Consider the following 110,688-nt stretch of genomic DNA (forward strand, 5'->3'; position numbering starts at 1 on the left):
TGCACGAGCGAGGAGCTAGCCAAGCAGAAGTCGGATTTTGAGGCGCAGCAGGTGGCGAAGGCAAAGGAAGACGCCCAGGCCGCGCAGCTGTTCTTCGGCGGGATCGACCCGAACGATCCGCGCGCGGCAGAGGAGATCGCCGAGCGTCTGCGGCGGCAGAAGGGCTGGAAGCGCGTCGACTACACGGGCAATGGCCTCTTCGACGTGGAGTTCGTGATGAACGGCCGCCTCGACCGCGATTTCGTCTTTCCGACCATCGAGCGCTTTCCAGTGGCGAACGCCTTCGTCCAGATCGTGGCGCGGCAGGACGGCACGGTGCGGATCGATGCGCCGGGCTTCGTCTCGTCTGCGAGCGGGGGAGCCGCGGCGAGCATGATGCAGGGCACTTTCCTGAAGGGTGCGGACGCGACTTCGGATGCTCCGGCGATCACGCCCGTGGACGGCACGCTGACGATCCGCACCGATGCGCCGATCCTCGCCAACAACACCGACGAAGGTCCTCGTAAGGGGTTGGGAGGCGGACAGGAACTCGCCTGGACGATCAACGCGCGCACGGCGGCAGCGCCGATGGCGCTGATCCGGCTCCAGCCTTGATGGCGCCAAGCCGAAGCGCGGCTTAGCCCCTCGCGATTATTCGTCCGACCTGTTGCGTTAACCCCTTGGCGGATCGTGAGCTTCGTTGCGCTCAGCGGGGCGACCGATTGCCAGCAGCAAACCCGCGGTAAACGCCGATTCTGACTGGTTACCCCGTCACGGCGATTACACAACATGGTTAATCGCTTCAGGTTTCTTGCGCCGTTGTCCCTACCCCGCGCCAAGCGCTGCCTTAGCCAAAGCCCCTGCATAGCGGCCTTGCCGGGCAGCTGACACGCCGCGGCGGAACTTCAATCTCGAGAGTGGCCCGCGTGCAGGCGAACTGCGGCGGTCAGGCGCGCTCGCGAGTTCTTTTCGGGGCGCAATGATGAAATACGGTGTAAAGTCGAAGTCGATGATGATGTTGCTGCCTTTGCTGGCGGCCTGCTCGGGCTCTGACGGCGACACGCTCGCGGCCTCGACGCCGCAGCTCGACACCGCCGTCGCGTCGCAGGGCGTCACCCAGCCGGCTGCCGCGGTCAAGCCGCTGAGCGACTTCGACGTGTGGGCAAAGCGCTTGATGGCTGACCGGATGAGCCCGATTGTCGCAGCCGCTGGCGACTTCTCGATCGGCTGGATCGGAGCGGACAGCCGCGCCGCCAACGTCGTCGTGCGCGCACCACGCGTGGCGGACAAGGCAACGGTTCAGATTGCCGTGCCGGCCGCCGGAGCCGACGCGACGCCGTTGTTTCAGGCCGCGCTGACGCAGCTGAAGAAGCAAGGCGGTGGTACGCTGAAGGTGGCGCCAGGCGAATACGTGTTCCGCTCGCTCAGCGGCGGCTCGCACTTTCCGATTATCAAGATGGCGGATGTCGACATTCAGGCCGACAATGCGCATTTCGTGTTCCAGAACGATGCCGATGGCATCTTCATCCAGGATAGCCAGCGCATCCGCATCCACGGCGCCAAGATACGCGATTCGCGCGTGCTGTCGGGTAGCGGCCACATCAAGCTGATCAACGGAGAGAAGCGCCTGGTGCTCGACCAGCCGCTGCCGGGAGGCCTGAGCGTAGTCGGCGTCGGCCCGGTGAACGAGGGCATTCACAACTTCTTCCAGAACCGCTTGCGCGCGGTATTCTTCCCTGGCGGCAAGCAGGCGACCACGACCGACAACGTCACGTTTTCGGCCACGGACTTCGCGCCTTTCCCCGATGGGCAAGCCGTCGTCGTCAAGTACACGTACTATGGCAACCGCGCCGTCTACGTGCGGGACAGCTATACCGGCACCAGCGAAGACATCGTGCTTGATGGTGTCCGCATCGGCTCGATCGGGGGCATCGGCGTGCTGATCAAGTCGCGCGGCCGCGGCTTCGCGATCCAGAACTCCTCGTTCTCGGCGGATGCAGGCCGCCCGTTCGGCACCAACTTCGACGGCATCCACGTCATCGCTGCGGCTGGGGACATCCTGATCCGCGGCAATTCGATCCTGCACACCGGTGACGACCCGATCAACTTGCGATCGATCATCCACAAGGTGACCGCGCTCGACAAGAACAGCGTCACCATCAACAACGACGCACGCTTGGTCCGCCTGGGCGACGAACTGGCGTTCTTCAACAAGGATGGCGATTATCTGGGCCGTCGGGTCGTCACCAGCGCACCGGCGATCGGCAATAGCGACACGGTGACCTTCGGGCTGGCGGCCGGCGAGCCCAACACCGAGGCCGCCTACGTCCGCGACATCAACATGACACCGCGCCGCTTCGCCGTGGTCAACAACACCATCGCCGAGACCGTCGGCCGCGGCATGCTGATCCAGGTGGCGAACGGGCTGATCCAGGGTAACACCTTGCGCAACCTGCCCCGCACCGCCATCCGGCTGCTGACGAGCTACGATCCGTGGCTGGAGGGCGCCGGCGCAATCAACGTGCGCATTACCAACAACACCATCGAAGGCGGGCGCGCCGAACTGGGGTTCAACTACGTGACGGGCATCATCACTTCGCTGGGTGAAGTGGTCTCGGCCAAGATCCCGACCAACTTCCACAATGGTCCGCTGAAGATCGACGGCAACAAGTTCGTCGCGCCGAACACGGCCTGCCTGGCGCTCTACAATGCCAAGGACGTGGTGGAGCAGAACAACACCTGCGGCTGATGCCCGCTGCGCCGGCCGCTCTCGCGAGTGGCCGGCGTTTTTGCTCGTTAGAATGCTGCGCCTTTTTGCGGCAGCACACCCGAAGGCAGGGCAGAATCAAAAAATACGATGTCGATGATCGACGCGTCGAACTTCACAGCGATGATAAACTTGCTTAACATTAAAGCATGTCTCCGCGTGTCATGATCGAAAACAGCCCGCTCGCGGCTGTCGTCAGCAACCCCCGCCTCCCCGACAACCCCATTATCGAATGCAACGAGCCGTTCCTGGAGCTCACGGGCTACGGCCGCGGCGAAGTGATCGGGCGCAACTGCCGCTTTCTCGCAGGGCCGGAGACCGAGCCCTGGCTGAGCGACAAGATGCGCGAATCGATCCAAGCGCAAAAGCCGGTGCTGGTAGAGATTCTGAACTACCGCAAGAACGGCACGTCGTTCCGCAACGCGGTCATGGTCGTGCCGCTGTTCGATGAGGATGGCGAGTTGCAGTACTACCTCGGCTCGCAAGTCGAGGTGCCCAAGGGTGACGGCTACCTCAACGGCAGTGGCGAGGGGCTGTCCTCGTCCAAGGGCAAGGTCGAGACGCTGACGGGGCGCCAGCGCGAAATCCTGATCCAGATGGCCGATGGCAAGCTCAACAAACAAATCGCTTTCGACCTGGGCCTGAGCGAGCGAACCGTAAAGATGCACCGGGCCGCCCTGTTCCGAGCGTTGGGAGTGAAGACCAGCGCTGATGCGATCCGGATTGCAGTCGAAGCAGGCCACTAAGACCAGTCCAAGAGCAAGCCGTTGCGCGCCACGGTGACGGCGTTATGCTCGGCGATCTCCTGCTCCGCAGCGGCCGGACGCAGGCAAGGACGGCCGAGACCGACAAGCGCGAGATCGTCGAGGCGGAAGATGCCTGGCGCACAGCGCGCATCGATGGCGATGCGGCTTTTCTTAGCGCTTCTACGCCAAGGAGGGCCGCATCCAAAACATGAAGGGCCAGACGGTGCCGCGCGCCGACGACATCAAGCTTTAGTCCGGCCAGCGCCGATCTAGCCATTGTCGAGCCGGCTAGCGTCGGCCTCGGCGAGACCCGAAACCGGTTCACCACCACGCAAGCTTGCGTGATGGTGCTGCCAGCCGAGCCGCGAGAGGCCGAACCGGATCCCGGTCAAGCCCGGCTCGGAGGGGTGCTCAGGCTTACTTCAAACAGCCTCAAGCCAAAGCCCCGTGGCAGTGCTTGTACTTGTTGCCCGAACCACACGGACACGGCGCGTTGCGGCTGATTGTCAGGTCGGCATAGGGGTTCTCACCCGAGGCGCCCGGTCCCACTGCAGCCTGCGGAGCGCTGGCGAGGGCACCGAACAGCGCCGCCTGCCGTGCCGAGCCATCGCCATCCGCCGAATCGTCGAAGCCGGTCAGCGGGTCGATGTGCCCGGTCAGGAAGTCGGGCAACTCGGGCAGGTCCATCGGCTCGGGCATGCGCAGCTCGCTGACCGAGAGGATGCGCGTCACGTCCTCGCGGATAGTTTCCAGCATGCGCTCGAAGAGGCTGAAGGCCTCCTGCTTGTACTCGTTGATCGGCGTCTTCTGCGCATAGGCACGCAGGAACACCACCTGACGCAGCGCATCGAGGGTTGCGAGGTGCTCCTTCCAGTAGTGGTCAAGCCGGTCGAGCAGGATGCTCTTCTCAACCTGGCGCCAGATCGAGGGTTCGTCCTGTGCCATCTTGGCAGCCATGTGCTGGTCCGCGAGGGCTGCGACGCGTTCCTCGACCACCTCCGGATCGACGCCGTCCTCCTCGATCCAGGCCTCGATCGGGATATCGATCCCCAGGACGTCCAGCGCACGCGCCTTCAGCTGCTCGACGTTCCAGTTCTCCGGGTAGGAGTTGGGCGGGCAGGCATCGGCGACGATCGCGTTCACCGTGTCCTGGCGCATCTCGACAACGACATCGTCGACCGTCTCGGCATCCATGATGTCGGAACGCTGCTCGTAGATGACCTTGCGCTGGTCGTTCATCACGTCATCGTATTCGACGACCTGCTTGCGCACTTCGTAATTGCGCGCTTCGACCTTCTTCTGCGCGGTCTCGATCGCCTTGCTCAGCCACTTCGAGCCGATCGCCTCGCCGTCGGCCAGGTTGCTGTTCATCATGCGCGAGAACAGCGTGTCGGGACCGAAGATGCGCAGCAGATCGTCTTCGAGGCAGAGGTAGAACTTGGACAGGCCCGGATCGCCCTGACGCCCCGAGCGGCCGCGCAGCTGGTTGTCGATGCGGCGGCTTTCGTGCCGTTCAGTGCCGATCACGCAGAGACCGCCGGCGGCGAGAACCTGCGCCTTCTCGGCGGCGACTTCGGCCTTGATCTTGGCCAGCGCCTCGTCGCGCTCCGGCCCCTCCGGCATGTCGCGTAGCTCGTCCTCGACGCGGAACTCGACGTTGCCGCCCAGCTGGATGTCAGTACCACGGCCGGCCATGTTGGTGGCGATCGTCACCGCATTCAGCCGGCCCGCCTGCGCCACGATGTGCGCCTCCATCTCGTGGAAGCGGGCGTTGAGCACGTTATGCTGCACGCCTTCCTTGGTCAGGAAGTCCGACAGCAGTTCCGACTTTTCGATCGACACGGTGCCGACCAGCACCGGCTGCCCGCTCTCGTAGCGTTCGCGGATCAGCTTGGCGATGGCAGCGAACTTGTCGAGCGTGTTCTTGTAGAACTCGTCCTCCTCGTCGACGCGCCGCACCGGCACGTTGGTGGGGATGGTGACGACGTTGATCTTGTAGATGTCGAAGAACTCGGCCGCTTCGGTAGCCGCGGTGCCGGTCATGCCGGAAAGCTTGGGGTACATGCGGAAGTAGTTCTGGAAGGTGATCGAGGCCATGGTCTGATTCTCGGGCTCGATCTGGACGCCCTCCTTGGCCTCGACCGCCTGGTGCAAGCCGTTAGACCAGCGCCGGCCATCCATCATGCGCCCGGTGAACTCGTCGATTATGACGACCTTGCCGTCCTTGACGATGTAGTCGATGTCCCGCTTGAACATGACCACGGCCTTCAGCGCCTGGTCGAGGTGGTGCACCACCTGCGTGTTCTCGACGTCGTAGAGGTTTGAGCCTTCGAGCAGGCCCGCGCTCTCCAGGATGCGCTCGGTCTTCTCGACGCCGTCCTCGGTCAGGGTGACGCTCTTGCTCTTCTCGTCGGTCTCGTAGTCCTCAGGGTCGAGCGTCTTCACGATCGCATCGACCTGCATGTAGAGGTCGGACTTGTCGTCGGTCGGGCCCGAGATGATCAGCGGCGTGCGCGCCTCGTCGATCAGGATCGAGTCCACCTCGTCGACGATCGCGAAGTTGAAGGGCCGCTGCACCATCTGGCTACGGTCATGCTTCATGTTGTCGCGCAGGTAGTCGAAGCCGAACTCGTTGTTGGTGCCGTATGTAATGTCGGCGCCATAAGCTTCGCGGCGCTCGTACTCGTTGAGGTTGGGCACGATCACGCCGACCGTCAGGCCGAGGAAGCCGTGGACCTGGCCCATCTGCTCCGCGTCGCGGCGGGCGAGGTAATCGTTGACGGTGACGATGTGTACGCCCTTGCCTTCTAGGGCGTTGAGGTAGGTTGCCAGCGTCGCCACCAGCGTCTTGCCCTCGCCCGTACGCATCTCGGCGATCTCGCCGCGGTGAAGCACGATGCCGCCGATCATCTGCACGTCGAAGTGCCGCATGCCGAGCACGCGCTTGGCCGCCTCGCGTACCGTTGCGAAAGCTTCGGGCAGGATGTCGTCGAGCGTGCTGCCCGCCGAGAGCTGGTGGCGGAACTTCTGCGTCTGCGCGGCGAGTTCGTCGTCGCTCATCGCGGCGATGGTAGGCTCGAAGTCGGCGATCTGGCGCACGACCTTGTCGAGCGACTTGACGTAGCGCTCGTTGGACGAGCCGAAGATGGACTTGACGATGGCCCCAAGCATGGCGGGATTCCTGTAATTTCAAGAGTGCAGGCGCACGAACGCGCAAAAGGCGCCCACGTTATCGCGGCGCCGGATCGGTCTATGGCAAGCGGCTGCGCTTACTCGCGCGCGCGGTCTATCCCGACGCGCACGCCCACGAACCCGAGCGCAGGCGCATGCCCCGCACCCTCGTCATCGGCGACCATGCGAGCGTGGCGACGTCCGGGTTCGGGCAGACGTGCCAGTTCGACGGGAGCGGCAGGCGCCCTTGCGGCAACCGGCGCGACGATCGCCACCGCGGCGGTTTGCGGCGCACAGCCGCGCGCCTGCGCCGGCGCAAGCTGCGCGGCAAGCCCTGTCAGCAGGGCCAGCAAGGTCAGGAGCAGGCGGTTCGCCATTGCCGCGGGAGATAGGCGCGGCGCGCCCGGCTGTCCACCGCGTGCGACGAAAACGGTGGAGACTTACTTGACCTGCGCGTCGGCGGCATCCGTCGCAACCGCCTGGCTCGGCACGGTTCCACTTTGCATCGGCACCGTCCAGATCGCCACGTTGAGCGCCATGATGACGGCCAGGATCAGCATGAGCCAGCCCTGCTTGCGGCTGCCGCGGCGAAACATGAACCAGGCGCCGATGACGAGCGCGATGCTGCCTAAGACCAGGAGCGAGAGTGCGATGTCCATGCCACCCGTTAGCCGCAGCGGCGCGCCGATGCGAGAGGCTGCATGGATTCGAGCGAGTGCGCTTCGCACGGTGCGGAGATGCCCGATACCACCCACGCGCCGCTATGTCGTTCGAGCAGGCGCTGGTGTAAGATGACAACGTGCGGCTCGCTGAGTTCGCCGGCGTGTGGATCGGTAGGTTGCTCGGGTGGCTCGCGCGTAAACCGGCAGGTTGGCTCGCGGGCTTCGACAAGCTCAGCCTTTGCGATGTTGGGGTAAGCGGCTGCCGAGGACGCACGAGGCCAGGGGCAAAAGGCTCGTCGCTTTGACGGTTTACACTCGCCTAGGCTGAGCTTGTCTAAACCCTCCCCGACCTTGATCCCAGAACGACAAACGCCGCAGCGCTTTCACGCTGCGGCGTCGTCACCTCCCCGTCGGGAGGATCAGCAAACTCGAGAGATCAGGCCGCGACCGGGGCCGCCTTGCGGACGCCCTCGTCGACATGCTCTTCGAACTGCTCGAAGTTCTCGATGAACTGCTTGACCAACGTCTGCGCGGTCTTGTCGTAGGCGGCCGGATCGGCCCAGGCGCCACGCGGGTCGAGCAGCTTGCTGTCGACGCCCGGAACCGCGACCGGAACCTCGAAGCCGAAGTTCGGATCTTCCTTGAACTCGGCCTCGTTCAGGCTGCCGTCCAGTGCTGCGTTGAGCAGGGCGCGCGTCGCCTTGATCGGCATGCGCTTGATGCCGTCCATGGTAGCCATGCCGCCCGACCAGCCGGTGTTCACCAGCCAGCACTTCACGCCGCCCTTGGCGATGCGCTCCTTGAGGAGGTTGCCGTAGATCGAAGGGTGACGCGGCATGAACGGCGCGCCGAAGCAGGTCGAGAAGGTCGCTTCCGGTTCGGTCACGCCGATCTCGGTACCCGCGACCCGTGCGGTGTAGCCCGAGAGGAAGTGGTACATCGCCTGGTCGGGCGTCAGACGCGCGATCGGAGGCAGGACGCCGTAGGCGTCGGCCGTCAGGAAGATGAGGTTTGCCGGCACCGGACCGAGGTTCTTCTCCGACGCATTCGGGATGAAGTCGATCGGGTAGGATCCGCGGCTGTTCTCGGCCAGCGAGTTGTCGTCGAGGTCGATCTTCCGGGTCTCGGGATCGATCACCACGTTTTCCAGCACCGTGCCGAAGCGCTTGGTAGTGGCGAAGATCTCGGGCTCGGCCTCTTCCGACAGACGGATCATCTTGGCGTAGCAGCCGCCCTCGAAGTTGAACACGGCGGTATCGGACCAGCCATGCTCGTCATCACCGATCAGCGTGCGGCTGGCGTCGGCCGACAGCGTGGTCTTGCCAGTGCCGGACAGGCCGAAGAACACCGCAGTCTTGCCGTCGGCGCCAATGTTGGCCGAGCAGTGCATCGGCATCACGCCCTTGGTCGGCAGCAGGTAGTTGAGGATGCCGAAGACGCTCTTCTTCATCTCACCCGCGTAGGACGTGCCGCCGATCAAGATCAGCTTCTCGGAGAAGTTGACGGCGATTACGGTTTCGGTGCGGCTGCCGTGGCGCTCGGGATCGGCGCGGAAGCTCGGCAGGTCGATGATGGTGTACTCGGGCGCGAAGCTGGTCAGCTCGTCAGCCTTGGGGCGCACCAGCAGCGTGCGGATGAACAGGTTGTGCCACGCGAACTCGTTGATCACGCGCACGTTCACGCGGTGCTCGGGCTGCGAGCCACCGAACAGGTCGGCGACGTAGAGCTTGTCCTTGCTGCCCAGCGCGGCGAAGAAATCTTCCTTCAGGTTCGCGAAGTGCTCGGGGGTCATGGAGACGTTGGTCTTGCCCCACCACACGGTGTTCTCCGTCTCGGCATCACGGACGATGAACTTGTCCTTCGCCGAGCGGCCGGTGTGCTTGCCGGTCTGGACCACGAACGGACCGTCCGCGGCCAGCATCCCCTCTCCATTCGCCACGGCATGCTCGACCAGCGGCGCGGTGCCCAGGTTGGCATGGATCGTGGCGTCGGTGATAATGCCCTGGCGGTCGAGAGGATAGCTGAGCGATGCGGTCAAGGTCGTCTCCATGATGTTGGCGCTTGGGGAAAAACGCCAGAGCGGCGATGTTCAGAGAATCTTCAGGCCGCGATAATCGGCCCGCCCCATCCCGTCAAATCGCCGTGAACTGCGAGCATTGTAGCACGTCCGGTTTCATACCGCATCAGTTTCCGCACGTTGTCAGTACCTCGCGGAGCGTCTACCGGTCGTGGCTGTCCCACCCCGAGGATCCGTGCACGCCACTTGCAGGCTACCATGAACGCCCAGCCTTCACACGAGAACGACATCCAGAACGGAGCAGCGCCAGCCTCTGCGACGGGTGCTGCGGCCGGTGCTGCGACGGCTCGCCAACAGACTGTGGCGCTGGTGGACGATGACCGCAACATCCTGACGGCGGTGTCGATCGGCCTCCAGGCGGAAGGCTTCGCCACCCGCGTCTATGCCGACGGCGAGACGGCGTTGAAGGCGTTGCTGGACAACCCGCCCGACCTGGCGATCTTCGATATCAAGATGCCGCGCATGGATGGCTTGCAACTGCTGCAGTCGTTGCGCGCGCAGTCCGGCCTTCCCGTCATTTTCCTCACGTCCAAGGACGAGGAGCCGGATGAGGCGCTGGGTCTGGCGCTCGGCGCGGACGATTACATCACCAAGCCGTTCAGCCAGCGCCTGCTGGTCGCCCGCATTCGCGCGATCCTGCGTCGTAGCGATCTGGTCCGCAATCCGCCGAGCGACACGCCTGGCGATGAGCATGCCGGCACCATCGAGCGCGGCCGCCTGCGGCTCGATCCCGCTCGCCACCAGGTCACCTGGAGCGACCGCGCCGTGTCGTTGACGGTAACCGAGTTCCTGATCCTGGAGGCACTGGCGATGCGCCCCGGCGTCGTGAAGAGCCGCAACCAGCTGATGGACGCAGCCTACAACGATGACGTGTTCGTCGACGATCGCACTATCGACAGCCACATCAAGCGGCTGCGCCGCAAGTTCCGCGCCGTCGATCCGGAGTTCGCCGCCATCGAGACGCTCTACGGCGCCGGCTACTCGTTTGCCGATGGCTGAAACCCGCCGCGGTCAAGCCGGGCCGGCACCGCGCTGGCCCTGGCGTATTTCGCTGACCGCCCGCATTCTGGCGGTGAACGTGATCGCCTTTGCCCTGCTCGCCGGCAGCCTGTTCTACATCGACAGCTACCGCCGCGAGCTGTTCGCCGAACGCTTCCGCCTGGCCCGGATTGAGGCGGAGGTCACCGCCGCAGCCCTATCCGGCCGCTCCCGCGCGGAGCAGCGCAAGCTCCTAGCGCGGATCGGCACCATGCAGCACCTGCGGCTGCGGCTCTACGATAGCGAAGGCGAGCTGGTGGCCGACAGCTTCGCGCTCGCCCCGCCCTCGTTCGCCTTCGTCGATCCCGCGAAGGACCCGCCGCTGCAAAAGGCCGCGCGCATGCTCGACCGCGGCATGGACTTCGTGCTCGGCGCGCCGCCTATCCCGGCCTATCGCGATCGCGAGGATACCGATGCCGCGGGTTGGCCCGAAATCGGCCAGGCGCTGTCCAGCAGCAGCACCGTCTCCAACCGCCGGGCCGCGCCGGATCGCACGCCCGTGATCACCGCCGCCACTCCCGTCGGCGCCAGGGGCGAGGCACTGCTGGTCACCCGCAATGCACGCGATATTACCGAATACGTGCGCGAGGCCCGACAGACGCTCGCGATCGTCGTAGGCGCGGCCCTGGCGATCTCGGTGCTGCTATCGCTGTTCTTGGCTCGCACGATCGTCGACCCCTTGCGCGTGCTGGTGCGTGCGGCGATCCGCGTGCGGCTCGGCCGCGACCGCAAGGTCATCGTGCCCCGCCTGCCGGACCGGCGCGACGAGATCGGCCTGCTCGCCCGCGCGATCTCCGACATGACCACCGCGCTGCGGCAGCGTATCGACGCGGTGGAAAGCTTCGCCGCGGATGTCGCCCACGAATTGAAGAACCCCCTCGCCTCGCTGCGCAGCTCCATCGAGAACCTCGAGCGTGTCACCGATCCTGACCTTCGCCGCCAATTGCTCGCCGTGGCCAGTGACGGTGTGCGCAGGGTCGACTTCCTGATCACCGAGATCGCCGATGCCAGCCGCATCGACGCGGAGCTGAGCCGCACCACCTTCGAGCCGGTGGACATGCTGCGCCTGGTGCTCGCGATCGTGGCAGAGCGCGATACGCGCGGCGCCAACGGCACCTGCCGCGTCATCGTCTCGCGCGTGGGCGATGCTGAGATGGTGGTCCCCGGCGATCCCGCGCGGCTCGAACGCGTGCTCCACAACCTGCTCGACAACGCAGTTTCGTTCTCCCAACCGAACGGCGCGATCGAGATCGAGTTGGCGCAAGCGGGCGATCGGGTGGTCGTCTCGGTGTCCGACCACGGCCCTGGTATCCCAAGCGCCGCGCGCGAAAAGGTGTTCGAGCGATTCCACTCGCTGCGGCCTTCAGGCGAGGAGTTCGGCCGGCACAGCGGCCTTGGCCTCGCCATCGCGCGAACCGTGGTCGAAGCGCACTTCGGGCAGCTGGTCGCGACCTCTCGCGCGGACGAGCGCCCGGGCGCGCGGCTGGAGCTGGTCCTGCCGCCATGGCGTGAGCGGTCGTGATCGCCCATGTCGCCACGACCATCGCGATCGGCGGCCGCGGCGTGATGATCGAAGGCGCGCCGGGAACCGGCAAGTCCGCGCTCGCCCTCGCCCTCATCGATCGCGGCGCAGTGCTGGTGGGCGATGACAGCGTGCTTCTGGACGCCGCCGCTGGAGCGGTGATCGCGCACCCGCATCCTCGCACGCGTGGGTTGCTCGAGGTTCGCAACCTTGGCCTGCTCACGTTCCCAGTGTGCGAGCACGCCGAAGTCGCCCTGGTGATCCTGTTGGAGCCCGATGCGCCGCGCTTCATCGACGCGCCCGCGCTGGTGGAACGCGCCGGCGTGGTTCTTCCTGCCGTGGCGCTCTGGCCGGAGCCCTCTCCGCCCGCGCTAAAGGTCGAACATGCGCTGCGGCTTTATGGCCGCCCTGCCGCGGGATATTGGACGTAATCGGCCTTTTCATTCGCGCAAGCGAAGCGCAAAGCGATGGTTCCATGTCCGACGAGTCAGCGACACCCGTTCCCGATCTCCCCCGCCAGCGCCTGATGCTCGTGACCGGGATGCTGGGTGCCGGAAAGACCACCGCCCTGCGGGTGCTGGAGGATCTGGGCTGGGAGACGGTCGACAACTTTCCGGTTCGCCTGCTCGACCGGCTGATCGAGACGCCCCAGGCGGGACGCAGCGACGTTCGCGGTCCGATCGCCATTGGCTTCGATTCGCGGACCCGCGGCTTCGATCCGCAAGGCATAATCCGCAAGGTCAAGGAACTGGGCGCGCGCGCTGACCTGGAGATCACGACGCTGTTCCTCGATTGCTCGAGCAAGGAGCTAGAGCGGCGCTACAACGAGACACGCCGGCGCCATCCGCTAGCCGCCGACACCCCTGTCGACGCCGGCATCCGCGCCGAGCGCGAGCTGCTTGCCCCCTTGCGCCGCTGGGCCGACGTTCTGATCGACACCAGCGAGTTCACCAGCAACGACCTGCAGCGCGCCATGCGCGAGCGGTTCGGCGATGCCGATGCGCAGGAACTGACGATCACCGTCTCCAGCTTCGGCTTCTCACGCGGTATGCCGCCGGTGGCAGACCTGGTGTTTGACATGCGTTTCCTCGACAATCCGCACTGGGACCCCGAACTGCGCCCGCTCACCGGCGAAGATGCGGCAGTGGGCGAGCACATCCGCAAGGACCCTGCGTTTAACGAGGCGTTCGCGCGCATCCGTGACCTGCTGCTGCTGTTGCTCCCGCGCTACAGGGCGCAGGGAAAAGCCTACGTACACATCGCGTTTGGCTGTACCGGCGGGAGACATCGGTCGGTCTTCACCGCCAGAGAGCTTGCGGCGGCCTTGCGCGACCATGGTTTTTCGCCCACATTGCTGCATCGCAACCTGGGCGCACGTGCCGCCGATCTTCTGGAAGGAAGCCCGCGGCGTGAAGAATAGAACCGAGATCATCGTGCGGTCGCAGCATTTCCGGAGCGTTTGCTTTTCATGATCGGCATGATCCTCGTCACCCATGGCGATCTGGCTGTCGAATTCGTCAGGGCCATGGAGCACGTGGTCGGCGCGCAGACGGCGGTGGGGACCGTGTGCATCGGTCCCAACGACGACATGGAGCAGCGCCGCCGCGAGATCGCCGGCAAGATCCGTGATGTGGACTCCGGCGAAGGCGTCGTCGTGCTGACCGACCTGTTCGGCGGCACTCCGTCCAATCTCGCCATTTCGCTGATGGAAGCAGGCAAGGTCGAAGTGATCGCCGGCATCAACCTACCGATGCTGATCCGCCTGGCCAAGGCGCGCCGCTGCATGTCGGTGCGCGAAGCGGCGTCTGCCGCACGCGATGCCGGCCGCAACTACATCACCATCGCGTCCGAATACTTGGGGCAGGACGCATGATCGCCTGTCGCGAATCGGTGCTGATCATCAACCAGCGCGGCCTCCACGCGCGGGCGAGCGCCAAGTTCGTCAACATGGTCAGCGAACTGCCTTCCACGTGTGCCGTTACCGTCAGCAAGGACGGTGTCGAAGCGGCCGGTGGCTCGATCCTGGGGCTGATGATGCTGGGTGCGGCCAAGGGCGATACGATTGAGATCGCGGTCGCCGGGGACGGTGCCGAGGAAGCACTCGAGCAGCTGGCCGGGCTCGTCAAGGACGGCTTCGGCGAGGACTAGCCCCTTGCGCCGCACGATCACCGGTTTCTCCAACCCGACCGTCAAGTTCCTGCGCTCCTTGCGCGAGAAGAAGCACCGGCGGCGTGAGGGCAAGTTCCTCGCCGAAGGCCTGCGCCTTCTGACCGATGCGCGAGAGTGCGGCCTGCTACCCGAGATCCTCGTCATGGCGAGCGGACGGCCATCGCACCCGCTGCTCAACGAGCTTGAGGCATCGGTGAATGCCGCTGGAGGCGACATCATCGAGATGGACGAGGAGATCCTTGCCAAAGTGACCGGCAAGGAGAACCCGCAGGCCGTCGCCGGGGTGTTCGCTGAATTCGACACCAGCCTCGCGCGGCTAAATCGCGCGGCCGCGCCGATCTGGCTGGTGGCACAGGCGCTGCGCGATCCCGGCAACCTCGGCACCATGCTGCGCACCGGCGATGCCGTGGGCGCAGGTGGCCTCATCCTTATCGACGACTGTGCGGATCCGTTCTCGGTAGAGGCGGTGCGTGCGAGCATGGGTGCCATCTTCACCCAGCACCTCGCCATCGCCCGCTGGGACGAGTTCCTGCCGTGGCTGCGCAGCGGGCCGGGCCAGTTGGTCGCGGCGTCCTTGCGCGATCCTACTGATTATCGCGCGGCGGCGTACCAGGCGCCGTGCTTCCTGCTGGTGGGCAACGAATCACAAGGTCTGCCAGCGGCATACGAGGCCGAGTGCGACCTTCGCGTCACCATCCCAATGCGCGGCCGGGCCGATAGCCTCAACGCGGCGGTCGCTGGTGCCGTGCTGGCCTATGAGGCTTTGGCCAAGCTCGACAGCTAGCCCTCCTCTCCCCGGCGGGGAGAGGATAGCGAAGCTTACTACGCGAGCAGCTAGCGCAGCTTGGAGAGGGCGGCGTGCGCGTTCAACCCTCTCCAACTACGGCTAGGCTCTACGAGCCAAGCCTTCGTATCCTCTCCCCGGCGGGGAGAGGATCGATCCAGTCTACTCTGCCGCTTCCATCGCGTCATCGTTGTCTGGTGCGGCGAGTGCCTCTGCTCCGTAGCGAGGGGCGGACTCGATCGGCGGCACTTCCTCGATCTCGTTCTTGCCGATTTCGATGTGCTTGTCCCGCAGACGCCGGCCGGAGGAGAGGACGTTGCGCTCGAAGCTGCCGACGAACTTGTTGTAGTTGGTAACGGCGGTTTCCAAGCCGGCGCCAACCCGCTTCATGTGGTTGGCCGCCACGGCCAGGCGGTCGTAGAGTTCGCCGCCCATCCGCCCGATCTCGCGCGCCTCACGGGCGAGCCCGTCCTGCCTCCAGACTTGCGCGACCGTGCGTGCGATCGCGACCAGGTTGGTCGGCGTTGCCAGCAGCACCTTGTTGCGGAAAGCGTAGTCCCACAGCTCGGGATCGTGTTCGAGCGCCGCGGCGACGAAGTGCTCGCCGGGCACGAACATCACCACGTAGTCGGGCGCATCCTCGAACTGACTCTGATAGCTCTTCGCGCCGAGCGTTTGCACGTGATTGCGCATCGAGGCGACATGTGCGCGCAGGGCGGCGTCCCGGGTCGCATCGTCCTGCGCCTCAAACGCTTCCTGATAGGCGTTCAGCGACACCTTAGCGTCGATCACCAGGCGCTTCTGGCCCGGAATGTTGACGATCGCATCGGGACGCAGGCGACCGTCCTCGGTATCGATCGAATGCTCGGTGACGAAGTCCGTGTGTTCGCTGAGGCCACATTGCTCGAGCAGGTTGCGCAACTGCTGCTCACCCCAGCGACCGCGCGCCTTGGGAGCATTGCGCAAAGAGTTGCCGAGCCGCGCCGCCTCGGCACGCACTTGCTCCTGCCCCTCACGCATCGACTGGATAAGCCCGGCCAGCTGCCCAAACGAGTCGACGCGCTTGGCTTCGAGTTGACCGACCTGCTCCTCGTAAGACTTGAGGCGCGCATTCACCGGAGCCAGCAACGTCGACAAGCGTTCGGCGCTCGCCTTTTCGCTCTCCTCGAAGCGAGCACCCGCACGGGCGAGAAACGCCTGTTGCGCGTCCGCCAGCACCTTGGCGCCAGCGTTCTCGAACTCTTTCCGAAGCAGCTCCTGCGCTTCGATCAGCAGCCGCTTCTGCTCGTCGAAGTTGGCCGTCTTCTCGCGCAGCGCGGCAAGCTCAGTGGAGAGCCGGCGCTGCTCGGCCTGTGCCGCTTGCGACGCCGTTGCATGCTCGGCGCGCAACCGGTCGACGATAGCCGTCAGTTCCGCGCGCATCGTTTCCAAAGCTTGCCCATGTTCGCCGCGCATCCGCTCTAGCAGCGCGCCGTGCTCACCATGTGTGCGCTCCAGGACTGCCGCATGGTCGCGCCGCGCCTGTTCAAGCGCATCAGCGAGTGCATCCGCGCGGCTTGCCCGTTCGCTGGCACTGGCAAGCTCGGTGATCGCACGCCGAAACTTCTCGTCCAGCTCTCGCGCTTCGGCATCACGTGCCGTGTGCCGATCACGCCACTGCGCCGCCGGCCGCGAGCCGAAGAACCAGCCGGCGAGCACCCCGGCCGCGAGGCCGATGAGCAGAGCGACAATCGTTAACGCAGCGGGATCCATCCCGCATGCGTATCAGGAACGAAGAGAGAACGTCAAGCCCGCGTCGATTTCATCCACAGCGCGCCAGGAGCCAGAAGCGATCACGCCGCCTTGCGCAGCTTCTCCAGCTTCTTGAGTGCCATCTGGCGCTTGAGGCGGCTGAGGTGGTCGATGAAGAGAATGCCTTCGAGATGATCCATCTCGTGCTGCAGGCAGATCGCCATCATGCCTTCGAGCGCCTCTTCGTGGGTGTTCCCGTCGAGGTCCTGCCAGCGTGCGCGGATGCGCGCAGGACGCTCCACGTCGGCGTAGATCTCGGGCACCGAGAGGCAGCCTTCGTTGTAGACGATGAATTCCTCGGACGGGTTCAGAATCTCGGGATTGATGAAGACGTGCGGCTCGCGCTTGGTCGGCTGGTGCGTGTGGTGATGGCCGCCGTGCGAGTGGCACACCTCCGGCTCGGCATCGGGATCATCCGGCTGGAGGTCGATCACCAGCACGCGCAGCGGCACGCCGACCTGGATCGCGGCAAGGCCGATCCCGGGCGCGTCGTACATCGTCTCGAACATGTCGGCGACAAGCGTTTTCAGCTCGTCGTCGAAGCGCTCGACGGGCGTGGAGACCTGCTTGAGGCGCGGGTCGGGGATTTCGATGATCTCACGGATAGCCATGACCTGCAGATAATCCGCGAAGCTTGATTTCGCAACTTGGCGAATGCGATCAAGGCCATCGACGTGTCTGCACAGCCGGTCCGGTCAGCCCACCGGCCGACGCGCCCGGATCGCCTGCGCCAGCGTGCCCTCGTCGAGGTAGTCGAGTTCGCCACCGACAGGCAGCCCGTGAGCCAGCTGGGTGATGCGAACCGGAAACGCCTCCAGCCGCTCGGCCACATAATGCGCGGTGGTCTGACCCTCCAGCGTGGCGTTCATCGCCAGTACGACTTCGTCGATGCCCCCCTGCTCCACCCGGCCCAGCAGGCGGTCGATGGTGAGGTCTTCGGGGCGGATGCCATCGAGGGCCGAGAGGCGCCCGCCGAGTACATGGTACTTGCCGGTGAACAGGCGTGCGCGGTCCAACGCCCAAAGGTCCGCCACCTCCTCCACCACGCAGAGCGAGCGCGCGTCGCGGCGCGGGTCGGCACAGATCGCGCAGGGATCATGCGTGTCGATGTTGCCGCAGACCTGGCACTCGACCAGAGCGCCCTGCACCGCGCCCAACGCGTCGAGCAGCTGCAGCAGCGCCGTCTCGCGCCGCTTGATCAGCCATAGCACCGCCCGGCGCGCCGAGCGGGGACCAAGCCCGGGTAGGCGCGACAGCGCGGCGGTCAGCGTCTCGATCTCTTGCGATGCCATGGCGTGGGAGATAGGGGTTGCGCCCCTCCCGCGGCAAGAACAAACCGGACACATGCGCATCATCTTCATGGGAACGCCCGACTTCGCAGTGCCGGCGCTGGTGGCGCTGATGGAGGCGGGGCACGAGGTGGTCGCCGCCTACACCCAGCCGCCGCGGCCCGGCGGACGCCGCGGGCGCGAACTGACCCCGTCCCCGGTTCAGCGGGAGGCGGAGGCGCGCGGCATCGTGGTGCGGCACCCCGCCTCGCTCAAGGGCGCCGAGGAGCAGGCCGCGCTCGCCGCTTTGGACGCGGACATCGCCGTAGTCGCCGCCTACGGTCTGATCCTGCCGCAGGCGGTACTGGATGCGCCGCGGCTCGGCTGCCTCAACATCCACGCCTCGATACTGCCGCGCTGGCGCGGCGCGGCGCCGATCCAGCGGGCGATCCTGGCGGGCGATCCGACCACCGGCGTCACCATCATGCAGATGGAGGCGGGGCTCGACACCGGGCCGATGCTGGCGACGCTGCGCACGGTCATCGAGCGCAAGACCGCAGGCGAACTGACGCAGGAGCTGGCGGAGCGCGGCGCGCAACTGCTGGTCGGCACTTTGCGCGATCTCAAGTACCATCGCGCGGTAAAGCAGCCGGAGGACGGCGTCACTTACGCGAAGAAGATCGACAAGGCCGAGGCGCGGCTCGACTTTACCACGAGCGCCGAGCAGGTCGAGCGCCAGGTGCGCGCCTTTGCGCCCTCGCCCGGCGCCTTCTTCGAGTTAGAGGGCGAGCGCTACAAGGTGCTCGCAGCCGAGGTGGTCGAGGCTTCGGGCGAGGCCGGGACAGTGATCGACGATGCGTTGACGATCGCCTGCGGTGCCGGCGCGGTGCGGCCGGTCACGGTGCAGCGCGCGGGGCGACCTGCGATGGCTATTGGCGACCTGCTACGCGGGCGGCCGATCGCGACAGGGACAATGCTCCAGGGCGCAAGCTGAGCCTCGGAACGCAATGGCTCCGTACTGGACTGCCGACCCGCGCTGCTTTTCTCTTCGTCATTCCCGCGCAGGCTGGAATCCATCTCCAGGTGCGTCCGGTTACGCCAGCTCAGGAGATGGATCCCCGCCTTCGCGGGGATGACGATTGCAGTAACTGTTGAGGTCATCGCGTGGGGAAGGCTGGTGATGCATGCCAGCCATGGATGCGACGTGCCTCCCCCTCACACCTTCTCGGGCATCCTGCGGACCGGCGGCGGCTCGGCGGCCCAGCGTTCGCGCGAATCGATCATCTGCCCCGCCATCTTCTCCCAAGCGGCTGCCGACTTGTCCTTCAGACGAATCTCAAAGCTGTCAGTGGTGCGGAACTCGATGACCTCCGCGCCCTCCGGCCCGGCGGTGTAGCCGTAAGGCACGTGGCTGCCGACGAAGAAGCCGTCGCCTGCCACCAGCGTCTCATTGCCCAGCTGGACGCTGCCGGCGACGACGTAGTAGAGGCAATCGCAGTCGTGGCTGTGGAGCGGCAGCGGGAACCCGCTCTTGAGCCACAGCCGCGCCAGGCTCATGCCCGGGCGGCGATAGGGCACGTCGACTTGCTCGCCGCCGCTCTCCAGCATTTGCGGGAACTGCGCCAGGGTCGCGAGCATGTTCGGCGTATCGCCCACGGGCGTCATGCACTGGCACTCGGCCAGCGAGGGCGCTGCGCTGCCGCGGAAGATCTCGAAGCGGGGGCGCTGATCTGGGTCGTCGGACATGGCAGGGACCTCTTGTATAAGGCGGGCATGGTGCCACCGCCGTGGCACGCGGCCAAGCCCCGGTTTGCGCGGGCTCCCACGCTTCTGTAACGGCAGCGGCGATGACCCGCTTCGCATTGACCCTGGAGTTCGACGGCGCGCCCTTCATGGGCCTGCAGCGTCAGGCGCATGGGCCTTCGGTCCAGCAGACGGTGGAGGAGGCCGTGCAGCGGGTCACCGGCGAGCGCGTCGTGATGCACGCGGCTGGCCGCACCGATGCGGGCGTGCACGCCACCGGCATGCGGGCACATGTCGATGTGGACAAGGAGATCGCTCCGTTCCGGCTGATGGAGGCGGTGAACGCGCTAATGCGGCCGGCGCCGGTGGCGGTGCTCGCCTGCGAGGTGGTGCCAGGCGACTGGCACGCGCGCTTCTCCTGCATCGGCCGCGCCTACGAATACCGCATCGTCAATCGCCGTGCACCGCTGACGCTGGAGCGTGGCAAGGCCTGGCTCGTGCCCCAACCACTCGATGCGGAGGCGATGCACCGGGCCGCTCAGGCGCTGGTGGGATGCCACGATTTCACGACTTTTCGCTCGGTGCATTGCCAGGCGCGCAGCCCGGTCAAGACGCTCGACCGACTGGCAGTGCGCCGAGAGGGCGAGCGCGTGCTGATAGAGACGTCCGCGCGCAGTTTCCTTCACCATCAGGTTCGCTCGATGGTGGGATGCCTGGCGCTGGTCGGCATGGGGCGCTGGGAAGAGGCCCGCCTTGCCGCCGCTCTCACCGCGCGTGATCGCAACCAGCTCGGGCTGAACGCGCCGCCGGACGGGCTGACCTTCGTCAGCGCCACGTATTCCTCCGGACCGGAACATACGGAACTCGCGTGAAGCGAATTGCTCATTCAAATCAGCGAAACCTTAACAGCGGAGTGACAATCCCGTCTTCCGCCTGAAGTCCGGTGCAAGCCGGAATCGCGAGTGGCCCGTCGATGCTTGCAGCAAGGCCTTTCCTGACCCGGCTCCGCGCCTCGGCGCTGCTGCGTCCGGATCTCATCCAGCACGAGGTCACGCCTCGCGATGCGGACTGGTTCGCACGCTCGCGCATTCAGCAATTCGCCAAATTCCCGTGGCTGGTGGGGGACGCGACGCGCGGGCTGATGGCCTTGTGGCTGCTGATGCCCGCGCCCGATACCATCATCGTCCTGACGCTGGCGAGCCTCGTGGTGGTTTGGCTGGGCGAACTGTTCCTGCGCCGCGCGCTGGCGACGCACATCGCCGACTCCGAACGGCGGCTGACGCAGATCCGCTGTTTCCTGCTGCTGCTGCGCGGGCTGGTGTGGGCGCTGATCGCGAGCGCCATGGTGCGCTATGCCGGGGCGAACATCGGGATCGTCGTGGCGTTCTCACTGGGAGCGCTGCTGTTCGACTTGCTGTTCATGCTCTCGCTGCCGCTGACGGGCCTTGCGGCAGGAACGATGCTAGTGATGGGCATGGCGGCGGGGCTGTCTGGCCTGCCGGGCGTGAACCTAGCGGTCGTCGTGCTGGTCAGCGTCACCAGCGTGGCGGCGCTGCGCTATGCGCTGTTCAACCTGTACCACCTGTTCGCGACGCGCCAGCTCGGCACCCGGCGGCTTGGCACGGCGAACGAGACGATCCGATCGTTGCTCAGCCAGTATGACGAGCACGGCGCCGACGCCCTGGTCGAGGTCGATGGCGACGGCCAGCTGGTGCGCCCCTCCCCCCGCTTGTGCGAACTGCTGGGCCGCGACGATGACGAGATCGAGGGCACGCCGATCGCGAACCTGTTCGAAGCGGGCCGCGATCGCAGCGCCCTGCTCGGCGCGATCAGCCGCCGGGACCAGTTCCGCAACATGCTGGTGCCGCTGCGCATCCGCGGCGAGCGGCACTGGTGGTCGATTTCGGGCTGCGCGGTGCTCGATGCCGAGGGCCAGGAAGAAGGCTTCCGCTGCTTCGCCCAGGACGTGACCGAGCAGCGCGCCAATGAAGAGCGCATTCGCATCATGGCCATGCGTGACAACCTGACCGGGCTCGTCAACCGGGCGATCTTCACCGATCGGCTGGCGCAAGTCCTCGCCAGCTGCTCGCACGAAGCACAGGCCGGCGTGCTGTTCCTCGATCTCGACTCGTTCAAGCTGGTGAACGACACCTACGGCCACGCGGCCGGCGACACCGTACTGATCGAAGCCGCGCGTCGGCTGGAGGGGTTGCTCGGCTCCGACATGTTGGCCGCCCGCCTCGGCGGAGACGAGTTCGCGGTGCTGGCCTGGAACGTCGCCGACCCGATGGCGCTGGTCGAACTCGGCAAGGCGATCGTCGTCGAGCTGTCGAAGCCGATCGTGCGCGAGGACGTGATCCTGCCGTGCGGGGCGAGCGTCGGCCTGGCGTTTGCGCCCGAACATGGCGATGACGGCGTCACTCTGTTGCGCGCGGCAGACCTTGCGCTTTACGAGGCCAAGTCGCGCGGGCGCGGCGTCAGCGTGCTGTTCCACTCGCAGCTGCTCCACGACCTGCAGGAGCGGCGCGCGCTGGAGATGGACTTGCGCGTCGCCCTGGAGCGCGGCGAGTTCGAGGTGTGGTACCAGCCGCTGCTCGACATCGCGACGCGGCGCACCGTCGGCTACGAGGCGCTGCTGCGCTGGAACCATCCCAAGCGCGGCATAATCGAACCCTCGCAGTTCATCCCGCTCGCCGAGGAGAACGGGCTGATCGCCAGCATCGGCGAGTGGGCCTTGCGCGAGGCGCTGAGCGAGGCTTCGACCTGGCACGATGACCTCACCATCGCCGTCAACGTCTCACCGGCGCAGATGCGCGGCGAGGCGCTGCTCGGCCAGGTCGTGAGTGCGCTGGCAGCCAGCGGCGTCGCCCCCAATCGGCTGGAGCTGGAGATCACCGAAACGCTGCTGATGGAGGATTGTGAGATGCACCTGCGCACCCTGCACCGCCTGCGAGCGCTGGGCGTGCGCATCGCCCTCGACGACTTCGGGACGGGGTATTCCTCGCTGAACTACTTGCGGCGCTTCCCGTTCGACAAGCTGAAGGTCGATCGCTCGTTCGTCAGCGACATCGTCGAGGAGAGCGAAAGCCGCGCGATCGTCGAGACGGTGCTGAACCTCGCGCGCAAGTTCGACATGAAGACCACGGCAGAAGGGATCGAGTCCGAGGCCCAATTGGCCAAGCTCAACGCCATGGGCTGCAGCCAGGCTCAGGGCTTCCTGTTCGACCGGCCCTTGCCACCAAAGCTAATCCCCGCGGCGCATCGCAAGGGTGACGGGCGCGTGGTGCGGTTGCAAATGGCGTAAAGCGGTTCCGACGAGCGTCGCCCCGGGCTCGACCCGGAACCGGTTCCGGCATGCAGCGACCTTTCGTGCGAACGGCATCGCTGAAGCGCGACAAGCCGGAGCCTGATAGCCGCTATGCTGAGAGGGCATGATTTGACGAAACCGGACTTGGGTCGAGCCCGGGTCGACGGGAGCACTCTAGCTCAGCCTCTAAGCGGAGCATCAAGCCTTGGCGACAACACTCTCCGGCAACTCGGTCCCGAACACGCGCTGGTAGTATTCCGCCACCAGCATGCGCTCGGTCTCGTCGCACTTGTTCAGGAACGACAAGCGGAACGCGAAGCCCGCGTCCTTGAAGATGGCGGTGTTCTGCGCCCAGGTGATCACCGTGCGCGGGCTCATCACGGTCGAGATGTCGCCATTGATGAAGCCCTGACGCGAAAGCTCCGCCACCTTGACCATGTCGGCGATGACCTTGGCGTCGACGCCCTTGACCTTCTTGCCGACGATCTCGGTCTCGGTCTTCTCTGGCAAGTAGTTGAGGCCAACGACGATGTTCCAGCGGTCCATCTGGCCCTGGTTGATCGCCTGGGTGCCGTGGTAGAGACCCGAGGTATCGCCCAGGCCCACCGTGTTGGCGGTGGCAAACAGGCGGAAGTTCGGGTTCGGCCGGATGACGCGGTTCTGGTCGAGCAGCGTCAGCTTGCCCTCGGTCTCCAGCACGCGCTGGATCACGAACATGACGTCCGGACGGCCGGCATCGTACTCGTCGAACACCAGCGCGACCGGATGCTGCAGCGCCCAGGGCAGCAGGCCTTCGCGGAACTCGGTGACCTGCAAGCCATCGCGCAGCACAATCGCATCGCGGCCGATCAGGTCGATACGGCTGATGTGCGCGTCGAGGTTGATGCGGATGCACGGCCACTTGAGTCGCGCGGCGACCTGCTCGATGTGAGTCGACTTACCCGTACCGTGGTAACCCTGCACCATAACGCGGCGGTTAAAGGCAAAGCCCGCCAGGATCGCCAGCGTCGTGTCCGGATCGAAGACGTAGCTCTCGTCCAGGTCGGGCACGCGCTCGTCCGCCTTGGAGAAGGCGGGCACCTTCATGTCGATATCGACGCCGAACGTCGCGCGCACATCGACTTCGATGTCGGGCGCGGAGAGGATGGTGGCGTCGCGGTTTTCGGCCGTGATGTTGGGAAGGTCTGTCATCGCCTGCAACCGCTAATCGAGGCGGCGCTGCGCTGCAACAGCGATTGCGGGCGAAATCCTACGCTTGGGATCGCGGCGGCGGTGGCTGCTTGGCCGGCAGTCGAAAGCAGCCGATGAACCGCTCCGCCAGCAAGCGATCGCCTTCCAGGGCCAGCGTCATGCCCGGCGCACCAAGCCGTTGCTTGCCATAGAACACCCACAGATAGGCGTTCGCCTCGGCTGCGCGGAACACAAGGTCCGCCCCTGCCCTTTCGGGCGAGGCCCGCGCGATGTGCAGCTCGCCGGCGGTCAGTTGCGCATCGAAGTGCTCCGCGCCGACTTCGAACCGGATCGTCGCTTCCACATCGCGCGCCGCGGCCGGGTCGAGCATGGTGCGCAGCGACAGCATCAGCGAGACCGGCGTCAATGGCAGCTGCGGGTTGTGCTCGGGCGACTGGACCGACCAACGGCCCAGCGCCTGCATCGTCGGCTCGAGCGCCAAGCCCCAAGGCGTCAAGGCATAGAGCTTCGCCGGAGCCGGCGCGCCGAGGGTCAGGCGCGTGACGATGCCCGCTGCCTCCAGGCTCTCCAGCCGTTCTGTCAGCACCTTCGCGCTGATCCCGGGCAAGCTGGCGCGCATGTCACTGAAGCGCCGTCCACCCAGCATAAGCTCGCGGATGACCGGCAGCGACCAGCGCTCTCCGATGAGCTCCATCGCGAACACCGCGCCGCATGCATCGTCGTACCACTTGCCGTGCAGTTTGCGACCAACGGCAGTTTCTTTTTGCGACCTCATGGTGGCCTTTTGTAACTATCGTGGCAGGTTCCTGCAAGAGCGAGTCGGCGCCGAGATCGACCGGAAGCGCCGCAGATGCAGGAGAGATGCCATGAGCCGGATGATCTTCATAAACCTGCCCGTCGAGGATCTCGGCCGCGCACGACGCTTCTACGAGAGCCTGGGCTTCACCAACAATCCGCAGTTCAGCGACGAGACTGCCGCCTGCATGGTCTGGTCGGATGCGATCTACGTCATGATCCTCACCCATGCGAAGTGGGCCACGTTCACGACGCGCCCCATCCCCGACCGGGGATCGAGCGAGGTGGCACTGTGCCTCACGTTCGACAGCCGCGAGGAGGTGAACGCTCTGGTCGAGGCGGCCGGAGCCGCCGGCGCCACGGTCGACGTCAACCCACCCGAAGAGCACGGGTTCATGATGACCCGCAGCCTGCTTGATCCGGACGGCCACGTCTGGGAGCTCACGTGGATGGACCCGGGCATGGCGTCGGGTGAGCAACCGGCCGAAGCAAGCGCCTGAGCCGGCCAGAAGGAGAGAGACGATGCCGATCGATCCCGCCGCCGCCATAGAGATCACCGCGTTCGACTGGGTGCCGCCCTTTGCGCAAGGCTACGTGCGAGACTTGCGTCCGCGCTGGGCTTGCGAGGAGATGGGGCTGACCTATCGCGAACGGCTGATCAGCGCCGTCGACCGACCCGAATGGTACTTCCGCGACCAGCCGTGGGGTCAAGTGCCCACGCTCCGCGATGGCGAGGTCACCCTGTTCGAAAGCGGCGCCACGCTGGTCCACCTGGGCGAGAAAGGCGGCCTGCTGCCGGCCGCAGGACAGGCGCGTGCCTCGGCGCTCAGTTGGCTGTTCGCGGCGTTCAACAGCGTCGAGCCTTACGTGTTCGAGTGGGCGAACGTCTCCATCTTTGCCAAGAAGCAGGATTGGGCAGCCCTTCGCAAGCCCTCGCTCCTGGAGGATCTGGGTGGCCGCCTCGACCGGTTGCAGGATGCTCTGGGCAGTCGCGACTGGCTGAGCGAGGCGTTCTCGGTGGCGGACATCGCGATGGTCACGGTGCTGCGCGCGGCGGGCGATTCGGGCTTGCTCGAGCCGCGCCCTGCCCTCGCCGCATACCTGGAGCGCGGCATCGCGCGTCCTGCCTTCCAGACCGCGCTCGCCGCGCAACTCGCCGCGTTCTCCGACGACATGCCGACTCGCAAGCAGGATGCCTGACATGCCTTTCTACGACGGCTTCGTGATCCCGGTTCCGACTGCGAACAAGGACAAGTTCATCGCGCACGCGCGCACGATCGACGCGATCTTCATCGAGAATGGCGCCACCCGCGTGGTGGAGTGCTGGGGTGACGATGTCCAGCACGGCAAGGTGACGGACTTCTACCGCGGCGTGAATGCCAAGAACGATGAGACCATCGCCTTCTCCTGGATCGAGTGGCCCGATCGCGCGACGCGCAACAAGGGCATGGCCGCCACCATGAACCCCGACAATCCCGATCCCCGCTCGAATCCAGTGCAGAACCCGATGCCGTTCGACGGCAAGCGGATGATCTTCGGCGGCTTCGAGGCGATGGTCACCAAGGGCGATCACGCGACCCTGCCTTACGTCCAGGGCTTCATGCTCGCCGTCCCGACCGCCAAGCGCGACGTCTACGCCAAGATGGCGGCTGAGGCTTGGGACATGTTCGCCGACTATGGCGCGCAGGCCGTGCTCGAGGCCTGGGGTGACGATGTGCCGCACGGCGAAGTCACGGACTTCTACCGCGGCGTGAAGGCGACCGAGGAGGAGAGCGTGGTGTTCTCCTACATGATCTGGCCCTCGAAGGAAGTCTGCCAGGACGCTGCGCGCAAGATGCAGGAGGCCGAGATGCCCGCGGACTTCGAGATGCCGTTCGATGGCATGCGCATGGTGTGGGGCGGCTTCGAGCCGGTCGTAGTGCTCGACGCACAAACGGGAGAGTGACGATGGGCAATCCGGCAGGCAGCTTCATCTGGTACGAACTGATGACACCCGATGCCGACGCGGCCGCCGCCTTCTATGGCTCGGTCGTCGGTTGGAAGATCGCCGGCCACTCCGACCCGGCGGCAGGCGGCGTCGACTACCGCATGATCGTGCGCGACGATGGCGGCATGGCCGGCGGCGTGCTGACGCTGACGCCCGAGATGTTGGCCGGTGGCGCGCGACCCACGTGGATGCCTTACCTCTACGCGCCTGACGTGGATGCGGAGGTCGCCGCGATCGAAGCCGAGGGCGGCCAAGTGCGGATGCCGGCAACAGACCTGCCGGTAGGTCGCATCGCCATGGTGACCGACCCGCAAGGCGTGCCGATCTACCTGATGAACCCGACTCCGCCCGCCGATCGGCCGGATGCCACAAGCGACGTCTTTGACGAGGCAGCCGCGCAACGGGTCCGCTGGAACGAACTCGCCAGCTCCGACCTTGCCGGGTCGCTGACGTTCTATGGCAAGCACTTCGGCTTCACCTTCGACGAGCGTATGCCGATGGGGCCGATGGGCGACTACTGCTTCATCGGGCACCATGGCCGCACGCTCGGTGCCATCATGCAGCGCCAGGACGCGCAGCAGCCTGCCGCGTGGCTGCTCTACTTCGGCGTGCCCTCGATCGCCGAGGCGAAGCGTACGGTCGAGGCGCGTGGCGGACAGATCGTGATGGGCCCGATGGAAGTGCCCGGCGGCGAGTGGATCGTCGTCGGCATCGATCCGCAAGGCGCGGCGTTCGGCCTCGTGGGAGCACAAGGCGACTAGGCGCCACAGCGCTTGACGCGGACCACTTGTTCCATGAATGTTCCGCGCATTGCCTGGGCGCTGCGCGCAGGCCGAGGGGAGACGAGCCGTGGCTGACTACACCTTCTACACCAACCCCATGTCGCGCGGGCAGATCGTTCGCTGGGCGCTCCACGAAGTCGGCGCAGACTACGAGCAAGTGCTGGTCGACTGGAAGGACAAGCCCGAGGCGTTCCTGGCAGCCAACCCGATGGGCAAGGTCCCCACGGTCGTCCACCACGCGGCTGAAGGCGACCACGTCGTTACCGAAGCGGCGGCGATCTGCCTCTACCTCGCCGAAATGCACCCCGAGGCCAGCCTGCTACCTAACGATGCCGAGATGGCGGACTATTACCGGTGGACCTTCTTCGCGGCGGGGCCGATCGAACAGTGCATCACCTCGCGCGCACTGAAGTTCGACCCCAGCCCGGAGCAGGAGATGATGGCCGGGTGGGGCAGCTTCGATCGTACAATGACCGCGCTCGACCAGTTCCTCGCCACTCGCACGCCCGAGCGCGCCTGGGTGTGTGGCGAACGCTTCACCATGGCCGACGTGTACCTGGGCAGTTCAGTCGACTGGGGCATGACCTTCGGCATCCTGCCGCCCAAGGAGAGCTTCGTCGCGTATGCGGAGCGCATCCAGGCGCGCCCGGCCTACAAGGCCGCTAAGGCCGTCGACAACGAATTGATCGAGAGGATGCGCAAATGAGCGAGAAGAACCGGGTATGCCTTTGGTACGACGGCACCGCGCTGGATGCAGCGGAGTTCTACGCGGCGACCTTCCCCGACACGCAGGTGACCAGCGTGACCCGCGCACCGGGTGACTATCCCGCTGGTGTGGAAGGCGACGTGCTGGTCGTCGAGTTCACGTGCATGGGCATTCCTGCGCTCGGCCTGAACGGCGGGCCGATGTTTCAACACACTGAGGCTTTCTCGTTCCAGGTCATGACCGAGGATCAGGAAGAGACCGACCGTTACTGGAACGCGATCGTCGGCAACGGCGGGCAGGAAAGCCAGTGCGGCTGGTGCAAGGACAAGTGGGGTGTCTCGTGGCAGATCACGCCGCGCCAGCTGATGGCGATCTACGATGATCCCGATCCCGCCGCAACCAAGCGCGGGTTCGAGGCGATGATGACGATGCGCAAGATCGACATCGCTGCAATCGAAGCGGCGCGCGCTGGGACTGCGGCGTGAGCGCTGCTCCTCAGCTGGCGCTCTACGGCCATCCGTTCTCGTCGTATACCTGGAAGGCGCAGATCGCGCTGCATGCCAACGACCTCGACTACGAACTGCGCGTGCTCGATGGCGAGCACCCCGAGCATGCGGAGGTGGTCCAATCGGCCGGCCCACTCGGCAAGTTCCCGGTGCTGCAGGACGGCGACAATCTGCTGTTCGAAGCGACGACGATCATCGAATATCTGGCGCGCCACTATGCGCCCAGCGGTTCGCTGATCCCCAACGATCCCGACGCGGCGATCGCCATGCGCATGCTGGATCGCGTATTCGACAACTACGTAATGGGCTCGATGCAGGATGTCGTGAACGAGTATTTGCGCTATCCTGGTGCTCCGGATGCGACACGCGTCGCCGAGGCGCGGGGCAAGCTGCAGAAGGCGTACGCCTGGCTCGAAGACTGGCTGCGGTACTATGGTCCCGGTGAGCAAGTGACGCTGATCGAGTGCGCCGCCGCACCCTCGCTGTTCTACGCCGACTGGGTGCTGCCGATCGCGCCGGAGTTCCGCCGCCTTCGCGCCTGGCGGGCGCACCTGCTGCGGCTGCCTGCTGTCGCCCGCTGCGTCGAGGCGGCACGCCCATTCCGCGCCGGGTTCCCGCTCGGCGCTCCGGATCGCGATTGAAGGAGCCAGCGATGACCGACACTCACCACGAACTAACGATCACCCGCTTCATCGCCGCGCCGCCTGCCAAAGTGTGGGAAGTCATGGCCGAGCGGCAGAACGAATGGTGGTGCCCGACGCCCTGGCGTGCCGAGGTTGACTACCAGGACCGCCGCGCGGGCGGCGCCTGCCGCATGACGATGTATGGCCCGGACGGCGAAGTGGCGCCGCAGAACGGCATCTACCTCGCTTACGAGGAAGGCCGGCGCTTCGTCACTACCGACGCCGTGGTCGGTGACTTCGAGCCGACAGGTCCGTTTATGATCGGCATCTGGGAAGTGGCGCCAGAGGGCGAAGGCACCCGCTACACGGCGCGGGCGCGGCATTGGACCGAGGAGACGATGAAGCAGCATGCGGAAATGGGCTTTGAGCAAGGCTGGGGTGCCTGTGCGGCGCAACTGGCGGAGATCTGCGAGCGGGAGGCTTAGAGCTGAGGCGCGCCGTTCGCTGGGACTTCTCGACAAGCTCAGTCCAGTCGGTGTGGGATCTGGGTCGCTACGATGGTATGTGTCTGCACTTCCTCTAACCCAAACACCGCCTGGGCTGAGCTTGTCGAAGTGCGCCAGCTGACAGTGCGATATAGCCCTCTACCCATTCATCCCCGCGGCGCCCGCAGGAACGGGATCATCCGCCCAAGCGTCCGGTCCCGATCCACGAACTGGTGCTTCAGCGCTCCCAGCACGTGCAGCACGAACAGTGCGATCATCAGCCAAGCCAGCTTCTCGTGCACGGAGAAAAAGGTGCCGGACGCCGCCTCGCTGGTCGGCACGGGCAGCGGAGGAACAGAGAACAGGCCGAACAGGCTGACCGGGCCTCCGCCCGAGACCATCGACCAGCCGGTCAGCGGGATGCCGATCATCGCGAAGTAGAACAGCGCGTGCACCGCGTGCGCCAGCGCCCGCTCCCAGGGCTGCTGGGTGCGCTGGAATGGCGGCGGCCGGCGGGTCACCCGCCAGAAAATGCGCACCACCGTCAGGATCAGCACGGTGATGCCGATCGCCTTGTGATTGGCCATGATCTGCATGCGCTGCGGCTTGGGCATGTCCTCGGCCACCCAGATCGCGATGAAGTTGAGCACGATCAGCAGGGCGATGAGCCAGTGCAGGATCATGGCGACGCGGCTGTAGCGGCGGGCGGTCTGGCTTATCATAAGTGAATACCTGCACGATGGCGCAGCCAAGAACAAGCTGGCTTGCCGGTTCACGCCTTGCGCAAAACGCTTGTCATCGCATTCGCCACGGCTAGCACGGGTGCGTCATGGCCCTGCCCGAACCGATCGACGAAGCCACCGAATGCCAGCGCCCCGCGCCCGACCGTCGGGCACTTGCCGACGTAGGCGACAGGGTCCGCGCCCGCCTCGCGGCCGACCCCAGCGTTTACCGCGTGCCGGTCGAAAGGGCGGAGATCTTCGCCGCCGGCGACTTCCTCGACGCACGCGAATGCGAGCACATGATGCGCCTCATCGACGAGGTCGCCCGCCCGTCCGACATCACCCACGACGCCGAGCCAGACTTTCGCACAAGCTACTCAGGCGACGTGCCGCAGTCCGACCTGGTGGTGCGTGCGGTCGAGCGGCGGCTCTACGACTTGCTCGGCATCGACCCGACCTGGGGCGAGACCGTCCAGGGCCAACGCTACACGGCAGGGCAGCAGTTCAAGGACCACTGCGACTGGTTCGACACCACGCAAGACTACTGGCGCACCGAGAGCAAGCTGGGCGGCCAGCGCAGCTGGACGGCGATGGTCTACCTCAACACCGTAGAGGCGGGCGGCGTGACCGAGTTCACGCGGCTCGGCGTCACCATCCCGCCGCAAGCCGGTGCGCTGCTGGTGTGGAACAACAACCGCGCGGATGGCCGGGTGAACTGGGACACCATGCACGCCGCGCTGCCGGTCGAGCAGGGCGTGAAGTATGTGATCACCAAGTGGTTTCGCACGCGAAGGTGGGGCGCATAGTCCGCACCCTTCCCCAAGTTGAGGGAAGGCAGAGGTCACCCCCCGTCCCGCTCATCCAACTTGTCGAGCAGCCGATCGAACCGGCGCTGCAGGCGGATGATCTCCAGCTGGGTGCGCAAGTTCACCTCGTAGTCGTGCCGAGCGGCGATGCGGTCCTTCTGCGATTGGCGGTTCTGGCTCATCATGATGACGGGTGCCTGGATCGCCGCGAGCATGGACAGCATCAGGTTGAGGAAGATGTACGGGTAGGCATCGAAGGGGTGCAGGCCGAGGTCTTCCAGGATGCGGCTATTGACCAGCATCCAGCTGACCAGCACCACGCCGAAGCCGATGATGAAGCCCCAGCTGCCGCCCACCGCGGCGACCTTGTCGGCCAGCCGCTGCCCCCAGGTGGCGTGCAGCGCCGCCTCTTCCTGCGCGTCGAGGTCCTCGATCTGGCCCGAGGCGATGCGTTCGAGCACGCGCCGCTCCTCGGCGTCGACCTGGTCGATCGTCCGCCCGAGCAGCTCCTTGCAGAGTTCGTCAGCGGTCCTGGGGGCTTTGCGCATGCTGAAGGGCCTCGGCGATGAGCTTGCGGGTTTCGGGAATGCCGTAAAGCGCAATGAAGCTGCCCATGCGCGGGCCCTGCGAAGAGCCTAGCAGCGTCTCGTAGAGCGCCTTGAACCACTCACGCAGGTTCTCGAAGGCGAAGTCCTCGCGCTTGCCGATCTCATAGACCGCGTTCTGCAGTGTCTCCGCCGTGGCATCGGGTGCAGCCTTCGCCAGCTCGTCGTTCAACGCTTGCAGCGCTGCCACCTCGTTTGCCGTGGGAGCCCGGCGCTTAAGGGTCGGCGCGATGTAGTCGCGGTTGGTGGCGAGCGCGGCGGCGACCAGCGCTTCCAACTCCGGATGCGCTTCAGGCGTCGCATCGGCGACATAGTTGGCGAGGTAGGACCAGACCTGATCCGCCGTCGCTTCCGCCCCAAGCACTCCGACAAGGTTGAGCAGCAGCCCGAAGGTCACCGGCAGCGTATCGCCCGCACCTTCTGCTTCACCGTTGGCACGCAGCAGGTGCCACACCGGATTGCCCAACTGCTTGTCGAGCTCTTGCGCGGTGAGGTTGCCGCGGAACTGCCAGTACTCGTCGACAGCCTTCGGGATCACGCCGATGTGCAGTTGCTTGGCGCTCTTGGGCTCGCGGAACAGGTAGAAGCCAAGCGACTCCTCGGTCCCGTAGGTCAGCCACTGCTCGATGGTCAGGCCGTTGCCCTTGGACTTGGAGATCTTCTCGCCGTTCTCATCGAGAAACAGCTCGTAGATCAGGCCCTCGGGTCGGCGGCCGCCCAGGATCTGTGCGATCTTGCCCGACTGGGTGACCGAGTCGGTCAGGTCCTTGCCGCACATCTCGTAGTCGACGCCCAGGTCCACCCAACGCATCGCCCAGTCGACCTTCCACTGCAGCTTGGCGTGGCCGCCGAACACCGATTGTTCGATCCGGGTGCCGTCCTCGTCGGTGAAGGCGATCATGCCGGTAGCGGCATCCAACACCTCGACCGGCACCTGCAGCACCACCCCGCTGGTGGGCGAGACCGGCAGCACCGGCGAGTAGGTCTTGCGCCGCTCCTCACGAAGCGTCGGCAGCATCACGCCCATGATCGCGTCGAAGTGCGTCAGGACATTGCTGAGCGCCTGGTCGAAGCCGCCGGAGTTATACCGATCGCTGGCGGAGATGAACTCGTAATCGAAGCCGAACCGATCAAGGAAGTCGCGCAGCATGGCATTGTTGTGATGCCCGAAGCTCTCGTGCGTGCCGAACGGATCGGGGATCCGGCTGAGCGGCTTGCCCAGGTTGGCGCGCAGCAGTTCGGCATTGGGGACGTTGTCCGGCGCCTTGCGCAAGCCGTCCATGTCGTCCGAAAACGCCACCAATCGTGTCGGCGCGCCACCGGTCAGCACTTCGTAGGCGCGGCGGACCAGCGTCGTGCGCAGCACTTCCTGGAACGTGCCGATATGCGGCAGGCCCGAGGGACCATAGCCAGTTTCGAACAGCACGGCCTCACCATTCGGCTTGCCCTGCGGGTAGCGCTTGAGGAGCTTGCGCGCCTCCTCGAACGGCCAGGCCTTGGACTTGAGGGCGGCGTCGATCAGGCCCCGGTTTTGCTGAGTTTCAGTCATGGTGCCCGCCCTTTCGCGGGAAAGCGCGCGCGCTGCAAGCGCGAAGCTGGCGGGCCTCTCAGGGGAACCACGGTGGCCGGGGGCGGTTCCATAGAGCTTGGAAACAGCCAAGGCCGGTCGCTTTCGTGAACTATATCGCCACCTTACACAACCAGATCGAGCGCATGGCGCGCGGCTTCGTGCAGATGCTGCCGCAGCTGGCGATCGCCTGTGTCATCCTCTTCATTGCCTGGTTCCTGGCCAGGTTCGCGGTCCGCATCGCCGACCGGCTGACCAAGCGCACGCATATCCGCGAAGACCTGAAGCAACTTCTCGACACGCTGGTGCGCCTCGCGATCTGGATTGTCGGCATCGTGATTGCGCTGACCGTGGCCATCCCCAGCTTCACTCCGGCTAGCGCCTTTGCCGGCCTCGGCGTCGGCGCCCTGGCGATCGGCTTTGCGTTCCAAGATATCTTCGAGAACTTCCTGGCCGGCGTCCTCATCATGCTACGCGAGAAGATGCGGATCGGCGACCTGATCGAGTGCGAGGGCATCATCGGCAAAGTCGAGCGCATCACCTTGCGCGAAACCCACGTGCGCCAGCTCTCCAACGAGCTGACGATCGTGCCCAATTCCAAGCTGTTCAAGAACCCGGTCAAGATCCTGACCGACGACGTAATGCGCCGCGACGAGATCACCGTGGGCGTCGGCTACGATTGCGACCTGGCAGAGGCGCAGCGGCTGATCCAGTCCGCAGTCGAGGCGCTGGACGACATCGTGCATGAAAAGCCGGTGCTGGTGGTTGCGCGCACCTTTGGCGCCAGCTCTGTCGACCTGCTGGTGCAGTGGTGGGCGCCGACGGGCAAGACCGACATCCGCCTCACCCGCCACAGCGTGGTCTTGGCGGTGAAGAAGGCGCTTGATGAGGCGGGGATCGAGATACCGTACCCGTATGTCACCAACACCTTCAAGGAGCCGCTGGAGCTGGCACGAGCCGAGACGCAAGCCCCCTCCTCTCCCCGTCGGGGAGAGGATAAATAGGCTTGCGAGCGAAGCGAGTTAGCCGGAGTTGGAGAGGGCGGCGCGCGCGCCCAACCCTCTCCAAGCTGCGCTAGTCCTTACAGGACAAGCTTCGCTATCCTCTCCCCGGCGGGAGACGACAGGCGATCACCCCCACGTCCAATCGTACGTCAGCGGCGCCTCGCGAAACGCAAAGCGATCGATGTGCTGCGCCACGACATCCTTCAACCGATCGACCTGCTCGCGATCTTCGCCGCGCACGGTGACGTCGATCGCCTCGCCATCAGCCTTCATAGTCGCCACTGCACCGACGAAAGTGACGACGCCTGTGTCGCCCTCCAGCTCCACCGGCAGCTTGTGCGCCCAATGCTTGCACAGCTGCTGGACGTACTTGCCGCCACTCGCCGTGGGCACGCGTGCTTCGACCTGGGTCATGGTTCGATCCTTTCGATCTTGCGAGCCGCTTCGTCGATGATCTCGGCGATTGCCAGCACGGTCTCGCGATCCGCGCTCTCGTGCGACAGACGGTCGAACAGCGCCGTCTTCATCGAGTGCATGGCACGCCGCACGGGTGCCGGGTCGGTCTTCTCGCGCGTCTGAGCCAGCGCCTCGAGACGACCGCGTAGCGCGGCAACGGCCTCGGCTTGTTCGGAAAGCTGACGGCGCCCTTCCTCCGTCGCCTCGTACGACTTGCGGCTGCCTGCTGCTTCGCCAGCGGCGATCACGCCCTGCTCTTCCATGTAGGTAAGCGCAGGGTACACGACCCCGGGGCTAGGCGCGTATTCGCCGCCCGAAAGCGTCTCGATCTCCTTTATCAGATCGTAGCCATGGCGCGGCTGTTCGGCGAGCAGCGCCAGCAGTAGCGTCTGCAGCTCTGCCTGATCGAACAGGCGCCGCCGACGACCGCCTCGGCGTGGACCTCCGGGTCCGAACGGGCCGGGGAAGCCAGCCCCGAAGCCGGCGCCGAAGCCGCCCTTACCAAACGGACCGCGCCCAAACTCGCGTTGTTCGCCAAAGTGGCGGTGATGATGTGAGTGCCTCATCGTGTATCCTTGATGCTTCATGATGACTCCAAGATATATCTTGATGGAGCTAGATCAAGTGGGAACGTGTCGCGCTTTGTCGCGAACGATCGAGTTGCAGCGTGCTTCGTCGAGAGCCGCCGGCCGAAGTTCGCTTCGGCGCAGCTCCGCCCGCCGCCTGTTTACTTTTCGTTCCTCAAACCCCATCGTTTGACGCATGGATCCGCTCGCCCTCCCCGCTCTCCATGCGAGCCACGCCGGATCTTGGTTGCGGGATGCGGCCGGCACCACGCGCACGGTCGGCAAGGGCGAGGCGGTCATGGCAGTGGCGGACACGCCGCACCTGATCCTCAACGCGCCGCTGGTCGCGACGCGGCTGGGCTATCCGGACCTGTCCGGCCTCGACCTGCTCGAACTCTACGCGTTCATCCACCCCGCGCGCTTCGTGGTGCCCACGCCCAAGGGCCTCGCCCACGCCTTGTCGCTGGAGGAGCCGGCCGACGACGCACAAGTGCCGCGCCTGCTGCAGGAAGCCGCCGGCGTCCTGCTCGCCACGTGCGAAGACCCGGCCTGGCTTGAGCGGGAAGGAGCATGGAGCGCGCTGCAGTCGCTCACCCGCCTTCGCTGGCCTTGGACCGGACCGCTGGCGCGGCGCATCGCCCGGCCCGAGCGCGCCGAGCGCTGGCTGTTCGCCAAGCTGCCCGAGTGGGAGGATGCCGGCGAGTTGCCCCAGCCGCGCCAGGTTCAGATCGACGAGGCCGGCACCCTCACCCGCCTAGCACAGCTGACCGGCTCCGCAGCCGAGCAACGCAGTGGCCAGCGCGACTACGCGGCGCGTGCGGCAGGTGCATTCTCGCCGCGGCTCAAGTCCGGGCAGCCGCACCTGTTGCTGGCGCAAGCGGGCACCGGCATCGGCAAGACGCTCGGCTATCTTGCCCCTGCCTCGCTGTGGACTGAGCAGTCGGGCGGCACCGTCTGGGTCTCGACCTTCACCAAGGCATTGCAGCGCCAGTTGCGCCAGGAAAGCCGCCGCGCTTGGCCGGAACGGCGCGCGGACGGGTCGCAGCCGGTGGTGGTCCGCAAGGGGCGAGAGAACTACTTGTGCTTGCTGAACCTGGAAGACGCGCTTCAGGGCGGTTTCGCCGGGCGCGCGGCGATCCTGGCGCACTTGGTGGCGCGCTGGGCAGCCTATACCCAGGACGGCGACATGATCGGCGGCGACTTGCCTGGTTGGCTCGGTACGCTGTTCCGCAAGCGCGGCATCGCGGCGCTGACCGACCAACGTGGCGAATGCGTCTATGCCGGCTGCCCGCACTACCGCAAATGCTTCATCGAGCGTGCGGCGCGGGCCAGTGCGCGGGCCGACCTGGTCATCGGCAACCATGCCTTGGTCATGGTCAACGCCGCCCGCGGGCGCGACCCAGCCGCGCGGCCCACCCGGATCGTCTTCGACGAGGGCCACCATGTTTTCGACGCCGCCGATTCGACCTTCGCCGCCGCGCTTACCGGCGCCGAGGCGATCGAGCTGCGCCGCTGGGTCATCGGGCCTGAGAAAGCCTCGCGCGGGCGGCGGCGGGGCTTGGCAGCACGGTTGGCCGACGTCGCGAGCTACGACGAGGCGGGCGGCCGCGCCATCGCCGCAGCGCGCGAGGCAGCCGAGGCGCTGCCCTCCGACGGCTGGCTGCAGCGCCTGGTCGAAGGCGCACCCTCGGGCCCGCTGGAGGATTTGCTCGGAGCGGTGCGCGCGACCGTCTACGCCCGGGACGAGAGCGGCGGCACCGAGGCCGGCTATGGTCTCGAAACCGAAGCGGCGGGGCTTGAGGGTCCGTTTGTGGAGCTGGCCCAGGCCGCACGCGCGGCCCTATCCGAACTGCGCCAGCCACTGATCCGGATCGGCACGCGGCTGGAAGCGCTGCTGGAGGAGCCGCCCGACTGGCTCGATGGTCAAGGCCGCCAGCGCATCGAAGGCGCACGCCATTCGCTCGGCTGGCGCGTCGATCTTCTCGCGGCGTGGGAAGCGCTGTTGGAGCGTTTGGGCGGCGCCGCCGATCCCGAGTTCGTCGACTGGCTCTCGATCGAACGCAGCGAAGCGCGCGAATTCGACATTGGGATACATCGCCGCTGGCTCGACCCGATGAAGCCGTTTGCGCGCACCGTGCTCGAGCCTGCGCACGGCGTCGTGATGACCTCGGCGACGCTCACGGATCGCACCGGACGCGAGGAGGAGGACTGGGCCGTCGCCGTGGCGCGCAGCGGCGCGCCGCACATCGGCGTGGCACCGCAGATGTCGGCACACCAGAGCCCGTTCGATTACGCTGGCCAGTCCGAAGTGCTGATCGTCACCGACGTGCCGCGCGGAGACATCCCGGCGCTCGCTGGCGCTTACGGGCGGTTGATCGAAGCCTCTGGCGGCGGCGTGCTCGGCCTGTTCACCGCCATCCGCCGTCTGCGCGCGGTCCACGGCCGGATCGCTGATCGCCTCGCGCGTGGCGGCCTGCCGCTTTACGCGCAGCACGTCGACCCGATCGACACCGGCACCCTGGTGGACATCTTCCGCGACGACCCCAAGGCTTCGCTGCTCGGCACCGATGCGCTGCGCGACGGGGTCGACGTGCCCGGCCGCTCGCTGCGTCTGGTGGTGATGGAGCAAGTCCCCTGGCCACGCCCGACCATTCTCCACCGCGCCCGCCGCCTCGCTGCCGGGAGTGCGAAAGGCGGAGCTCAATCCTACGACGATGGCATCATCCGCGCCCGACTGGCGCAGGCGTTCGGGCGACTGATCCGCAGCAAGGATGACCGCGGGCACTTCATCGTGCTCTCCTCCGCGTTCCCCTCGCGGCTGCTCACCGCCTTCCCTGCGGGCACGCCGATCCACCGCGTCACACTGGACGAGGCCTTGCAACGCGTCGCGGCTCATGGTCAGGAGCCGAGCATGATCGAGACCGACAGCAAGCACGACGCATGAAGACGTCCACGAGATGAAGACCTTGGGCCTGTTCCGCCATGCCAAGTCGGACTGGAACGACGCGCGCCTGCGCGACTTCGACCGCCCTCTAAACAAGCGCGGACGCGCCGGCGCCGCACTGATGGGCGTGCACATCCGCGACTACGGGGTGCTCTGGCGACGTATCCTCGCCTCGCCCGCAGTGCGGGTGACGCAAACGATCGAGCTGGCCGCGGAGGCAGCGGGCCAGGTGCCGCCGCTCAATTGGGACCGGCGCATCTATCTGGCCAGTTCGCCCACGCTGATCGAACTGCTGCGCGAGCAGGAGGGCGATGCACCAACTGTGCTGATGGTCGGGCACAATCCCGGCCTCGAAGACCTAATCTTCGACTTGGTGCCTGACGATGGCTCAAGCCCCTTGCGCGACGAGATCGAAGAGAAATTCCCCACCGCGGCCTTTGCGGTGCTTGAACTGGACATCGACACCTGGCGCGACATCGATGACGGCTGCGCTCGGCTGGTGCACCTGATGCGTCCGCGCGATCTCGATGCCCGGCTAGGTCCCAGCCTGGAAGATTGACGAGCGCAGTGTGGCATCCTCGCCCGCCGGGAGAGGACAGCGAAGCTTGCTGCGTCAGCAGCTAGCTCAGCTTGGAAAGGGTAGAGTGCGCGCTCAACTCTCTCCAACTCCGGCTAAGCTCCTGCGGAGCCAAGCCTGCATATCCTCTCCACAACGGAAAGAGGAGGTGCGCTCACTCAGCTGTCTGCCAGCGCTTGCGCCAGATCATCCCGAATGGAACTCAGCTCCGCGATGAGCGGCTGTGCCTCCGATCGTGTAACCGCGTCCTCGTAGATCGGCACCGCTGGCAAAGGCAGCACGGCCTGTACCGGCTTCGTCCCGCCGGCTTCCAGGAACTGGCGTGCACCGCGCAAGGTGAACCCCTCATGGTGCACCAGGCGATCGATCTGTGCGATCAACGCGATGTCCTCAGGCCGATAGTAGCGTCGGCCACCACTGCGCTTCAGCGGGCGCAGCATGGGGAACTGCTCTTCCCAATAACGCAGCACGTGTTGGCGCACGCCCAGCGCACGCGTAACCTCGCCAATCGTGCGCAGCGCGCCGGGCGCCTTTCCGTCGTCGAATTCCGGTACCATCGTTAGTGCCCCCGCTTGCCGTCGATGCTCTATCAGGAACCGGCGATGCGGTCCTTCAGCATTTGGCTGGCGCGGAAAGTCATGACCCGGCGCGGAGTGATCGGCACCTCAACGCCGGTCTTGGGATTGCGGCCGACGCGCTCGCCCTTGTCGCGCAACAGGAACGTGCCGAAGCCCGAGATCTTGACGTTCTCCCCTTGGGAAAGCGCCTCGCACATGTGCCGCAGAACGGATTCGACCATCGCCAGCGACTCGGCCCGGGATAGCCCGAGCTTGCTGTGAATCGCCTCAGCAATGGCTGCGCGCGTGAGCGTCTCTGTCGAGCGCATCGTCACCCTACCTTGTTCCGCAATAATCCCCGCGCGGACCATATGTTTTTTGGCGAGAAAATCAACAAATGTGCAACGCTGTGTGCACAATTGTACGTAGACGAGTCTGCATCACATGCGGACGAGGCTGGCACCCCAAGTGAAGCCACCGCCCATGGCTTCGAGCATGACCAATTGACCGGGCTTGATCCGGCCATCTCGCACGGCCGTGTCGAGCGCGAGCGGCACTGAAGCGGCCGAGGTGTTCGCGTGGCGATCCACTGTAACTACGACCTTTTCCGGCGACATGCTGAGCTTACGGGCGGTTGCGTCGAGGATACGCGCATTGGCCTGGTGCGGCACCAGCCAGTCGATATCGGAGGTTTCAAGCCCAGCTTCTTCGATCACCTCACGCAGCACGTCGGCAAGGTTGACCACCGCGTGGCGAAACACTTCGCGGCCCTTCATACGCAGCTTGCCGACTGTCCCGGTGGTGGACACGCCGCCATCGACATAGAGCAATTCGTTATGGTTGCCGTCCGCATGAAGCTTGGTGGCGATCACACCCCGAGGCGATTCGCCACTCTCCTCGCGCGCTTCCAGCAGGATTGCGCCGGCCCCGTCCCCAAAGAGGACGCATGTGGTTCGGTCTTCCCAGTCGAGAATGCGGCTGAAGGTTTCCGCGCCGATCACCAGCGCGCGCTGCGCCATGCCCGTGCGCAGCATCGAGTCGGCCACGCCCACAGCATAGAGGAAGCCCGAACACACCGCGGCCACGTCGAACGCGATGCCGCCGTGGCAACCCAGGTTGTGCTGGACGATCGTGGCGGTTGCGGGGAACGTCTGGTCCGGTGTCGCGGTGGCGAGCACGATCAGGTCGACGTCCTTCGCCTCCAGCCCTGCCGCGGCGATCGCGGCGCGAGCCGCGTCAGTGGCAAGCGATGCGGTGGTCTCGTCGGCTTCGGCGATATGGCGCTGGCGGATGCCGGTGCGCTCGACGATCCACTCGTCGGTGGTGTCCACCCGCGCCGCCAGCTCTGCGTTGCTGACCACGGTGCGCGGCAGCGCCGAGCCGGTGCCGATCACGACCGAACGGCGCATCAGGCGCGCTCCTCCAAAGTGCCGCGCATGCGCAGCGAATCCGCGCCGACGCGCGCAAGGTCCGCGGTGATGCGGTGGGTCACGTCTTCCTCCAGCAGCCGCGCGGTGACCGCGACGGCGTTGGCGACACCCGCCGCGTTGGCGCTGCCATGGCTCTTCACGACGATACCGTTGAGGCCTAAGAAAACCGCGCCATTGTGATTGTTCGGATCGAGATGGTGCTTCAGCAGCTCGGTCGCCGGCTTGGACACAAGGAATCCGACTTTGGAGCGTAGCGAACTGGAGAAACTGCGTCGCAGCAGGTCGCCCACGAAACGTGCGGTGCCCTCGATGGCTTTCAACGCGATATTGCCTGAGAACCCATCGGTCACCACCACGTCGACATCGCCGCGGCAGACCTTGTCCGCTTCGGTGAAGCCATCGAACGAGATCGAGAGATCGGCCGCCGCGGCCTTGAGCACGCTGGCCGCGTCACGCAGCTCATCGGTGCCCTTGGTCTCTTCGGTGCCGATGTTCAGCAGGCGCACGCGCGGCGCCTCGCGCTCGGTGACAACGCGCGCATAGGCCGCGCCCATGATCGCGAACTGGACCAGGTTGCGGGTGTCGCACTCGGTATTGGCGCCAAGGTCAAGCATGACGACATCGTTGTCGCCCAGCGTCGGCAGTAGCGCGGCGAGCGCGGGGCGATCGATGCCGGGCATCGTACGCAGCGCGAGCTTGGACATGGCCATCAGCGCGCCGGTGTTGCCGCCACTGACTGCGGCACCGGCATCGCCGGTTTTCACTGCGTTGATGGCGAGCCCCATCGAGGTGCTCTTGGCACGGCGGATCGCCTGGCTCGGCTTGTCCTCACCGCTGATCACGCCTTCGGTGTGGAGGATTTCGGAGGAGGCGCGCAAGTTCGGATGGCTTTCGAGCGCAGCCTTGATCCGCGGCTCGTCGCCCACCAACAGGAACTTGAAGCGATCGTGACGGCGACGCGCGAGAGCCGCGCCTTCGACCATCACGCGCACGCCCTCGTCCCCGCCCATCGCGTCAACAGCGATACGCGGCAGACTCATCGCACCTCTCCAGACCTAAAAAGCGTCAGGTCTTAAGCTTCGACCGCAACGATTTCGCGACCGTTGTAGTGGCCACAGGCAGTGCAGAGGTGATGCGGGCGCTTCAGCTCACCGCAGTTGGTGCACTCGGCAAAGGCATCGACCTTGAGCGCGTCATGGCTGCGGCGCATGCCACGGCGTGAGGGCGAAGTCTTTCTTTTAGGGACAGCCATTTCGGCACCTGTTCCTGGAAATCTGTGTTTCTGTCAAAAAGGCCGCCGAGACCGAATGGACCGGCGGCTTTGCGAAGGCGCGCCTATACCCGATTTCGCGCGAGTTGCAAGTCGTACTCGGCGGGCCCATGTTCGGCGCCATACGGGATGAACCCGGGGAGGCTTGCCTTGATCTTGCAGACCACACTCAGCCTGGCCGCGGCGGCCGCGATCATCAACCTTTGGCTGGCGATCCGCACCGGCAAGCTGCGCTTCGACAGCAAGGTGCTGCACGGCGACGGCGGCAAGCCGCTGTTGCAACAACGCATGCGCGCACAGGCAAACTTCGTCGAGTACACGCCCTTCGTACTGATTCTGATCGCCGCGATCGAGCTGACCGGCAAGGGCGGCCGGTGGCTGGCGGTGGTCGGCTCGATCTACATGCTGGCGCGGGTGGCGCATGGGTTCGGGATGGATCGCAACGATTCGAATCCGCTGCGTGCCGGCGGGTTTATCATCACGGTGCTGACGTTGGTGGGACTGTCGGCGGTCGCCGTGACGATTGCGCTTGGCGGCATGTAACACCACCCGGCGCTGCCTCACGCCAGCGCCGCGTCTCCGACAAACGGGTTGGAGCGCCGCTCGTCGCCGAACGTGCTGATCGGTCCATGCCCCGGAACGAACGTGGTCTCGGCGCCCAAAGGCCAAAGTCGGCCGGTGATGGAGTCGAGCAAGGTTTGCAAGTCGCCACGCGGGAAGTCGGTGCGGCCGATCGAGCCCTGAAACAGCACATCGCCGACCATGGCAAAGTGCGAGGGCGCGTGGTGGAAGACGACGTGGCCGGGCGTGTGTCCCGGACAGTGGTAGACGTCGAGGGTTAGATCGCCGACGGTCACCTGGTCGCCATTGTCTAGCCAGCGGTCGGGTTCGAAGCTGTGCGCCTCCATGTTCCAGCGGGGTCCGTCGTCGTCGAGCTGCGCGATCCAGAAGCGGTCCTCCTCGTGCGGTCCTTCGATCGGCACGCCGAGTTCCTTGGCGAGCTCGCCCGCCATGCCGCAGTGATCGAGGTGGCCGTGCGTCACCAGCACCTTCTCCAGTGTCACGCCGGTCTTCGCCAAAGCAGCTTTGAGCTTGTCGAGGTCGCCGCCCGGATCGACCAACGCGCCCTTCATCGTAGCGGTGCACCAGATAAGGCTGCAATTCTGCTGCAACGGAGTGACCGGCAGGATCGCCACGCGCATCGGGGGTTGGGTCTCGCTCATGCCAGCGAAATGGCTGGAGTGGAGGGCGATTGCAACACTCAGGTCCTCCCCGGTCCGCAGAGGACAGCTAAAGCCGCCCGCTCTTCCACACGACGCGACCGATCACTTCGACATCGCCGAGCTCGCATTCGATCGGCCGATAAGCAGTGTTGTCGCTGAGCAGCGCGATCTGGCCGCGATGGCGAACTTCGAGGCGCTTGACCAGCAGTGTGCCATCGAATCGCACCACATGGATGCCCTCGCGTAAGGTGCCGGGGCTCGCCTCCACCAGGATCTCGTCGCCGTCGCGCAAGGTCGGCTCCATCGAGTCGCCGCGCACCGCGATGGCCGAGAGCCGGTGCGGCTGCAGGCCCTGATCGCGCAGCCATCGCGGCGAAAAGCGGAAGCTGCCGACCGCGTCCTCGCCTTCGACGGTGCTGCCCGGCCCAGCCGAGGCTTCGAGCGGAAAACGCGGGATATCGACCCACGGCTCTCCCTCGACGGAAATTTCTTGCGACCCGCTCAGCTCTACCTCGGCTACGCCCAGGAACTGAGCAAGCACCGCGCGGTCGTTCACCTCCAGCTTGCGCGGGCTGCCCTTACGCACGAACTGCTGAAGATAGCTGGCATTCTTCCCGATCAACCGAGACAGTTGCGAGAGACTGACACGCCGTTCCTCGGCCAGAGCCAACAAGCGGCGGCGGGTGGCGTCCAGTTCCATGTGGACAACTTAGTGCAAGAAATTTCCTAGACAAGTAGGATTTCGCTTGGAACAAAGAGCGAACTGTTCTCGAGTCCGAGTTGGTGGAGGCCGCAGATGATCCTGTCCCGAGTGGAGCGCTTCCTGCGCGCCACGGGCATGCCGTGGACGAAGTTCGGCCGGCTCGCCGTGGGCGATCCGCGCCTTGTCGCCGACATGCGCAACGGCCGGGTCCCTCGTCCCTCGATGGAAGAACGTCTGGAACATTTCATGAACACGTACGAAGAGGACAACCATGTTCGTTAAACCGACCCGCCACTGCCCGATGATCGACACGCTCCGCCGCGAAGGCGCGCGCGGGCCCTGGCTCATGCTGCTGAGCGAACTGCTCACTCTTGCAGGCCCCACGGCGCAACTGCTTCGCCACGCCGAACGGCCATGGTCGAGCAGCACCTTCAGCGGTGCCCGGCACGAGTTTGCGTTGAGGTTCGACGGAGCCGAGGCCGTCGCGGCGGGCGAGCACCTGATCGTAACCCTACCCGATCACGAGTTTCGCCTGCGCGGCCGCCTAGTCGCCGACGCGGGAGTCACCGCCGTCGAGCACAGCCTTGTCGATGGGCCGACGCTCGCGCTGGAGATCGAGTTGCTGGTCCTCGATGAAGCGTGATTAGTACCCGGCCTGAAGATCCACTACGTGCTCCAGCGGCTCTCCCGCCAGGAAGCGGCTGCAATTCGCCAGGAACCGCTCGGCGCCTTTCTGGAAGATCGTTTCCTGCGAGCGGCCGGAGAGGTGCATCGATATGTGGACGTTCTCGCGCGTCCACAGCGGGTGCTCTGGCGGCAGCGGCTCGGGATCGGTGACGTCGAGAAAGGCACCACCGAGCCGGCCGCTGTCCAACGCTGCGAGCAGCGCCTCGGTCTGGATCACCTCGCCGCGAGCGAAGTTCATAATTACGGCGCCCGGCTTCATGGCAGCGAACTCGACCCTGCCGAACAGACCGTGCGTGTCCGGCGTCGAGGGCACCGCAACGATCACCCAGTCGAAATCGCCCAACCGCGTGCGCCATTCCTCCGGGCGGAGCGTCCCCGGCGCGCCGCTGCGGCGCACTTCGGTGACGCCTACGTCGAACACGCGCAGCAAGTGGCCGATCCGCCCACCGATCGCGCCGGCTCCCACGATCAGCGCCGAGGTTCCGGCAAGCTCGCGCCGGCCCGGCGGCTCGTGCAGCCACTCATGCCGGTCCTGCGCGCGCACGACGTCGCGATAGCCTTTCACGATAGTCAGCATGCCGAGCAGCGCGTACTCCGCGATGGTGCCGGCGTGCAGGCCCGCGCCGTTGGTCAGCACGGTGCCGCGCTGCGCCATGAGGTCCAGCGGCAAGTGGTTGATCCCGGCTGCCACCGTGTTCAGCCAACGCAACCGCGGCGCCTCGCTGACGGCACGCGCTACTTCGTTGCCTTCCCGGAACACGTCGATCCAGGCGATCTCCGCTTGTGCCATGAGCGGCGGCAGGTCTTCGAACCGATCGAACCAGTGCGGCTCCACGCCCGCCGGCAGACGCCCTTCGAGGAACGGCCGGGCAGTTTCAGTGAAGACGGCGAAGGTCATGCGCAGTGTCTCATAGCGGATGAACAACTCATCCGATCTCAAGTTGCCAAGGCGATAGCCTCAGCGTCACCCCTCAGCCCAGCTTCCACTCCCAGCCTAGCGGGTCACCGTCCATGACTTCGACGCCCTTTTCGGCAAGCTCATCGCGCAGGGCATCAGACGCGGCGAAGTCCTTCTCGGCACGCGCAGCCTTGCGGCGTTCGAGCGTGGCTCCGATTTCCTTCTCTGTGATCTGCGCAGACGTGGGACGCAGCCGCAAGTCGGCGCGCGTCTTGCCGAGCAGGTCCAGCCCCAGCACCGCCTCCATCCGCTCGACCACCGCGCGCTTGGCGCCAGCGTCGATCTTCTTGGCGGCGAGCACGTCCTCCAGCGCTGTGAGCGCGATGGCGGTGTTGAGATCGTCGGAGATCGCGGCCTCGAATGTCTCCAACATTGGCGCGAGCTTGGGATGCACGCTCTCGCTGGCCTCGGCATCGCGCAGCCGTTCGGCCACGATCAGCATGCGCTTGAGGCGCGTGAGCGCCGCGCCGAGGTTCTCCCAGGAGAACTCCAGTTCGCTGCGGTAATGCGCCTGGAGGCACATCAGGCGATAGGCGAGCGGGTGATAGCCGCGGTCGATCAGCAGCTGCAGCCGCAGGAACTCGCCCGAGGACTTACTCATCTTGCCCGATCGCTCGACGAGGAAGTTGTTGTGCATCCACACCCGCGCGCCCGAGTTCGCCGGCACGTCCAGGCCACTGGTGCAGCAGAACGCCTGGTTCTGCGCGATCTCGTTGGGGTGGTGGATCTCGCGGTGGTCGATACCGCCGGTGTGGATGTCGAACGGGAAGCCGAGCAAGTCGCCCGACATGACCGAGCACTCCAGGTGCCAGCCCGGCGCGCCGCGGCCCCAAGGCGAGTCCCACTCCATCTGCCGGCTCTCGCCGGGCGGTGTCTTGCGCCAGATCGCGAAGTCGGCGGCGTTGCGCTTACCCTCGACGGGCTCGATCCGGCTCTCGCCTTCGTCGGTGACAAGCCGCGCCAGGCGTCCATAGTCGGTGACGGTAGAGACATCGAAGTAGAGCCCGCTCTCCAGCTCGTAGCAGTGCCGCTCGGCGATGCTCCGGGCGAACTCGATCATCTGCGGCACGTAGTCCGTGGCGATCGACCACTTGGCGGGCTGGCGCACATTAAGCGCCGCGATGTCGGCCCAGTACGCCTCGGTGTAGTGGCGCGCGATGTCCCAGATCGATTGCGCCCGGGTGCGCGCCATCTTCTCCATCTTGTCCTCACCCGCATCGGCGTCGTCGGTCAGGTGCCCGACGTCGGTGATGTTGATGACGTGGGTGAGCTTGTAGCCCTTGAAGCTGAGCGTCCGGCCCAGCACGTCGGCAAAGACGTATGCGCGCATGTTGCCGATGTGGGGGTAGTTGTAGACCGTCGGACCGCAGGAATAGACGCGCGCCTCGTTTGCGTGGACAGGCTCGAACGGCTCGAGAGCGCGGGTCAGGCTATTGTAGAGCGTCAGCATGGCGGCCGATTGCCGCGCGGGCCTTGCCCGGTCAAGCGTGCGCCCACAGCAACAGCGCGACACCGCCAGTGATGAGCGCAAAGCCAAGGCTCTCGCGCGGGCTCAGCCACTTGCCCGAGACCCGCCGCGTAACCAGCGCGACGATCGGCATCTCGATGAGGCCGAGCGTGCGCACGTTGGCGGCGAGCGTCAGCGAGAAAGCGACAAACCAGCCCGCCGAAGCCAGCGCGCCGAGCGATCCCGCGCCCAGGCTGATGCGCCAGTGCCGCATGGAAGCGCGCAGCGGCGCGGCGCCACGCAAGGCAAACCAGCTCAGCAGCATGCCCGATTGCAGCGCCAGCGAGAGCACCAGCATCGCCAGACTGCGCATCATGAACGAGCCGTTTGGTACCGCTTCGATCCCCGCGCGAAAGGCGATTGCGGAAAGCCCGAACAACGCGCCGCTCGCCACCCCGGCTACCACCGAGCGCCCGTCCGCCAGCCGCGCGGTGCCATGCCCGGGCTTGAGCGATGCCAGGACGACGCCGATCGTCACCACCAGCACCGCCACCCAGCCGAGCACCGCAAGCCGGTCACCGATCAGCACCAACCCAAGCAGCGCCGCGGTGACCGGCTCGGTCTTGATGTAGGCGTAGGCGACCCCGAACTCGCGCCGCGCCATGACATGCAGCATTAGCGCGGTGGCGCCGATCTGGGCAACGGCCCCCAGCGCGTTCCAGGCGAGCGCGGCCTGGCTCAGTCCCGGCAGCGGCTCGCCCGCGATCGCCCAGTGAGCGAGCAGGAACAGCGCCGCGAAGGGCAGCCCGTAGACGAAGCGCACTTGCGTCGCGCCAAGGGTGCCGATCTCGCGTACGAGCCCGGACTGCAGCGCGTTGCGCAAGACCTGCGCACCTGCGGCCAGCAGGGTGAACGGCACCCACAAATAAGCGGTCATATCACCAGCCGAAAAAGCGCACCTGCTCCTCGAGCGGCACGCGCTCGCGCTCGAAGGCGTTGGCCGGATGGTCGTTATCGCGCCAGCCGATGGCAATCCCGCAGAACAGCAGAGTGTCCTCCGAAAGGCCCAGGTGATCCTTGATCGTGCGTCCGTAGACGCCCATCCACTCCTGCGGGCAGCTGTCCAGACCCTCGTAGCGCAGCAGCAGCATGATCGTCTGTAGCCACATGCCGACGTCGGACCATTGCGGTTCCTTCATCCACTTGGGGAAGTGCGCGAGCAGCAGGACCGGTGCGCCGAAGCTGGTGAGGTTGGCCTGCGAGAACAGGTCGCGCTGCTCCACATCCTCGCGCCCAATCCGCATCGAGCCGTACATGGCCGCGCCGAGCCGGCTCAGCCGCTCCTTGTACTTCGGAACCTGCCCCGGTGCCGAAAAGTCGTACTCCAACGGATCGTCGGGCGCGCCGGCGAGTAGCCGCTCCTGCAGCGCCTTGAGCGGCGCGCCGGTGAGCACGATTCCTTCCCACGGCTGGTAATTGCACCCGGACGGCGCCATCCGCGCCCGATCCAGCACGCGGTGGATGGTCTCGAAGTCGACCGGCTTGTCGAGGAAGGCGCGGATCGAGCGGCGAGTGGCAACGGCTTCGGCGACGTTCATCATTCCTCCTCGAACAGCCCCGCGAGCTGCTCGATCATGGTGCCGCCCAGCTGCTCCACATCCATGATCGTCACGGCGCGGCGGTAGTAGCGAGTGACGTCATGGCCGATGCCGATGGCAACGAGCTGGACCGGCGACTGGCGCTCGATCCAGTCGATCACGCGCCGCAGGTGCGCCTCCAGGTAGCCAGCGCTGTTGACGCTCAGCGTCGAATCGTCGACCGGGGCGCCGTCGGAGATGACCATCAGGATGCGGCGGTCCTCCTGGCGAGCGAGCAGGCGATTGTGCGCCCAGAGCAGCGCCTCGCCGTCGATGTTCTCCTTCAGCAGGCCTTCGCGCATCATCAGACCGAGGTTCTTGCGCGCGCGGCGCCAGGGCTCGTCGGCCTTCTTGTAGACGATGTGGCGCAGGTCGTTGAGACGGCCGGGGTGCTGCGGCTTGCCGTTCGCCAGCCAGGCCTCGCGGCTCTGCCCGCCCTTCCAGGCGCGGGTGGTGAAGCCCAGGATCTCGACCTTGACGCCGCAGCGCTCCAAGGTGCGCGCGAGCACGTCCGCGCTGATGGCGGCGATGCTGATCGGGCGTCCGCGCATGGAACCCGAGTTGTCGATCAGCATGGTGACGACCGTGTCCTTGAACTCGACGTCGCGCTCGATCTTGTAGCTCAGCGACTGGCCCGGCGAGACCACCACGCGCGCCAGCCGCGCGGCGTCGAGCATGCCCTCTTCCTGGTCGAAGTCCCATGAGCGGTTCTGCTGGGCCATCAGCCGGCGCTGCAGGCGATTCGCCAGGCGCGTGACGATACCCTGCAGACCCTTGAGCTGCGCGTCGAGATAGGCGCGCAGGCGGGTGAGCTCCTCTTCGTCGCACAGGTCGTGCGCGCCGACGACTTCGTCGAACGCCTCGGTAAAGACCTTGTAGTCGAAGGTGTCGGGGATGTCGGTCCAGGGGCGGTTGGGACGGACGGGCAGCATGCCTTCCTCGCCCTCTTCGCCTTCCTGGCCTTCCTCCATGTCGTCGGAGCTCTCGCCTTCGGCTTCGCTCTCGCCGTCGTCCTCGCCTTGGCTTGGCTCGGCGGCGACTTCGCTGGGCTGCTGTTCCTCGCCCTTGTCGTCGCCCTTCTCGTCTTCCTCGGTCTCCTCGTCGCCGTCCATGTCGTCGGCGTCGTCGGGCTGTTCGGGCAGCTGCTCGGTGCGGGTCAGCTCCAGATGCTGGAGCATGTCGAGCGAGAGCGACTGGAACGCCTTCTGGTCGTCCAACGAACTGGCCAGCGCCTCGAAGTCGTTGCCCGCGCGTTCCTCGATCCAGCGGCGGACCATGTCGACGCCGGCCTGCGCCTTGGTGGGCACTTCCTGGCCGGTCAGCCGCTCGCGCAGCAGCAGCGCAAGGGCGGCCTGCATCGGCACCTCGTCGGCGCTGCCGGCGCGGGTGATCGGGTCCGAACCCATGCGCTGGTTCAGCGCGGCATCGAGGTTGTCGCGCATGCCCGCGAACTTGTTGGAGCCCAGCGCCTCGTAGCGGACCAGTTCCACCGCATCGTAACAGGCGCGCGCTGCCGGCTCGAGCGGCGCATTGCGCTGGTGCAGCCGCTCGTCATGGTGGCGCAACTTCAGCGCGAAGCTGTCGGCATAGCCACGCGCCTGCATGGCGGCGGCGCGAGGGAGCGAGCGACCGGGCATCGGCACGCGGAAAGTCTGGCCAGTGGAGCTGGGCGCGTCGGCAGTCCAGTTGACCTCCACCTCGGCGTCATGCGCAATCGCACGGCTGGCGCCAGTGAGGACGGACTTGAAGCGATCTGCGGGGGATTCGTCGGACATGTGTGCGGAACGCTAGAAGGGCACAGGTGGTTCGGCAAGCATCGGGCTTGGCCAGGCCCCTCCACCACCGTCTGCTGCGGCGGTGGAGAAACGATCCCTAGATCGATTGCCCGGTTTTGGCCCAGTCCGCCAGGAACCCCTCGATCCCCTTGTCCGTCAGCACGTGCTTGAACAGGCTATGGATGACCGCCGGCGGTGCGGTCATCACGTCCGCGCCGATACGGGCGCACTCCAGCACGTGGATCGGGTGGCGGATCGAGGCGGCGAGGATCTCGGTCTCGAACGCGTAGTTGTCGTAGATCAGGCGGATGTCGCGGATCAGGTCGAGGCCGTCGAAGCCGTTGTCGTCATGCCGGCCCACAAACGGCGAGATGAAGCTTGCACCCGCCTTGGCGGCGAGCAGCGCCTGGTTGGCCGAGAAGCACAAGGTCACGTTCACCAGCGTGCCGTCGCTCGTCAGCTTCTTGCAGGTCTTGAGGCCATCGACCGTGAGCGGCACCTTTATGCAGACGTTATCGGCGATCTTGCGCAGGATCTCGGCCTCGCGCATCATCCCGGCATGGTCGAGCGCGACCACTTCGGCGCTGACCGGACCGTCGACTAGGCCGCAGATCTCCTTGGTCACTTCCATGAAGTCGCGGCCCGACTTGGCGATCAGCGAGGGGTTGGTGGTGACGCCGTCGAGCAGGCCGGTTTCGGCGAGCTCGGCGATTTCCTTGGTGTCGGCGGTGTCGACGAAGAACTTCATGGTCGGGCTTCCTGTGACGCGGGTCTGCGCGCGCCTATAAGGGAGCGGGTTGACGGGGGCTAGGGGTGGTCGATGCCCACCCCCAAGCTCTCCGTTACCGTGCAAGTGCCCGCATCAGGAGCGGATCGCCTCCCTTGTTCGGGTCGCGCCGGATCGCCGACTCCTCGCCGCCGATCTCGAACCAGATCGCATTGTCTGCGCCCAGTGCCAGCGCGTGAGCGGCATCGGCCATGTCCACGTCCTTGAGCGCGGCGACCGCCTGGCTGATGATCGGATCGTCGGCCATGCGCAGCAGGCGGTCCATGGCGGGGATCATCGCGTTGACCAGCGTGGGGCCGACCTTGGCGCGCAAGTAGCTGGTGGCACCGGTGGCGGGACCGGCAACCAGCGCGTCCGGGTTGTCGAAGGTTAGCGTGCGGATCGCCTCTTCCACCTGCGGCGCGGCGGCGCGGGCGCCGTCCTCCGCGATGACGTTGAGCCGGTGGAGAAGCTGCTCCCGGAACTTGGGCTGGCGCAGCACGCCGGGCATGCCCTTGGCGCTCCTGCCGAACAGCACGGGCATGTTGATGCGGGCGACCGGGCTGTTCCAGAACCCGTCCGGGGCGCTGAGACGCGCGAAAGCGTTGCGGGTTGAAAGCTCCAGCAAGCGACGGACCACGTCGGCGGACGGCGCCGAACCGCCCGCACTGCGCGCCATGCCAGAGGTGCCCGCAGTCGTGGTGCAGCCCGACAGCAGCACCAGCCCGGCAAGCGTCGCCCCCGCGCTCAGGAACCCACGCCGGCCGAGCGGCGACCGTGCGTCGAATAGCGAACCAACCTCATTCATGCCCCAAGTCCTTCACGTGAGTCTGTCACAATGCCTATATGCGCGACGATGTCCGCCGCCATGCCCCAAACTACCACGCCCGCGATAGAGCGCGTTCGCCTGCTTGTTTTCAATGCCGTGCTCAACGTTCTCGACTACCGCGTTCCGCCGGGAATGACGGTGGAGCCGGGCACGGTCGTGGTTGCGCCGCTCGGCCCCCGTCAGATCCTGGGGATCGTGTGGGAGCCGGAACGCCTGAACGGCGCGGAAGTGCCGGACACAAAGCTGCGCGCGATCCTCGAAGTGCTGCCCGTGCCTCCCATTCCGGCACAGCTGCGCCGGCTGATCGAGTGGACTGCCGACTACTACTGCGCCTCGATGCAAAGCGTGGCGCGCATGGCGCTCGCCAGCAGCGCGGCGCTTCGCGGGGGCGGCACCACCACCGAGTATCGCCTTACTGGCGAGGAGCCCGCGCGCATGACGCCGCAGCGCGCCGCTGCGCTGGATGCCCTGCAGGGCGAGCAAGGCTCGATCCGCGAACTGGCCGAACTGGCGAGCGTGTCCGAAGGCGTGCTGCGCGGCATGGTCGGTGCGGGCATCCTTGAGCCGGTGGTGGTCGATTGCGACCGGCCCTACCCGCCCGCCCTGCCCGACTTCGCCGAGCCGGAGCTGAACCCTGGGCAGCGCGAGGCTGCCAATATCTTCGTGGCGGCCGTGCGCGACGGCGGCTTTGCACCCTNCTCTCTCCCCTCCCCGCCGGGGAGGGGAGAGAGGCGCCGGAGACATCAGCAGCCCAGTCGCGGTACTTTCGCCACCTAGACACGAGGCTTATGTTCGACGTTTAACCCGCCGCCTGTACGAGACTCGCCATGCTGATGAACACCCACGAAGCCCGCCTGGACGCTCTGCGCAAGGAACTCGCTCGCCAGGGGCTCGACGGCTTCGTGGTGCCGATCTCGGACGAGCACATGAGCGAATACGTCGGCGGCTATGCCCAGCGGCTCGCCTGGCTGACCGGCTTCGGCGGCTCGGCTGGCACCGCGGTGGTGTTGACCGACAGCACGCTATCGCCCGCCGCCGCGATGTTCGTCGATGGGCGCTACACGCTGCAGGTACGCGATCAGGTGGACGGGCGCTTCTATGCTTACGAGAGCGTGCCGCAGACCAGCATCGCCAAGTGGCTGGGCGAGCACGCACCCGAGGGTGCCCGGATCGGCTACGACGCCTGGCTGCACGGCAAGGGCTGGGCCACTGCGGTATCCCGGGCACTGGAGGCTCGCGGCGGCGCGCTGGTCGCGGTCGAGCGCAATCCGATCGATGCGGTGTGGCAGGACCGCCCTGCCCCCTCGCCCGCCGCTGCGCTGGTCCATGGCGATGATCTGGCCGGCGAGACCAGCCAGGCCAAGCGCGAGGCGATCTCGAGCTGGCTGGCGGAACAGAAGCTGGATGCCGCGGTGATCTCCGCGCTCGATTCGATTGCCTGGCTGCTCAACATCCGTGGCCAGGACGTGGAGCGCACGCCGGTGGCGCTGTCCTACGTGCTCGCCCATGCCGATGGCACCGCCGAGCTGTTCATCGCGCCAGAGAAGGTCACGCCCGAACTGACGCGGCACCTGGGCAACGCCGTCCGCATCGAGCCGCGCGAGGCGTTCGTGCCCGCACTGGAGGGCCTGAAGGGCAAGCGCGTGGCGGTCGACCCCGAGCGGGCGGTCGCTGCGATCTTCGCCACGCTGGAGCAGGCCGGCGCGCAGGTCCTCGAAACGCGTGATCCCACCGTGCTCCCCAAGGCGGTGAAGAACCCGGTCGAGCAGCAGGGCCACCGCAATGCCCAGGCCCGCGACGGCGCGGCCGTCTCGCGGTTCCTGCGCTGGCTGGAGCGTGAGGGACCCACCGGCAAGGTCACCGAGATGTCCGCGGCCGACGCGTTGCAGGAGTTCCGCCGCCAGTCCGGCGACCTGCGCGACCTGTCGTTCGACACGATCTCCGGCGCCGGGCCGAACGGCGCGGTGGTGCACTACCGCGTGAGCGAGGAGACCAACCGCACGCTGGAGCCGGGCAGCGTCTACCTCGTCGACTCCGGCGGGCAGTATCCCGATGGCACCACCGACATCACCCGCACCGTGTGGATCGGCGCGCCCGGCGACCGGGCGCAACCCTCGGCCGAAGTGAAGGACCGCTTCACCCGCGTGCTCAAGGGCCACATCGCGCTGGCGCAGGCGGTGTTTCCGCAAGGCACTGCCGGGCACCAGCTGGACGTGCTCGCGCGCCAGTACCTATGGGCTGCCGGGCTCGACTATGCGCACGGCACCGGTCACGGCGTCGGCAGCTTCCTCTCGGTCCATGAGGGCCCGCAGCGGATCGCCAAGGCGGCGGGCGGCCAGGCCGGGACCGATCAGGAGCTGATCGCCGGCATGTTCCTCTCGAACGAGCCGGGCTACTACAAGACCGGCGCATACGGCATTCGCATCGAGAACCTGGTGCTGGTCGAGCCGCGCGACATCCAGGGTGCGGAAGGATCCTACCTCGGCTTCGAGACGCTGACGCTGGTGCCGATCGACTCGGCGCTGGTCGACGTCTCACTGCTCACGCCGAGCGAAATCGGCTGGTGGGACACCTACCACGCTCGCGTTCTGGACGTGATCGGGCCGCAGCTGGACGAGGAAGAGCGCGCCTGGCTGGAGGAGCGTTGCCGCCCGCCCAGCTGAGCGGCCACGGCAGCAGAGCATAGGGCTTGCAGCAAGCCTCCTGCCCCTTCACCATGCCGGCATGTCCGTGCCCGGCATGGTAAAGTCAGCCCAGGCAGGAGGGGAGAAACGCGATGCCCGTTGCCCACGTCACGTTCGGCACTACCGATTTAGCGGCCGGCGGCCGGTTCTACGACGCCGTGATGGATGCGTTCGGCGGGGCGCGATCGATGGAGACGCCCATCGCGATCGGCTGGGCGTTCCCCGAAGGCGGACCCAGCATCGGCATCTGCCTGCCTTATGACGGCCAACCCGCGACGCAGGGCAACGGCACCATGTTCGCGCTGTTCGCGAGCGACGAGGATCAGGTCCGGCGCGTGCATGCTGCAGCGCTGGCGAATGGCGGAAGCTGCGAAGGCCGTCCCGGATTGCGGCCTAACGGTTTCTACGCGGCCTATTACCGCGATCCGGACGGCAACAAGCTCAACGCCTTCTGCATGCCGGCGGTGTCATGACCGAGGCATCCAACGATCTGCGCACCCACCCGGTGCACCTGGGGCTCGGCGCCAAGGTCATTCCCCAGCCCGAGTTCGCCGGCATGCCGTGGTACGAGGCCTATGCCGCACGCACCGCGGCGGATGGCGCCGAGGGGCGCCTGGTCTCGCTCTACGACTTCGCCGAGAGCTGGGACAGCTGGGAGATGCACCCGGCGGGAGACGAGCTGGTCGTGTGCCTGGCCGGAGAGATCACGCTGATCCAGGAATTGCCGGATGGTCGCTTCCACTCCGAGCCGCTGCAGGCTGGCCAATACGCGATCAATCCGGCCGGCACCTGGCACACCGCAGACGTCGTCGAGCAAGCGACGGCGCTGTTCGTCACCGCCGGCCAGGACACGCAGCACCGTTCGCGTTGAAATTGCAGGCAAATGAACGGCAGCGCGCGGGTGATACAAATCATCACACTTTCGCGGGGCTCCGGCATACTCGCGCGACAACCGCGTTCTAGAAGGGGCATCAGAAAGTCGCAGGGCGCGAGTTCTCCTCCCTCCCCTTCCGTCCTGTGACTTTCGCCTTATTCCTCAGGACACCAGGATTGGAGACGACCATGAAAACAATCGCGATGGGCCTTTCCGCCGCTGCGCTGGTGCTGGCGGGCGGCGGTGCCTATGCCGCGCAGGTGCAGGCGCAGAACGCCCGCTGGGGTGACACCGACGGCAATGGCGTGCTCACCCGCGCCGAGGCTCAGGCGCAAGCGGCCACTCGCTTCGCGAAGCTGGACCAGAACAAGGACGGCAAGCTGGACCAGGCCGACCGCCAGCTTGCGCATGAGGCGCGGAAGACACAGATGTTCGAGCGGCTCGATACCAACAAGGATGGCCAGATCACCAAGGCCGAGTTCATGGCTGACCGCGGCCCAGGCGACCGCGGCCACCGCATGGCGATGCGCGGCGGTGATGGCGACAAGGGTCCCGGCATGGGTCCGAAGGGCCATCGCGGGGGTAGTCGTGGTGGCCACTGGGGCGGCCGCGGCGGCGGCATGATGATGGGCAAGATGGCCGACGCGAACAGCGACGGCGCCGTCACCCAGGTCGAGTTCTCGACCGCGGCGCTCAAGCGCTTCGACATGATCGACGCCAACAAGGACGGCCAGGTCACCAAGGAAGAGCGCCAGGCCGCGCGCGAGCAGATGAAGGCCAAGTGGCAGCAGATGCGCGAGCAGAAGGCACAAGGCTGATTGGACGGCCGCAGGGATCCGGATTGAGCATGAACGATACCGCGTCACTCCCGGCCGCCCCCAAGGTGCTGCTCGTCGATGACGAGGCCGCCCTGCGCGAACCCCTGGCGGAGTACCTCACCCGCCAGGGGTTCCTCATCACGGCAGCCGCGAATGCAGCCGAAGCGCGCAGCCGCCTGCGCGAGGACAAGCCGGATATCGTCCTGCTCGACATCATGATGCCGGGCGAGGACGGGCTGTCGCTGTGCCGTCACCTGGTGGAAAGCCGTGACATCCCGGTGATCTTCCTGACCGCGCGCGGCGAAGCCACCGACCGGATCGTCGGGCTGGAGATCGGCGCCGACGACTACGTCGTCAAACCTTTCGAGCCGCGCGAACTAGTCGCCCGCATCCGCAGCGTGCTGCGCCGAGCCGGGCGCAGCGCCGTGCCTGCGACCGAGAACGAGATCTTCGAATTTGAAGGCTGGCGCCTCGATCCCCTGAAGCGCCGCCTGAGCGACCGCGAGGGCGCCGTCGTCGCGATCTCTTCGGTCGAGTTCCGGCTGCTCATGGCGTTCCTGGAACACCCCCGCCAGGTGCTCGACCGCGACCGCCTGCTCGACATGGTGCAAGGGCGCGAGGCGCATCTGTTCGACCGCGCGGTCGACAACCAGGTCAGCCGCCTGCGCCGCAAGATCGAGGTCGACAGCCGCAATCCGCAGCTGATCCAGACCGTGTGGGGCGGCGGCTACATGTTCGCCGCCGACGTCAAGCGCATCGTCCAAGACGACGAATGAGGACGCTGCGCCCGGCCAGCCTGATGGGCCAGATGCTGCTCGCCGTCGCGGCGGCGCTGCTGCTCGTGCAGGGCCTAGGCGCCGCGCTGGTCTATCGCGCCCAGCGGGAGCGGTTCCAGGTCGAGACGATGAGCGCGCTCGCTTTCCGGCTGATTGCCGAGACGCGCGGCATCGAGCGCGCTCCGCGCAAGCTGCGGATGGGCCCGCGCGGCTTCTTCGGTGACCGCCTGCATCGCTTTGCCGTGGAAGCGCGCGGCACCTCGCCCCTGCAGGCCGGCGAGCGGCGCGATGCCGGTGCCGAGCAGAAGCTGCGCGAGATCCTGGCGAGCCAGGATTTCGGCACGACCGAAGTCGTCGTGCTGCGCCGTCCCTTGGCCTCGGACCCTTACGCCGAAGCGGCGCTCGCCAAGAGGGCGGACCGCATCGACTTGCCAGCCGCCGCACTCGACAGGGCGATGGACGCGGACCTCTACGTCGCCGGCGTTCGCTCGCCCCAGAGCGCGGGCTGGATGGTCGCGCGGGTACGGGCACCGCCATCGGCCAATGCGCTGCTGATCCCGCTCACGCTGCAGACGCTGGCGCTTTACGTGGTGCTGGTCGGCGTGGTCGCGCTGATCTTGCGGCGGATCACGCGGCCGCTCAACGCGCTCACCCGCCAGGTCGCCCGCTTTGCAGCGACGCAGGATCCGTCCGGCCAGGTCGAGCCGATGGGCCCACAGGACGTGCGCCAGTTGATCGTCGCCTTGAACGCGATGGAGTGGCGCATCTCCTCGCTGCTGGATGAGAAGGACGTCATGCTCGGCGCCATCGGCCACGACCTCAAGACGCCGCTCGCCGCGTTGCGGGTACGCATCGAATCGGTCGAGGACGACACCGAACGTCTGCGCATGGCCGCGACGATCGAGGACATCGTGCGCACGTTGGACGACATCCTCTCGCTTGCCCGTGTCGGCCGGCCCAGCGATCCGCTGGAACGCAATGAATTGTCGGCACTGGTCGCGTCTGTCGTCGAGGAATACGAGGACATGGCCGAGCCGGTGGAACTCGGCGAGACTGAGCGCCTGGTCCTGGAAGTGCGCCCGACATGGCTGCGGCGCGCGCTTCGCAACCTCATTGGGAACGCCCTGCGCTATGGTGAGCGGGCGCGTGTCTCGCTGGAACGTCAGAACGGGTTCGCCGTGATCCGCATCGACGATGATGGCCCGGGCATCCCCGAGACGTCGCTGGAAGCGATGACGCAGCCATTCATGCGCGGCGATCCCTCGCGCAACAGCGAGACCGGCGGCGCCGGGCTGGGCCTTGCGCTCGCCCGCGCGATTGCGGAGCAGCACGGCGGTGCGCTTCACCTGGCCAACCGGCGCCGACCAGATGGCACGGTCGAAGGCTTGACCGCGGAGCTGGCGCTGCCGCTCACTTGAGCCCGGCGAACTCCTCGGAGATCGCGCTGCCCAGCTCATTGTCGAGAGTGCCGCAGTTGCGGACCTGCTCGATCGAGCGCTCCAGTTGCAATGCCGCCGCCGTGCCGGCGAACCGTGGCCGCAAGTCGCGGATCATCTGCTCGGATTGCCCTATTGAGCAGAATTGCCCCAGCGCCGTGGCGATCCGGGACGCGTAGAACGGCCCCTCGCTGCCCTTCAGCAAGCTGTCGAGGTTCGCCACGATCCAGTCGTAGCCCAAAGAGCGGGTCGCGCGGCGCGCCATCACACCGTCGAGGATGTCGAGCCGTTCGCTGGCGCGCAGCCGCGGATCGGCAAGACCCAGCATCCAGGACGCGATCGCGGTGCGGCTGCTGCGCGCCGCCGCGACCAACGCTGCCGGCCGCGCCACCGGATCCTCGGACGACAGTGCATACTCGACCAGAGCACGCGCCGCATCTTCGCCGCCATCGACGATGTACAGGTCGAAGCCGTGGTCGATCCATGCTTCGTCCAATGCCGAGCGGTCGCCGGCGAGGTAGCGCGCCGCCGCGTCCTGTAATTGCCGGCGAAGCTTCGCGCCGCGCGGCGTGCCCAGCAGAGCGCCAAGCATCGCGGTACGCCAGCGCATGCGCGCGGGCGCCTCGCGAGCATAGACGCCTGCCCGCGGATCGAACCCATAGCGCTTGAGCAATGGTCCGTAGAGCCGCTGGCGCAGGCGCACCCAGCCCACGCGTCCGGGCACGTCGACCAGGCCCATCTTCACAAGCTTGCTCAGCTCGCCATCGGCTGCAAAGGCAGCGCGACTGTCGGTATGGTGGCTCAGCTCCGATGACAGGCGCGCCAGCTCGGCCACCGTCCCGCGCCCGGCCATGATCGATGCCGAGAGCGAGTCTGCCACGGATAGAGCTTCTCCTGCCGTCAGGCTGCGCCCCGCGCCGATCAGCGCCTGCCACATCCGCCGGGGCATGTCGAAGCGGTAGTAGCCCGTGCCCCAGGCATTGGGCACCAGCGGTTCGGTCCCGGGCACATCGAAGCTGGCGCTGCGCCCATCCATGATCTTGCACTGGCGCACGGCACCGCGGCGTACGCACACCGGGATGATCCAGCGCGTGGCCGGCGTCGGCTGGCCGAGCGGCGCATAGCGGATCTGGGTCGCGTTGAACCGCTCGCCGTCGCGCCCGAACACCAGCAGCGGCACGCCTTGCTGCTCGACGAAGCTGCGCAACGAGGAAACGATCCGCGGGTCGTCGGCGGCTTGCGACAGCGCGGCGAAGAAGTCCGCGCTGGTCGCCGTGCCATGCCGGTGGGCGGCGATGTAGCGGCGCACGCCATCGCGAAAGCGCGCCTCGCCCATGTAGGCGCCCATCATCGCCAGCACGTGCCCGCCCTTGCCGTAAGTGATCGGATCGAAGGCACTGTCGATCTGCGCCGTCGCGGTGATCGGCTGGCGCACCGCGCGCCCGGCTCGGAGCGAATCCACCTCCATGGCTGCGAAGCCCTCGTCCAGCGTGCCCGACCAGATGTCGAGATCGGGGCGCCAGGCCTGCCCGATCAGATAGCCCATGGCGTTCGCGAAGCTTTCGTTGAGCCACAGGTCGTCCCACCAGGCCGGGGTGACGAGATCGCCGAACCACTGATGCGCCAGCTCGTGCGCGACGATCCGTCCGAACTCCTTCTGCTGGGCGAGTGGCGCGTTACGGTCCATGACCAGCAGATCGTCGCGGTAGAGATCGGCGCCCGCGTTCTCCATCGCTCCCGGCAGGATCGGCGTCGTGATCTGGTCGAGCTTGGGATAGGGGAACGGCTCACCGAAGTAATCCTCCAGCAAGCGCACGATCTGGCCGGAGTTTTCACGCGCATAGTCCAGCCGACCGGCATTCTGGCGCGTGGAGACGATGCGCAACGGCAGCGGATCAGCGCGCTGGCGGGTGGGCTCCACGCTGCCCTCCTGCGTCACGAAGGGCCCGACCATCATCGCGACGAGGTACGTCGGCAGAGGCGCAATCGGCGCGAAGCGGTGGACGTCGAGCGTGCCCTCGTGCGTGAGCGGCAGCTCCGGGCCGTTGGCGATCGCCTTCAGCCCTGCCGGGGTGCGCAGCGTCACTTCGAACGGTGTCTTGAATCCCGGCTCGTCGAAGCCCGGAAAGGCCGCGCGTGCGTCGGTCGACTGGAATTGCGTCCAGCTGTACCACGCGCCATCGACACGGACGTGGAACATGCCCGCGGCGGTGTCGCCGAACGGGGCATCGTAGTCGAACACCAGCGTCGCCGGCCCGGCGGGCAGCGGCTCAGGGAACGCGATGCGGGCCGCGCCGTACCGGTCGAGCTGCGACCAGGCACCCGGGATCGTGCGGGAGCCGACTTGCGCCACCACCCGCCCGACGTTGAGGTCGCGCCCGTGGAGGAACACCTCCTTTGCGCTCGCGGCCAGGACGACGGCGATCTCGGCATGGCCGGAGAAGCGGGCTTGCGCAGGATCGACCGTCAGGTCGAGCCGGTACGCAGTCGGTCGCACGGCGTCGCCCAGCCGACCCAGCGGGTGAGGCGGCGGCGGCGCCCTGCGTCCCTGCACCTCGATCGTGGGCGTATCGCCAGCATCATCCGCGGCATGCGCGGGGCAGCCGACGGCGCACAGCACGAACAGCGCTGCGCACCAGGTCGGAAGCCGCCACCCGGACACTCTCAGCGCATCAACCCACCGATGAGGTTGCGCGCGAAGCGGCCGATGCCCGGGATGCCGATCGCCTTTTCCAGCGTGCTGCCGATGGTGCCCGCCGCCGCGCTTGCGGCGCTGGCGCGCGGGCTGGCCCGGCTGGTCTTGCCCTGCAGCTTGCCTGCCAGGATCGAGCCGGCACTGGCGGCGGCGGCTCCGGCGGCGGCGCGCGCGACCTTGCCGCCCAGGCCATCCCACAAGCTGGGGCTCTTGCGCTCCTGCCGCCCAACCGCCTCGGCGCCCTTGTCGGCGACCTCCTGCGCCGTCGCTGCCGCATCGCTAGCCTTGGCCGCAAGCACCTCCTCGGCACTCTCGCGATCGACGCGGGTGTCGTACTTGCCGGAGAATGGGCTGATCGACTGCACGATCGCGCGCTCTTTTGCCGTCACCGGCCCCAGCCGCGAGCGCGGCGGCGCGATCAGGGTGCGTTGGACGATACCGGGTGCGCCTTCCTCGTCGAGCGTCGAGACCAGCGCCTCGCCGGTCTTGAGCTCGGTAATCGCGCGCTCGACATCGAGATCGGGATTGATGCGAAACGTCTCGGCCGCGGCCTTGATCGCCTTCTTGTCGCGCGGAGTGAACGCCCGCAGCGCATGCTGCACGCGGTTGCCCAGCTGCCCGGCGATTTCCTCGGGCACGTCGATCGGGTTCTGGGTGACGAAGTAGACGCCGACGCCTTTGGAGCGGACCAGGCGCACGACCTGCTCGACCTTCTCCTGCAGCGCCTTGGGCGCATCGTCGAACAGGAGGTGCGCCTCGTCGAAGAAGAACACCAGCCGCGGCTTATCGAGGTCGCCCACTTCGGGAAGCGTCTCGAACAGCTCTGCCAGCAGCCACAGCAGGAACGTGGCGTAGAGCTTGGGGCTGCGCATCAGCTTGTCGGCGGCGAGCACGTTGATGACGCCTCGCCCCTGCTCGTCGCAGCGGATGAAGTCGTTGATCTCCAGCGCCGGTTCGCCGAAGAACTGGGCGCCGCCCTGGCTCTCCAGGCTCAGCAGCTGGCGCTGGATCGTGCCGACGCTGGCCTTGGTGACGTTGCCGTACTTGGTGGAAAGCTCGCTCGCATGCTCGGCGGTGTGGACGAGCATGGCCTGCAGGTCTTCCAGGTCGAGCAGCAGCAGGCCCTGGTCGTCGGCGAAGCGGAAGGCGACGTTAAGCACGCCTTCCTGGGTCTCGTTCAGATCCAGCAATCGCGCGAGCAGCAGCGGCCCCATTTCCGAGATCGTGGTGCGGATCGGGTGACCCTGCTCGCCGTAGAGATCCCAGAACACCGCCGGATTGTCGGAGTAGGCATAATCCGTCAGCCTGATCTCCTTGGCCCGTGCTTCCAGGGCGGCGGCGTTCTTGAACGTGGGGCTGCCGGCCATGGCGATGCCGGATAGATCGCCTTTCACGTCGGCCAGGAACACCGGCACGCCCGCAGCGGAGAACTGCTCGGCCACCGTTTGCAACGTCACCGTCTTGCCGGTTCCGGTCGCCCCCGCCACCAGGCCGTGGCGGTTGGCGCGCGAGAGGCGCAGGACCTGGCGCTCACCATTGCTGCCCAGTCCCAGGTAGATCTCAGACATCTGCGCTCCCGATCTTATTGCCGCGACGATAGTGCCCACCGCTCGCTCACGCGAGAGGCATTTTGCCACCGCATGACGGAACCGCTAGGGCGCTGTCGTGCCGCCGCCCACCACCTCTCCCATGCCAGCCGGATCGCCGTTCGTGCTGCTCGACGATGCGCGTGCAGACGGTGCGAAGGCGGCGCGGCTCTATCGCGATCCGCACGAGCTGGTGATTGCCCGCCGTGCCGATGAAGCGCTGCCCGCGCTCGACCGGCTGCGGCGGCTTTCGCGCGACGGAGCCTACCTTGCCGGCTCCATCGCCTACGAGGCAGGCCTGGCACTCGAACCACGCCTGGCGCCTCTGCTGCAAGGGCGCGTCGGTGATGCGCCGCTCGTCTGGTTCGGCGCCTTTGCCGGATATGAGACGATCGCACCCAGCGCGGTGCCGGCATGGCTCGCTGCCGAGGCTAAGCCGGCGGCGCCACCCGCGATCGGCCCGCTCGAACCGCAGCTTTCGCAAGGTGCTTACGCGCAGGCCTTCGCCACTGTGCGCGAGGCGATCGCTGCCGGGGACATCTACCAGGCCAACCTCACCTTTCCGCTCGCGGGACCGTGGCAAGGCGATGCGCTTGCCCTCTACGCCGCGCTCCGGCCCGGCGCCGCGGCGGGACACGGCGGCGTGGTGCACGACGGGAGCGGCTGGCTGCTCAGCTTCTCGCCCGAGCTATTCTTCGCGCTGCAAGCGGGCGAGGTTACCGTACGGCCGATGAAGGGCACGCGACCGCGCGGCCGCGAGTTGGCCGAGGACGCCAGGCTGCGCGATGACCTCGCCGCATCGGCCAAGGACCGAGCCGAGAACCTGATGATCGTCGACCTGATGCGCAACGACCTGTCGCGCATCGCCGAGCCGGGTAGCGTGTGCGTGGAGGCGCCGTTCGCTGTGGAGACTTATCCCACCGTCCACCAGATGGTCTCGACCGTGCGCGCGCGGCTGACGGCCGGCCGCGATGCCGTCGACGTGCTGCGCGCCCTGTTTCCCTGCGGTTCGGTGACCGGCGCGCCCAAGATCCGCGCGATGGAGTGGATCGCCCGGGTCGAGCGCGATCCGCGCCAGGCGTACTGCGGCAGCATCGGCCGGATCGATCCCTCTGGCGATGCCGCGTTCAATGTGGCAATCCGCACCCTTCGCCTGGAACCGGGCAAGTCAGGCCAGGGCGGCCGGGCGGTTCTGGGCGTCGGCTCCGCGATCGTCGCGGATTCGCAAGCACTTCCCGAATGGCGGGAATGCCTGGTCAAAGGGGGGTTCGTGCGACAATCGGGACATGTCCCCCAAGGCGGAAGTGCTGCAGGCGCCGCCCGCTTCGACCTGATCGAGACGATGCGCTTCACGCCCGAGGACGGCATTCCCCTGCTCGAGCTGCACCTGGAGCGGCTGCGGACCAGCGCCGACGCCCTCGGCTTCGCGTTCGACAGGCATGCGTTACGTAATGCCATCCAGGCGCTGTGCTTCGATGCCGAGCGACCCGCGAAACTGCGGCTGGTTGCCGCACGCAGCGGCGCCTATAGCCTGGAACTGGCCGACCTGCCCGACACCTTGCCGGTGCCGATGACCTGCGCCGTGCTCCCGCTTCCGGTGGACGAAAGCGACTGGCGCCTGCGCCACAAGAGCACCGATCGCAGCTTCTACGAAGGCGGCCTGGCGGTCGCGCGCGGCGCCGGCGCGCACGAAGCGCTGTTCCTGCGCGACGATGGCCTGGTCACCGAGGGCACCTTCACCAACATCTTCGTCGAGCGCGACGGCGTGCTGCTGACGCCGCCCGCTTCGCTCGGACTGCTGCCAGGCGTGCTGCGCCGCTCGCTGCTCGACGCCGGACGCGCGCGCGACGCCGAATTGACGCTTGACGAGCTCGCCGACGGTTTCCTGGTCGGCAATGCCTTGCGCGGCCTCATGCCCGCGCGGCTGCTCACCTGATGCATACCTCCACCGCCCTCGCGCGCATCGCGCCTTCGCAGACCACCGCCATGAGCGACCGGGCCGCGCGCCTGCGCGAGCAAGGCGTGGACATCATCTCGCTCTCGGTCGGCGAACCCGACTTCGCGACGCCGCCGCACGTGATCGCCGCAGCCAAGGCCGCGCTCGACGCCGGCGAGACGCGTTACACACCCGTCGGCGGCACCACCCGGCTCAAGCAAGCCGCCGCCCTGCACTTCGCGCGCGACCTGGGTCTTGAAGTCCCGACCAGCCAGGTCACGGTCAGCGCCGGGGGCAAGCAGGCGATCTTCCACGCCCTGCTCGCCACCGTCAGCGAGGGCGACGAAGTGATCGTACCGGCACCCTGGTGGGTCAGCTATCCCGAGATCGTACGCTTTGCCGGCGGCAGCGTCGTCCCGCTGATCACTTCGGCGGCGCACGACTACCTGTTCGATGGCGCCGACCTAGAAGCACAGATCGGTCCACGCACCCGCTGGCTGCTGCTCAACAGCCCCGGCAACCCGACCGGGGCCTGGTACCCGCCCGAAATGCTGCGCAGCATTGGCGCCGTGCTGCGCCGTCATCCGCAGGTCTTGGTACTATCCGACGACATCTACGCACCGCTCAACTACACCGGCAAGAGCCACGTCACGCTCGCCACCGAGTGCCCCGACCTGACCGATCGGGTGCTGACCGTCTCAGGCGTGTCCAAGAGTCACGCGATGACAGGCTTCCGCATCGGCGTCGCCGCAGGGCCAGAGTGGCTGATCCGCGCGATGGAGACGCTGCAGTCGCATTCCTCCGGCAATCCCTCGTCGATCAGCCAGGCCGCCGCAGTCGCCGCGTTCGAGGGCCAGCAGGAGTTCCTGGCTGAGTGGCGCGACCGCTTCCGCACCCGCCGTAACATGGTGGTCGACGCGATCAACGCCATCCCCGGCCTGTCCACGCCGGTGCCGCAGGGCGCGTTCTACTGCATGGTCGATGCTGCACCCTTGATGGCCCGCTTCGGCGACGATGCTGCACTCGTGCTGCACTTGCTGGACCATGGCGTTGCGGTGGTCCCGGCTTCCGCGTTCGGTGGCCAGCACGGCTTCCGCATCAGCTTTGCCGCCGACGAGGCGAAGCTCGCCGAAGCCGTGCGCCGCATTGCAAAGGCCGTCGCATGAGCCCGTTCCCGATCCTGTTCGAAGACGGCGAAGCCCTCGTCATCGACAAGCCCGCCGGCCTGCCGCTCGACACACCGCGCGCCGGCGGGCGCAGCCTGGAGGACGATCTTGGCAATCTGCGCCTGAACTTCCAGCGCGATCCCGCTCCGGTCCACCGCCTCGATCGCGACACATCAGGTTGCCTGCTGCTTGCCCGCAATCCCAAGGCGCTGAAGCGCTTCGCCGCCGCGTTCGAGGCGCGTACCGTGGAGAAGGTCTACCTCGGCGTGGTCGACGGCAGCGTCGAAGGCGATGAGGGCACGATCGATCTCGCGCTATCGAAAGTCAGCACCGCCAAGGACGGCTGGCGCATGATCCCGGCGCGAAAGGGCAAGCCGGCGATTACACGCTGGCGCAAGCTGGCCGAGCATGACGGCCGCACCCTGGTGGAGTTCCGCCCCCAGACCGGCCGCACCCACCAGATCCGCGTCCATGCCGCCAGCGGTCTCGGCGCGCCGCTGCTCGGCGATCCGGTGTACGGGACCGGCAATGCTGCACGCACCATGCTGCACGCTGCCGCGCTGACGGTGCCGCGCGATGGCAAGCCGTCGGTGACCGCCATCGCGCCATTTCCCGCCGACTTTGCTGCGCTCGGCTTTGCAGCGCCGGGCGTCACAGCGCCAGACTCTGCATCGCTAGACTCCGCACCGCCGCCGGGCGACGATGCCTGACGATCTGATCGACCGAGCCCAGGCACTGGCGAGCGAAAGCTTCATCGCCGCCTCCGGCCCGGGCGGGCAGAACGTCAACAAGGTGGCGACAGCGGTTCAGCTGCGCCTCGACGTCTATGCGCTGCGGCTCTCGCCTCCGGTGTTCGCGCGGCTGAAGGAACTGGCCGGCAGCCGCATGACCAGCCGTGGCGAACTGGTCATTGCCGCCCGCCGCTTTCGCACCCAGGAAGCCAACCGCGCCGACACCCGCGAACGACTAGCCGAACTGCTTACCGAGGCACAGAAACTGCCCACCCAGCGCGCGAAGAGCCGCCTCAACCGCGTCGGCAAGGAGCAGCGGATCAAAGGCAAGAAGCTGCGCGGCTCGGTCAAGGCCGGCCGCGGCAAAGTCAGCTTCGACTGAACACACGCGTTGACGCGCAGCCTTCGCCCATGGCACTAGGCCCACCGACGCGGGTGTAGCTCAATGGTAGAGCAGCAGCTTCCCAAGCTGAATACGAGGGTTCGATTCCCTTCACCCGCTCCAGTTCCGGCAGCACGCATACGCAACCCTGAGGTGACCTGCATGAAGCTATGCTATGGTGTCCTGCCGCTGATTGGAATGGCTGCCTCTTCGGCGCTGGCGCAGAGCACGTCGCAGTGGGATTCGACTGCGGCGATCACGCGTGCGGCGAGCGAGTGCAACATACCCTCGACTTATGTGTCGGCAGAGCTCGGAGCGGATGGCGTCGTGCGCGTCCAGGTATCGCCCAGCATCACCGCCTACCAGGCAGACTGCGCCGTCAACGTGATCAAAGGCTTCGGGGTGCGCGTCCGGCGCTGAGCACCATCGCGCCGGCTCTCACCAGATCTGCATCTCGGCATCCTCTGCGGAGATGCGGCCGTGTTCGCTCATCACGTCCTTGCTGATGTGCGAGACGTATCCGCCGAGGTCCGGGTCGTAGGTCAGGTCCTGCCAGGGCACGAGCAGGAAGCGCGTGGCGCCGAGGCCAAACAGGCCGCTGTCGGAGACGATCACGTGCGCGACCTGGCCGGTGCGCTTGTTGACCATGAAGTTGTGCACGTGGCCGACCTTGTGGCGGTCTTGCCCGTAGACGGCGGTACCTTCGACACGGTTAGAGGCGATCAGGTCGTGGTTGCCGACGGTTTCGATCGGGGCATCGGGTTCGGTGGTGTCGACTTCGCGTTCGGGCATGTCCAAGGCTCCTTCGGAGGAATTGCTCCTTTGCCGCCCGTAACGCGTGTGCCGGCGTTCAGTTCGCTCCTTCGCGGATCATCTTGAAGCCGTACAGCAGATGGTCGAGCTGTCCGTCGGGTACCGGCGGGAAGGCCAGGCTGTCACCATCGGTGCGGATCAGGTCGATCTGCTCGGCGACATCCTCCAGCGACCACTCGGGCTGGTAGACACCGGCGTTCTCGGCGATCCAGGCGCGCGCAACCCGGCCACCCATGGCGACGTACATTTCGCCGCTGGCGGTGCAGTCCTCGTGGCAGAGATACCCGACCATCGGCGCCACTTGCTCGGGCTCCATCGGCGGGAACTTGCTGGTGTCGATCCCCTCCGACATGCGGGTGACAGCAGCCGGCACGATCAGGTTGGACTTTACGTTATGGTTCTGGCCTTCGATCGCGGCGGTGTTCGACAGGCCCATGAAGCCGGCCTTGCAGATCGAGTAGGTGACGTTGTCCGACTTGCCGTAGAGCCCATTGATCGAGCTGGTCAGGACGATGCGGCCATAGCCTTGCGCCATCATCAGCGGAAATGCCTCGCGCACGACGTGGTATGCGCCCTTGAGGTGCACGTCGAGCACGGCGGTGAAGTCCTCGTACGCAAGCTCGGACAGCGATCCGCGGCGCACGTTGCCGGCCGAATGGATCAGGATGTCGACGCGGCCAAACGCATCGAGCGCGGACTGGATGATCGCCTTGCCGCCCTCGGGCGTCGCCACGCTATCAGTGTTGGCGATCGCCTCGCCGCCATTCGCGCGGATCTCGGCTGCGAGCGCTTCGGCCGGACCTTCCTCGGTGAGGTCACCCGCCATTGACACGCCGGGATCGTTGATCACCACCTTGCAGCCGCGGCTCGCGAGCAGCAGCGCGTGCGCCCGGCCGAGCCCGCGGCCGCCGCCGGTGATGACCGCGACGCGGTTGTCGAAGCGCAAGTCAGCCATGGTTCTCTCCCCATTCGTTCCGACCCGTCTTAGCGCGGCGTCGGCCTCAGGCAACGACCCCGGCGGCCTTCAGCGCGGCGATCCGCTCGGGCGATAAGTCGAGCACGTCGGCCAGGATCGCCTCGGTATGCTGGCCGAGCACGGGTGGCGCTTCGGGAACGGGCTGCTCGGCACCGGTGAAGCGGATCGAGCGGTTGACGATCGGGATCGTGCCCAAGGTCGCGTGCTCGGTCTCGACCACCATCTGGCGGGCCACGGCCTGGGGCTGGTTCAGCGCCTCGGTGACACCGAGGATCGGAGCATGCGGTACTTCGTGCTCGGTAAAGATCGCGACGAGTTCCTCGACCGTGCGCTCTTGCGTGAAGGCCGAAACGATAGCGTTGACCTCCTCGCGCGCGTCGCGGCGCTTCTCCAGGGTGTCGTAGCGAGCGTCGTCAGTCAGGTCCGGGCAGTCGATCGAGCGGCAGACGCGGCTCCAGAAGCCCGGCGTCAGGCAGGCGATGACGATCGAGCCGTCCTTGGCCGGGAAGATCCCGTAAGGCACCAGGTTCGGGTGCTGCGATCCGACCCGCTGGGGGTCCTGGCCGGTGAAGAAGGCGAGCTGCGCGATGTAGCCGAGCATGCCCGTCAGGCCGTCCATCAGGCTGACGTCGATGTGGCGGCCGACGCCGGTCCGCTCCCGCTCGTAGAGCGCGGAGAGGATGCCGATCGGGCCGTTGATCCCGCCGACCAGGTCGCCAAGCGGTATGCCCAGCTTGGTCGGCAAGCCATCACGCTCGCCGTTCATCGACAGCGTGCCGGACATCGCCTGCAGCACGATGTCGAAGCTGGGCCGATCCTTCAGCGGCCCGGTCTGACCGTAGCCGGAGATCGAGCAGTAAATCAGCCGCGGGTTGATCGCCTTCAGCGCCTCGTAGCCCAGTCCCAGCCGCTCCATCACCCCCGGGCGATAGTTCTCGACCAAGACGTCGCACTTGGCGGCGAGATCCTTGACCAGCGTCAGGCCTTCAGGGCTTTTCAGGTCCACGACGATCGACTTCTTGCCGCGGTTGATCGCCAGATAGTAGTGGCTCTCGCCATCGCGGGTCGGCGGGAAGGTGCGGGTCTCATCGCCGGTGCCGGGTGGTTCGATCTTGAACACCTCGGCGCCGAGATCGGCAAGCGCCAGGCTTGCCGCTGGGCCGGCCAGCACACGCGTGAAGTCGATCACGCGCACGCCGGCGAGAGGGCCCATCCATTCGCTCATCAGTTCAGGTTCTCACGGAAGAAGGCGACGATCGCGTCATAGGCGTCGCGGGCTTCGGGCAGTGCCAGGTTGTAGTAGTAGCAATGTCCCATGCTCTCGCCCACGATCAGGGTCGAGCGCACGCCCGCTTTGATCAGCTGCGAGTTGGTGTAGATGGCCGGGCTGAGGTCGATCGAGCGAGTGCCGGTGATGATCAGCGTCGGCGGGAACCGGGCCAGCACGTCGAGGTGGTAGGCCGGCCAGGCGCTCGGGTCATCGGCGTCGATGCCGTTGAAATAGCCCTTGGTGATGTCTGGCGGAGCGCTGCCATCGGCAGGCGGCGGCGGGAACGCGCCGTCGATGTAACCGGTGACGTAAGCGGACTCGCCCGCTTCGAACGGCACGCCGCCAGCGCCGAACACGCCGATGGCGCCCGCCTGGGGCAAGCCGTGCGCGGCGAGCCATGCAGCGGTCTGCGCGGTTAGAACGCCCCCCGCCGAGCCGCCATAGATACCGATCCGGCCCGGCGCATAGTCCTGCAACAGCCCGGCATATACCGCCGCCACGTCCTCGATCGCAGCCGGGTGGCGGTGCTCGGGCGCCATGCGGTAGTCGACGCTGACCACGCGCATACCGGCGAGCACGGCCATTGGGATCGTCTCGACCAGCGCCACACCGTCCCAACCCACGGTGAAGGCGCCGCCGTGCAGGTTGATCAGCACGCGATCCGGATCATGGCCGCCATCCGACGGGGTGACGTCGAGCACCGGCACGCCGCCGATGGTCTTCGCTTCGATCTCGACGGCGAAGGTCTCGCGCAGCTTGGCGATTGATGGCGCCATGTAGGCGTTGATCTGCTGGCGGCGCAGCGGCGCAGCATCAATGCCCGTCGTGTCGACCGGCGGCACAGTGGCACGGAGGCGCTGAGCCGCCGCCGCTTCCTCACTGACGAGACGCGAGATCGGCAGCGTAAATGCGGGCACGCGCACATCGCCATTCGCTTCGAACTGCGGCGTGACGGTCTGATCCTGATCCATGTCCTCTTCCCTTTCGCGCTTCGACCGGTCTGTTGAACGACAAGGCCCGAACCTCGCGAAAGGTCCGGGCCGAAGTCGTCATGCCGGTTTGGAAGCGAGCATGTGGGCGGCGATCAGCCCTTGCTCGGCAGTTCGGCGACGGCGGTGCCGAAGGCCGAGAGCTCGTTGCGGTGGGTGGTCGCCTTCTGCTCGATCTCGACGTACTTCTTGCCGTTCTCCTCGAACTTGCGGATCACCTCGCCGGTGATGACGATGGCGTCGCCGTCGGGATTGTGGCGGCGGATCTGGCAGCTCGACTTGTGGAGGAAGCCGTCGTCGCCGATCCAGTCGGTGATGTGGTGCGTCAGCCACGAGGTGCGCTCTGGGCCGTAGTCGTAGGCGCCCGGCGCGCCGACCTCGAGGGCGAAGTCCTCGTCCCAGTGCACGCGCTCGGGGCAGTCCGGCACGTTGAAGCGGTTGCGGATGCCCAGGCCCGGGTGCGCCTTCTGCATCTTGTACGCCAGGCGGTTGGCGCGGATGTAGAGGCCGCCCCAGCCTTGCGCGTAGGCGATGAAGCCGGTGACGGTCATCGGCCCCTTCATCATCGGCGGCAGCTTGTCGCCGACGTTCACGTCCTCGAAATAGCGCGGCACCGCGCCACGGATCTCTTCGCGGTCGTAAATGTCGTAGAACTCGTCGAGCTGTTCCTGGGTGAAGGGCTCCACGCGGCCGCGGGCTTCGGTGTACTTGGTGCCACGCTCGCGCGCTTCGTCGCGGTCGGTGCGGAACACCCACGAGTCGGCGCCCGCCAGGTGGTCGCCGTTCTGATTGTAGAAGTCGACGTGGTAGATCTGCTGGAACGAGCGCCCGGCGAACTTAGTCTGGTGCTCGACGAGGTCCTTCAGGTAGGCCTCGGTCCGGATCGTGTCGTTGCGCAGGACCGGCTGGTGCCAGGTCCAGTCGGCGCCGGCCCACATGGCGTGCACGCCGGCAAGGCCGCCGCAGTAGCCCGAGACGATGCGGCTAGTGCTGAACAGGAACGACGGCAGCGCGACGATGGTGCCGTACTTGGTGTTCTTGGCGTACTCGGGGTCGCACCACAGCGGGTTATCGTCGCCGATGCCGTGCGCGTAGTGGCGGATCGCGTCGCGGCTCGCCTCGTAGTTCCAGGGCTCGACCGTGTTCTCGATCTTGACGCCCATGCGGGCGCGCAGATCGTCGAGGCCTTGCTCGGTGATCTTGGGAAACTTGTTCTTGGGGGCGTCTGCTTCTGCCATCTTGCTCTTCCTAGGTAAGATTGGGTGTGAGGGGATCAGGCGACTGCGGCTTGTGCAGCCTTCGCCGCCTCGCGATCGCGCAGCATTTTGCGGTGAACCTTGCCGGCGGGGTTCTTGGGTAGCTCGTCGACGAACTCGACGATGCGCGGGAATTCGTGCTGCGCCAGGCGCTCGCGAGTGAAGTCCTGCAATTCCTTGACCAGTGCGTTGGTGCCTTCGCAGTTGGCGACCACGAAGGCCTTCACCACTTGGCCGCGCTGCTCGTCGGGCACGCCGATCACCCCGCATTCCATCACGTTGTCGTGGCGCAGCATGGTGTTCTCGATCTCGACCGCGGACATCGTCCACCCGGCCGAGATGATCACGTCGTCGGCGCGGCCGCAGTGGTAGAAGTAACCGTCCGCGTCGGTCCTGGCGCGGTCCTTGGTGGTCATCCACCCGCCGCCTCGCCAGAGCATCAATTCGCCGATTTCACCGGGTTCGGTTTGCGACCCGTCGGGCCGGTGAACTTCGAGCTTCTGGCCGGGAACGGCCTTGCCGAGCGAGCCGGGCTTCACTTCGAAGTCCTCGGCACCCGGGTAATTGACCAGCACCACGCCGATCTCGGTGGTGCCGTACATCGAGCAGGCCGGCACCTTGAAGGTCTCGTCGATCCACTCCAGCGTCGCCGGGTCGATCGGCTCGCCGGTGAACGACAGCTTCCGGAAGTGGAACTGGAAGTCGCCCCCTTTCCCGCTGTTCTTCATCATACGGTAGTGGGTGGCGGCCGCGCTCATGTTGGTGATGCCGAAGTCGTCCAGCGCCTTCATCAGCCGCACCGGATCGAAGCGGCCGGCGAAAGTGCCGGTGGTCACACCCATTGCCAACGGCGCCAGCGTGCCGTGCCACAAGCCGTGTCCCCAGGCAGGTGAGGATGGGCAGAAGAACTCGTCACCCGGGCGGATACCGGTGCCGTAAAGCGCCGCGAACATCAGCGTCACCAGCGTGCGATGCGAATGCTTCACCGCCTCGGGCAGCTCGCGCGTGGTGCCGCTGGTGTACTGGAACACGGCCATGTCGTTTGCCCTGGTCTTGGGCGTATAAGTGGTCGGCAGGTCCGAGAGCGAGGCGAGGAAGGCATCGTCCGCAACGATCACGCGCGGGCCGTCCATGCTGCGGGCCAACTCGGCCTTCTCAGCATTGGTGATCAGGATCGAAGGGTTGCAGTCACCCACCCGCAGCCGCAGCGCGTCAGGCCCGAACAGCGTGAACAGCGGCACCGAGATCGCGCCGGTCTGCATCGCGCCGAACAGGCAGACGTAGAAGGGTAGCGAAGGCTCGAGCATGAAAGCGATCCGCTCGCCGGGCTGCACGCCTTCCTTGTCGAGCCAGTGCGCAAACTGCGCGGCACCGGCCGCGATCTGGTCGAAGCTGAGGATCGCGTCGGAACCGTCGGCGTTGGCAAGCCGCACCGCCGGCCGACCCGAGCCATCGGCATGCCGCGTGATGCATTCATGCGCGATGTTCAGGTGTTCGCGATCGCCATCGAACAGCTCCCACAGCGCCGCCGAATTCGCGTGCGCCTGAGCGTCGGCATAGCTGCTGTAGTCGGTCAGCCTGGTCATCGAACAATCCCGTCGCACCTGGAGTCGGCACGTTGTTTTCACCGTTGACAGGTTCATGGCACATCGTAGTTGCTATTGTAAATATCGAATGCTATTCAATATATCGAATGAACCCCCTCGCTCCTCCTGCGGACGCTAAGTCCAAAGCACCGGCGATCGCGCGCGCGGCCGCGATCCTGCGCCTGTTGGGAAAGCGCGGTGCGCCGATGGGCGTGCAGGCGATCGCCCGCGAGTTGGGGCTGGTGCCGAGCACGTGCCTTTACGTGCTGCGCGCCCTCGCTGAGGAAGAGCTGGTTGCCTTCGATCCGGACACCAAGCGCTACGCGCTCGATGCCGGCGTCCTCACCTTGGCGCGCCAGTGGTTGCGCCACGATGCCTTCCACGACCTGGCCCAGCCGGTGCTCGATCGCATCGCGCGCGAGTTCGGCCTGACGACGCTGGGGGCGCAGTTGTTCGGCCTCGACCACATCATCGTCACCGCCATGTCGCAGGCCGGTGCCGCGATCCAGCTCTCGACCGAAGTGGGCAGCCGCTTTCCGGCACTGGTGTCCGCCACTGGTCGGTGCATCGCCGCATTTGGTGGCTGGAGCGATGCACAGCTGCGCCCCAGGTTCGACAAGCTGCGCTGGGACGAGGCTCCCGACTGGGATACCTGGAAGGCGCAGGTGGAGGCCGCTCGCGTGGAGGGCATCGCCGTGGACGCTGGACACTACATCGCCGGTGTCACTGTCGTTGCGGCACCCGTCTGGAAGCAGCCGGGCCGGCCAAGCCACGCCCTGGTCGCAATCGGCCTGGGCAGCGCGGTGCGCGGCGAGGCGCTACCTTCGTTGAAAGCCGCACTGCTTGCCGCCGCGCGCACTCTAAGCGAGCGGATGTCGGGCTGATGCGCGCGCGACTTCGCTTTACCTCGCCCGCGATGCCTGCCTACAGGCATGGGAAAGAAGGACTGGGACGGGAATGATAAGCATGCACGAGCTGCCACGATGAGCGCGCCGGTGCTCCCCACCAAGCTCGACCTCGCCAGTCCGGAGGCGCAGGCCCGTGCCGCGCACAACCGCGCACTGGCGGCCGAGCTGCGCGAGCGTGTCGCCAAGGCCGCACTCGGCGGCGACGAACGCTCGCGTGCCCGCCACGTCAGCCGTGGCAAGCTGCTGCCGCGCGACCGGGTGGAGCGTCTGCTCGATCCCGGCTCGCCGTTTCTGGAGATCGGGCAGTTGGCCGCCAACGGTCTCTACAACGACGAAGTGCCGGGCGCCGGGATCATCGCCGGGATCGGCCGGGTCTCGGGCCGGCAATGCATGGTCTTTGCCAACGACGCCACGGTGAAGGGCGGCACCTACTTCCCGATGACGGTGAAGAAGCACATCCGCGCGCAGGAGATCGCCGAGGCCAACCGCCTGCCGTGCGTCTACCTGGTCGACAGCGGCGGCGCCAACTTGCCCAACCAGGCCGAGGTCTTCCCCGACCGCGACCACTTCGGCCGGTTCTTCTTCAACCAGGCGCAGATGAGCGCGAAAGGCATCCCGCAGATCGCCAGCGTCATGGGCAGCTGCACCGCCGGCGGCGCCTATGTGCCCGCGATGAGCGACGAGAGCGTGATCGTGAAGGAGCAGGGTACGATCTTCCTCGCCGGCCCGCCGCTGGTGCAGGCGGCGACCGGCGAAGTGATCAGCGCCGAGGACCTTGGCGGTGGCGATCTGCACAGCCGCAAGTCGGGCGTGACCGACCACCTCGCCGACAGCGACGAGCATGCTCTCACCATCGTGCGCGACATCGTCAGCCACCTCGGCCTTGCGTACCAGCACAAGCTGGAGTTGCGCGAGCCGCGGCCGCCGAAGTACGATCCGCAGGAACTCTACGCGATTGTCCCGGAGGACGTGCGCGCGCCTTACGACGTGCACGAGGTGATCGCGCGCGTCGTCGACGGCAGCGAGTTCCACGAGTTCAAGGCGCTTTACGGCACCACACTCGTCTGCGGCTTCGCGCATATCTGGGGCATGCCGGTAGCAATCCTGGCCAACAACGGCGTGCTGTTCTCCGAATCCGCACAAAAGGGTGCGCACTTTATCGAGCTCGCCTGCCAGCGCGGCATTCCGCTGCTGTTCCTGCAGAACATCTCGGGCTTCATGGTCGGCGGCAAGTACGAAGCCGAGGGCATCGCCAAGCACGGCGCCAAGCTGGTCACCGCGGTGGCGACCGCGCAAGTGCCCAAGCTGACGGTGCTGATCGGCGGCAGCTTCGGCGCCGGCAACTACGGCATGTGCGGCCGCGCTTACGACCCACGCTTCCTGTTCACCTGGCCCAACGCGCGCATTTCGGTGATGGGCGGCGAGCAGGCCGCCTCGGTGCTGGCGACCGTCCACCGCGACGCGGCCAAGTGGACGCCGGAGGAAGCCGAAGCCTTCAAAGCCCCGATCCGCCAGATGTACGAGGACGAGGGCAACCCCTACTACGCCACCGCCCGCCTGTGGGATGACGGGGTGATCGATCCCGTCCAGACCCGCGACGTGCTGGGCCTGGCGCTGGCCGCTTGCCTCGAAGCCCCGATCCCGGAGGCACCCCGCTTCGGGGTGTTCCGGATGTGATGACTGGAGGCAGCACCATGATCCGATCCCTCCTCATCGCCAATCGCGGCGAGATCGCCTGCCGGGTGATCCGCACCGCGAAGAAGCTCGGCATCCGCACCATTGCGGTCTACTCCGACGCCGACGCCCAGGCTCTCCACGTTCGCGAGGCGGACGAGGCCGTGCACATCGGCCCCTCGCCCGCGCGCGAAAGCTACCTTGTCGGCGAGCGCATCCTGGCAGCCGCCCAGCAGACCGGAGCCGAGGCGATCCACCCAGGCTACGGCTTCCTGTCCGAGAACTCGGCCTTCGCGCAGAGCGTCATTGACGCCGGGCTCGTCTGGGTCGGGCCGAACCCGGCTTCAATCGACGCCATGGGCCTCAAGGACGCGGCCAAGAAGCTGATGGCCGCGGCCGGCGTGCCGGTGACGCCCGGCTACATGGGCGAGGACCAGAACCCCGAGCTCCTCGCTGCCGAGGCCGCCAAGATCGGCTACCCCGTCCTCATCAAGGCCGTCGCGGGCGGGGGCGGCAAGGGCATGCGCCTGGCCGAAAGCCCGGACGCCTTTGTGGACGCGCTCGCCTCCTGCCAGCGCGAGGCGGCGTCCTCGTTCGGCAACGACCATGTGCTGATCGAGAAGTACATCCTCTCGCCCCGCCACATCGAAGTGCAGGTGTTCGGCGACAAGCACGGCAACGTGGTCCACTTGTTCGAGCGCGACTGCTCGCTCCAGCGCCGCCACCAGAAGGTGATCGAGGAAGCGCCCGCGCCCGGCATGGACGAGGCGACCCGCGCCGAGCTGTGCGCCTCGGCTGTCCGCGCGGCCAAGGCCGTCGACTACGTCGGTGCGGGCACGATCGAGTTCATCGCCGATGGCTCGGAAGGTCTGCGCGCCGACCGCATCTGGTTCATGGAGATGAACACCCGCCTCCAGGTCGAGCACCCGGTGACCGAAGAGATCACCGGCGTCGACCTAGTCGAGTGGCAGCTACGCGTCGCGAGCGGCGAGCCGATCCCGATGGCGCAGGACGAGCTCGGCATCGACGGCTGGGCGATGGAAGCGCGCCTCTACGCCGAAGATCCGGCAAAGGGTTTTCTGCCCTCGATCGGCAAGCTGGAGCTGCTGCAGTTCGGCGACGCGGAGGCAGGCCGGATCGATACCGGCGTCTACGAAGGGGCCGAGGTCTCGCCGTTCTACGACCCGATGATCGCCAAGGTCATCGCCTGGGGCGAGGACCGCGACGAGGCGCGCGAGCGCCTCTCCGACATGCTGAGCGACAGCGCGGTGTGGCCGGTGAAGACCAATGCCTCGTTCCTGGTCAAGGCACTGGAGCACCCCGACTTCGTCGCCGGCACCGTCGATACCGGCCTGATCGGCCGCGACGGCGAGGCGATGGCCGAAGTGCCGCAACCCTCTGCCGAAGTCCTCGAAGCGGCGGTGGCGGCGCTGGTGCCCGCCTACGCCACGCCGGGCCTGCGCCTCAACGCCGCTCCGGTGCGCAAGGCCTGGTTCTTGCTCGACGGGCAAGAGATCGAGGTGGCGCTACGCGAAGGCAGCGAAGAGCCGACCGACGCGGTGCTGCTGACCGAGCAGGGCCAGGCCTGGCAGCTCACCCCATGGCGCCGCGAAGGCGTGCACGGCGCGGCAGCAGGCTCAGGCGCGATCCTGGCGCCGATGCCGGGCAAGGTCATCGCGGTTGAGGTCGAGACGGGGCAGGCCGTCACCGCCGGGCAGAAGCTGCTGACGCTCGAGGCGATGAAGATGGAGCATACCCTCACGGCGCCGTTCGACGGCGTGGTCGCGGAGCTGAACGCCAGCGCCGGCCAGCAGGTACAGGTCGAGGCCTTGCTGGCGCGCATCGAGGAAGCCGCCGGCGACGAGGCATGAGCACCGCCAAGCAGAAGGAGCGCCACGCCGAGATCGTCGACTGGGTGAGCGAGAGCCTGGAACCGCTCGGCATCGTGACCGCGCGCGCGATGATGGGCGGGCAGACGCTCTACTGCGACGGCGTGGTCTTCGCGATCGTCGCTGGGGGCGAGCTGTGGTTCAAGGCCGATGCCGCGACCGACCACGAGTGGGACTCGGCAGGACGCGAGAAGTTCACCTACGACCGGGACGGCAAGCCGGCCTCGATGAACTACCGCCTCGCGCCCGACGACGTCTACGACTACCCCGAAGAGATGATGCGCTGGGCCGAACTGGGCCTCGTCGCCGGACGTCGCGCAGCAGCCAAGAAAAAGCCGAAAAAGGATACCTGATGCCGGGCAAGTTCTTCGACGAGTGGCAGGTGGGGACACGGATCACACACCAGCCCAGCCGCACCGTCACCGAGACCGACAACCTGTTGTTCAGTGCCATGACGCACAACATGCAGCCGCTGCACCTCGACGCCGAGGCCGCCAAGGCGAGCGAGTTCGGGCAGATCCTGGTGAACTCGACCTTCACTTTCAGTCTCGCGGTCGGGCTGTCGATCGCCGACACGACGGTCGGCACGCTGGTGGCGAACCTGGGCTTCGACAAGGTGGTCACGCCCAAGCCGACCTTTATCGGCGACACGCTGACTTGCCACAGCGAAGTGGTGGAGATCCGCGAGAGCAAGTCGCGGCCGGGCCAGGGAATCGTCGTGTTCAAGCATGAGCTGACCAACCAGCACGGCGAGACGGCGCTGTCGATGCTGCGCACCGTGCTGCTGAAGAAGCGGGGAAGCTAAGACCCCTAATCCCGCGTGAGCCAGGGTCGAAGGGCACCTTAACCCAATCGCGGATCCACCAGCGTGCGCACCGGGGCACTCGGGCCCGAGAGGTTGGCGACGGCATCCGCCACCTCGCCCAGCCCGATGCGGCCGCCCAGCCATGGCGTCACGTCGATCCGCCCGTCGGCGATCGCACGCAAGGCGAGGTCCATGTCCTGCGGCTCCTCGCCACCCGCGAACTGGATGTTGAGGCGCTTGTTCTGCGCGGCGAACACGTAAAGGCTCTCGGCCTCCATGCAGTAGCCGCCCATCACGATCCGTCCATCGAACGGCGCCGCCTCGACGATCCGCTGCAGCATGCCCGGCTGGCCGACGCACTCGTAGATCAGGTTGACGCGGCGGCCGTCGAACTGCGGCAGCGGCGCGTAGGGGTCGCTCTCACGCGGGTCGATGGCGATGTGCGCGCCCGCCGCGATCGCCAGCTCGCGCCTACCTGGATGGAAGTCCGCGGCGACGATCGGGCCCACACCCATCAGCTTGAGCCCCGCGATGACGCCCAGGCCGATCGCCCCGCAGCCCAGCACCAGAGCGGCATCGCCCTTGTCCGGCCGGCCACGTCGAGCATGCTCCAGGCCGACGGCCAACGGCTCCACAAGCGCGGCGTAGTCGTCTGGCAAGGCATCGGGCACTTCGATCAGGAAGTCCTCGTCGAGCAGCATCAGCTCGCCGAAGCCGCCGGGGCACTGGTGGCTGTAGCCGACGACGGCATGGCTGCCGCCCTGCCGCATGATCGGCACCGACACCACGCGGCGTCCCGTCTGCACGCTGCGCCGGCTTCCAGGCCCATAGTCGAGCACTTCGCCGACATACTCGTGCCCCGGCACGAAGGGGCGCGCGAAGTCGAGCGCGGCATAAGGGCCGCCCATCTTGCGCGAAAGCTCGATCAGGTTGTGCCCGCCGCTGAGGAAGTGCTGGTCCGAAGCGCACAACCCGCAGACATGCGTGCGCACCAGCGCCTGGCCCTTGCCGGGAACCGGGTCAGCCAGGCCGCCGACGCCGACCTTGCCGTCGGCGATGAAAGCCGCCTTCATGCTGCCACCTTCGCGGCCATCACTTCGCGCAAGCGCGGCATCGTCGCCTCGAGCAGGCGGAGCGATTTCCAGCCCTCCTCGGGCGAGAGGCCGCCGAGCAGCGGCTGGAAGCCGATGTTCGGCCCATCGGGCAAGGCAGCAACGCGCTCGACCAGCTGGTCGGGAGTCATCGCCGCGAACATGCCGGCCTGGCGCAGCACGGCCGGGTCGGTCAGCCCCTTGAATGGCGAGTTGGACTGCTCACCCTCCTGCTCGGCCCACTTGGCATATTCGGTGATGACGTGGACGGCATGCGGCGCGATCGCGTCCCACCCGGCATCGGGGTCCTCGCACAAGTGCACCGCGAGCGGCATGCCCTGCATCGGACGGAAATACGTGCGCGGCGGCCGACCGGCCTTGGCGCACTCCTCCAGGTAGAGGTCCACCACCGTGCCGTTGATCGGGCCGAAGCCCACGTCGAAGCGCGCGGCGCGCTTGGCCGATGCGGGCACGCCCCCGCCGACGAGCACGATGTCCTCAGGGCTCTGCACCGGCAGCGGGCGGACGAAGATGGGGCGTCCCTCGGCCTCGAAGCGCTCTCCCTTCAACGCACGCAGGATCAGGTCGAGCCCCGCATCCATCAGCTTGCCCCGATCGCGCAAGGACTTGCGGAACATGGCGAATTCCAGCGGCACGTAGCCGGCGCCGAAGATCACGTTGATGCGCCCGTTCGACAGGTTGTCGAGAACCGCAATGTGCTCGGCCAGCTCCAGCGGATCGTGCAGCGGCAGGATCACCGCGCCCAGGATGAAGCGGATGCGCTCGGTCACCGCGGCCATGCCGCCCGCCAGCGTGAACGGCTGCGGCAGGTAGCCATCATCCGAGCCGTGGTGCTGCATCAGCCCGATCTGGTCGGCGCCGATCCGGTCGACGAAGGCGGCCATCTCGATCGCGGCGCGGTAGAGCTGCGGCGTCGGCGTCGCCCAGGCAGGGCTGCGCATGTCGAACGAGACGGTGATCTTGCTGGCGGTCATGCGGAGGCTTTCAGGCTGGCGTAAGAGGGGTCTTGGCGGTCGCGGCGTGCCCATTGGTGATCATGGAGCGGCCGGACATCGCTCATCGCGTCGAAGTCGATCACGGTGTTGCGGTGGTCGATGCGCCAAGTGCCTTCACGCCGCGACCAGGTGTCGCAATAGCGGGCCCAGACCTGCATCTGGAACGGCTGGCCCTCGCGCAATCCACGCAGCGCCGCCATCACGTAGGCCTCGCTGCCGGCACGGTCGCCCTCGACCTCGATCAGGATGTTGGTGACCTGGTGCGAGTGCGCCTGGAGCTTGAGATGCGCCTCGCAGATCCAGTCGATCGCGCCGCGACCCGTACCCTTGTAGCCGGTCGGGCCGTAATCTGCGGTCGCGTCCTCGTGGAACACTCCATGGCCTAGCGGCACGTCGAGCCGATCCACCGAACGGCAGTAGCGATAGATCTGCTCGGTGATCGCCTGCTTGTCGGCGAGGTCTGCTGTCACGTCGGTCATCCTTTCGCGGCGTAGGCGGCGGACATGGCGGCCACTGCCCGAATCCGCTCACGGCGCTGCGCAGCGGAGGTGGCGGACACGACGGCCTCGTCGTCCGCCTCGCCCCAGTTGCACACCGGTCCATGGGGCAGGCGCTCGAGGCCGAGACGGGCGACATCGTCGGGATCCGCCAGGTTGTCGGGGATCGCCATGCCGCGGGCCTCCATCAACTCTCGGTGCGCCGGCGTGTCTGTCCGGCCGATCACGTAGCTGAGCACGTCGACCCCGTGTGGCTCCAGTTCGGCCCAGAGCGCCTCGCACAGGACGAGGTCGAACGCCTTGCTGGCCGCATAAACGCCGATGCCGGGCAGTCCGGCGTAGCAGGCACCCGACCCGACCACGATCATGCCGCCGCGGCCCCGCTCGCGCATCGGCGCGCCAAAGGCATGGAGCGCGCGCATGGTGGTCATGACGTTGCGCGTGGCGAGCGCATCCCAGTTGGCAATGGCATTGTCGAGGAACATGGAGCCGTTCGGATCAGCGCCGGCGTTGAGGATCAAGAGACCCACTTCGCGGTGCCCTGCCGCCTCGACGAGCCGAGCCGTGGCATCCTCAGCCGCGAGGTCGATGGTGGCGGTGACAACCTCAACACCATGGCGAGCGCGCAGCTCGTCCGCGAGCTGATCGAGCGGAGCCTGGCGGCGAGCGACGAGGATCAGATCCAAGCCCGCTTCGGCCAATTGCCGAGCGAAGCTGGCGCCGGTACCTTCCGACGCGCCGGCAATCAGCGCCCATGGCCCGTATCGACTTGCGAACGCCTCCGCTTCCATCAATGCTCTCTCCCGCCCCATGGCAATTTGTTGTGGCCTCCGCGCTAAAATTCATTAAATTCGGAATATGTCAAACATGAAGTTGTCTGCCGAGGATGAACGCTTCCTCGACGATATCGCAGTGCTGATGGCGCCGTGGGGCTGGGCGCGTCCGGTCGGGCGGATCTATGCCTACCTGCTGCTGCGCGACGGACCCGCGACGCTGGACGAAATTGCCTCAGACCTCGGCATGAGCAAGAGCAATGCCAGCGTCGCTGCCCGCACGCTGGAGCATTGCGGCAACGCCCGCCGCCACAGCGAGCCCGGCAGCAAGCGCATCTACTACGCCGTGCCCGATAGCCATGGCGGCTCGTTCATCGAACGCGCCGCGCTGCTGGGCCGGCTGCAAGGCCTGTTCGTGCGCCAGAGCGACCGCGACTTGCCGGCATCGGTGGTGGATCGGTTTGATACGCTCGCGGCCTTCTACGCCCGCATGCGCGAGGCGATGGAAGGGGTGATCGAGGGTGAGCAGGTCGGGCACCAGAAGCCAAGCCGTAGGGCAGGCTGAACAGCCCGTTCGCGGAGACATACGATGGACCTGAGCGACTACGCCGAGAAGTATACCGGCATCCGCTTCACCCGTGAGGACGGCGTGCTGGAAATGACGCTGCACACGCGCGGCGGTCCGGCGCTATGGGGCACCTCGCGCACCAGCCTCCATGCCGAACTGGGCGAGGCGTTCGCCGACTTGGCGCGCGACGCGCAGAACAAGGTGGTCGTGCTCACCGGCACCGGTGACAGCTTCCTCGCCGGCGCCGACCCGCAGGAGCGCTTCGACGAACCCGACATGGCTGACATGTGGCGCCGTATCCACGAGGAGGGCCTGGCGCTGCTGCAAAATCTGCTCGCCGTGCCGGTGCCGATGATCGCGGCGGTGAATGGCCCGGCGCTGATCCATGCCGAGCTGGCGGTGCTCGCCGACATCGTCCTCGCCGCGCCGCACGCCGAGTTCGCCGATCTGGCGCACGTTCCGCAGGGGGCGGTGCCGGGCGATGGCGTGCACGTTGTCTGGCCGATGCTGCTGGGGCCGAACCGCGGCCGCTATTTCCTACTCACCGGCGAACGGATCGGGGCGGAAGAAGCGCTGCGCCTCGGCATGGTCGGCGAGGTGGTGCCGGCGGACCGGCTGCTCGATCGCGCCCGCGAGCACGCGCGTCGCCTGGCCACGCACTCGGCGCCGATGCTGCGCCACACGCGCAGTCTGCTGGTGCGCGAGCTGCGCCGGCGCATGTTCGACGAACTGGGCAGCGGGTTGGCGCACGAGGGGCTGGCGATACTGCTGGGACGTTAGCGGATCGGCGTCTTCCCCCGGCTCGACCCGCGTGTACGTGGCCTAAGCCAACTCTCGCAACCCCTCCGCCAGCGCCGGCACGTCGGCCAGCGCCCGAAGCGCATCGTTCAGATGCGTGCACCCTTCAGGGCCGCGCAGCTGCGCCAGGACCTCGGCGCGGATTGCGTCGAGGCGCTTGCCGATCAGCCGCCCGGTGTTGTGGATCGCGCCGGGGCATTCGGAGAAGGGCAGGATGCGCGCCTCGGGCTCGAGTGTCAGGATCTCCAGCGTGTCGAGATCGCAGGTCGCGCGCAGCAGATACTCGTGGATCGCGACGCGGCCGCCCTCACGCAGCTTGGCGCTGTCCTGAAAGGCCGAATCGATCCGCAGCTGGCCTGCCGCCTCGTCGCGCACAACATCGATGCGGCGGGCGCGGCGGAAGCCCGGGCCGTCCTCGTCATGGAAGGCATGCCAGCCGTCTGGGTCGGCCGGGTTGCGCAGCTCGCCCGCGTCGGCATCGGCGACGTTGTTGGGCGGACCTTCCGGGCGCACGCCGGTGTTGCCCTCCTGCAGGCCCCAGCACACGTTTATGCGCTGCTCCATCATCCTCGCCATGGTCTCCTCGCCCATGCGAGCGCGCAGTTTCTCGACCCAGTCGGGGTACCACTGCGACCAGGCGAAGGCGGAGACCAGCGCGGTTCCGGAGATATCGTCCAGCACCAGGTAGAGCGGGTCGTTGCGCGCGATCAGCTGCGGCAGGCGCTCGCGCAGCACCATGCGCAAGTGGCCGCCGCCGCGCTCGCCCACCAGCGTGTCGATGCCGGCTTGCGGGGGATCGGCTTCGATGGCGATGACCGTCTTGTCCTCGGTCATGCGCAGGCGAAAGCTGCCTTCCGCGAGCACCTCGCCATCCCCGCGGTAATCGGTGCGCATGTCGCGTGCGCGGCCGACCATCCGCCGCGGCGCCTCGGGCCCGTCGGGCCAGGCAACGTCGATGCTGGAGGTACGCCGCATCGAGTTCGCAGGGCGCGTAGGGGCCGGATTGGCCGTCGAGCGCGGGGGCGGGGGGTAGATCGTGGTCGCCATGCGAATCAGAGTGGATCGCGGGCGACGGCTTAGCAAGCAGGCACTTGCCCCATCGCGGTGGCGGACTTGGTTGGGCTACACTCACGTCTTGCCGTTGAGCTATCCCGTCAGGCCGAGGAATGGACCCTGAAACAAGTTCAGGGTGACGATGAGTTTGGTTCCGAGCGTCGAGCGGCCCGACAGCCGGCTCTATCTGTTACTCCGCCGCCACGCGGACCAGCAGCTTGCCGACGTGGTCGTGACCTGAGAACACGCTGGCGAAGGCCTCGGGCGCGGCATCGATGCTTTCGACGAAGGCCTCGGCGAAGCGGATCTTACCGGCCTTCATCCAGCCGGCGATGTCGTCCAAACCCTTCTGCCCTGCGAACAGCCCGGCAAAGCCCTTGATCTCCAGCGCCTTGTTCATGATCTGGCGGTAGAAGCCCGGCAGGTGATCGGGCCCAGGCCCTTCCATGCCGACGCCATAGTAGGCGATGAACCCGCACATCGGCATGCGCGCGCCGCGCTTCAGGTGCGGCAGCACCGCCAGTGTCACGTCGCCGCCGACGTTCTCGAAATAGACGTCCGCGCCCTCGGGCAGCGCGGCCTTGAGCTGCGCGTCGAAGTCGGGCGCCTTGTAGTCGGCCACCGCATCGAAGCCGAGGTCGAGCAGGCCTTGGCACTTCGCCTGGCCGCCGGCGATGCCGACCGCTCGGGCGCCGAGTGCCTTGGCGATCTGCCCCGCCATCGAGCCGACCGCGCCGCCTGCCGCAGAAATCACGATCGTCTCGCCCGCCTGCAGCCGGCCGACCTTGACCACGCCCTCGTAGGCCGTCTGCCCCGGACCACCGAGCGCGCCGAGGGCCGTCGAGACCGGCGCCAGGGCAGGATCGAGCTTGCGCGGCGGCCCGCGATAATCGCTTTTGTCGGGCGCGACGACGGTCGTCTCCGCCCAGGGCGTGCGACCCTCGACATAGTCACCTGCCGCGTAGTTCGGGTGGTTGGAGGCGATGACCTGACTCACCGTGGGGCCGATCATCGGCGCGCCCAGGTCCATCCGGCCCGCCCCTGTGATCGTGCTCTCGTCCAGCGAGAAGCGGATCAGCGGGTCGACCGCGATATAGAGCGTCCTGAGCAGCAGCTCGCCCTCACCCGCCTGCGGTTCCGCCACTTCCTCGACGCGGAAGTCGGTGGCCTGCGGGTTGCCCCTGGCATAGCTGGCGAGGACGACCTGCTTCATCGCGCTCACCGCAGCTTGACGGGAACGGCGGTCATGCCGCGGTGTTCGAGGCCGCGGTATTCGGGCTTGGGCTTCGCCGGATCGAGCGTCATGTTCGGGAAGCGATCGAGCAATCCGTTGATGGCGACGATCATCTCCTGGCGCGCGACTTCGATGCCCAGGCACCGGTGCGGACCGAAGCCGAAGCCCATGTTCGCCTGCTTTTTGCGGAAGATGTCGTACTCGCCCGGCCGCTCGAAGATCGCCGGATCGTGGTTGGCGGCGCCGAAGCACAAGTGCACGCGGGTGCCGGCGGGCACGAACACGCCCTCGACCGTCGCGTCCTCCATCGACAGGCGCGGCATTTCCGGATCGGTGCAGCGCCAGCGCAGCGATTCCTCGACCGCCAGCTCGACCAGCGAGCGATCGTCGCGGCAGGCATCCCAGAACTGGCGATGGTTCATCAGCGCGTCGATGGTGATGCCCAGCTGGCGCCAGGTGGTGCCGCCGCCCGCGAAGATCGCCAGCTTGCAGTAGCCGAAGATCTCGTCCTCGGTCAGCTTGCGCTTGTAGCCGTCCTCCTCGTCGACGATCTCGGCGGCAAGCAGCCCGGCAATCAGGTTGTCGCCCGGAGCGCGAGTGTTTTCCGCGATCAGCCCGCGCAGGGTATCGTCGACCCAGGCACGCGACGCGGCGGACTCCTCCGGCGGCAGCTTGGCAGCGCCGAAGGTTGCGCGTTCCAGCTGGTAGCGGAACTCGATCACGTCCTCGCCCTCCAGCCCGATCGCACGGGTGACCGTCGCCATCGGCAGGCGGGCGCAAAGCTCGAAGTTGAGGTCGGTGGTCTCCTGCTCGAGCAGACGGTCGAGCAGCGCGTCGACCGTTTCCTCGATCCAGCGCTTGTTCCACCAGTCGATGACCTTGGGCCGCTTGAACAGCGGCTGCGCGGCGGAGCGCAGGCGCTTGTGCGGCTTGCCGACCATCGACAGGATGGTGGTGCCGATCGTGCGCACGCCGGGGCTCTCGTTGTAGCCCTCGGAGGAGAACAGCAGGTTCTCGCGAAAGCCGATCTCGCAGGCGCGGTACGAGAAGAACGTCATCTCGTTGCGCGGCGGCCCCATCGCGTGGCTCATCTGCGGCACGCCCAGCAGCTCGCGCAAGCTACCCTGGTGGACGGGCGCCTTGTCACGCAATGCATTCATGTCATCGGTGTAGTCGCGGCCGCCGTCGACGCCGGCATTGGCACTCTGGCTGTTGACGTCGAACATCTGCGCATAGCGCGGATTGTCGCTCATCAGCGAGTTGAGCGCGTTCGAGCTGCGTCCCGTCATCGGGCAAGTCGCCATGGGTTCAGGCTCCCGTCTTGCGGCCGGCGAACAAGCCGCCGTCGACCGGCAGGTTCACGCCAGTGATGTTGGATGCCAGGTCCGAGCAGAGGAACAGCGCCGCCGACGCGGTATCGCGCGGTTCGATCGCCTTGCCCAGCGGATGGGCCTTGCCCATGCTTTCCAGGATGCGGTCCTTGTGCTCGCTGTCCGGGTCCATGCCGGCATAGTGGGTGAGCATGCCCGCGGGGCATACTGCGTTGACGCGGATGCCCTTGCCCGCGACTTCGATCGCAAGCGCGCGGGTGAACTGCACCACCGCGCCCTTGGTCGTGCCGTAAAGCACGCCGCCATAGCCCATCAGCCCCGCGACCGAGGCGGTGGACACGATCGCGCCGCCGCTGCCCTGCCCGGCCTCGGCTTGCTTCTCGAACTGGCGGATGGCCGCCTGTGAGCCATAGATGACGCCGTTGATGTTGACGTCCTCGACCCTCTTCATCTCTTCGGGCTCGCAATCGACCAGGCTCTTGAGGCCCTTGCCCGGGATCGGGTTCACGGTGATGCCGGCATTGTTGTAGATGATGTCGAGCCGGCCGAAAGCTTCGACCGCCTTGGCGACTGCCGCATCGACCGATGCAGGATCGGCGACGTCGCAGCCGATCGCCACCGCGTCTCCGCCGGCCGCTTGCGCCATCTTGGCGGTTTCCTCGGCATTGGCGTCGTTGATGTCAGCGGCGACAACCTTTGCGCCGTGCTCGCAGAACAACAGCACCGCCGCGCGGCCCAAGCCCGAGCCGGCGCCGGTGATCACTGCGACTTTTCCCTGAACCAGACCGTCCATCATGCTCTCCCCTCGTCCCTTTGCGTTCGTACCATGACCCAAGATCCTCCCCTGCAAGGGGAGGGGGACCGCCGCCGCAGGCGGTGGTGGAGGGGTGTCACCCTCTCGCGAGCGCGTGCCTTCACGAGTGACACCCCTCCGTCAGCCCTGCCGGGCTGCCACCTCCCCTTGCAGGGGAGGATCTCGGAGCAGAAGCTGCTCACCCGCCGATATTCAGCGTGGTCATCATCTGGAACTCGCGCAGGCCTTCGATGCCGCGCTCGCGGCCCTGGCCGCTCATCTTGATGCCGCCGCCGCTCGCGTAAGTGGACATGACCGCGCCGTTGATGTTCACCGCGCCGCTACGGATCTTGAGGCCCACCTCAAGCGCCTTTACCTTGTCCGCGCCATGCACCCAGCCCGAGAGGCCGAACTTGGAATCGTTCGCCATCTCCACCGCATGGTCAAGGTCGCGATAGCCGATCACGCCGATCACCGGTCCGAAGATCTCGTCCTTTGCCGCCGGGTTCTTGTTGTCCGGCAGGTCGAGCACCGTCGGCTCAAAGTAGAAGCCTTTGTCGAGATGGTCGGGTCGCTTGCCGCCTGCGACCACCTTGCCGCCCTCGGCCACCGCGGCTTCGACGAAATGCTCGCAGCGCGCCCGCTGGCCGGCGCTGATCACCGGGCCCAGCACCGTCGCCGGGTCGCTCGCCGGACCGATCTTCACGCCTTCCAGCGCCTTCGCCATGCCTTCGAGCACCTGGTCCTTGCTCTCCTGCGGAACGAACACGCGCGTACCCAGCACGCAGCCCTGCCCTGCATGCGAGAGGCAAACGCTTGACGCTGCCGAAGCCGCGCGACCGACCGCGTCGGGCAGGTAGATCTGCGCCGACTTGCCACCCAGCTCCAGCACCAGCCGTTTGAGCGTGGGCGCCGCCTGCTCGGCCACTTTGGCGCCGACGGTGCACGATCCGGTGAAGCTGACCATGTCGACATCGGGGTGCGTGGTCATGGCCAGGCCGCCTTCGAGGCCCTGTTCCATGATCACGTTCATCACGCCTTTGGGGAGACCGGCTTCGTCCGCCGCTTCGGCGAAGACCAGCGAGGACAGCGGGGTCAACGGGTTGGGCCGCAGGATCACCGTGTCGCCCGCCATGAGCGCCGGTATCACCTTCCAGAACGCGGTGTAGAACGGCACGTTGTAGGCCGAGATTGCGGAGACCACGCCCAATGGCGACCAGCGCTTCAGGCTCTGCACCACGAAATAGGGATTCACCCGCTCGTGGATGGGGAGCGGGTTCTCCTCGTGTTCGGGCAGACGCAGGAACAGCTCGACGATCTCGTCCGTCATGCGCAGCGGCGTGTGGACCTGCGCGCCCATGACGTTGGACGAGACCGGGCAGCCTGCCTCCAGGATGGCGCATTCCTTCAGCCGGTCGGCGCGGGCCCGCAGCGCATCGGCGTAGCGGGTCATGTACTTGGCCCGCTCCTTCATCGAGAGCCCCGACCAGCCGCCATCGTCGAAGGCCCGCCGCGCCGCGTTGATGGCTGCGATTGCCTGCGCCGAGGAGACGCCGGTCACGGTATCGACGACACTCTCGTCGGACGGGTTCTCGACATCGAAGGCCGCGCCCTCGCCCTTCACGAACGCGCCATCGATGTAGCCTGCGTAGTCCAGAGCGCCTCTCCACATTTCTCTATAGCGAATTATTGTTCGATGCTGAGACTAGCTGAGCGCCCGCTGTCCGTCAATCGGACTCCCATGCGATCGCTGAGTGGCTCCCAGTTGCCATAGTTGCATCGGGCCGGGGCGATGCCTATTCCACACCGCGTGATTTGGCCGCCTGCCGCCCGTGGCAAAGCCGGCCGCAGCCCTGATACGAGAGGACGCGTCCAGCGATGGCCTACACCGATTTCCTGAAGCAGCAGTGCTACATCGACGGCCAGTGGGTGGATGCGGACTCGGGCGCAACGTTCGAGGTCACCGATCCGGGTTCGGGCAAGGTGCTGGGCACCGTCCCCAAGGCTGGTGCAGCCGAAACCGCCCGTGCGATCGACGCAGCCGAAGCCGCGCTGCCCGCCTGGCGCGCCAAGACCGCGGGTGAACGCGCCAAGCTAATGCGCCGCTTGTTCGACCTGATGATCCAGTACCAGGACGATCTGGGCGAACTGCTCAGCCGCGAGCAAGGCAAGCCCTTCGCTGAGGGCAAGGGGGAGATCGCCTATGGCGCCGGCTTCATCGAGTGGTTCGCCGAGGAAGGCAAGCGCGCCTATGGCGACGTCATCCCCGGCCATGCTGCCGATCGCCGCATCGTCGTGATCAAGCAGGGCATCGGCGTCGTTGGCGCGATCACGCCCTGGAACTTTCCCAATGCGATGATCACCCGCAAGCTCGGGCCCGCGCTGGCGGCAGGTTGCACCATGGTGATCAAGCCCGCGTCGGCCACGCCCTACTCGGCCCTGGCAATTGCGCGCCTGTGCGAGATGGCGGGCATTCCCAAGGGCGTCGTCAACGTCGTCACTGGCAGCGCCGGCCAGATCGGCTCGGAACTGACCCGCAACCCCAAGGTCGCCAAGATCACCTTCACCGGCTCCACCGAGATCGGCCGCCAACTCCTCAAGGAGAGCGCTGAGACGATCAAGAAGTGCTCGATGGAGCTGGGCGGCAACGCGCCGTTCCTGGTGTTCGACGACTCCGATGTCGATGCCGCGATCGAAGGCGCGATGATCTCCAAGTTCCGCAACGGTGGCCAGACCTGCGTGTGCACCAACCGCTTCTACGTACAGGATGGCGTCTATGACGCGTTCGTCGGCAAGCTGGCGGACCGGGTCAAGGCGATGAAGATCGGTTACGCGATGGACGAGGGCACGCAAGTCGGTCCGCTGATCGACGAGAAGGCGGTCGAGAAGGTCGAGGAGCATCTTGAGGATGCCCTCGCCGGTGGCGCCAAGATCCTGGCGGGCGGCAAGCGATCGAGCCTGGGCCACAGCTACTTTGAACCCACCGTGCTCTCGGGCGTAAAAGCCGACATGAAGATCGCCAAGGAAGAGACCTTCGGCCCGCTCGCCGGCGTGATCCGCTTCACCGACGAGGCCGACGCGATCCGCATGGCCAACGACACCGAGTTCGGCCTCGCCAGCTACTTCTACGCGCGCGACATCAGCCGCGTGTGGCGCGTGGCAGAGGCATTGGAAGCCGGCATGGTCGGCATCAACACCGGGCTGATCTCCACCGAAGTGGCGCCGTTCGGCGGCGTCAAGCAGTCCGGTTTGGGCCGCGAAGGGTCAAAGTACGGCCTAGAGGACTTCTTGGAGGTCAAGTACCTGTGCATGGGAATCGAGACTTCGGCGCCCGCCGCCAAGCAGGGCCAGCCGCAGCCGGGCTCGGGCGACGCGGGCGGGGAATAAACCGCCTTACCCCTCCACCACCGCTTTAAACGGCAGTGGAGGGGCTTGGACGCTCGGGCAAGCGCGCCGGAGCCGCAATGCTTGCCTGACCCCTCCCCTTCGCTAGCCTCTCCCGAAACACGGGGAGAGGACGCCGCCATGAAGATCTGCCGCTACCAGGAGGCCGCCGACGGCCCGATCAAGCTTGGCGTTGTGCGCGGCGAACACCTCCACGACGTGACCCGGGTAACGGACACCCTCCCCACCGTACGCTGGCCCTACCCGGCGGGCGACCTGTTCATCACCCACCTGGATGTCCTCCGCCCGCAGATGGAAGCCATGGCCGACCAGGCGGTGCCCGTGCCGCTCAGCAACGTGCTGCTCAAGAACCCGGTCGCCAACCCCGGCAAGTTCGTCTGCGGCGCCGGCAACCACAAGGTCGTGCTCGGCATGGGGGGGCACCCGCGGCGGCTTGGCCTGCTGTTCAAGATGACCAACGCCGCCGCCGGCGCCTCGGACGGTGTCACCCTGCGCTGGCCCGAGCGCACCACGTTCCACGAGATGGAGATCGCCATCGTGATCGGCCGCGAAGGCAGCGAGATCGGCGCGGCCGACGCGCTGGACTACGTGGCCGGCTATTGCATCGGCCTCGACATGACCATGCAAGGGCCGGAGTTCCCCAGCTTCGGCAAGAGCTTCGATACATACGGCATCATGGGCCCGTGGCTCACCACCAAGGACGAGATCGCCGATCCGAACGCCCTCTCCTACCGCCTGCAAGTCAATGGCGAGGACCGCCAAGTGGATACGACCGCCAGCTTGGTGCTCGGCATCCAAGACCTGGTCGAGCACGCCAGTTCGGTGATGACGCTGTACCCGGGCGACGTGATCTTCTCGGGCACGCCGCCGACCAGCACCGGCCCGGTGGTGCCGGGCGATGTGATGTTCGCCGAGATGGAAGGGCTCGGCAGCATGACCGTCGAGGTACGCGGCGGACCGGGACGCAAGACACCGCTGGAGGGGATGGAACCGGCGGCAAACGCCAGCTGAGATCCTCCCCTATAAGGGGAGGTGGCGCGCGCGGAGCGCGTTACGGAGGGGTGCCACCGCTGGCGTAATGCGCGACCGCGAGGGTTACACCCCTCCACCACCAGCTGCGCTGGCGGTCCCCCGCCCCTTGCACGGGAGGATCTCAGATTGACGCTCGCGTTTGTTCCAGCAATGCCGCAGCCATGATCCTGCGCGACGCCACGCCCCAAGACGCCCCCGCCATCGCCCAGCTCGGAGCCGAGGCGTTCTGCGCCGCCTTTGCGCATCTTTACAACGAGCAGGACCTCAGCGGCTTTCTCGCCGCCAGCCACTCTCCCGCCAAGGCCGCGGCCGAGATCGCCGATCCCGGCATGCGCGTGAAGCTGGCCGTTGATGACGCAGGCAAGCTGCTCGGCTTCTGCAAGCTGGTGCTCGCCTGCGGCTGGCCCGAGCATGCCCGCGCCGGCAACGTGATCGAACTCAAGCAGCTCTACACCGATCCAGCCGCGACCGGCCGAGGCATCGGCGCGGCGCTGATGGACTGGGCGCTCGACTTTGCGCGTGAGCGGGACGCAGGTGAGATCCAGCTTTCGGTCTATAGCGAGAACCCCGGCGCGCAGCGGTTCTACGCCCGTTACGGATTCGAGAAAATCGCCGACATCCACTTCATGGTCGGCCAGCAGCGCGACGAGGAGTTCCTGTTCGCCAAGCTCTTATAAGCTCCACACAAGCCCGGTTCTCAAGCCAGCTCCACCGCGGGTTCGAACTCGATGTGCAGCTCCTGGATGTTGCGGAAGGAGTAGGTCGGCTCGAACGCGTAGCGCCGCTCGCCCGGTGCGCCGTGGTGCGCTTCGCTGATGCGGATCTGCGAGGTGCGCGCAAGCAGACGCTCGATCGCGACCTTGGCCTCGAGCCGAGCGAGCGGTGCCCCCAGGCAGCCGTGCGCCCCGCGGCTGAACGCCATGTGATCGCGCACGCCCTGCCGGTCGAGATCGAAGCGATCCGGGTCGGCATAGTGCCTCGGATCGTTGTTCGCGCCGGTCAGCGAGACGTTGACCACCGTGCCCGCCGGCGCCGGCACTCCGGCGATCTGCGTCGACTTCTGCACCACGCGGTAGACCACCTTCACCGGCGGATCGATGCGCAGCACCTCCTCCAGAAAGTCGCCGATGCGCTCGGGCTCGCGGCGCAGGCGGTCCTGCAGGGCGAGGTCATCCCCCAGCACCCGGATCGCCATCGCCATCAGCCGCGAAGTGGTGTCCTGCCCGGCCCCGAACAGGAACCGCGCCAGCTCGGCCAACCGCTCGTAACTGGGCGCGCTGCCGTCCTTGAACCGCGCGTTGGCGAGGTCCGACAGCAAGTCGCCGCAAGGCTCCGCCTGTCGCGCCAGGATGTAGCCGTCGAATCGCTCCTTGAGGAAGATCAGCGGATCGGGCCCGACCTTGTGCACCGCGTCGCCGTCGATCTGGCTGGGCGGGGCACCGAGCAGCTCCAGCAGCTCGAAGCGGTCCTCCATCGAGATGCCCATGATGTCGCTGATCGCATAGGTCGAAACCTTGTGCGCGAACTGCTGGACCACCTCGCACGTCCCGCTGCGCTGGAACTCGTCGATCAGCTTGTCGACCAGTTCGCCCAGGTACGCCTCGTTGGCCTTCAGCCGCTTGAACGTGAGCAGGCTGGTGAGCAGCGCGCGGTGCTTGGTGTGCTTGTCACCGTCGAAGCAGACCAGGTGCGCTGTCCAGGGCATCAGGTCGCGATGTGCGTCGAGCTGCTCGCGGATGTCGTCGCCCTCGGGCTCAAACGGCAGCGGCGGCAGCGGTCCAAGCACCGAGACGGAGGACGAGAACGTCCCGTCGCGGCTGGTCAGCACCTCGGACACTTCATCGTAGCCCGAGACGATCATCGAGCCGTGATACGCCTCGCGCACCACCGGATTGATCGCCCGCATTTGTGCGAAGTACTCGCGCGGCGTGTCGATCACATGTGGGTCGCTGTAGAAATCCGGATAGCTCGCGTCGTGCGCCATGGCTCTCTCCCGCCGTGTTTGGCCGGAGGGTGTTGGTGCGCCGGCCCGGAGTCAAGCCGGAACTGAGCAGTCGCTCAGAACCACTTCAGGCGGCGGAACAGCAGCATCTGCGCAGCTGCGATCGTCGCGCAGATCGTCAGCACTTCCCAGAACGCGTACGGGTCCTTGGCGTCGGGAATCCCTGCGACATTCATGCCCAGCAGCCCCGCGATGAAGTTGAGCGGCAGGAACACGGTCGCCACGATCGCCAGTTGCGATTGGGTGCGCGCGTTGCGTTCCAGCAGGCGGGCGCGCACGTCGTCCTGCAGGACCAGCGCGCTCTCCTTGCTGATGTCCAGGTCCTCGACATAGCGCCGAAGCCGGTCGATCGACTCGGCGATCTCGCGCCGGTCATGGTCCTCGAACCAGTCGGGCGCGTCGCGCGCGATGTTCTCGAGCGCTTCGTGCTGGGGCGACATGTAGCGCTTGAGGGCCAGGCATTCGCGCCGGATGCGGGAGATCTCCGCCAGCATCGCCTTGTCGGCGCAGTCGACTTCCTCTTCCTCCAGCTTGTCGATCGCATCGTCGAGATCGAGGATGACATGGCTCATGCGGTCGATCAGGTGCTCGGTGAGCGAAGTGATCAAGGCGCCCGCATCGCGCGGTCCATCGCCCTGGTCGAGCTCGTGGCGGGTGTCGCGCGGGGTCTGGAGCGGCACGCGGCGCAAGGTGATCAGGCGCAGCCCGTCGGACCAGACCTGCATCGAGACCATGTCCTCGGGCTCCGCGCCCGGATTGAAGTTGATGCCGCGCAAGGTCGCCACTAAGGCCTGCCCCTCGCGGAACGCCCGAGGCCTGGTCGCATCGCTGGTCAGCAGTTCGGCCGTGGGCTCGGGGATGGCGAGCCTGTCGATCAGCCATTCGCGCACGCCCGGAACGGTGCGGCACATGTGCAGCCATAGCATCTCGCCCGCAGCCGAGGGGCGCCAGGTGCGCGCCTCCTCCCACCCGATCTCACGCGCGCCGCCGCGCCCGTCGAGCACGCGGCCGAACAGGAGCGGTCCATCAAGGTCGCAATCGTCGTTGTGGGTCGGGTCGAGCATGGCTGGTGCATGCCTCAACGCCGGCGCGCGGGAAAGGTGCGATGGGTTTGTGGGGCAGAGGTTGGCTGGCTGGCCCTTCGGCGCAGCTCAGCCCGGGCGGTGTTGAGAGAAGAAGGGGTCCGGCGAAAAGAAGGTCCTCACCCCAGCACCGCCCAGGCTGAGCTTGTCGAAGCCCGCCCGCGATACCCGCTCCATTTCGCCGGATCGAGGCCTCGCCCCCTCACCAGCGAGCAACGGCGCAGCGAACGGAGCGGCGCTGGCGACGAGCAAGGCGGCGACGAGCAGCCAATGATGAGAAATCTTCATGGGATTGGGTGTCCTCTTGTTGTCGTTGTAAGGTGCCGCCTCATGCCGCAGCGCGGTGCCGGAGCAAATCGCACCCGTCGCAGCGGCTCGCACGCTCGTCGATCAGGGGCCGTCGATCAGAGGGCGTCGACCAGCGGCCGTCGATCAGCGCGCCCAACAGCCGCCTTCCCCCTGTCATGCGAAGCGCGTATATGGGCGCGCATGTCCTCCATACGTCCCTGGCGCACCATCGAGCGCCGCAAGAGCCGCCAGATCATGGTCGGCAAGGTCCCCGTCGGCGGCGATGCGCCGATCACGGTGCAGACCATGACCAACACGCTCACCAGCGATGCCAAGGCGACGATCGACCAGATCCGCCGCTGCGAGGATGCGGGCGCCGACCTGATCCGAGTCTCCTGCCCAGACGTCGAGAGCACCACCGCCTTCCGCGAGATCGCGCGGGCCGCGAAAGTGCCGCTGATCGCGGACATCCACTTCCACTACAAGCGCGCGCTCGAAGCCGCCGACGCCGGCGCCGCCTGCCTGCGCATCAATCCCGGCAACATCGGTTCTGACGACCGCGTGGCCGAAGTGGTGCGCGCGGCCAAGGCCAACGGCTGCGCCATCCGCATCGGCGTCAACGCCGGCAGCCTGGAGCGCGACCTGCTCGAGAAATACGGCGAGCCTTGCCCCGAGGCGCTGGTCGAGAGCGCGCTCGACCACATCAAGCTGCTGCAGGATCACGACTTCCACGAGTACAAGGTGGCGGTGAAGGCCAGCGACGTGTTCCTGGCGGTCGCCGCCTACCAGGGCCTTGCCGAAGCGGTCGATTGCCCGCTGCACTTGGGCATTACCGAGGCGGGCGGGTTGATCGGCGGCACCGTCAAGTCGGCGCTGGGCATAGGCAACATGCTGTGGGCCGGCATCGGCGACACCCTGCGCGTTTCGCTCTCGGCCGAACCGGAAGAGGAAGTACGCGTCGGGTTCGAGATCCTGAAGTCGCTGGGCCTGCGGACCCGCGGCGTGCGCGTGGTCTCCTGCCCCTCGTGCGCGCGCCAGGGTTTCGACGTGATCCGCACTGTAGAGGCGCTGGAAAAGCGCCTGTCGCACATCAAGACGCCGATCTCGCTCTCGGTGCTCGGCTGCGTGGTCAACGGCCCGGGCGAAGCGCGCGAGACCGACATCGGCCTGACCGGCGGCGGCAATGGCAAGCACATGGTCTACCTCTCGGGCGTGACCGACCACCACGTGCAATCGGCCGACATGCTCGACCACATCGTCTCGCTGGTGGAAGCGAAAGCGGCCGAAATCGAGTCGCAGATGACCGATGCCGACAAGGTGACCGAAGCGGCGGAATAAATATTCGCCCATGCTCGGATGCGTCGCTCGGAGCAAAACAGTTACGGCGCCTGTAGTTAGGCGGGACCGTCGATTGTGTCCGTATGCTCATAATCGTCGTGCAGCGGTAAGCCAGTTATTTGTACGTATGGACACCATAACCGGTCCATTGAATACCTGATCCGGGCATCCCGGGCCGCCCTTCAATCCAAGCACATGCGCGCTGCCAATGCGTGCCTGTTCTGTTCTTGAGGGGGCAATCTCAATGGCATTATCTTCTTACCGCGTTGCACTGTCGCTGGCTGGCGCCGCGATCTGTTCAGCGTTCATCGCCTCGCCCCGTGCGGAAGCGGCGACCTGCATCGGTAATTGCGGCCACAACTTCGGCACCGCCGACGGTGTCATCAGCCCTGCGCCGGGCAGCTTCGGCGAGTACGACTGGGTCTCGACCGAGGAAGGCCTCAACGGAGCAGCACGGATCGCCGGCTATGACGGCGCTGCCACCAATGGATCGGAGCTGCTGTCCGACCTCTTCTTCGCGGCCGTCGGCCAGGTCGTCAGCTTTAACTTCAATTACGTGACCTCGGACGGCTCGCAGTATGCTGACTATGGCTTTGCGCAGCTGATCAATACGACCACCAGCCAAGTGTACGAGCTGTTCAACGCACGCACCGTGCCCGATGGCGCAATCATCCCCGGGCGTGACCTGCCGCCAGTGGTTGCAGAGTTGTCACCCGCGGTGGTCTCGATCAATCCCGGCGCGCCGACATGGTCGCCGCTCGGCGGGTCGAGCGGCGATTGCTACGCCGCCGGCTGCGGCTATACCGGCTGGATCGCCTCGAACTTCACGGTGCCGACCGAAGGCTCGTACCAGTTGCGCTTCGGTGCGGCGAACTGGCTAGATACGGCGTTCGACAGCGGTCTGGCTTTCAGCGGCCTGCTTCTCGACAACGCCACCATCGGCGACGGATCGAGCGTGGAGAACCCATTGCTGCCCCAGGAGATAGGGCCCAATGGCGAGTTCCAGTTCGAGTTCACGGCTACGCCCAACCAGACCGTCTTCGTCGATCCGTTCATCGCGACCGGCTACGACTTTGAAGTCCAGTCCGGCCAGCTGATCCTCAGTGCGATCTTCCCAGAACTGGGCGATGCCAATGGCTACGACATCTATAGCCTGACCGACCTGGTCAACCCACTGGCGACTGGAATCGCCGGCGGCTCGCCGTTCAGCTTTGGCTCGGGCGTAAGCGGCTTTGCGCTTCGCGGCATCGATGCGGCGCTGGCGCTGGACCCGGCCAACACGGGCGCGTTCGTCACCGGTCTGACCTTCGACGTCAGCGGCTCCACCACGATCCAGCTGACGCAGACGCCGGTGACCGAGTTCTCCGCCGCCGTGCCCGAGACCTCGACTTGGGCGATGATGATCCTGGGGCTTGGCCTGCTCGGCGGCGCACTGCGGCGGCGATCGGCTCAAGCGCTTTTCGCTCCAGCCTGAACCCTGAGAGGATGCCGCTGCCGGACTCGCGTCGAGCGGTCGGCATCCTCATGCGACCTGCATCCGGCGCGCTCGCGTCAGAGATCGATCATCCCGAGCGATTGGCGTGTCCTGCCGCCTTCGCCCGTTTCAACGTGGCTGCAGCCGGGCCCGAAGCAAGTCTCCGCCGAGCCCGGTCGCACGCTGCCGGTCCATAGAGCGAAGGCGGTCATGGCCAGCACTGCGGCTGCTGCAGCGGTGGTCACGGGGGAGAGCGGGCGAGACATCGGCCAAACTTTCGGGACTGATCTGGTGTGAGCCGGCCTTGCCCTATGGGGCGTCATAGAGCCATGTCGCCCGTCGAGCCGGCCATGTCCCTCGTCGACAAGCTCACCAGACTCTACGTATCGGCCGCAGGATAGCGTCGATCAGCTGTCAGAAATGAATATCGATGTAGTCGGTCAAACCGTCGCACCACTCGAACTCACGCAGGCGGTAGTATGGCCGTCCCTGCGTAATGGCGAAGTGCCAGTCCTTGGTCGCTTCGCAGCGGCGGCCAGAATCGGGCGTGTCGGTCATGCGGATCGTGCCGCGGAAGGTGAAGTAGCCTTTGCCGATCTCGGTCACAGCACCGTCGAGTTGCAGGCGGCCTGGTCCGCCCGCTTGCGCTTGCGCAGCCGAGAGGTGCCATACCGGCCCCGTCACCACCCGCACAGTGCCGCGCGTGCTCCAGTCGATCCACTGCAACGTCACGCCCTGGGCGGCGAGTAGGCGCTGTGCGTCACGTTGGCTGGCAATCCGAGTGCCGTCGCCCTCTGCATGGCCGGGAGCGGCTCCCGTGAGCAAGGCGGGAGCGAGGAGCAGGAGAGCGCGCATCCTCGCATGGTAGCGTACCGCGCCCACCCTGTCCCGTGCCGACACGGGAGCTCGGGTGCTCGCACTTGCAAAATAATCCATTTCGGACACACTCGGTCGAGGCTTTTTAGAAGAAGGACGACTCAGCTTGTGTTGAAGCTGCTCTTCTTGCTGGCCATTGTGGTGGCGATCGGCACGAGTTTCGTGGTGCTGGTGATATCGCGCCGGAGTCGACATCGCCGCCGCCTTAGCCGCGCGAGGCGTGAGGGCGACTATGCCGAACGACAGTCGCAGTGGCGCAGTTACCTGAGCCTCAATCAGAGCCGCCGGACGCGGCGCATCACCGACCAGAGCGACGAGAGTTAGCGCCTGAGCCGGTCGGCCGTTGCAGGCCTCGCATACAAGCGGTCTCCCCCGTTCGTGTCGAGCGAAGTCGAGACACGTTCGCGCCAGGTCAGCGTGTCTCGACTTCGCTCGACACGAACGCGAAATCAGACGCGAGCACCGGTTGGTGCAGGGCTTGTGCTCAGATGTAACGCCACGCACCCAAACAAAAAGCCCCGCCGGATCGCTCCGGCGAGGCCTTTTGTCAGTTCAGGTTCGTCGCTTCAGGCTCAGGCCTGATCGTCGTCGCCCTTGATCAGGTAGTCGCCGGCATCCGCGTCGGTGCCGTGGGTCTCACCCTCGAACGCCGCCAGCGGATCGTCGCCGATCGCCGCTTCCGGGCCCTGGCGCAGTTCGGCCGCGTGCTCTTCGGCGGCGCTGTTCGGGATGACCAGCGCTTCCTGGAGCTTGCGATACGACGCGCGCAGCGAGGCATCACGGCTGGAGGCGGCGACGCGCATGCGGTTCATGCCGGCACCGGTGCCCGCCGGGATCAGACGCCCGACGATCACGTTCTCCTTCAGGCCGATCAGCGAGTCGCGCTTGCCCTCGACCGCCGCCTGCGTGAGCACGCGGGTGGTCTCCTGGAACGACGCGGCCGAGATGAACGAACGCGTCTGCAGCGAAGCCTTGGTGATGCCGAGCAGCACCGGCTTGCCTTCGGCGGGGCGCTGCCCCTCCTCGAGCTTCGCGTTGTACTCGTTCATCTCCTCGTAGTCGACTTGCTCGCCGGCCAGCAGGGTGGTGTCGCCACCGTGCGTGATCTCGACCTTCTGCAGCATCTGGCGAACGATCACCTCGATGTGCTTGTCGTTGATCTTCACGCCCTGCAGACGATAGACCTCCTGGATCTCCGCCACGAGGTATTCCGCCAGCGCTTCCACGCCGAGCACCTCGAGGATGTCGTGCGGATCGGGCGAGCCCGAGATCAGGTTGTCGCCCTTCTTGACGAAGTCGCCTTCCTGAACGTCGATCACCTTGGACTTGGGGATCAGGTACTCGACCGGTTCGCCCTCTTCCGGGATGATCGCGATCTTGCGCTTCGCCTTGTAGTCACGCACGAACTCGATGCGGCCCGAAGTCTTGGCGATGATCGCGTTGTCCTTCGGCTTGCGCGCCTCGAACAGCTCCGCGACGCGCGGCAGACCGCCGGTGATGTCGCGGGTCTTGGCGGCTTCGCGGCTGGCGCGGGCGATGATGTCGCCCGCTTCGACCGCTTGGCCGTCCTCGACCGAGAGCGTGGTGCCCGGAGCGAGCATGTAGCGCGCCGCTTCGCCCGAGTCCTCGTCGAGGAGGGTGATGCGCGGACGCAGGTCCTCCTTCTTCTTGGCGCGGGTGGAGCGATCTTCGGTGACGACACGGCTGGTCATGCCGGTCGCTTCGTCGGCCTGCTCGCTCAGCGTGCGTCCGTCGATCAGGTCCTGATAACGGATGATGCCGCTGGTCTCGGTGATGATCGGCAGTGAGAACGGATCCCACTCCGCCAGACGCTCGCCTTCCTTGATCGTGCCGCCATTCTCATGGAGCAGCACGGTGCCGTAAGGCACGCGGTGCATCGCGCGCTCGCGGCCTTCGGTGTCCATCACCACGATCTCGCCGTTGCGGGCCAGGCTGAGGCGGCGGCCACGCTTGTCCGTGATCGTCGGGATGTCGCGATACACGACGGTACCGTCCGAGATTGCCTCGAGGTGGCTGGTCTCGTTGAGCTGCGCCGCACCACCGATGTGGAAGGTACGCATGGTCAGCTGCGTGCCCGGCTCACCGATCGACTGCGCGGCGATCACGCCGACAGCCTCGCCGATGTTCACCGGCGTACCGCGGGCGAGGTCACGCCCGTAGCACTTGCCGCAAACGCCCATGGTCGCTTCGCAGACCAGCGGCGAGCGAATGCGCGCGGCCTGAAGCCCGGTCGCCTCGATCTTCGCCACTGCCGCTTCGTCGAGCAGCTGCCCGTTCGAAGCCACGACCTGGCCGGCCTTGTCGACGATGTCCTCGGCCAAGGTACGGCCCAGGATACGCTCGGCAAGCGAGGCGATGGTCGAACCGCCCTGCACGATCGAGCGCATTTCCAGCGCACGCTCGGTTCCGCAATCGTCGACAACGACCACGCAGTCCTGCGACACGTCGACCAGACGACGGGTCAGGTAACCCGAGTTCGCCGTCTTCAACGCCGTGTCCGCCAGGCCCTTACGAGCGCCGTGGGTGGAGTTGAAGTACTCAAGGACGGTCAGGCCTTCCTTGAAGTTCGAGATGATCGGCGTCTCGATGATCTCGCCCGAAGGCTTGGCCATCAGGCCGCGCATGCCGGCGAGCTGCTTCATCTGCGCTGGCGAACCACGCGCGCCCGAGTGGCTCATCATGTAGATCGAGTTGATCTGCTTCTGGCGGCCGGTCTCCGGGTCAATCGGCATCGCGCGGATCTCGTCCATCATGGCGTTCGCCACCTGGTCGCCGCAGCGGCTCCAGGCGTCGATCACCTTGTTGTACTTCTCCTGCTGCGTGATCAGGCCGTCTTGGTACTGCTGCTCGTAATCCGCGACTAATTCCTTGGTCTCGGCGACCAGCGCCACCTTGCTGTCCGGGATGATCATGTCGTCCTTGCCGAACGAGATACCCGCCTTAAACGCGTTGCGGAAGCCGAGCGACATGATCGCGTCGGCGAACAGCACCGTGTCCTTCTGGCCGGTGTGACGATAGACCTGGTCGATCACGTCACCCAATTCCTTCTTGGTGAGAAGGCGGTTGACGACGTCGAACGGCACCGTGTGGCTCTGCGGCAGGCACTCGCCGATCAGCATGCGGCCCGGCGTGGTCTCGACGCGCAGCATGTACTGCTTGCCGTTCTCGTCGGTCTGCGGGATCCGGGTGTGGATCTTGGAGTGCAGCGTCACCGCACCGATGTGCAGCGCCTGGTGCACTTCGGCGATGTCGGACAGCATCATTCCCTCGCCCGGCTCGCCCTCGCGATCCATCGAGAGGTAGTACAGGCCCAAGACCATGTCCTGCGACGGCACGATGATCGGCTTGCCGTTCGCCGGCGACAGGATGTTGTTGGTCGACATCATCAGCACGCGCGCTTCCAGCTGGGCTTCCAGCGAAAGCGGCACGTGGACGGCCATCTGGTCACCGTCGAAGTCGGCGTTGAACGCCGAGCAGACGAGCGGGTGCAGCTGGATCGCCTTGCCCTCGATCAGGACGGGCTCGAACGCCTGGATGCCCAGACGGTGAAGCGTCGGCGCGCGGTTCAGCATGACCGGGTGCTCGCGGATTACCTCGTCCAGAATATCCCAGACTTCCTTGCGCTCCTTCTCGACCCACTTCTTGGCCTGCTTCAGGGTCATAGACAGACCCTTGGCATCGAGGCGGGCGTAGATGAACGGCTTGAACAGCTCGAGCGCCATCTTCTTGGGCAGGCCGCACTGGTGCAGCTTCAACTCGGGACCGGTCACGATCACCGAACGGCCCGAGTAGTCGACGCGCTTACCCAAAAGGTTCTGGCGGAAGCGGCCCTGCTTGCCCTTGAGCATATCGGACAGCGACTTGAGCGGACGCTTGTTCGCACCGGTGATGATGCGGCCACGGCGGCCGTTGTCGAACAACGCGTCGACCGCTTCCTGCAGCATGCGCTTTTCGTTGCGCACGATGATGTCCGGCGCGCGCAGCTCGATCAGGCGCTTCAGGCGGTTGTTGCGGTTGATGACGCGGCGGTAGAGGTCGTTCAAGTCCGAGGTCGCGAAGCGGCCGCCGTCCAGCGGCACCAGCGGGCGCAGCTCGGGCGGGATGACCGGCACGACGTCGAGGATCATCCACTCGGGACGGTTGCCCGAATCGATGAACGACTCCACGACCTTGAGGCGCTTGATGATCTTCTTAGGCTTGAGCTCCGACTTAGTCGTGCGCAGCTCTTCCAGCAGATCGTCACGCTCCTGCTCGAGGTCGAGGCTCATCAGCATGGCCTTGACCGCCTCGGCGCCGATGCCGGCCGAAAACGCATCCTCGCCGTACTCGTCCTGCGCGTCGAGCATCTCGTCTTCGGTGAGCAGCTGGAACTTCTCGAGCGGGGTCAAGCCCGGCTCGATCACCAGGTAGCTCTCGAAGTACAGCACGCGCTCCAACTGCTTCAACTGCATGTCGAGCAGCAGGCCGATACGCGACGGCAGCGACTTCAGGAACCAGATGTGCGCGACTGGCGCGGCCAGCTCGATGTGGCCCATGCGCTCGCGGCGCACCTTGGTGACGGTCACTTCGACGCCGCACTTCTCGCAGACGACGCCCTTGTACTTCATGCGCTTGTACTTGCCGCACAGGCACTCGTAGTCCTTCACCGGACCGAAGATGCGCGCACAGAACAGGCCGTCACGCTCGGGCTTGAACGTGCGGTAGTTGATCGTCTCCGGCTTCTTGATCTCGCCGAAGGACCAGGAGCGGATGCGCTCGGGGCTGGCGAGACCGATCTGGATCTGATCGAAGGTCTCTGGCTTTGCCATCTGGTTGGTGAACTTGGTCAGGTCGTTCATAGTTTACGTCCCTCTAGGGGTAATTTCATGAGCGGAAGCGAAAGAGCGCTGTCTTCTGGAGACAGCGCTCCTTAGGTTCACTCCGCCGCCAAACGGCCGCTGTTGATCGCCTCGTCGTCGGCCTCGTCGTGGTCGATGACCGAGTTGAGCTCGACGTTCAGGCCTAGCGAGCGCATTTCCTTGACGAGCACGTTAAAGCTCTCCGGAATGCCGGCCTCGAAGGTGTCGTCACCCTTGACGATCGCTTCGTAGACCTTGGTGCGACCGACCACGTCGTCGGACTTCACCGTCAGCATTTCCTGCAAGGTGTAGGCGGCGCCGTAGGCCTGGAGAGCCCAGACCTCCATTTCACCGAAGCGCTGGCCACCGAACTGCGCCTTACCGCCCAGCGGCTGCTGGGTGACGAGCGAGTACGGCCCAATCGAACGCGCGTGGATCTTGTCGTCCACAAGGTGGTGCAGCTTGAGCATGTAGATGATGCCCACCGTCACCTTGCGGTCGAACTTGTCGCCGGTGCGCCCGTCGTAGAGGTCCGACTGGCCCGACTTGTCGAGGCCCGCCAGTTCCAGCATTTCCGCCACGTCGGCTTCGACCGCGCCGTCGAACACCGGAGTGCCCATCGGCACGCCGCCGACCAGGTTGCCCGCGAGTTCCAGGATCGACGCGTCGTCGCGACCGCCGATATCTTCCTCGTACTTGGGGCCGTAGATCGTCTTCAGGCGATCGCGGACCGCATCGGGCGGAGAGCCCGCTTCGGGGTTCGGGTTGGCATGGCGCCAGTCTTCCAGAGCCGTCTTGACCTGCTGGCCCAGACCGCGCGCGGCCCAGCCCAGGTGTGTCTCGAAGATCTGCCCGACGTTCATGCGCGAAGGCACGCCCAGCGGGTTGAGCACGAGGTCGACGGGAGTACCGTCCGCCAGGAACGGCATGTCTTCTTGCGGCAGGATGCGCGAAATCACACCCTTGTTGCCGTGGCGGCCGGCCATCTTGTCGCCCGGCTGCAACTTGCGCTTCACCGCCACGAAGACCTTGACCATCTTGAGCACGCCCGGAGCCAGCTCGTCGCCGCGCTCCAGCTTCTCCTTGCGGTCCTCGAACTTCTCCTGGATCGCCTTCACGGTCGCGTCGTACTGCGTCTTCACCGCTTCCAGCTGCGACTGCATGTGGTCGTCCGCCACCGCGAACTTCCACCAGTCGTGACGCTCGGCCTCGGCCAGCAGCTCGTCGGTGATCTCGCCACCCTTCTTCACGCCCTTCGGAGCCGCCGTGGCGGTCTGGCCGATGAGCATGTCCCGCAGGCGGTTGTAGGTCGCACGGTTGAGGATCGCGCGCTCGTCCTCGCGGTCCTTGGCGAGGCGTTCGATTTCCTCGTTCTGGATCGCGCGGGTACGGTCGTCGATCTCGATGCCGTGGCGGTTGAACACGCGCACGTCGACGATCGTGCCCGAGACGCCCGGCGGCAGACGCAGCGAGGTGTCGCGCACGTCGCTGGCCTTCTCACCGAAGATCGCGCGCAGGAGCTTTTCCTCCGGCGTCATCGGCGATTCGCCCTTGGGCGTGATCTTGCCGACCAGGATGTCACCCGGGTGCACTTCGGCGCCGATGTAGACGATGCCCGCCTCGTCGAGGTTGCGCAGGGCTTCCTCGCCGACGTTGGGGATGTCGCGAGTGATGTCCTCGGGCCCGAGCTTGGTGTCGCGGGCCATGACCTCGAACTCGTCGATGTGGATCGACGTGAACACGTCGTCCTTCACGATGCGCTCGGAGATCAGGATCGAGTCCTCGTAGTTGTAGCCGTTCCACGGCATGAACGCGACGAGGCTATTGCGGCCCAGCGCCAGCTCGCCCAGCTCGGTCGAGGGACCGTCGGCGATGATGTCGCGCGCCTTCACCACGTCGCCCACCTTCACCAGCGGGCGCTGGTTAATGCAGGTCGACTGGTTCGAACGCTCGAACTTCTGCAGGCGATAGATGTCGACGCCCGACTTGCCGGGCTCGATGTCGCCCGAGGCGCGGATGACGATACGCGTCGCATCGACCTGATCGACCACGCCAGGGCGCAGGGCCGAGATCGCCGCGCCCGAATCGCGCGCCACGGTCTCTTCCATGCCGGTGCCAACGAACGGTGCATCGGCCTTGACCAGCGGCACCGCCTGGCGCTGCATGTTCGAGCCCATCAGTGCGCGGTTGGCGTCGTCGTTCTCCAGGAACGGGATCAGCGAGGCCGCGACAGAGACGAGCTGCTTGGGCGAAACGTCCATCAGCGTGATCTGGTCGGACGGCGACATGATGAACTCGCCGTTCTGACGTGCCGAGATCAGGTCCTCGACGAAAGTGCCGTCCTCGGTGATCTCGGCCGAAGCCTGCGCCACCGTGTGCTTCTGCTCTTCCATTGCCGAAAGATAGACGACGTCGCCGGTCACCTTGCCGTCGATCACGCGGCGGTACGGCGTCTCGATGAAGCCGTACTTGTTGACGCGCGCGAAGGTCGAGAGCGAGTTGATCAGACCGATGTTCGGGCCTTCCGGCGTCTCGATCGGGCAGATGCGGCCATAGTGGGTCGGGTGAACGTCACGCACTTCGAAGCCAGCGCGCTCACGGGTCAGACCGCCCGGCCCGAGCGCAGACACGCGGCGCTTGTGGGTCACTTCGGAAAGCGGGTTGGTCTGGTCCATGAACTGCGAGAGCTGCGAGGAACCGAAGAACTCACGCACCGCGGCCACGGCGGGCTTGGCGTTGATGAGGTCGTTTGGCATCACCGTCGAGACGTCGACCGAGCTCATGCGCTCCTTCACGGCGCGCTCCATGCGGAGCAGGCCGACGCGATACTGGTTCTCCAGCAGCTCGCCCACCGAACGCACGCGGCGGTTGCCGAGATTGTCGATGTCGTCGATCTCGCCCTTGCCGTCCTTGAGGTTCACCAGCTCCTTGACCACCGCGAGGATATCGTCGGTGCGCAGCGTGGTGACGGTGTCCTCGACGTCAAGGCCCAGCCGCATGTTCAGCTTCACGCGGCCCACGGCCGAGAGGTCGTAGCGGTCGGCGTCGAAGAACAGGCCGTCGAACAGCGCTTCGGCAGTTTCCTTCGTCGGCGGCTCGCCCGGACGCATGACCTTGTAGATCGCCTCCAGACCCATGTCGCGGTTCTCGGCCTTGTCGACCTTAAGCGTGTTGCGGATCCAGGGACCGGTGTTGACGTCGTCGATGTCGAGCAGTTCGATCTGGTCGATGCCGGCCTGGTCGAGCGCGTCGAGGTTCTCAGGCGAGACTTCGTCGCCTGCCTCGATGTAGATGCGGCCCGTCTCTTCGTTGATCAGGTCCTTGGCCGAGAAGCGGCCGAAGATCTCTTCGGTCGGGATCAGCAGCTCTTCGAGGCCGTCCTTCTGAGCCTTGTTGGCAGCACGCGGAGAGATCTTGGTGCCGGCTGCGAACACGACTTCGCCCGACTTGGCGTCGACGATGTCGAAGGTCGGCTTGGAACCGCGCCACGCATCGGGGGTGTACGGCAGGCGCCAGCCACCCTCGCCACGCTTCCAGGTGACGGTTTCGTAGAAGTGGTCGAGGATCTGCTCGTCGTCGAGGCCGAGCGCATAGAGCAGCGCGGTGACCGGCAGCTTGCGCTTGCGGTCGATACGGACGTTGACGATGTCCTTGGCGTCGAACTCGAAGTCCAGCCACGAGCCGCGATACGGGATCACGCGCGCGGCGAACAGGAACTTGCCCGAGGAGTGGGTCTTGCCGCGATCGTGGTCGAACAGCACGCCCGGCGAACGGTGCATCTGACTGACGATCACGCGCTCGGTGCCGTTGACGATGAAGGTGCCGTTCTCGGTCATGAGCGGCATGTCGCCCATGTAGACGTCCTGCTCCTTGATATCGAGCACGGAGCGGGTCTCGGTCTCGGCGTCGACCTCGAACACGATCAGGCGCAGCGTCACCTTCATGGGAGCGGCGTACGTGATGCCGCGCTGACGGCACTCGGTCTGGTCGTACTTGGGATCTTCCAGCTCGTAGTGGACGAAGTCCAGCTCGCTGGTGCCGGCGAAGTCGCGGATCGGGAACACCGAGCGCAGCGTCTTCTCCAGGCCCGAGACATAGCCGGTCGCCGGATCGGAGCGCAGGAACTGCTCATAGCTCTCGCGCTGAACCTCGATCAGGTTCGGCATCTGCACCACTTCGTGCGCGTCGCCGAAGATCTTGCGGATGCGCTTACGGTTCGCCTTGGGCGGATTGTGGTTCGCCTGGACGTCCATGTTGACGGGCTTGGTGGCCATGAGAAGTCTATCGCCTTTTCGCTTCGCAGGTCTCGCACCGGAGGAACCGGCCGAACCTGCCATCGTTATCTCTCGCGAGTCGCCGCCGAAGCGACGAAGCCATCCACAAGCGCGACAAAGGCCGCGGACGCACGCTGCCGGATGGCAGACCTGCGCTTCGCAGCCTGTTGCGTCAGATGGATACCCGGTTGCCGCTTCCTTCGTGGATGAGTCCCCGCGCTGGACCCGTCTTGCTCGAAGCGCCGAGCTGGACCCGCCATATAGGACCGGGGCGCGCGGGTGTCAAACCCATGCGCAACAAGGATGCCACTGCAAAGGTTCGCCAGGCACTGCACGCCGCGGCGCTACCTTTGGCCCACTCCTCGACACCGACCCAGGCGAAGTGCTTGGGTATGTCCATGCACATCCCCTCGCCACTGCCCGAACCCATGCCGCTCGACCGCGCCCAAGGTGATATCACGGGCCTGATCATCCCCGCACACGGAGCCGCGCTGCAGGAGGACGGCGCCGAATTCCTCACCCGCGCGTTCCACGCGTTCGGCAGCTTGCCGGCGGACAATGCGGTGACCGCCTTCGCCCTCCAGCCGTGCCCTGGCGGCAGTACCGGCGCCAAGTTCTTCCTCAACGTGACGTATGCCAAGCCCGATCCGGCGCTTCACAACGCGCTATTCGCCAAGTTCTCGCGCGATTTCACCGATCCACGCCGCGATCATCCCGGCCGGTACGAGATGGCCGCCGAAGTGCCGTTCATGGCTCTGGCGCGGGCGGCGGACTTCCCGATCCGCACCGCCGCCCCGTATTTTGCCGACTACCACATGGCGAGCGGCACCGGGCTGGTCATCACCGAGCGAGTGGGCTTCGGCGAAGGCGCGATCGAGCCGCATCGCGCCAAGTGCCTCGACTTCGCGACCATGGCCGACCCGCTGCTGTACTACAGAGCCACAGTGACCGCGCTCGCACAGTTGTGTGGCGCCCACAAGGCCGGCTGTATCGACGACAGCGCCTTCCCCTTCGACCCGATCGCCG

The 110,688-nt window shown here is 66.4% G+C and carries 105 protein-coding genes, 1 tRNA gene and 4 pseudogenes (2 of these 110 running past the window's edge); 58 read left to right on the top strand and 52 right to left on the bottom strand.

Annotated elements, in window-relative coordinates; genetic code table 11:
• The 4 genes from GV044_RS08055 to GV044_RS08070 form a co-directional block, all read left to right on the top strand.
• Positions 1–594, top strand: the 3' portion of a protein-coding gene (locus GV044_RS08055) for a hypothetical protein (protein ID WP_236554799.1). Its footprint begins 240 nt before the window's first position; 594 of the gene's 834 nt are visible here — the last part of the coding sequence; its start codon lies beyond the left edge, outside the window; it ends in the stop codon at positions 592–594.
• Positions 595–961: 367 nt separating this feature from the next.
• Entirely contained in the window at positions 962–2,728 is a 1,767-nt protein-coding gene (locus GV044_RS08060; protein ID WP_159867895.1) for a hypothetical protein, read from the top strand.
• 182 nt (positions 2,729–2,910) lie between these two features.
• Positions 2,911–3,492, top strand: coding sequence for a helix-turn-helix transcriptional regulator (locus GV044_RS08065; RefSeq protein ID WP_159867898.1), 582 nt, complete (start codon positions 2,911–2,913; stop codon positions 3,490–3,492).
• Positions 3,493–3,536: 44 nt separating this feature from the next.
• Positions 3,537–3,704 (top strand): hypothetical protein, encoded by a 168-nt coding sequence (locus GV044_RS08070; protein ID WP_159867901.1) that lies wholly within the window; start codon positions 3,537–3,539, stop codon positions 3,702–3,704.
• A 220-nt stretch (positions 3,705–3,924) separates the two neighbouring features.
• Here GV044_RS08070 and secA read toward each other — a convergent pair whose 3' ends face one another.
• From secA to GV044_RS08090, 4 genes are all read right to left on the bottom strand, one after another.
• Positions 3,925–6,663, bottom strand: coding sequence for a preprotein translocase subunit SecA (gene secA, locus GV044_RS08075; RefSeq protein WP_159867904.1), 2,739 nt, complete (start codon positions 6,661–6,663; stop codon positions 3,925–3,927).
• Between the two features lie 98 nt (positions 6,664–6,761).
• Positions 6,762–7,040, bottom strand: a complete 279-nt coding sequence (locus GV044_RS08080; RefSeq protein ID WP_201299034.1) for a hypothetical protein — start codon at positions 7,038–7,040, stop codon at positions 6,762–6,764.
• Positions 7,041–7,103: 63 nt separating this feature from the next.
• On the bottom strand, positions 7,104–7,322 hold the full coding sequence (locus GV044_RS08085) for a hypothetical protein (protein WP_159867907.1): 219 nt from the start codon (positions 7,320–7,322) through the stop codon (positions 7,104–7,106).
• A gap of 439 nt (positions 7,323–7,761) precedes the next feature.
• Positions 7,762–9,375 carry a phosphoenolpyruvate carboxykinase gene (locus GV044_RS08090; protein WP_159867910.1) on the bottom strand — a complete coding sequence of 538 codons (1,614 nt, stop codon included), beginning with the start codon at positions 9,373–9,375 and terminating at the stop codon, positions 7,762–7,764.
• Between the two features lie 225 nt (positions 9,376–9,600).
• Between GV044_RS08090 and GV044_RS08095 the strand changes: the two genes are divergently transcribed.
• Genes GV044_RS08095 through GV044_RS08125 form a run of 7 tightly spaced genes read left to right on the top strand, consistent with a single transcriptional unit; the run spans position 9,601 to position 14,915 of the window.
• The gene (locus GV044_RS08095; protein WP_159867913.1) at positions 9,601–10,401 is read left to right on the top strand and encodes a response regulator transcription factor; all 801 of its coding nucleotides are present in this window, start codon (positions 9,601–9,603) and stop codon (positions 10,399–10,401) included.
• On the top strand, positions 10,394–11,962 hold the full coding sequence (locus tag GV044_RS08100) for a stimulus-sensing domain-containing protein (RefSeq protein WP_159867916.1): 1,569 nt from the start codon (positions 10,394–10,396) through the stop codon (positions 11,960–11,962). Before GV044_RS08095 ends, GV044_RS08100 begins: the two co-directional genes overlap by 8 nt.
• Positions 11,959–12,393, top strand: a complete 435-nt coding sequence (locus GV044_RS08105; RefSeq protein WP_236554801.1) for an HPr kinase/phosphorylase — start codon at positions 11,959–11,961, stop codon at positions 12,391–12,393. Before GV044_RS08100 ends, GV044_RS08105 begins: the two co-directional genes overlap by 4 nt.
• 44 nt (positions 12,394–12,437) lie before the next feature.
• Complete coding sequence (rapZ, locus tag GV044_RS08110; RefSeq protein WP_159867919.1) at positions 12,438–13,382, top strand: RNase adapter RapZ; 945 nt, start codon at positions 12,438–12,440, stop codon at positions 13,380–13,382.
• Between the two features lie 48 nt (positions 13,383–13,430).
• Positions 13,431–13,835, top strand: coding sequence for a PTS sugar transporter subunit IIA (locus GV044_RS08115; RefSeq protein WP_159867922.1), 405 nt, complete (start codon positions 13,431–13,433; stop codon positions 13,833–13,835).
• Positions 13,832–14,110 (top strand): HPr family phosphocarrier protein, encoded by a 279-nt coding sequence (locus GV044_RS08120; protein WP_159867925.1) that lies wholly within the window; start codon positions 13,832–13,834, stop codon positions 14,108–14,110. The genes GV044_RS08115 and GV044_RS08120 overlap by 4 nt, the downstream gene beginning before the upstream one ends.
• Before the next feature lie 4 nt (positions 14,111–14,114).
• Positions 14,115–14,915 carry an RNA methyltransferase gene (locus GV044_RS08125; RefSeq protein ID WP_159867928.1) on the top strand — a complete coding sequence of 267 codons (801 nt, stop codon included), beginning with the start codon at positions 14,115–14,117 and terminating at the stop codon, positions 14,913–14,915.
• A gap of 162 nt (positions 14,916–15,077) precedes the next feature.
• Here GV044_RS08125 and rmuC read toward each other — a convergent pair whose 3' ends face one another.
• From rmuC to recR, 3 genes are all read right to left on the bottom strand, one after another.
• Positions 15,078–16,667 (bottom strand): DNA recombination protein RmuC, encoded by a 1,590-nt coding sequence (gene rmuC / locus GV044_RS08130; RefSeq protein WP_159867931.1) that lies wholly within the window; start codon positions 16,665–16,667, stop codon positions 15,078–15,080.
• An 80-nt stretch (positions 16,668–16,747) separates the two neighbouring features.
• A complete protein-coding gene (gene def, locus GV044_RS08135) occupies positions 16,748–17,317 on the bottom strand; it encodes a peptide deformylase (RefSeq protein WP_159867934.1) in 570 nt (189 codons plus the stop codon).
• Between the two features lie 84 nt (positions 17,318–17,401).
• Complete coding sequence (gene recR / locus GV044_RS08140) at positions 17,402–17,998, bottom strand: recombination mediator RecR (RefSeq protein ID WP_159867937.1); 597 nt, start codon at positions 17,996–17,998, stop codon at positions 17,402–17,404.
• A gap of 52 nt (positions 17,999–18,050) precedes the next feature.
• Here recR and fmt point away from each other — a divergent pair, with 52 nt between their 5' ends.
• Entirely contained in the window at positions 18,051–18,968 is a 918-nt protein-coding gene (fmt, locus tag GV044_RS08145) for a methionyl-tRNA formyltransferase (protein ID WP_159867940.1), read from the top strand.
• A gap of 221 nt (positions 18,969–19,189) precedes the next feature.
• Here fmt and GV044_RS08150 read toward each other — a convergent pair whose 3' ends face one another.
• Positions 19,190–19,720, bottom strand: a complete 531-nt coding sequence (locus tag GV044_RS08150) for a hypothetical protein (RefSeq protein ID WP_159867943.1) — start codon at positions 19,718–19,720, stop codon at positions 19,190–19,192.
• 101 nt (positions 19,721–19,821) lie between these two features.
• Between GV044_RS08150 and truA the strand changes: the two genes are divergently transcribed.
• Positions 19,822–20,589 (top strand): tRNA pseudouridine(38-40) synthase TruA, encoded by a 768-nt coding sequence (truA, locus tag GV044_RS08155; protein ID WP_159867946.1) that lies wholly within the window; start codon positions 19,822–19,824, stop codon positions 20,587–20,589.
• Positions 20,590–20,690: 101 nt separating this feature from the next.
• Positions 20,691–23,021, top strand: coding sequence for a bifunctional diguanylate cyclase/phosphodiesterase (locus GV044_RS08160; protein WP_159867949.1), 2,331 nt, complete (start codon positions 20,691–20,693; stop codon positions 23,019–23,021).
• A gap of 201 nt (positions 23,022–23,222) precedes the next feature.
• Here GV044_RS08160 and cobS read toward each other — a convergent pair whose 3' ends face one another.
• Both cobS and GV044_RS08170 read right to left on the bottom strand, forming a co-directional pair.
• Positions 23,223–24,215, bottom strand: a complete 993-nt coding sequence (cobS, locus tag GV044_RS08165) for a cobaltochelatase subunit CobS (protein WP_159867952.1) — start codon at positions 24,213–24,215, stop codon at positions 23,223–23,225.
• 58 nt (positions 24,216–24,273) lie between these two features.
• Positions 24,274–24,990, bottom strand: a complete 717-nt coding sequence (locus tag GV044_RS08170; protein WP_159867955.1) for a helix-turn-helix domain-containing protein — start codon at positions 24,988–24,990, stop codon at positions 24,274–24,276.
• A gap of 91 nt (positions 24,991–25,081) precedes the next feature.
• Between GV044_RS08170 and GV044_RS08175 the strand changes: the two genes are divergently transcribed.
• From GV044_RS08175 to GV044_RS08210, 9 genes and pseudogenes are all read left to right on the top strand, one after another.
• Positions 25,082–25,510, top strand: coding sequence for a VOC family protein (locus GV044_RS08175; RefSeq protein ID WP_159867958.1), 429 nt, complete (start codon positions 25,082–25,084; stop codon positions 25,508–25,510).
• Between the two features lie 22 nt (positions 25,511–25,532).
• Positions 25,533–26,210, top strand: coding sequence for a glutathione S-transferase family protein (locus GV044_RS08180; RefSeq protein ID WP_159867961.1), 678 nt, complete (start codon positions 25,533–25,535; stop codon positions 26,208–26,210).
• Between the two features lies 1 nt (position 26,211).
• A pseudogene (locus GV044_RS21815) lies at positions 26,212–26,556 on the top strand (DUF1428 domain-containing protein); the annotation flags it as partial.
• 6 nt (positions 26,557–26,562) lie between these two features.
• Positions 26,563–26,955 (top strand): DUF1428 domain-containing protein, encoded by a 393-nt coding sequence (locus GV044_RS21820; protein ID WP_256377262.1) that lies wholly within the window; start codon positions 26,563–26,565, stop codon positions 26,953–26,955.
• A gap of 2 nt (positions 26,956–26,957) precedes the next feature.
• Complete coding sequence (locus GV044_RS08190) at positions 26,958–27,758, top strand: VOC family protein (RefSeq protein ID WP_159867967.1); 801 nt, start codon at positions 26,958–26,960, stop codon at positions 27,756–27,758.
• An 88-nt stretch (positions 27,759–27,846) separates the two neighbouring features.
• On the top strand, positions 27,847–28,485 hold the full coding sequence (locus tag GV044_RS08195) for a glutathione S-transferase family protein (RefSeq protein WP_159867970.1): 639 nt from the start codon (positions 27,847–27,849) through the stop codon (positions 28,483–28,485).
• A complete protein-coding gene (locus GV044_RS08200) occupies positions 28,482–28,970 on the top strand; it encodes a VOC family protein (protein WP_159867973.1) in 489 nt (162 codons plus the stop codon). The genes GV044_RS08195 and GV044_RS08200 overlap by 4 nt, the downstream gene beginning before the upstream one ends.
• A complete protein-coding gene (locus GV044_RS08205; RefSeq protein WP_236554802.1) occupies positions 28,967–29,632 on the top strand; it encodes a glutathione S-transferase family protein in 666 nt (221 codons plus the stop codon). The genes GV044_RS08200 and GV044_RS08205 overlap by 4 nt, the downstream gene beginning before the upstream one ends.
• Positions 29,633–29,643: 11 nt before the next feature.
• Complete coding sequence (locus tag GV044_RS08210; RefSeq protein WP_159867976.1) at positions 29,644–30,099, top strand: SRPBCC domain-containing protein; 456 nt, start codon at positions 29,644–29,646, stop codon at positions 30,097–30,099.
• A 167-nt stretch (positions 30,100–30,266) separates the two neighbouring features.
• Here the strand turns inward: GV044_RS08210 and GV044_RS08215 are convergent, their stop codons facing one another.
• The gene (locus tag GV044_RS08215) at positions 30,267–30,821 is read right to left on the bottom strand and encodes a cytochrome b (RefSeq protein WP_236554804.1); all 555 of its coding nucleotides are present in this window, start codon (positions 30,819–30,821) and stop codon (positions 30,267–30,269) included.
• 107 nt (positions 30,822–30,928) lie between these two features.
• On the opposite strand from GV044_RS08215, the gene GV044_RS08220 reads away from it, so the two are divergent.
• Positions 30,929–31,627 carry a 2OG-Fe(II) oxygenase gene (locus GV044_RS08220; RefSeq protein WP_159867979.1) on the top strand — a complete coding sequence of 233 codons (699 nt, stop codon included), beginning with the start codon at positions 30,929–30,931 and terminating at the stop codon, positions 31,625–31,627.
• Between the two features lie 35 nt (positions 31,628–31,662).
• On the opposite strand, the gene GV044_RS08225 is transcribed toward GV044_RS08220, so the two are convergent.
• Together GV044_RS08225 and GV044_RS08230 are read right to left on the bottom strand one after the other, a co-directional pair.
• The gene (locus GV044_RS08225) at positions 31,663–32,175 is read right to left on the bottom strand and encodes a DUF1003 domain-containing protein (RefSeq protein WP_159867982.1); all 513 of its coding nucleotides are present in this window, start codon (positions 32,173–32,175) and stop codon (positions 31,663–31,665) included.
• On the bottom strand, positions 32,150–33,781 hold the full coding sequence (locus GV044_RS08230; RefSeq protein ID WP_159867985.1) for a lysine--tRNA ligase: 1,632 nt from the start codon (positions 33,779–33,781) through the stop codon (positions 32,150–32,152). The genes GV044_RS08225 and GV044_RS08230 overlap by 26 nt, the downstream gene beginning before the upstream one ends.
• A 125-nt stretch (positions 33,782–33,906) precedes the next feature.
• Here GV044_RS08230 and GV044_RS08235 point away from each other — a divergent pair, with 125 nt between their 5' ends.
• Complete coding sequence (locus GV044_RS08235; protein WP_159867988.1) at positions 33,907–34,803, top strand: mechanosensitive ion channel family protein; 897 nt, start codon at positions 33,907–33,909, stop codon at positions 34,801–34,803.
• 126 nt (positions 34,804–34,929) lie between these two features.
• Here the strand turns inward: GV044_RS08235 and GV044_RS08240 are convergent, their stop codons facing one another.
• Positions 34,930–35,217, bottom strand: coding sequence for a DUF2218 domain-containing protein (locus GV044_RS08240; protein ID WP_159867991.1), 288 nt, complete (start codon positions 35,215–35,217; stop codon positions 34,930–34,932).
• A complete protein-coding gene (locus GV044_RS08245) occupies positions 35,214–35,825 on the bottom strand; it encodes a PadR family transcriptional regulator (RefSeq protein WP_159867994.1) in 612 nt (203 codons plus the stop codon). Before GV044_RS08245 ends, GV044_RS08240 begins: the two co-directional genes overlap by 4 nt.
• A 196-nt stretch (positions 35,826–36,021) precedes the next feature.
• Between GV044_RS08245 and GV044_RS08250 the strand changes: the two genes are divergently transcribed.
• Together GV044_RS08250 and GV044_RS08255 are read left to right on the top strand one after the other, a co-directional pair.
• On the top strand, positions 36,022–38,769 hold the full coding sequence (locus tag GV044_RS08250; protein WP_159867997.1) for an ATP-dependent DNA helicase: 2,748 nt from the start codon (positions 36,022–36,024) through the stop codon (positions 38,767–38,769).
• A 13-nt stretch (positions 38,770–38,782) separates the two neighbouring features.
• On the top strand, positions 38,783–39,328 hold the full coding sequence (locus GV044_RS08255; protein ID WP_159868000.1) for a histidine phosphatase family protein: 546 nt from the start codon (positions 38,783–38,785) through the stop codon (positions 39,326–39,328).
• A gap of 176 nt (positions 39,329–39,504) precedes the next feature.
• Here GV044_RS08255 and GV044_RS08260 read toward each other — a convergent pair whose 3' ends face one another.
• The 5 genes from GV044_RS08260 to rpmF all read right to left on the bottom strand — a co-directional run bounded on the left by GV044_RS08260 (position 39,505) and on the right by rpmF (position 42,585).
• The gene (locus tag GV044_RS08260) at positions 39,505–39,903 is read right to left on the bottom strand and encodes a MerR family transcriptional regulator (protein ID WP_159868003.1); all 399 of its coding nucleotides are present in this window, start codon (positions 39,901–39,903) and stop codon (positions 39,505–39,507) included.
• A gap of 32 nt (positions 39,904–39,935) precedes the next feature.
• A complete protein-coding gene (locus GV044_RS08265; protein WP_256377263.1) occupies positions 39,936–40,274 on the bottom strand; it encodes an integration host factor subunit alpha in 339 nt (112 codons plus the stop codon).
• Positions 40,275–40,343: 69 nt separating this feature from the next.
• Entirely contained in the window at positions 40,344–41,312 is a 969-nt protein-coding gene (locus GV044_RS08270; RefSeq protein ID WP_159868009.1) for a beta-ketoacyl-ACP synthase III, read from the bottom strand.
• Positions 41,312–42,373 carry a phosphate acyltransferase PlsX gene (plsX, locus tag GV044_RS08275; RefSeq protein ID WP_159868012.1) on the bottom strand — a complete coding sequence of 354 codons (1,062 nt, stop codon included), beginning with the start codon at positions 42,371–42,373 and terminating at the stop codon, positions 41,312–41,314. Before plsX ends, GV044_RS08270 begins: the two co-directional genes overlap by 1 nt.
• Positions 42,374–42,405: 32 nt before the next feature.
• Positions 42,406–42,585 (bottom strand): 50S ribosomal protein L32, encoded by a 180-nt coding sequence (gene rpmF / locus GV044_RS08280; RefSeq protein ID WP_159868015.1) that lies wholly within the window; start codon positions 42,583–42,585, stop codon positions 42,406–42,408.
• Positions 42,586–42,753: 168 nt separating this feature from the next.
• On the opposite strand from rpmF, the gene GV044_RS08285 reads away from it, so the two are divergent.
• Complete coding sequence (locus tag GV044_RS08285) at positions 42,754–43,146, top strand: MAPEG family protein (protein ID WP_159868018.1); 393 nt, start codon at positions 42,754–42,756, stop codon at positions 43,144–43,146.
• A gap of 17 nt (positions 43,147–43,163) precedes the next feature.
• Here GV044_RS08285 and GV044_RS08290 read toward each other — a convergent pair whose 3' ends face one another.
• Positions 43,164–43,826 (bottom strand): MBL fold metallo-hydrolase, encoded by a 663-nt coding sequence (locus tag GV044_RS08290; RefSeq protein ID WP_305778430.1) that lies wholly within the window; start codon positions 43,824–43,826, stop codon positions 43,164–43,166.
• Between the two features lie 67 nt (positions 43,827–43,893).
• Positions 43,894–44,526 (bottom strand): S24 family peptidase, encoded by a 633-nt coding sequence (locus GV044_RS08295; protein ID WP_159868021.1) that lies wholly within the window; start codon positions 44,524–44,526, stop codon positions 43,894–43,896.
• 96 nt (positions 44,527–44,622) lie between these two features.
• On the opposite strand from GV044_RS08295, the gene GV044_RS08300 reads away from it, so the two are divergent.
• Both GV044_RS08300 and GV044_RS08305 read left to right on the top strand, forming a co-directional pair.
• On the top strand, positions 44,623–44,811 hold the full coding sequence (locus tag GV044_RS08300) for a hypothetical protein (RefSeq protein ID WP_159868024.1): 189 nt from the start codon (positions 44,623–44,625) through the stop codon (positions 44,809–44,811).
• Positions 44,801–45,172, top strand: a complete 372-nt coding sequence (locus GV044_RS08305; RefSeq protein WP_236554806.1) for a hypothetical protein — start codon at positions 44,801–44,803, stop codon at positions 45,170–45,172. Before GV044_RS08300 ends, GV044_RS08305 begins: the two co-directional genes overlap by 11 nt.
• Here the strand turns inward: GV044_RS08305 and GV044_RS08310 are convergent, their stop codons facing one another.
• The 7 genes from GV044_RS08310 to GV044_RS08340 form a co-directional block, all read right to left on the bottom strand.
• Positions 45,173–46,114: an NAD(P)-dependent oxidoreductase gene (locus tag GV044_RS08310; RefSeq protein ID WP_159868027.1), complete on the bottom strand. Its 942-nt coding sequence runs from the start codon at positions 46,112–46,114 to the stop codon at positions 45,173–45,175.
• Between the two features lie 73 nt (positions 46,115–46,187).
• Positions 46,188–47,624, bottom strand: coding sequence for a cysteine--tRNA ligase (gene cysS / locus GV044_RS08315; RefSeq protein ID WP_159868030.1), 1,437 nt, complete (start codon positions 47,622–47,624; stop codon positions 46,188–46,190).
• A gap of 31 nt (positions 47,625–47,655) precedes the next feature.
• On the bottom strand, positions 47,656–48,558 hold the full coding sequence (locus GV044_RS08320; protein WP_159868033.1) for a DMT family transporter: 903 nt from the start codon (positions 48,556–48,558) through the stop codon (positions 47,656–47,658).
• Between the two features lies 1 nt (position 48,559).
• Positions 48,560–49,219: a nitroreductase gene (locus GV044_RS08325; RefSeq protein WP_159868036.1), complete on the bottom strand. Its 660-nt coding sequence runs from the start codon at positions 49,217–49,219 to the stop codon at positions 48,560–48,562.
• Positions 49,219–51,033: a cobaltochelatase subunit CobT gene (gene cobT / locus GV044_RS08330; RefSeq protein WP_159868039.1), complete on the bottom strand. Its 1,815-nt coding sequence runs from the start codon at positions 51,031–51,033 to the stop codon at positions 49,219–49,221. Before cobT ends, GV044_RS08325 begins: the two co-directional genes overlap by 1 nt.
• A 97-nt stretch (positions 51,034–51,130) precedes the next feature.
• Positions 51,131–51,781, bottom strand: a complete 651-nt coding sequence (gene fsa, locus GV044_RS08335; RefSeq protein ID WP_159868042.1) for a fructose-6-phosphate aldolase — start codon at positions 51,779–51,781, stop codon at positions 51,131–51,133.
• A gap of 94 nt (positions 51,782–51,875) precedes the next feature.
• A complete protein-coding gene (locus GV044_RS08340; protein ID WP_236554809.1) occupies positions 51,876–52,607 on the bottom strand; it encodes a DUF4197 domain-containing protein in 732 nt (243 codons plus the stop codon).
• Between the two features lie 84 nt (positions 52,608–52,691).
• On the opposite strand from GV044_RS08340, the pseudogene GV044_RS08345 reads away from it, so the two are divergent.
• From GV044_RS08345 to GV044_RS08375, 7 genes and pseudogenes are all read left to right on the top strand, one after another.
• A pseudogene (locus GV044_RS08345) lies at positions 52,692–53,325 on the top strand (primosomal protein N'); the annotation flags it as partial.
• A 136-nt stretch (positions 53,326–53,461) separates the two neighbouring features.
• Positions 53,462–55,291 carry an aminopeptidase P family protein gene (locus tag GV044_RS08350; RefSeq protein WP_201299035.1) on the top strand — a complete coding sequence of 610 codons (1,830 nt, stop codon included), beginning with the start codon at positions 53,462–53,464 and terminating at the stop codon, positions 55,289–55,291.
• A 113-nt stretch (positions 55,292–55,404) separates the two neighbouring features.
• Entirely contained in the window at positions 55,405–55,785 is a 381-nt protein-coding gene (locus GV044_RS08355; protein WP_159868047.1) for a VOC family protein, read from the top strand.
• Positions 55,782–56,183 carry a cupin domain-containing protein gene (locus GV044_RS08360; protein ID WP_159868050.1) on the top strand — a complete coding sequence of 134 codons (402 nt, stop codon included), beginning with the start codon at positions 55,782–55,784 and terminating at the stop codon, positions 56,181–56,183. Before GV044_RS08355 ends, GV044_RS08360 begins: the two co-directional genes overlap by 4 nt.
• A 191-nt stretch (positions 56,184–56,374) precedes the next feature.
• Positions 56,375–57,004, top strand: coding sequence for an EF-hand domain-containing protein (locus GV044_RS08365; RefSeq protein ID WP_159868053.1), 630 nt, complete (start codon positions 56,375–56,377; stop codon positions 57,002–57,004).
• 29 nt (positions 57,005–57,033) lie between these two features.
• Positions 57,034–57,780 carry a response regulator gene (locus GV044_RS08370; RefSeq protein WP_159868056.1) on the top strand — a complete coding sequence of 249 codons (747 nt, stop codon included), beginning with the start codon at positions 57,034–57,036 and terminating at the stop codon, positions 57,778–57,780.
• On the top strand, positions 57,777–59,198 hold the full coding sequence (locus tag GV044_RS08375) for an ATP-binding protein (protein WP_159868059.1): 1,422 nt from the start codon (positions 57,777–57,779) through the stop codon (positions 59,196–59,198). Before GV044_RS08370 ends, GV044_RS08375 begins: the two co-directional genes overlap by 4 nt.
• Here the strand turns inward: GV044_RS08375 and GV044_RS08380 are convergent.
• On the bottom strand, positions 59,191–61,878 hold the full coding sequence (locus tag GV044_RS08380) for a M1 family metallopeptidase (protein ID WP_236554811.1): 2,688 nt from the start codon (positions 61,876–61,878) through the stop codon (positions 59,191–59,193). The genes GV044_RS08375 and GV044_RS08380 overlap by 8 nt on opposite strands.
• Positions 61,879–61,880: 2 nt before the next feature.
• The gene (locus GV044_RS08385; RefSeq protein ID WP_159868061.1) at positions 61,881–63,479 is read right to left on the bottom strand and encodes a helicase HerA-like domain-containing protein; all 1,599 of its coding nucleotides are present in this window, start codon (positions 63,477–63,479) and stop codon (positions 61,881–61,883) included.
• A 121-nt stretch (positions 63,480–63,600) separates the two neighbouring features.
• Here GV044_RS08385 and pabB point away from each other — a divergent pair, with 121 nt between their 5' ends.
• The 6 genes from pabB to GV044_RS08415 all read left to right on the top strand — a co-directional run bounded on the left by pabB (position 63,601) and on the right by GV044_RS08415 (position 68,132).
• Positions 63,601–65,433 carry an aminodeoxychorismate synthase component I gene (gene pabB / locus GV044_RS08390; RefSeq protein ID WP_159871113.1) on the top strand — a complete coding sequence of 611 codons (1,833 nt, stop codon included), beginning with the start codon at positions 63,601–63,603 and terminating at the stop codon, positions 65,431–65,433.
• On the top strand, positions 65,433–66,599 hold the full coding sequence (locus GV044_RS08395; protein WP_159868064.1) for a pyridoxal phosphate-dependent aminotransferase: 1,167 nt from the start codon (positions 65,433–65,435) through the stop codon (positions 66,597–66,599). The genes pabB and GV044_RS08395 overlap by 1 nt, the downstream gene beginning before the upstream one ends.
• On the top strand, positions 66,596–67,309 hold the full coding sequence (locus GV044_RS08400) for an RluA family pseudouridine synthase (RefSeq protein ID WP_159868067.1): 714 nt from the start codon (positions 66,596–66,598) through the stop codon (positions 67,307–67,309). The genes GV044_RS08395 and GV044_RS08400 overlap by 4 nt, the downstream gene beginning before the upstream one ends.
• Complete coding sequence (arfB, locus tag GV044_RS08405) at positions 67,302–67,712, top strand: alternative ribosome rescue aminoacyl-tRNA hydrolase ArfB (protein ID WP_159868070.1); 411 nt, start codon at positions 67,302–67,304, stop codon at positions 67,710–67,712. Before GV044_RS08400 ends, arfB begins: the two co-directional genes overlap by 8 nt.
• Positions 67,713–67,761: 49 nt before the next feature.
• A tRNA-Gly gene (locus GV044_RS08410) sits at positions 67,762–67,835 on the top strand.
• Between the two features lie 39 nt (positions 67,836–67,874).
• Positions 67,875–68,132, top strand: coding sequence for a hypothetical protein (locus GV044_RS08415; protein ID WP_159868073.1), 258 nt, complete (start codon positions 67,875–67,877; stop codon positions 68,130–68,132).
• A gap of 18 nt (positions 68,133–68,150) precedes the next feature.
• Here GV044_RS08415 and GV044_RS08420 read toward each other — a convergent pair whose 3' ends face one another.
• From GV044_RS08420 to GV044_RS08445, 6 genes are all read right to left on the bottom strand, one after another.
• A complete protein-coding gene (locus GV044_RS08420; RefSeq protein ID WP_159868076.1) occupies positions 68,151–68,504 on the bottom strand; it encodes a PRC-barrel domain-containing protein in 354 nt (117 codons plus the stop codon).
• Between the two features lie 58 nt (positions 68,505–68,562).
• The gene (locus GV044_RS08425) at positions 68,563–69,480 is read right to left on the bottom strand and encodes an SDR family NAD(P)-dependent oxidoreductase (protein ID WP_159868079.1); all 918 of its coding nucleotides are present in this window, start codon (positions 69,478–69,480) and stop codon (positions 68,563–68,565) included.
• A 46-nt stretch (positions 69,481–69,526) separates the two neighbouring features.
• Entirely contained in the window at positions 69,527–70,726 is a 1,200-nt protein-coding gene (locus GV044_RS08430; RefSeq protein ID WP_159868082.1) for a CaiB/BaiF CoA-transferase family protein, read from the bottom strand.
• A complete protein-coding gene (locus GV044_RS08435; protein ID WP_159868085.1) occupies positions 70,726–71,742 on the bottom strand; it encodes an alpha/beta hydrolase in 1,017 nt (338 codons plus the stop codon). Before GV044_RS08435 ends, GV044_RS08430 begins: the two co-directional genes overlap by 1 nt.
• Positions 71,743–71,855: 113 nt before the next feature.
• Positions 71,856–72,998, bottom strand: coding sequence for a MaoC family dehydratase N-terminal domain-containing protein (locus GV044_RS08440; protein ID WP_159868088.1), 1,143 nt, complete (start codon positions 72,996–72,998; stop codon positions 71,856–71,858).
• 35 nt (positions 72,999–73,033) lie between these two features.
• Positions 73,034–74,602 (bottom strand): acyl-CoA synthetase, encoded by a 1,569-nt coding sequence (locus tag GV044_RS08445; RefSeq protein ID WP_159868091.1) that lies wholly within the window; start codon positions 74,600–74,602, stop codon positions 73,034–73,036.
• A 107-nt stretch (positions 74,603–74,709) separates the two neighbouring features.
• Between GV044_RS08445 and GV044_RS08450 the strand changes: the two genes are divergently transcribed.
• The 5 genes from GV044_RS08450 (at position 74,710) to GV044_RS08470 (ending at position 79,878) form a co-directional block, all read left to right on the top strand.
• Positions 74,710–75,486, top strand: a complete 777-nt coding sequence (locus tag GV044_RS08450; protein WP_159868094.1) for an IclR family transcriptional regulator — start codon at positions 74,710–74,712, stop codon at positions 75,484–75,486.
• 99 nt (positions 75,487–75,585) lie between these two features.
• Positions 75,586–77,187, top strand: coding sequence for a carboxyl transferase domain-containing protein (locus tag GV044_RS08455; protein ID WP_159868097.1), 1,602 nt, complete (start codon positions 75,586–75,588; stop codon positions 77,185–77,187).
• 17 nt (positions 77,188–77,204) lie between these two features.
• Complete coding sequence (locus tag GV044_RS08460; protein WP_159868100.1) at positions 77,205–79,055, top strand: acetyl/propionyl/methylcrotonyl-CoA carboxylase subunit alpha; 1,851 nt, start codon at positions 77,205–77,207, stop codon at positions 79,053–79,055.
• Positions 79,052–79,426 (top strand): TfoX/Sxy family protein, encoded by a 375-nt coding sequence (locus GV044_RS08465; RefSeq protein ID WP_159868103.1) that lies wholly within the window; start codon positions 79,052–79,054, stop codon positions 79,424–79,426. Before GV044_RS08460 ends, GV044_RS08465 begins: the two co-directional genes overlap by 4 nt.
• The gene (locus GV044_RS08470; RefSeq protein WP_159868106.1) at positions 79,426–79,878 is read left to right on the top strand and encodes a MaoC family dehydratase; all 453 of its coding nucleotides are present in this window, start codon (positions 79,426–79,428) and stop codon (positions 79,876–79,878) included. The genes GV044_RS08465 and GV044_RS08470 overlap by 1 nt, the downstream gene beginning before the upstream one ends.
• A gap of 38 nt (positions 79,879–79,916) precedes the next feature.
• On the opposite strand, the gene GV044_RS08475 is transcribed toward GV044_RS08470, so the two are convergent.
• Genes GV044_RS08475 through GV044_RS08490 form a run of 4 tightly spaced genes read right to left on the bottom strand, consistent with a single transcriptional unit; the run spans position 79,917 to position 83,273 of the window.
• Positions 79,917–80,951 (bottom strand): zinc-binding dehydrogenase, encoded by a 1,035-nt coding sequence (locus GV044_RS08475; RefSeq protein WP_159868109.1) that lies wholly within the window; start codon positions 80,949–80,951, stop codon positions 79,917–79,919.
• Entirely contained in the window at positions 80,948–81,964 is a 1,017-nt protein-coding gene (locus GV044_RS08480) for an LLM class flavin-dependent oxidoreductase (protein ID WP_159868112.1), read from the bottom strand. The genes GV044_RS08475 and GV044_RS08480 overlap by 4 nt, the downstream gene beginning before the upstream one ends.
• On the bottom strand, positions 81,961–82,464 hold the full coding sequence (locus GV044_RS08485; RefSeq protein WP_159868115.1) for a nuclear transport factor 2 family protein: 504 nt from the start codon (positions 82,462–82,464) through the stop codon (positions 81,961–81,963). The genes GV044_RS08480 and GV044_RS08485 overlap by 4 nt, the downstream gene beginning before the upstream one ends.
• Entirely contained in the window at positions 82,461–83,273 is an 813-nt protein-coding gene (locus GV044_RS08490) for an SDR family oxidoreductase (RefSeq protein ID WP_159868118.1), read from the bottom strand. Before GV044_RS08490 ends, GV044_RS08485 begins: the two co-directional genes overlap by 4 nt.
• A gap of 76 nt (positions 83,274–83,349) precedes the next feature.
• On the opposite strand from GV044_RS08490, the gene GV044_RS08495 reads away from it, so the two are divergent.
• Both GV044_RS08495 and GV044_RS08500 read left to right on the top strand, forming a co-directional pair.
• Positions 83,350–83,820, top strand: coding sequence for a GbsR/MarR family transcriptional regulator (locus tag GV044_RS08495; protein WP_236554813.1), 471 nt, complete (start codon positions 83,350–83,352; stop codon positions 83,818–83,820).
• 24 nt (positions 83,821–83,844) lie between these two features.
• On the top strand, positions 83,845–84,603 hold the full coding sequence (locus GV044_RS08500; protein WP_159868124.1) for an enoyl-CoA hydratase/isomerase family protein: 759 nt from the start codon (positions 83,845–83,847) through the stop codon (positions 84,601–84,603).
• 42 nt (positions 84,604–84,645) lie between these two features.
• Here GV044_RS08500 and GV044_RS08505 read toward each other — a convergent pair whose 3' ends face one another.
• From GV044_RS08505 to GV044_RS08525, 5 genes are all read right to left on the bottom strand, one after another.
• The gene (locus GV044_RS08505) at positions 84,646–85,668 is read right to left on the bottom strand and encodes a DUF2889 domain-containing protein (RefSeq protein WP_159868127.1); all 1,023 of its coding nucleotides are present in this window, start codon (positions 85,666–85,668) and stop codon (positions 84,646–84,648) included.
• Between the two features lie 196 nt (positions 85,669–85,864).
• Positions 85,865–86,887 (bottom strand): NADP-dependent oxidoreductase, encoded by a 1,023-nt coding sequence (locus GV044_RS08510; protein WP_159868130.1) that lies wholly within the window; start codon positions 86,885–86,887, stop codon positions 85,865–85,867.
• A gap of 5 nt (positions 86,888–86,892) precedes the next feature.
• Entirely contained in the window at positions 86,893–88,197 is a 1,305-nt protein-coding gene (locus GV044_RS08515) for a cytochrome P450 (RefSeq protein WP_159868133.1), read from the bottom strand.
• A 19-nt stretch (positions 88,198–88,216) separates the two neighbouring features.
• Positions 88,217–89,032 (bottom strand): SDR family NAD(P)-dependent oxidoreductase, encoded by an 816-nt coding sequence (locus tag GV044_RS08520; RefSeq protein ID WP_159868136.1) that lies wholly within the window; start codon positions 89,030–89,032, stop codon positions 88,217–88,219.
• A gap of 199 nt (positions 89,033–89,231) precedes the next feature.
• Positions 89,232–90,704: an aldehyde dehydrogenase family protein gene (locus tag GV044_RS08525; protein ID WP_236554815.1), complete on the bottom strand. Its 1,473-nt coding sequence runs from the start codon at positions 90,702–90,704 to the stop codon at positions 89,232–89,234.
• Positions 90,705–90,910: 206 nt separating this feature from the next.
• On the opposite strand from GV044_RS08525, the gene GV044_RS08530 reads away from it, so the two are divergent.
• The 3 genes from GV044_RS08530 to GV044_RS08540 all read left to right on the top strand — a co-directional run bounded on the left by GV044_RS08530 (position 90,911) and on the right by GV044_RS08540 (position 94,146).
• Complete coding sequence (locus tag GV044_RS08530; RefSeq protein ID WP_159868139.1) at positions 90,911–92,419, top strand: NAD-dependent succinate-semialdehyde dehydrogenase; 1,509 nt, start codon at positions 90,911–90,913, stop codon at positions 92,417–92,419.
• A gap of 138 nt (positions 92,420–92,557) precedes the next feature.
• A complete protein-coding gene (locus GV044_RS08535) occupies positions 92,558–93,448 on the top strand; it encodes a fumarylacetoacetate hydrolase family protein (RefSeq protein WP_159868142.1) in 891 nt (296 codons plus the stop codon).
• 182 nt (positions 93,449–93,630) lie between these two features.
• The gene (locus GV044_RS08540; protein WP_159868145.1) at positions 93,631–94,146 is read left to right on the top strand and encodes a GNAT family N-acetyltransferase; all 516 of its coding nucleotides are present in this window, start codon (positions 93,631–93,633) and stop codon (positions 94,144–94,146) included.
• Positions 94,147–94,166: 20 nt separating this feature from the next.
• On the opposite strand, the gene GV044_RS08545 is transcribed toward GV044_RS08540, so the two are convergent.
• The 3 genes from GV044_RS08545 to GV044_RS08555 all read right to left on the bottom strand — a co-directional run bounded on the left by GV044_RS08545 (position 94,167) and on the right by GV044_RS08555 (position 96,841).
• Positions 94,167–95,453, bottom strand: a complete 1,287-nt coding sequence (locus GV044_RS08545; RefSeq protein WP_159868148.1) for a cytochrome P450 — start codon at positions 95,451–95,453, stop codon at positions 94,167–94,169.
• Positions 95,454–95,527: 74 nt separating this feature from the next.
• Complete coding sequence (locus GV044_RS08550) at positions 95,528–96,535, bottom strand: zinc transporter ZntB (protein WP_159868151.1); 1,008 nt, start codon at positions 96,533–96,535, stop codon at positions 95,528–95,530.
• A gap of 87 nt (positions 96,536–96,622) precedes the next feature.
• On the bottom strand, positions 96,623–96,841 hold the full coding sequence (locus GV044_RS08555) for a hypothetical protein (RefSeq protein WP_159868154.1): 219 nt from the start codon (positions 96,839–96,841) through the stop codon (positions 96,623–96,625).
• 201 nt (positions 96,842–97,042) lie between these two features.
• On the opposite strand from GV044_RS08555, the gene ispG reads away from it, so the two are divergent.
• The 3 genes and pseudogenes from ispG to GV044_RS22715 all read left to right on the top strand — a co-directional run.
• Positions 97,043–98,179 carry a flavodoxin-dependent (E)-4-hydroxy-3-methylbut-2-enyl-diphosphate synthase gene (gene ispG, locus GV044_RS08560; RefSeq protein ID WP_159868157.1) on the top strand — a complete coding sequence of 379 codons (1,137 nt, stop codon included), beginning with the start codon at positions 97,043–97,045 and terminating at the stop codon, positions 98,177–98,179.
• A 244-nt stretch (positions 98,180–98,423) separates the two neighbouring features.
• Positions 98,424–99,092 (top strand): annotated as a pseudogene (locus GV044_RS22710) (NF038132 family protein); the annotation flags it as partial.
• A gap of 408 nt (positions 99,093–99,500) precedes the next feature.
• Positions 99,501–99,653, top strand: a pseudogene (locus tag GV044_RS22715) (PEPxxWA-CTERM sorting domain-containing protein); the annotation flags it as partial.
• Positions 99,654–100,067: 414 nt separating this feature from the next.
• Here GV044_RS22715 and GV044_RS08570 read toward each other — a convergent pair.
• The gene (locus GV044_RS08570) at positions 100,068–100,508 is read right to left on the bottom strand and encodes a hypothetical protein (protein WP_159868160.1); all 441 of its coding nucleotides are present in this window, start codon (positions 100,506–100,508) and stop codon (positions 100,068–100,070) included.
• A gap of 132 nt (positions 100,509–100,640) precedes the next feature.
• Between GV044_RS08570 and GV044_RS08575 the strand changes: the two genes are divergently transcribed.
• Positions 100,641–100,853 (top strand): hypothetical protein, encoded by a 213-nt coding sequence (locus tag GV044_RS08575; protein ID WP_159868163.1) that lies wholly within the window; start codon positions 100,641–100,643, stop codon positions 100,851–100,853.
• A gap of 248 nt (positions 100,854–101,101) precedes the next feature.
• Here GV044_RS08575 and rpoC read toward each other — a convergent pair whose 3' ends face one another.
• Positions 101,102–105,388: a DNA-directed RNA polymerase subunit beta' gene (rpoC, locus tag GV044_RS08580; RefSeq protein WP_159868166.1), complete on the bottom strand. Its 4,287-nt coding sequence runs from the start codon at positions 105,386–105,388 to the stop codon at positions 101,102–101,104.
• 77 nt (positions 105,389–105,465) lie between these two features.
• Complete coding sequence (rpoB, locus tag GV044_RS08585; protein ID WP_159868169.1) at positions 105,466–109,662, bottom strand: DNA-directed RNA polymerase subunit beta; 4,197 nt, start codon at positions 109,660–109,662, stop codon at positions 105,466–105,468.
• A gap of 398 nt (positions 109,663–110,060) precedes the next feature.
• Between rpoB and GV044_RS08590 the strand changes: the two genes are divergently transcribed.
• Positions 110,061–110,688 carry the start of a hypothetical protein gene (locus GV044_RS08590; protein WP_159868172.1) on the top strand. 701 nt of this gene lie beyond the right edge of the window, so the window shows 628 of its 1,329 coding nt (coding positions 1–628); its start codon is at positions 110,061–110,063; the stop codon falls past the right edge of the window.

The organism is Novosphingobium sp. 9U, from assembly GCF_902506425.1.
Taxonomy (GTDB): domain Bacteria; phylum Pseudomonadota; class Alphaproteobacteria; order Sphingomonadales; family Sphingomonadaceae; genus Novosphingobium.

Excerpts from the sequence above, each read along its gene's own strand:
- GV044_RS08215 (WP_236554804.1), bottom strand. The coding sequence starts at position 30,821 with ATGATAAGCCAGACCGCCCGCCGCTACAGCCGCGTCGCCATGATCCTG.
- cobS (WP_159867952.1), bottom strand. The coding sequence starts at position 24,215 with ATGACAGACCTTCCCAACATCACGGCCGAAAACCGCGACGCCACCATC.
- secA (WP_159867904.1), bottom strand. The coding sequence starts at position 6,663 with ATGCTTGGGGCCATCGTCAAGTCCATCTTCGGCTCGTCCAACGAGCGC.
- GV044_RS08440 (WP_159868088.1), bottom strand. The coding sequence starts at position 72,998 with ATGGCAGAAGCAGACGCCCCCAAGAACAAGTTTCCCAAGATCACCGAG.
- GV044_RS08505 (WP_159868127.1), bottom strand. The coding sequence starts at position 85,668 with ATGGCGACCACGATCTACCCCCCGCCCCCGCGCTCGACGGCCAATCCG.
- GV044_RS08170 (WP_159867955.1), bottom strand. The coding sequence starts at position 24,990 with ATGAGGTCGCAAAAAGAAACTGCCGTTGGTCGCAAACTGCACGGCAAG.
- GV044_RS08545 (WP_159868148.1), bottom strand. The coding sequence starts at position 95,453 with ATGGCGCACGACGCGAGCTATCCGGATTTCTACAGCGACCCACATGTG.
- GV044_RS08325 (WP_159868036.1), bottom strand. The coding sequence starts at position 49,219 with ATGAACGTCGCCGAAGCCGTTGCCACTCGCCGCTCGATCCGCGCCTTC.
- GV044_RS08425 (WP_159868079.1), bottom strand. The coding sequence starts at position 69,480 with ATGGCTGACTTGCGCTTCGACAACCGCGTCGCGGTCATCACCGGCGGC.
- GV044_RS08475 (WP_159868109.1), bottom strand. The coding sequence starts at position 80,951 with ATGAAGGCGGCTTTCATCGCCGACGGCAAGGTCGGCGTCGGCGGCCTG.
- GV044_RS08270 (WP_159868009.1), bottom strand. The coding sequence starts at position 41,312 with ATGCGCCGTTCGGTCGTGATCGGCACCGGCTCGGCGCTGCCGCGCACC.
- rpoC (WP_159868166.1), bottom strand. The coding sequence starts at position 105,388 with ATGAACGACCTGACCAAGTTCACCAACCAGATGGCAAAGCCAGAGACC.
- GV044_RS08490 (WP_159868118.1), bottom strand. The coding sequence starts at position 83,273 with ATGGAAGCGGAGGCGTTCGCAAGTCGATACGGGCCATGGGCGCTGATT.
- GV044_RS08455 (WP_159868097.1), top strand. The coding sequence starts at position 75,586 with ATGAGCGCGCCGGTGCTCCCCACCAAGCTCGACCTCGCCAGTCCGGAG.
- arfB (WP_159868070.1), top strand. The coding sequence starts at position 67,302 with ATGCCTGACGATCTGATCGACCGAGCCCAGGCACTGGCGAGCGAAAGC.
- GV044_RS08430 (WP_159868082.1), bottom strand. The coding sequence starts at position 70,726 with ATGAGCGAATGGATGGGCCCTCTCGCCGGCGTGCGCGTGATCGACTTC.
- GV044_RS08465 (WP_159868103.1), top strand. The coding sequence starts at position 79,052 with ATGAGCACCGCCAAGCAGAAGGAGCGCCACGCCGAGATCGTCGACTGG.
- GV044_RS08550 (WP_159868151.1), bottom strand. The coding sequence starts at position 96,535 with ATGCTCGACCCGACCCACAACGACGATTGCGACCTTGATGGACCGCTC.
- GV044_RS08395 (WP_159868064.1), top strand. The coding sequence starts at position 65,433 with ATGCATACCTCCACCGCCCTCGCGCGCATCGCGCCTTCGCAGACCACC.
- GV044_RS08070 (WP_159867901.1), top strand. The coding sequence starts at position 3,537 with ATGCTCGGCGATCTCCTGCTCCGCAGCGGCCGGACGCAGGCAAGGACG.
- GV044_RS08175 (WP_159867958.1), top strand. The coding sequence starts at position 25,082 with ATGAGCCGGATGATCTTCATAAACCTGCCCGTCGAGGATCTCGGCCGC.
- GV044_RS08510 (WP_159868130.1), bottom strand. The coding sequence starts at position 86,887 with ATGAAGCAGGTCGTCCTCGCCAGCTATGCCAGGGGCAACCCGCAGGCC.
- fsa (WP_159868042.1), bottom strand. The coding sequence starts at position 51,781 with ATGAAGTTCTTCGTCGACACCGCCGACACCAAGGAAATCGCCGAGCTC.
- GV044_RS08120 (WP_159867925.1), top strand. The coding sequence starts at position 13,832 with ATGATCGCCTGTCGCGAATCGGTGCTGATCATCAACCAGCGCGGCCTC.
- def (WP_159867934.1), bottom strand. The coding sequence starts at position 17,317 with ATGGCTATCCGTGAGATCATCGAAATCCCCGACCCGCGCCTCAAGCAG.
- GV044_RS08555 (WP_159868154.1), bottom strand. The coding sequence starts at position 96,841 with ATGAAGATTTCTCATCATTGGCTGCTCGTCGCCGCCTTGCTCGTCGCC.
- GV044_RS08525 (WP_236554815.1), bottom strand. The coding sequence starts at position 90,704 with ATGTGGAGAGGCGCTCTGGACTACGCAGGCTACATCGATGGCGCGTTC.
- GV044_RS08385 (WP_159868061.1), bottom strand. The coding sequence starts at position 63,479 with ATGTCTGAGATCTACCTGGGACTGGGCAGCAATGGTGAGCGCCAGGTC.
- GV044_RS08355 (WP_159868047.1), top strand. The coding sequence starts at position 55,405 with ATGCCCGTTGCCCACGTCACGTTCGGCACTACCGATTTAGCGGCCGGC.
- GV044_RS08085 (WP_159867907.1), bottom strand. The coding sequence starts at position 7,322 with ATGGACATCGCACTCTCGCTCCTGGTCTTAGGCAGCATCGCGCTCGTC.
- pabB (WP_159871113.1), top strand. The coding sequence starts at position 63,601 with ATGCCAGCCGGATCGCCGTTCGTGCTGCTCGACGATGCGCGTGCAGAC.
- GV044_RS08230 (WP_159867985.1), bottom strand. The coding sequence starts at position 33,781 with ATGACTGAAACTCAGCAAAACCGGGGCCTGATCGACGCCGCCCTCAAG.
- GV044_RS08305 (WP_236554806.1), top strand. The coding sequence starts at position 44,801 with ATGTTCGTTAAACCGACCCGCCACTGCCCGATGATCGACACGCTCCGC.
- rapZ (WP_159867919.1), top strand. The coding sequence starts at position 12,438 with ATGTCCGACGAGTCAGCGACACCCGTTCCCGATCTCCCCCGCCAGCGC.
- GV044_RS08540 (WP_159868145.1), top strand. The coding sequence starts at position 93,631 with ATGATCCTGCGCGACGCCACGCCCCAAGACGCCCCCGCCATCGCCCAG.
- GV044_RS08150 (WP_159867943.1), bottom strand. The coding sequence starts at position 19,720 with ATGTCCGACGACCCAGATCAGCGCCCCCGCTTCGAGATCTTCCGCGGC.
- GV044_RS08460 (WP_159868100.1), top strand. The coding sequence starts at position 77,205 with ATGATCCGATCCCTCCTCATCGCCAATCGCGGCGAGATCGCCTGCCGG.
- GV044_RS08190 (WP_159867967.1), top strand. The coding sequence starts at position 26,958 with ATGGGCAATCCGGCAGGCAGCTTCATCTGGTACGAACTGATGACACCC.
- GV044_RS08290 (WP_305778430.1), bottom strand. The coding sequence starts at position 43,826 with ATGAGCGAGACCCAACCCCCGATGCGCGTGGCGATCCTGCCGGTCACT.
- GV044_RS08090 (WP_159867910.1), bottom strand. The coding sequence starts at position 9,375 with ATGGAGACGACCTTGACCGCATCGCTCAGCTATCCTCTCGACCGCCAG.
- GV044_RS08360 (WP_159868050.1), top strand. The coding sequence starts at position 55,782 with ATGACCGAGGCATCCAACGATCTGCGCACCCACCCGGTGCACCTGGGG.
- GV044_RS08420 (WP_159868076.1), bottom strand. The coding sequence starts at position 68,504 with ATGCCCGAACGCGAAGTCGACACCACCGAACCCGATGCCCCGATCGAA.
- GV044_RS08095 (WP_159867913.1), top strand. The coding sequence starts at position 9,601 with ATGAACGCCCAGCCTTCACACGAGAACGACATCCAGAACGGAGCAGCG.
- GV044_RS08080 (WP_201299034.1), bottom strand. The coding sequence starts at position 7,040 with ATGGCGAACCGCCTGCTCCTGACCTTGCTGGCCCTGCTGACAGGGCTT.
- GV044_RS08515 (WP_159868133.1), bottom strand. The coding sequence starts at position 88,197 with ATGACGGGACGCAGCTCGAACGCGCTCAACTCGCTGATGAGCGACAAT.
- GV044_RS08375 (WP_159868059.1), top strand. The coding sequence starts at position 57,777 with ATGAGGACGCTGCGCCCGGCCAGCCTGATGGGCCAGATGCTGCTCGCC.
- GV044_RS08495 (WP_236554813.1), top strand. The coding sequence starts at position 83,350 with ATGAAGTTGTCTGCCGAGGATGAACGCTTCCTCGACGATATCGCAGTG.
- plsX (WP_159868012.1), bottom strand. The coding sequence starts at position 42,373 with ATGAGTCTGCCGCGTATCGCTGTTGACGCGATGGGCGGGGACGAGGGC.
- GV044_RS08180 (WP_159867961.1), top strand. The coding sequence starts at position 25,533 with ATGCCGATCGATCCCGCCGCCGCCATAGAGATCACCGCGTTCGACTGG.
- GV044_RS08250 (WP_159867997.1), top strand. The coding sequence starts at position 36,022 with ATGGATCCGCTCGCCCTCCCCGCTCTCCATGCGAGCCACGCCGGATCT.
- GV044_RS08320 (WP_159868033.1), bottom strand. The coding sequence starts at position 48,558 with ATGACCGCTTATTTGTGGGTGCCGTTCACCCTGCTGGCCGCAGGTGCG.
- GV044_RS21820 (WP_256377262.1), top strand. The coding sequence starts at position 26,563 with ATGGTCACCAAGGGCGATCACGCGACCCTGCCTTACGTCCAGGGCTTC.
- GV044_RS08485 (WP_159868115.1), bottom strand. The coding sequence starts at position 82,464 with ATGACCGACGTGACAGCAGACCTCGCCGACAAGCAGGCGATCACCGAG.
- GV044_RS08435 (WP_159868085.1), bottom strand. The coding sequence starts at position 71,742 with ATGGATCAGGATCAGACCGTCACGCCGCAGTTCGAAGCGAATGGCGAT.
- GV044_RS08065 (WP_159867898.1), top strand. The coding sequence starts at position 2,911 with ATGATCGAAAACAGCCCGCTCGCGGCTGTCGTCAGCAACCCCCGCCTC.
- cysS (WP_159868030.1), bottom strand. The coding sequence starts at position 47,624 with ATGCTGACGCTCTACAATAGCCTGACCCGCGCTCTCGAGCCGTTCGAG.
- GV044_RS08480 (WP_159868112.1), bottom strand. The coding sequence starts at position 81,964 with ATGACCGCCAGCAAGATCACCGTCTCGTTCGACATGCGCAGCCCTGCC.
- GV044_RS08245 (WP_159867994.1), bottom strand. The coding sequence starts at position 35,825 with ATGAGGCACTCACATCATCACCGCCACTTTGGCGAACAACGCGAGTTT.
- truA (WP_159867946.1), top strand. The coding sequence starts at position 19,822 with ATGACCCGCTTCGCATTGACCCTGGAGTTCGACGGCGCGCCCTTCATG.
- GV044_RS08400 (WP_159868067.1), top strand. The coding sequence starts at position 66,596 with ATGAGCCCGTTCCCGATCCTGTTCGAAGACGGCGAAGCCCTCGTCATC.
- GV044_RS08295 (WP_159868021.1), bottom strand. The coding sequence starts at position 44,526 with ATGGAACTGGACGCCACCCGCCGCCGCTTGTTGGCTCTGGCCGAGGAA.
- GV044_RS08530 (WP_159868139.1), top strand. The coding sequence starts at position 90,911 with ATGGCCTACACCGATTTCCTGAAGCAGCAGTGCTACATCGACGGCCAG.
- GV044_RS08300 (WP_159868024.1), top strand. The coding sequence starts at position 44,623 with ATGATCCTGTCCCGAGTGGAGCGCTTCCTGCGCGCCACGGGCATGCCG.
- GV044_RS08445 (WP_159868091.1), bottom strand. The coding sequence starts at position 74,602 with ATGACCAGGCTGACCGACTACAGCAGCTATGCCGACGCTCAGGCGCAC.
- GV044_RS08210 (WP_159867976.1), top strand. The coding sequence starts at position 29,644 with ATGACCGACACTCACCACGAACTAACGATCACCCGCTTCATCGCCGCG.
- rpmF (WP_159868015.1), bottom strand. The coding sequence starts at position 42,585 with ATGGCTGTCCCTAAAAGAAAGACTTCGCCCTCACGCCGTGGCATGCGC.
- GV044_RS08365 (WP_159868053.1), top strand. The coding sequence starts at position 56,375 with ATGAAAACAATCGCGATGGGCCTTTCCGCCGCTGCGCTGGTGCTGGCG.
- GV044_RS08500 (WP_159868124.1), top strand. The coding sequence starts at position 83,845 with ATGGACCTGAGCGACTACGCCGAGAAGTATACCGGCATCCGCTTCACC.
- GV044_RS08260 (WP_159868003.1), bottom strand. The coding sequence starts at position 39,903 with ATGGTACCGGAATTCGACGACGGAAAGGCGCCCGGCGCGCTGCGCACG.
- GV044_RS08340 (WP_236554809.1), bottom strand. The coding sequence starts at position 52,607 with ATGAATGAGGTTGGTTCGCTATTCGACGCACGGTCGCCGCTCGGCCGG.
- GV044_RS08225 (WP_159867982.1), bottom strand. The coding sequence starts at position 32,175 with ATGCGCAAAGCCCCCAGGACCGCTGACGAACTCTGCAAGGAGCTGCTC.
- GV044_RS08100 (WP_159867916.1), top strand. The coding sequence starts at position 10,394 with ATGGCTGAAACCCGCCGCGGTCAAGCCGGGCCGGCACCGCGCTGGCCC.
- GV044_RS08310 (WP_159868027.1), bottom strand. The coding sequence starts at position 46,114 with ATGACCTTCGCCGTCTTCACTGAAACTGCCCGGCCGTTCCTCGAAGGG.
- GV044_RS08060 (WP_159867895.1), top strand. The coding sequence starts at position 962 with ATGAAATACGGTGTAAAGTCGAAGTCGATGATGATGTTGCTGCCTTTG.
- GV044_RS08255 (WP_159868000.1), top strand. The coding sequence starts at position 38,783 with ATGAAGACCTTGGGCCTGTTCCGCCATGCCAAGTCGGACTGGAACGAC.
- GV044_RS08450 (WP_159868094.1), top strand. The coding sequence starts at position 74,710 with ATGAACCCCCTCGCTCCTCCTGCGGACGCTAAGTCCAAAGCACCGGCG.
- GV044_RS08220 (WP_159867979.1), top strand. The coding sequence starts at position 30,929 with ATGGCCCTGCCCGAACCGATCGACGAAGCCACCGAATGCCAGCGCCCC.
- recR (WP_159867937.1), bottom strand. The coding sequence starts at position 17,998 with ATGGCATCGCAAGAGATCGAGACGCTGACCGCCGCGCTGTCGCGCCTA.
- GV044_RS08535 (WP_159868142.1), top strand. The coding sequence starts at position 92,558 with ATGAAGATCTGCCGCTACCAGGAGGCCGCCGACGGCCCGATCAAGCTT.
- fmt (WP_159867940.1), top strand. The coding sequence starts at position 18,051 with ATGCGCATCATCTTCATGGGAACGCCCGACTTCGCAGTGCCGGCGCTG.
- GV044_RS08470 (WP_159868106.1), top strand. The coding sequence starts at position 79,426 with ATGCCGGGCAAGTTCTTCGACGAGTGGCAGGTGGGGACACGGATCACA.
- cobT (WP_159868039.1), bottom strand. The coding sequence starts at position 51,033 with ATGTCCGACGAATCCCCCGCAGATCGCTTCAAGTCCGTCCTCACTGGC.
- GV044_RS08200 (WP_159867973.1), top strand. The coding sequence starts at position 28,482 with ATGAGCGAGAAGAACCGGGTATGCCTTTGGTACGACGGCACCGCGCTG.
- GV044_RS08115 (WP_159867922.1), top strand. The coding sequence starts at position 13,431 with ATGATCGGCATGATCCTCGTCACCCATGGCGATCTGGCTGTCGAATTC.
- GV044_RS08350 (WP_201299035.1), top strand. The coding sequence starts at position 53,462 with ATGAACACCCACGAAGCCCGCCTGGACGCTCTGCGCAAGGAACTCGCT.
- GV044_RS08520 (WP_159868136.1), bottom strand. The coding sequence starts at position 89,032 with ATGGACGGTCTGGTTCAGGGAAAAGTCGCAGTGATCACCGGCGCCGGC.
- GV044_RS08415 (WP_159868073.1), top strand. The coding sequence starts at position 67,875 with ATGAAGCTATGCTATGGTGTCCTGCCGCTGATTGGAATGGCTGCCTCT.
- GV044_RS08240 (WP_159867991.1), bottom strand. The coding sequence starts at position 35,217 with ATGACCCAGGTCGAAGCACGCGTGCCCACGGCGAGTGGCGGCAAGTAC.
- GV044_RS08570 (WP_159868160.1), bottom strand. The coding sequence starts at position 100,508 with ATGCGCGCTCTCCTGCTCCTCGCTCCCGCCTTGCTCACGGGAGCCGCT.
- GV044_RS08265 (WP_256377263.1), bottom strand. The coding sequence starts at position 40,274 with ATGGTCCGCGCGGGGATTATTGCGGAACAAGGTAGGGTGACGATGCGC.
- GV044_RS08160 (WP_159867949.1), top strand. The coding sequence starts at position 20,691 with ATGCTTGCAGCAAGGCCTTTCCTGACCCGGCTCCGCGCCTCGGCGCTG.
- rmuC (WP_159867931.1), bottom strand. The coding sequence starts at position 16,667 with ATGGATCCCGCTGCGTTAACGATTGTCGCTCTGCTCATCGGCCTCGCG.
- ispG (WP_159868157.1), top strand. The coding sequence starts at position 97,043 with ATGTCCTCCATACGTCCCTGGCGCACCATCGAGCGCCGCAAGAGCCGC.
- GV044_RS08370 (WP_159868056.1), top strand. The coding sequence starts at position 57,034 with ATGAACGATACCGCGTCACTCCCGGCCGCCCCCAAGGTGCTGCTCGTC.
- rpoB (WP_159868169.1), bottom strand. The coding sequence starts at position 109,662 with ATGGCCACCAAGCCCGTCAACATGGACGTCCAGGCGAACCACAATCCG.